102 protein-coding genes, 2 tRNA genes and 1 pseudogene (2 of these 105 only partly in view) are annotated in these 113352 nt (G+C 60.3%); 62 read left to right on the top strand and 43 right to left on the bottom strand.

Annotation, left to right across the window (positions count from 1 at the left end; genetic code table 11):
* The 4 genes from RMQ97_RS13595 to RMQ97_RS13580 form a co-directional block, all read left to right on the top strand.
* A protein-coding gene (locus RMQ97_RS13595) for a family 16 glycosylhydrolase (RefSeq protein WP_413661438.1) crosses the window boundary here: on the top strand, positions 1-457 show its final stretch. 500 nt of this gene lie to the left of the window's left edge; only the last 457 of its 957 coding nucleotides appear in the window; the start codon falls outside the window, past its left edge; it ends in the stop codon at positions 455-457.
* Positions 417-3008, top strand: a complete 2592-nt coding sequence (locus tag RMQ97_RS13590) for a glycoside hydrolase family 3 N-terminal domain-containing protein (RefSeq protein ID WP_413661437.1) — start codon at positions 417-419, stop codon at positions 3006-3008. Before RMQ97_RS13595 ends, RMQ97_RS13590 begins: the two co-directional genes overlap by 41 nt.
* A 2-nt stretch (positions 3009-3010) precedes the next feature.
* Positions 3011-4588 (top strand): MFS transporter, encoded by a 1578-nt coding sequence (locus tag RMQ97_RS13585; protein WP_413661436.1) that lies wholly within the window; start codon positions 3011-3013, stop codon positions 4586-4588.
* An 87-nt stretch (positions 4589-4675) separates the two neighbouring features.
* Positions 4676-6097 (top strand): alpha/beta hydrolase family protein, encoded by a 1422-nt coding sequence (locus tag RMQ97_RS13580; protein WP_413661435.1) that lies wholly within the window; start codon positions 4676-4678, stop codon positions 6095-6097.
* Here RMQ97_RS13580 and thrC read toward each other — a convergent pair whose 3' ends face one another.
* The 5 genes from thrC to RMQ97_RS13555 all read right to left on the bottom strand — a co-directional run bounded on the left by thrC (position 6098) and on the right by RMQ97_RS13555 (position 13988).
* The gene (thrC, locus tag RMQ97_RS13575) at positions 6098-7384 is read right to left on the bottom strand and encodes a threonine synthase (RefSeq protein ID WP_413661434.1); all 1287 of its coding nucleotides are present in this window, start codon (positions 7382-7384) and stop codon (positions 6098-6100) included. It abuts the gene before it with no gap.
* Complete coding sequence (locus RMQ97_RS13570) at positions 7381-8358, bottom strand: homoserine kinase (RefSeq protein ID WP_413661433.1); 978 nt, start codon at positions 8356-8358, stop codon at positions 7381-7383. The genes thrC and RMQ97_RS13570 overlap by 4 nt, the downstream gene beginning before the upstream one ends.
* A 38-nt stretch (positions 8359-8396) precedes the next feature.
* Positions 8397-10208, bottom strand: coding sequence for a homoserine dehydrogenase (locus tag RMQ97_RS13565; protein ID WP_413661432.1), 1812 nt, complete (start codon positions 10206-10208; stop codon positions 8397-8399).
* Between the two features lie 637 nt (positions 10209-10845).
* A complete protein-coding gene (locus tag RMQ97_RS13560) occupies positions 10846-12450 on the bottom strand; it encodes a phosphoenolpyruvate carboxykinase (RefSeq protein ID WP_413661431.1) in 1605 nt (534 codons plus the stop codon).
* 632 nt (positions 12451-13082) lie between these two features.
* Positions 13083-13988: a pirin family protein gene (locus tag RMQ97_RS13555; protein WP_413661430.1), complete on the bottom strand. Its 906-nt coding sequence runs from the start codon at positions 13986-13988 to the stop codon at positions 13083-13085.
* A gap of 157 nt (positions 13989-14145) precedes the next feature.
* Between RMQ97_RS13555 and RMQ97_RS13550 the strand changes: the two genes are divergently transcribed.
* The 5 genes from RMQ97_RS13550 (at position 14146) to RMQ97_RS13530 (ending at position 21317) form a co-directional block, all read left to right on the top strand.
* A complete protein-coding gene (locus RMQ97_RS13550) occupies positions 14146-15576 on the top strand; it encodes a M20/M25/M40 family metallo-hydrolase (RefSeq protein WP_413661429.1) in 1431 nt (476 codons plus the stop codon).
* 272 nt (positions 15577-15848) lie between these two features.
* Positions 15849-17012, top strand: a complete 1164-nt coding sequence (gene wecB, locus RMQ97_RS13545) for a non-hydrolyzing UDP-N-acetylglucosamine 2-epimerase (RefSeq protein ID WP_413661428.1) — start codon at positions 15849-15851, stop codon at positions 17010-17012.
* A gap of 28 nt (positions 17013-17040) precedes the next feature.
* Positions 17041-19254, top strand: a complete 2214-nt coding sequence (locus RMQ97_RS13540; RefSeq protein ID WP_413661427.1) for a glycosyl transferase family protein — start codon at positions 17041-17043, stop codon at positions 19252-19254.
* A gap of 17 nt (positions 19255-19271) precedes the next feature.
* Positions 19272-20996, top strand: a complete 1725-nt coding sequence (locus RMQ97_RS13535; protein WP_413661426.1) for an NfrA family protein — start codon at positions 19272-19274, stop codon at positions 20994-20996.
* A gap of 30 nt (positions 20997-21026) precedes the next feature.
* Positions 21027-21317, top strand: a complete 291-nt coding sequence (locus RMQ97_RS13530; RefSeq protein WP_413661425.1) for a putative quinol monooxygenase — start codon at positions 21027-21029, stop codon at positions 21315-21317.
* A gap of 46 nt (positions 21318-21363) precedes the next feature.
* Here RMQ97_RS13530 and RMQ97_RS13525 read toward each other — a convergent pair whose 3' ends face one another.
* The 4 genes from RMQ97_RS13525 to RMQ97_RS13510 form a co-directional block, all read right to left on the bottom strand.
* Positions 21364-22035: a glutathione S-transferase gene (locus RMQ97_RS13525; RefSeq protein WP_413661424.1), complete on the bottom strand. Its 672-nt coding sequence runs from the start codon at positions 22033-22035 to the stop codon at positions 21364-21366.
* A 62-nt stretch (positions 22036-22097) separates the two neighbouring features.
* Positions 22098-22409 (bottom strand): hypothetical protein, encoded by a 312-nt coding sequence (locus tag RMQ97_RS13520; protein ID WP_413661423.1) that lies wholly within the window; start codon positions 22407-22409, stop codon positions 22098-22100.
* A gap of 165 nt (positions 22410-22574) precedes the next feature.
* Positions 22575-23366, bottom strand: a complete 792-nt coding sequence (locus tag RMQ97_RS13515) for a hypothetical protein (RefSeq protein WP_413661422.1) — start codon at positions 23364-23366, stop codon at positions 22575-22577.
* A 117-nt stretch (positions 23367-23483) separates the two neighbouring features.
* On the bottom strand, positions 23484-24434 hold the full coding sequence (locus tag RMQ97_RS13510) for a hypothetical protein (protein WP_413661421.1): 951 nt from the start codon (positions 24432-24434) through the stop codon (positions 23484-23486).
* Between the two features lie 264 nt (positions 24435-24698).
* Here RMQ97_RS13510 and RMQ97_RS13505 point away from each other — a divergent pair, with 264 nt between their 5' ends.
* A complete protein-coding gene (locus RMQ97_RS13505; protein WP_413661420.1) occupies positions 24699-25328 on the top strand; it encodes a glutathione S-transferase family protein in 630 nt (209 codons plus the stop codon).
* Positions 25329-25361: 33 nt separating this feature from the next.
* Here RMQ97_RS13505 and RMQ97_RS13500 read toward each other — a convergent pair whose 3' ends face one another.
* Positions 25362-25760: a winged helix-turn-helix transcriptional regulator gene (locus tag RMQ97_RS13500; protein WP_413661419.1), complete on the bottom strand. Its 399-nt coding sequence runs from the start codon at positions 25758-25760 to the stop codon at positions 25362-25364.
* A gap of 117 nt (positions 25761-25877) precedes the next feature.
* On the opposite strand from RMQ97_RS13500, the gene RMQ97_RS13495 reads away from it, so the two are divergent.
* From RMQ97_RS13495 to RMQ97_RS13485, 3 genes are read left to right on the top strand one after another with little or no spacing between them, the layout of a single operon-like run.
* Positions 25878-26492 (top strand): glutathione binding-like protein, encoded by a 615-nt coding sequence (locus RMQ97_RS13495; RefSeq protein ID WP_413661418.1) that lies wholly within the window; start codon positions 25878-25880, stop codon positions 26490-26492.
* Positions 26489-26884: a nuclear transport factor 2 family protein gene (locus RMQ97_RS13490; RefSeq protein WP_413661417.1), complete on the top strand. Its 396-nt coding sequence runs from the start codon at positions 26489-26491 to the stop codon at positions 26882-26884. The genes RMQ97_RS13495 and RMQ97_RS13490 overlap by 4 nt, the downstream gene beginning before the upstream one ends.
* A complete protein-coding gene (locus RMQ97_RS13485) occupies positions 26885-27106 on the top strand; it encodes a tautomerase family protein (protein WP_413661416.1) in 222 nt (73 codons plus the stop codon).
* On the opposite strand, the gene RMQ97_RS13480 is transcribed toward RMQ97_RS13485, so the two are convergent.
* Together RMQ97_RS13480 and RMQ97_RS13475 are read right to left on the bottom strand one after the other, a co-directional pair.
* Positions 27103-28044 carry a carbon-nitrogen hydrolase family protein gene (locus RMQ97_RS13480; RefSeq protein ID WP_413661415.1) on the bottom strand — a complete coding sequence of 314 codons (942 nt, stop codon included), beginning with the start codon at positions 28042-28044 and terminating at the stop codon, positions 27103-27105. The genes RMQ97_RS13485 and RMQ97_RS13480 overlap by 4 nt on opposite strands.
* A 5-nt stretch (positions 28045-28049) precedes the next feature.
* The gene (locus RMQ97_RS13475; protein WP_413661414.1) at positions 28050-30065 is read right to left on the bottom strand and encodes a S9 family peptidase; all 2016 of its coding nucleotides are present in this window, start codon (positions 30063-30065) and stop codon (positions 28050-28052) included.
* Between the two features lie 345 nt (positions 30066-30410).
* Here RMQ97_RS13475 and RMQ97_RS13470 point away from each other — a divergent pair, with 345 nt between their 5' ends.
* From RMQ97_RS13470 to RMQ97_RS13455, 4 genes are all read left to right on the top strand, one after another.
* On the top strand, positions 30411-32930 hold the full coding sequence (locus RMQ97_RS13470) for a TonB-dependent receptor (RefSeq protein WP_413661413.1): 2520 nt from the start codon (positions 30411-30413) through the stop codon (positions 32928-32930).
* A 219-nt stretch (positions 32931-33149) separates the two neighbouring features.
* Positions 33150-34190 (top strand): hypothetical protein, encoded by a 1041-nt coding sequence (locus RMQ97_RS13465; protein ID WP_413661412.1) that lies wholly within the window; start codon positions 33150-33152, stop codon positions 34188-34190.
* Positions 34187-34903: a hypothetical protein gene (locus RMQ97_RS13460; protein ID WP_413661411.1), complete on the top strand. Its 717-nt coding sequence runs from the start codon at positions 34187-34189 to the stop codon at positions 34901-34903. Before RMQ97_RS13465 ends, RMQ97_RS13460 begins: the two co-directional genes overlap by 4 nt.
* 3 nt (positions 34904-34906) lie before the next feature.
* Complete coding sequence (locus tag RMQ97_RS13455; protein ID WP_413661410.1) at positions 34907-35275, top strand: MmcQ/YjbR family DNA-binding protein; 369 nt, start codon at positions 34907-34909, stop codon at positions 35273-35275.
* A gap of 21 nt (positions 35276-35296) precedes the next feature.
* Here RMQ97_RS13455 and RMQ97_RS13450 read toward each other — a convergent pair whose 3' ends face one another.
* From RMQ97_RS13450 to RMQ97_RS13425, 6 genes are all read right to left on the bottom strand, one after another.
* Positions 35297-35809, bottom strand: a complete 513-nt coding sequence (locus RMQ97_RS13450) for a CC0125/CC1285 family lipoprotein (protein WP_413661409.1) — start codon at positions 35807-35809, stop codon at positions 35297-35299.
* Positions 35810-36089: 280 nt separating this feature from the next.
* Positions 36090-36533: a peptidase S1 gene (locus RMQ97_RS13445; protein ID WP_413661408.1), complete on the bottom strand. Its 444-nt coding sequence runs from the start codon at positions 36531-36533 to the stop codon at positions 36090-36092.
* 166 nt (positions 36534-36699) lie between these two features.
* Positions 36700-37020, bottom strand: a complete 321-nt coding sequence (locus tag RMQ97_RS13440; protein ID WP_413661407.1) for a heavy metal-binding domain-containing protein — start codon at positions 37018-37020, stop codon at positions 36700-36702.
* Positions 37021-37093: 73 nt separating this feature from the next.
* Positions 37094-38455 carry an alpha/beta hydrolase family protein gene (locus tag RMQ97_RS13435; RefSeq protein WP_413661406.1) on the bottom strand — a complete coding sequence of 454 codons (1362 nt, stop codon included), beginning with the start codon at positions 38453-38455 and terminating at the stop codon, positions 37094-37096.
* A 36-nt stretch (positions 38456-38491) separates the two neighbouring features.
* Entirely contained in the window at positions 38492-40630 is a 2139-nt protein-coding gene (scpA, locus tag RMQ97_RS13430; protein ID WP_413661405.1) for a methylmalonyl-CoA mutase, read from the bottom strand.
* Positions 40627-42072 (bottom strand): methylmalonyl-CoA mutase family protein, encoded by a 1446-nt coding sequence (locus tag RMQ97_RS13425; RefSeq protein WP_413661404.1) that lies wholly within the window; start codon positions 42070-42072, stop codon positions 40627-40629. The genes scpA and RMQ97_RS13425 overlap by 4 nt, the downstream gene beginning before the upstream one ends.
* A gap of 144 nt (positions 42073-42216) precedes the next feature.
* Here RMQ97_RS13425 and RMQ97_RS13420 point away from each other — a divergent pair, with 144 nt between their 5' ends.
* Positions 42217-42933, top strand: coding sequence for a DUF2793 domain-containing protein (locus tag RMQ97_RS13420; RefSeq protein WP_413661403.1), 717 nt, complete (start codon positions 42217-42219; stop codon positions 42931-42933).
* Here the strand turns inward: RMQ97_RS13420 and pip are convergent.
* Positions 42906-43940 carry a prolyl aminopeptidase gene (gene pip, locus RMQ97_RS13415; RefSeq protein ID WP_413661402.1) on the bottom strand — a complete coding sequence of 345 codons (1035 nt, stop codon included), beginning with the start codon at positions 43938-43940 and terminating at the stop codon, positions 42906-42908. The two genes, RMQ97_RS13420 and pip, sit on opposite strands and share 28 nt — an antisense overlap.
* A gap of 395 nt (positions 43941-44335) precedes the next feature.
* Between pip and RMQ97_RS13410 the strand changes: the two genes are divergently transcribed.
* The gene (locus RMQ97_RS13410; protein WP_413661401.1) at positions 44336-45094 is read left to right on the top strand and encodes a peptidoglycan-binding domain-containing protein; all 759 of its coding nucleotides are present in this window, start codon (positions 44336-44338) and stop codon (positions 45092-45094) included.
* Positions 45095-45787: 693 nt separating this feature from the next.
* On the opposite strand, the gene RMQ97_RS13405 is transcribed toward RMQ97_RS13410, so the two are convergent.
* Positions 45788-46552 (bottom strand): hypothetical protein, encoded by a 765-nt coding sequence (locus tag RMQ97_RS13405; protein WP_413661400.1) that lies wholly within the window; start codon positions 46550-46552, stop codon positions 45788-45790.
* Positions 46553-46818: 266 nt separating this feature from the next.
* Between RMQ97_RS13405 and RMQ97_RS13400 the strand changes: the two genes are divergently transcribed.
* From RMQ97_RS13400 to RMQ97_RS13370, 7 genes are all read left to right on the top strand, one after another.
* A complete protein-coding gene (locus RMQ97_RS13400) occupies positions 46819-47166 on the top strand; it encodes a hypothetical protein (protein ID WP_413661399.1) in 348 nt (115 codons plus the stop codon).
* Positions 47167-47169: 3 nt separating this feature from the next.
* Positions 47170-48462 (top strand): relaxase/mobilization nuclease domain-containing protein, encoded by a 1293-nt coding sequence (locus RMQ97_RS13395; RefSeq protein ID WP_413661398.1) that lies wholly within the window; start codon positions 47170-47172, stop codon positions 48460-48462.
* 570 nt (positions 48463-49032) lie between these two features.
* Positions 49033-49953, top strand: a complete 921-nt coding sequence (locus RMQ97_RS13390) for an AAA family ATPase (RefSeq protein WP_413661397.1) — start codon at positions 49033-49035, stop codon at positions 49951-49953.
* Positions 49950-50426: a hypothetical protein gene (locus tag RMQ97_RS13385; RefSeq protein ID WP_413661396.1), complete on the top strand. Its 477-nt coding sequence runs from the start codon at positions 49950-49952 to the stop codon at positions 50424-50426. The genes RMQ97_RS13390 and RMQ97_RS13385 overlap by 4 nt, the downstream gene beginning before the upstream one ends.
* The gene (locus RMQ97_RS13380; RefSeq protein WP_413661395.1) at positions 50423-50926 is read left to right on the top strand and encodes an HORMA domain containing protein; all 504 of its coding nucleotides are present in this window, start codon (positions 50423-50425) and stop codon (positions 50924-50926) included. Before RMQ97_RS13385 ends, RMQ97_RS13380 begins: the two co-directional genes overlap by 4 nt.
* Entirely contained in the window at positions 50923-51825 is a 903-nt protein-coding gene (locus RMQ97_RS13375; protein ID WP_413661394.1) for a CBASS oligonucleotide cyclase, read from the top strand. Before RMQ97_RS13380 ends, RMQ97_RS13375 begins: the two co-directional genes overlap by 4 nt.
* Before the next feature lie 36 nt (positions 51826-51861).
* Complete coding sequence (locus RMQ97_RS13370) at positions 51862-53376, top strand: SAVED domain-containing protein (RefSeq protein ID WP_413661393.1); 1515 nt, start codon at positions 51862-51864, stop codon at positions 53374-53376.
* A 160-nt stretch (positions 53377-53536) separates the two neighbouring features.
* On the opposite strand, the gene RMQ97_RS13365 is transcribed toward RMQ97_RS13370, so the two are convergent.
* Positions 53537-57397 (bottom strand): hypothetical protein, encoded by a 3861-nt coding sequence (locus RMQ97_RS13365; protein WP_413661392.1) that lies wholly within the window; start codon positions 57395-57397, stop codon positions 53537-53539.
* A gap of 381 nt (positions 57398-57778) precedes the next feature.
* Here RMQ97_RS13365 and RMQ97_RS13360 point away from each other — a divergent pair, with 381 nt between their 5' ends.
* The gene (locus tag RMQ97_RS13360; RefSeq protein ID WP_413661391.1) at positions 57779-58678 is read left to right on the top strand and encodes an endonuclease/exonuclease/phosphatase family protein; all 900 of its coding nucleotides are present in this window, start codon (positions 57779-57781) and stop codon (positions 58676-58678) included.
* 59 nt (positions 58679-58737) lie between these two features.
* Here RMQ97_RS13360 and RMQ97_RS13355 read toward each other — a convergent pair whose 3' ends face one another.
* The 5 genes from RMQ97_RS13355 to RMQ97_RS13335 all read right to left on the bottom strand — a co-directional run bounded on the left by RMQ97_RS13355 (position 58738) and on the right by RMQ97_RS13335 (position 62257).
* On the bottom strand, positions 58738-59073 hold the full coding sequence (locus tag RMQ97_RS13355; RefSeq protein WP_413661390.1) for a hypothetical protein: 336 nt from the start codon (positions 59071-59073) through the stop codon (positions 58738-58740).
* Positions 59074-59075: 2 nt separating this feature from the next.
* Positions 59076-59453, bottom strand: a complete 378-nt coding sequence (locus RMQ97_RS13350; protein ID WP_413661389.1) for a DUF3768 domain-containing protein — start codon at positions 59451-59453, stop codon at positions 59076-59078.
* The gene (locus RMQ97_RS13345; RefSeq protein ID WP_413661388.1) at positions 59450-59740 is read right to left on the bottom strand and encodes a hypothetical protein; all 291 of its coding nucleotides are present in this window, start codon (positions 59738-59740) and stop codon (positions 59450-59452) included. Before RMQ97_RS13345 ends, RMQ97_RS13350 begins: the two co-directional genes overlap by 4 nt.
* A 265-nt stretch (positions 59741-60005) precedes the next feature.
* Complete coding sequence (locus tag RMQ97_RS13340; protein ID WP_413661387.1) at positions 60006-61670, bottom strand: tetratricopeptide repeat protein; 1665 nt, start codon at positions 61668-61670, stop codon at positions 60006-60008.
* 56 nt (positions 61671-61726) lie between these two features.
* Positions 61727-62257 carry a hypothetical protein gene (locus RMQ97_RS13335; RefSeq protein WP_413661386.1) on the bottom strand — a complete coding sequence of 177 codons (531 nt, stop codon included), beginning with the start codon at positions 62255-62257 and terminating at the stop codon, positions 61727-61729.
* A 398-nt stretch (positions 62258-62655) separates the two neighbouring features.
* On the opposite strand from RMQ97_RS13335, the gene RMQ97_RS13330 reads away from it, so the two are divergent.
* Entirely contained in the window at positions 62656-63036 is a 381-nt protein-coding gene (locus RMQ97_RS13330) for a hypothetical protein (RefSeq protein WP_413661385.1), read from the top strand.
* Positions 63037-63114: 78 nt separating this feature from the next.
* Here the strand turns inward: RMQ97_RS13330 and RMQ97_RS13325 are convergent, their stop codons facing one another.
* From RMQ97_RS13325 to RMQ97_RS13305, 5 genes are all read right to left on the bottom strand, one after another.
* Positions 63115-63567: a hypothetical protein gene (locus tag RMQ97_RS13325; protein WP_413661384.1), complete on the bottom strand. Its 453-nt coding sequence runs from the start codon at positions 63565-63567 to the stop codon at positions 63115-63117.
* An 18-nt stretch (positions 63568-63585) separates the two neighbouring features.
* Entirely contained in the window at positions 63586-63867 is a 282-nt protein-coding gene (locus RMQ97_RS13320) for a hypothetical protein (protein WP_413661383.1), read from the bottom strand.
* 14 nt (positions 63868-63881) lie between these two features.
* On the bottom strand, positions 63882-65525 hold the full coding sequence (locus tag RMQ97_RS13315; protein WP_413661382.1) for a type IV secretory system conjugative DNA transfer family protein: 1644 nt from the start codon (positions 65523-65525) through the stop codon (positions 63882-63884).
* A 72-nt stretch (positions 65526-65597) separates the two neighbouring features.
* Positions 65598-66932 (bottom strand): hypothetical protein, encoded by a 1335-nt coding sequence (locus RMQ97_RS13310; RefSeq protein ID WP_413661381.1) that lies wholly within the window; start codon positions 66930-66932, stop codon positions 65598-65600.
* Positions 66932-67954: a hypothetical protein gene (locus RMQ97_RS13305; protein WP_413661380.1), complete on the bottom strand. Its 1023-nt coding sequence runs from the start codon at positions 67952-67954 to the stop codon at positions 66932-66934. Before RMQ97_RS13305 ends, RMQ97_RS13310 begins: the two co-directional genes overlap by 1 nt.
* Positions 67955-68129: 175 nt before the next feature.
* Here RMQ97_RS13305 and RMQ97_RS13300 point away from each other — a divergent pair, with 175 nt between their 5' ends.
* On the top strand, positions 68130-68846 hold the full coding sequence (locus RMQ97_RS13300) for a hypothetical protein (protein ID WP_413661379.1): 717 nt from the start codon (positions 68130-68132) through the stop codon (positions 68844-68846).
* A 212-nt stretch (positions 68847-69058) separates the two neighbouring features.
* A complete protein-coding gene (locus RMQ97_RS13295) occupies positions 69059-69718 on the top strand; it encodes a hypothetical protein (RefSeq protein ID WP_413661378.1) in 660 nt (219 codons plus the stop codon).
* Here RMQ97_RS13295 and RMQ97_RS13290 read toward each other — a convergent pair.
* Positions 69715-69846, bottom strand: coding sequence for a hypothetical protein (locus tag RMQ97_RS13290; protein ID WP_413661377.1), 132 nt, complete (start codon positions 69844-69846; stop codon positions 69715-69717). The two genes, RMQ97_RS13295 and RMQ97_RS13290, sit on opposite strands and share 4 nt — an antisense overlap.
* 710 nt (positions 69847-70556) lie before the next feature.
* Here RMQ97_RS13290 and RMQ97_RS13285 point away from each other — a divergent pair.
* Positions 70557-71177, top strand: a complete 621-nt coding sequence (locus RMQ97_RS13285; protein ID WP_413661376.1) for a tyrosine-type recombinase/integrase — start codon at positions 70557-70559, stop codon at positions 71175-71177.
* Here the strand turns inward: RMQ97_RS13285 and RMQ97_RS13280 are convergent.
* A complete protein-coding gene (locus tag RMQ97_RS13280) occupies positions 71174-71479 on the bottom strand; it encodes a hypothetical protein (protein ID WP_413661375.1) in 306 nt (101 codons plus the stop codon). The two genes, RMQ97_RS13285 and RMQ97_RS13280, sit on opposite strands and share 4 nt — an antisense overlap.
* A gap of 1 nt (position 71480) precedes the next feature.
* The gene (locus tag RMQ97_RS13275) at positions 71481-72002 is read right to left on the bottom strand and encodes an antirestriction protein ArdA (protein ID WP_413661374.1); all 522 of its coding nucleotides are present in this window, start codon (positions 72000-72002) and stop codon (positions 71481-71483) included.
* Between the two features lie 460 nt (positions 72003-72462).
* On the opposite strand from RMQ97_RS13275, the gene RMQ97_RS13270 reads away from it, so the two are divergent.
* Both RMQ97_RS13270 and RMQ97_RS13265 read left to right on the top strand, forming a co-directional pair.
* Positions 72463-72801 (top strand): hypothetical protein, encoded by a 339-nt coding sequence (locus RMQ97_RS13270; protein WP_413661373.1) that lies wholly within the window; start codon positions 72463-72465, stop codon positions 72799-72801.
* A pseudogene (locus tag RMQ97_RS13265) lies at positions 72788-73780 on the top strand (recombinase family protein); the annotation flags it as partial. The gene RMQ97_RS13270 and the pseudogene RMQ97_RS13265, both read left to right, overlap by 14 nt.
* Before the next feature lie 547 nt (positions 73781-74327).
* Here RMQ97_RS13265 and RMQ97_RS13260 read toward each other — a convergent pair.
* Positions 74328-74402, bottom strand: a tRNA-Thr gene (locus RMQ97_RS13260).
* A 102-nt stretch (positions 74403-74504) separates the two neighbouring features.
* Here RMQ97_RS13260 and RMQ97_RS13255 point away from each other — a divergent pair.
* The 11 genes from RMQ97_RS13255 to RMQ97_RS13205 all read left to right on the top strand — a co-directional run bounded on the left by RMQ97_RS13255 (position 74505) and on the right by RMQ97_RS13205 (position 81651).
* Positions 74505-74744, top strand: coding sequence for a hypothetical protein (locus tag RMQ97_RS13255; protein WP_413661372.1), 240 nt, complete (start codon positions 74505-74507; stop codon positions 74742-74744).
* 231 nt (positions 74745-74975) lie between these two features.
* On the top strand, positions 74976-76241 hold the full coding sequence (murA, locus tag RMQ97_RS13250) for a UDP-N-acetylglucosamine 1-carboxyvinyltransferase (protein WP_413661371.1): 1266 nt from the start codon (positions 74976-74978) through the stop codon (positions 76239-76241).
* A gap of 48 nt (positions 76242-76289) precedes the next feature.
* Positions 76290-76757 carry a DUF2948 family protein gene (locus RMQ97_RS13245; protein WP_413661370.1) on the top strand — a complete coding sequence of 156 codons (468 nt, stop codon included), beginning with the start codon at positions 76290-76292 and terminating at the stop codon, positions 76755-76757.
* A gap of 14 nt (positions 76758-76771) precedes the next feature.
* Positions 76772-77254: a UPF0262 family protein gene (locus tag RMQ97_RS13240; protein WP_413661369.1), complete on the top strand. Its 483-nt coding sequence runs from the start codon at positions 76772-76774 to the stop codon at positions 77252-77254.
* A complete protein-coding gene (locus tag RMQ97_RS13235; RefSeq protein WP_413661368.1) occupies positions 77251-77679 on the top strand; it encodes a low molecular weight phosphatase family protein in 429 nt (142 codons plus the stop codon). Before RMQ97_RS13240 ends, RMQ97_RS13235 begins: the two co-directional genes overlap by 4 nt.
* 139 nt (positions 77680-77818) lie before the next feature.
* On the top strand, positions 77819-78037 hold the full coding sequence (gene infA, locus RMQ97_RS13230) for a translation initiation factor IF-1 (protein ID WP_413661367.1): 219 nt from the start codon (positions 77819-77821) through the stop codon (positions 78035-78037).
* Positions 78038-78098: 61 nt separating this feature from the next.
* Positions 78099-78731: a Maf family protein gene (locus tag RMQ97_RS13225; RefSeq protein WP_413661366.1), complete on the top strand. Its 633-nt coding sequence runs from the start codon at positions 78099-78101 to the stop codon at positions 78729-78731.
* Positions 78728-79801, top strand: coding sequence for a ribonuclease E/G (locus tag RMQ97_RS13220; RefSeq protein WP_413661365.1), 1074 nt, complete (start codon positions 78728-78730; stop codon positions 79799-79801). The genes RMQ97_RS13225 and RMQ97_RS13220 overlap by 4 nt, the downstream gene beginning before the upstream one ends.
* On the top strand, positions 79798-80034 hold the full coding sequence (locus tag RMQ97_RS13215) for a DNA gyrase inhibitor YacG (protein ID WP_413661364.1): 237 nt from the start codon (positions 79798-79800) through the stop codon (positions 80032-80034). The genes RMQ97_RS13220 and RMQ97_RS13215 overlap by 4 nt, the downstream gene beginning before the upstream one ends.
* A 127-nt stretch (positions 80035-80161) precedes the next feature.
* Positions 80162-80237, top strand: a tRNA-Phe gene (locus tag RMQ97_RS13210).
* Between the two features lie 214 nt (positions 80238-80451).
* Complete coding sequence (locus RMQ97_RS13205) at positions 80452-81651, top strand: hypothetical protein (protein WP_413661363.1); 1200 nt, start codon at positions 80452-80454, stop codon at positions 81649-81651.
* 41 nt (positions 81652-81692) lie between these two features.
* Here the strand turns inward: RMQ97_RS13205 and RMQ97_RS13200 are convergent, their stop codons facing one another.
* The gene (locus RMQ97_RS13200; RefSeq protein ID WP_413661362.1) at positions 81693-82097 is read right to left on the bottom strand and encodes a hypothetical protein; all 405 of its coding nucleotides are present in this window, start codon (positions 82095-82097) and stop codon (positions 81693-81695) included.
* Positions 82098-82303: 206 nt separating this feature from the next.
* Between RMQ97_RS13200 and RMQ97_RS13195 the strand changes: the two genes are divergently transcribed.
* The 4 genes from RMQ97_RS13195 (at position 82304) to RMQ97_RS13180 (ending at position 87136) form a co-directional block, all read left to right on the top strand.
* A complete protein-coding gene (locus tag RMQ97_RS13195) occupies positions 82304-83821 on the top strand; it encodes a flavin-containing monooxygenase (RefSeq protein WP_413661361.1) in 1518 nt (505 codons plus the stop codon).
* The gene (locus RMQ97_RS13190) at positions 83821-84645 is read left to right on the top strand and encodes an SDR family NAD(P)-dependent oxidoreductase (RefSeq protein WP_413661360.1); all 825 of its coding nucleotides are present in this window, start codon (positions 83821-83823) and stop codon (positions 84643-84645) included. Before RMQ97_RS13195 ends, RMQ97_RS13190 begins: the two co-directional genes overlap by 1 nt.
* A 5-nt stretch (positions 84646-84650) precedes the next feature.
* Positions 84651-85607 carry an alpha/beta fold hydrolase gene (locus RMQ97_RS13185; RefSeq protein ID WP_413661359.1) on the top strand — a complete coding sequence of 319 codons (957 nt, stop codon included), beginning with the start codon at positions 84651-84653 and terminating at the stop codon, positions 85605-85607.
* Between the two features lie 254 nt (positions 85608-85861).
* Positions 85862-87136: a threonine ammonia-lyase gene (locus RMQ97_RS13180; RefSeq protein WP_413661358.1), complete on the top strand. Its 1275-nt coding sequence runs from the start codon at positions 85862-85864 to the stop codon at positions 87134-87136.
* A gap of 46 nt (positions 87137-87182) precedes the next feature.
* Here RMQ97_RS13180 and RMQ97_RS13175 read toward each other — a convergent pair whose 3' ends face one another.
* Entirely contained in the window at positions 87183-87491 is a 309-nt protein-coding gene (locus tag RMQ97_RS13175) for a hypothetical protein (protein WP_413661357.1), read from the bottom strand.
* 338 nt (positions 87492-87829) lie between these two features.
* Between RMQ97_RS13175 and RMQ97_RS13170 the strand changes: the two genes are divergently transcribed.
* The 5 genes from RMQ97_RS13170 (at position 87830) to RMQ97_RS13150 (ending at position 97904) form a co-directional block, all read left to right on the top strand.
* Positions 87830-89104, top strand: a complete 1275-nt coding sequence (locus RMQ97_RS13170; protein ID WP_413661356.1) for a hypothetical protein — start codon at positions 87830-87832, stop codon at positions 89102-89104.
* A gap of 103 nt (positions 89105-89207) precedes the next feature.
* Positions 89208-94091, top strand: a complete 4884-nt coding sequence (locus RMQ97_RS13165; RefSeq protein ID WP_413661355.1) for an alpha-2-macroglobulin family protein — start codon at positions 89208-89210, stop codon at positions 94089-94091.
* Positions 94088-96157, top strand: a complete 2070-nt coding sequence (gene pbpC, locus RMQ97_RS13160) for a penicillin-binding protein 1C (protein WP_413661354.1) — start codon at positions 94088-94090, stop codon at positions 96155-96157. The genes RMQ97_RS13165 and pbpC overlap by 4 nt, the downstream gene beginning before the upstream one ends.
* Positions 96158-96233: 76 nt before the next feature.
* A complete protein-coding gene (locus tag RMQ97_RS13155; RefSeq protein WP_413661353.1) occupies positions 96234-96770 on the top strand; it encodes a hypothetical protein in 537 nt (178 codons plus the stop codon).
* 75 nt (positions 96771-96845) lie between these two features.
* Positions 96846-97904, top strand: coding sequence for an isoaspartyl peptidase/L-asparaginase family protein (locus RMQ97_RS13150; RefSeq protein ID WP_413661352.1), 1059 nt, complete (start codon positions 96846-96848; stop codon positions 97902-97904).
* A 65-nt stretch (positions 97905-97969) separates the two neighbouring features.
* Here the strand turns inward: RMQ97_RS13150 and RMQ97_RS13145 are convergent, their stop codons facing one another.
* On the bottom strand, positions 97970-98878 hold the full coding sequence (locus RMQ97_RS13145) for a LysR family transcriptional regulator (protein WP_413661351.1): 909 nt from the start codon (positions 98876-98878) through the stop codon (positions 97970-97972).
* Between the two features lie 109 nt (positions 98879-98987).
* On the opposite strand from RMQ97_RS13145, the gene RMQ97_RS13140 reads away from it, so the two are divergent.
* The 4 genes from RMQ97_RS13140 (at position 98988) to RMQ97_RS13125 (ending at position 102845) form a co-directional block, all read left to right on the top strand.
* A complete protein-coding gene (locus tag RMQ97_RS13140) occupies positions 98988-99452 on the top strand; it encodes a hypothetical protein (protein ID WP_413661350.1) in 465 nt (154 codons plus the stop codon).
* 133 nt (positions 99453-99585) lie between these two features.
* Positions 99586-100737: a homogentisate 1,2-dioxygenase gene (locus RMQ97_RS13135; RefSeq protein ID WP_413661349.1), complete on the top strand. Its 1152-nt coding sequence runs from the start codon at positions 99586-99588 to the stop codon at positions 100735-100737.
* 1 nt (position 100738) lies between these two features.
* Entirely contained in the window at positions 100739-101764 is a 1026-nt protein-coding gene (locus RMQ97_RS13130; protein ID WP_413661348.1) for a hypothetical protein, read from the top strand.
* Positions 101765-101831: 67 nt separating this feature from the next.
* A complete protein-coding gene (locus RMQ97_RS13125; RefSeq protein ID WP_413661347.1) occupies positions 101832-102845 on the top strand; it encodes a fumarylacetoacetate hydrolase family protein in 1014 nt (337 codons plus the stop codon).
* A 22-nt stretch (positions 102846-102867) separates the two neighbouring features.
* Here the strand turns inward: RMQ97_RS13125 and hspQ are convergent, their stop codons facing one another.
* Positions 102868-103203, bottom strand: coding sequence for a heat shock protein HspQ (hspQ, locus tag RMQ97_RS13120; RefSeq protein ID WP_413661346.1), 336 nt, complete (start codon positions 103201-103203; stop codon positions 102868-102870).
* Between the two features lie 233 nt (positions 103204-103436).
* On the opposite strand from hspQ, the gene RMQ97_RS13115 reads away from it, so the two are divergent.
* From RMQ97_RS13115 to RMQ97_RS13105, 3 genes are read left to right on the top strand one after another with little or no spacing between them, the layout of a single operon-like run.
* Positions 103437-104621 (top strand): Ppx/GppA phosphatase family protein, encoded by a 1185-nt coding sequence (locus tag RMQ97_RS13115; RefSeq protein WP_413661345.1) that lies wholly within the window; start codon positions 103437-103439, stop codon positions 104619-104621.
* Positions 104622-104636: 15 nt separating this feature from the next.
* On the top strand, positions 104637-105407 hold the full coding sequence (locus tag RMQ97_RS13110; protein WP_413661344.1) for an RlmE family RNA methyltransferase: 771 nt from the start codon (positions 104637-104639) through the stop codon (positions 105405-105407).
* A gap of 13 nt (positions 105408-105420) precedes the next feature.
* The gene (locus RMQ97_RS13105) at positions 105421-105879 is read left to right on the top strand and encodes a hypothetical protein (RefSeq protein ID WP_413661343.1); all 459 of its coding nucleotides are present in this window, start codon (positions 105421-105423) and stop codon (positions 105877-105879) included.
* Here RMQ97_RS13105 and RMQ97_RS13100 read toward each other — a convergent pair.
* Entirely contained in the window at positions 105876-107468 is a 1593-nt protein-coding gene (locus RMQ97_RS13100) for a winged helix-turn-helix domain-containing protein (protein ID WP_413661342.1), read from the bottom strand. The two genes, RMQ97_RS13105 and RMQ97_RS13100, sit on opposite strands and share 4 nt — an antisense overlap.
* 96 nt (positions 107469-107564) lie before the next feature.
* Here RMQ97_RS13100 and RMQ97_RS13095 point away from each other — a divergent pair, with 96 nt between their 5' ends.
* On the top strand, positions 107565-108647 hold the full coding sequence (locus tag RMQ97_RS13095) for a serine hydrolase domain-containing protein (protein WP_413661341.1): 1083 nt from the start codon (positions 107565-107567) through the stop codon (positions 108645-108647).
* A gap of 257 nt (positions 108648-108904) precedes the next feature.
* On the opposite strand, the gene RMQ97_RS13090 is transcribed toward RMQ97_RS13095, so the two are convergent.
* Positions 108905-110134 (bottom strand): pentapeptide repeat-containing protein, encoded by a 1230-nt coding sequence (locus RMQ97_RS13090; RefSeq protein ID WP_413661340.1) that lies wholly within the window; start codon positions 110132-110134, stop codon positions 108905-108907.
* Positions 110135-110266: 132 nt separating this feature from the next.
* Complete coding sequence (locus tag RMQ97_RS13085; protein ID WP_413661339.1) at positions 110267-111622, bottom strand: pentapeptide repeat-containing protein; 1356 nt, start codon at positions 111620-111622, stop codon at positions 110267-110269.
* Positions 111623-112068: 446 nt separating this feature from the next.
* Here RMQ97_RS13085 and RMQ97_RS13080 point away from each other — a divergent pair, with 446 nt between their 5' ends.
* Positions 112069-112443, top strand: a complete 375-nt coding sequence (locus RMQ97_RS13080; protein WP_413661338.1) for a GFA family protein — start codon at positions 112069-112071, stop codon at positions 112441-112443.
* A gap of 4 nt (positions 112444-112447) precedes the next feature.
* On the opposite strand, the gene RMQ97_RS13075 is transcribed toward RMQ97_RS13080, so the two are convergent.
* Positions 112448-113352, bottom strand: partial view of an ABC-F family ATP-binding cassette domain-containing protein gene (locus RMQ97_RS13075; protein ID WP_413661337.1) — the 3' portion only. 979 nt of this gene lie beyond the right edge of the window; the window shows 905 of its 1884 coding nt (coding positions 980-1884); the start codon falls outside the window, past its right edge; it ends in the stop codon at positions 112448-112450.

The following is a 113352-nucleotide window of genomic DNA, read 5'->3' as shown; positions in this document are numbered from 1 at the left end:
CAATCTGGGTGTGCCGTGTGAGGTGTGTCTCAGTGGCCGCGAGGATAAAATCCATGGCACCCTGCATTACGGCGATGCCTGGCCAGACAATGCCCACAGCGGTACGTCTGTCGCGGTACCGGACGCCTTTTTGAATTTCCATACCTATGCCATCACCTGGAGCGAGACCGGGATGACCTGGTTTGTGGATGGTGAGGCCTATGCCCGGCAAACGCCGGAGGACTGGTATACGGCCACTGAGGGCGGCTCACAGGCGGCGCCCTTCGATCAGCCGTTTTACTTGATTTTGAACCTCGCCATCGGCGGGGCCTGGCCCGAGCGTGAAAACCTGGGCGGCGTGTCGGATTGGGGTTTTCCCCGCGAGATGCGTGTGGATTGGGTGCGGGTTTATGCCTGCGAGACGGAAATACTGGCGGATGGACGCTGTGAAGGAACAGACAATGACACGGACGAGTAAAAGCGCGCTTCTCTTTTCAGCCCTTGTGACGGCCGGCTTGTTGGCGGCATGCCAACCGGAGGCGTCAGATACAGTTGCCCCGGCAGGTGCGGCAGAGGCTGTAGACGCCGCGCCGGCTGTGCCACCGGCCATCAATCCTGACGTCTGGCCGGCTGGTGAAACCCCATTTGAGGAAGATGCGGCCATCGAGGCCCGGGTCCAGGACCTGCTGTCGCGGATGAGTGTTGAAGAAAAGGTCGGGCAGGTGATCCAGGCGGACATCAATTCGATCACGCCGGAAGAAGTCGGCACCTATAATCTCGGCTCTGTCCTCAATGGCGGTAATTCAGCCCCGGGCGCCAATAATTATGCGGCCGCTCCGGAATGGCTCGCCCTGGCAGACGACATCTGGGCCGCCTCAACCAATACGGCAGACGGCGGACTGGGCGTTCCGGCCTTGTGGGGCACGGATGCAGTGCATGGCCACAATAACATCGTGGGCGCGACGATCTTCCCGCACAATATTGGTCTGGGAGCGGCCCGTAATCCCGACCTCATCCGCCAGATCGGTGAGGCAACGGCGCGGGAAGTGCGTGTGACCGGGCAGGACTGGACCTTTGCGCCGACCCTGGCTGTGGTCCGGGATGATCGCTGGGGCCGGACGTATGAGAGTTACTCGGAAAACCCCGATATTGTCGCGGCCTATGCGAGCGAAATGATCGAGGGCCTGCAGGGCGCGATCGGGGATGAGGATTTCCTCGTCGGTGAACATGTCCTGGCAACCGCCAAGCATTTCATCGGAGACGGGGGGACGCATCGCGGCATCGACCAGGGGGATAATCGCGAAAGCGAGCATGATCTGGCGTATATCCACGGCGCAGGATATCCCCCCGCCATCGAAGCGGGCGCCTTGTCCGTGATGGCCAGTTTCAACTCCTGGCATGGCGAGAAACTGCACGGTCATAGCGGGCTGCTGGACGATGTGCTCGTGGACCGCATGGGGTTTCACGGTTTTGTCGTTGGCGACTGGAATGGCCACGGCCAGATTGAGGGTTGTACACCGACCGATTGTGCCGCGGCTCTCAATGCCGGTGTCGACATGTTCATGGCGTCGGATAGCTGGCGGGGCCTGCATGCCAGCCTGTTGCGCGATGTCGAAAACGGCACGGTCAGTCATGAACGCCTGGACGAGGCGGTCGGCCGTATCCTGCGGGTAAAGCTGCGCATGGGCCTGCTCGATGATGTGCGCCCGTCGGGACGAGAGGGATCCGGTCTCTACGAGCACCTGGGATCGGACGCCCACCGGGCCATTGCCCGCCAGGCCGTTCGCGAAAGCCTGGTGCTTTTGAAAAACGACAATCAGCTTCTCCCCCTGGCGGGATCCTCCGATCTGCTGGTCGTGGGTGTGCATGCCGACAATATCGGCGTGGCATCGGGCGGCTGGACCATTAACTGGCAGGGCGAGGGCAATGAGAATTCCGACTTCCCCAATGGTCAGTCGATCCTGGGCGGTATTGTCGAGGCCGTTGCGGAATTCGGCGGCACGGTCGAACACGCCATGACAGCCGAATATACGGCCCGGCCTGATGCCGCCATTGTGGTGTTTGGTGAAGAACCCTATGCGGAATTCCAGGGTGATCGTGCTCATCTTGATTTTGACGATGAAAGCGGACTTCAGGCCCTCCAGGCCCTGCAGGCCGATGGCATCCCCACGGTGGCTGTCTTCCTCTCCGGGCGTCCGATGTGGATGAATCCGGAGATCAATGCGTCGGATGCGTTTGTGGCCGCCTGGCTGCCGGGGTCTGAGGGCGGAGGTGTCGCCGATGTCCTGATCGGGGATGATCAAGGCGAAATGCGTCATGATTTCAAAGGTGTTCTGCCCTTCTCCTGGCCGGCCACGCCGCATCAGACACCGCTGAATGTGGGAGATGAGGGTTATGACCCGCTCTTCGCCTATGATTACGGGCTCTCCTATGCCCAGCCCGGCGAGACACTGGGTGAGCTGGACGAAAGCGCGGCTGTGACGGCTGATGCCGGTGAGGGCCTCTCCCTGATCAATGCCGGACGTGCGGGCAGCGGGTTTGCGCTGAGCCTTGTGGACGCCGTGTCAGACCGTGTCGACGTGTCTGGTCCCTCCAGTGCCGTGGCCTCGGGCGCGCTTGTGGCCCAGGCTGAAGACCGCTTCGCCCAGGAAGATACACGTCGCTTTAGCTGGACGGACGAGGCCTCGCTCGAAGTCACGCCGCTGGCCGGCCCGCTGGACTGGAGTGGTGACACGCTGGCGATCCAGTTCACCTATGACGTCTCCGCGGCGCCCGCCGGACAGGTGACGGCCACGGTTGGATGTGGTGATGGTTGCGCGGGAGCGGTGGATATCACCCAGGGTTTGACGATCGCCGAGGGCAAGGGCTGGCGCGAAGCGGTCTTGCCGTTGAGCTGTTTTGCCGAGGCGGGCGCCGACCTCGCAACCGTGTCCCTGGCGCTGAGCCTGACCAGTGATGACGCATTGACCATGGGCCTTGCCGATATCCGCCTGGTTGACGCCACTGACGGTATGAGCTGCGAGTTCTGAGCATGAAACCGGGCGGATCGGAAGCGGAATACCGGTCCGCCTTTCATCTGGCGATTGTCGTCTCCCTGGGCGGTTTTGTCTTTGGCTATGATGCGGTCGTTATCTCAGGCGTAGCCCAGTCGGTGGTGCGCCAGTTCGGACTCACAGACTGGCAGATGGGCTGGATCGTCGCGGCGCCGACGCTGACGGCCATGTTTGCCAGCCTTGCGGCCGGTCATTTCAGTGACCGTTTTGGACGTCGCACGATGCTGCGCGTGGTGTCCGGGCTGTATATCCTCTCCTCCATTCTTTCCGCACTGGCCCCCAATTTTATCGGACTTCTCCTGGCGCGCGGTGTGGGCGGACTGGCTTTTTCCTCCCTGGTGATCGCGCCGGTCTATCTGGCCGAAATCTCGCCATCCCAGATTCGCGGCCGCGTGGTCTCGATGAACCAGCTGGCCATCGTGCTCGGACTGTCCGCGGCCTATTTCTCCAATCTCTTGATCCAGACCCTCAGCCAGTCCGGTTTCGACTGGGTGGTGATGGTCGGCATGGACCGGGAATCCTGGCGCTGGATGCTGGGCGCCGAACTCTTGCCCGCAATCCTGTGGTTTGTGGCACTGATGACGATGACACCCGAAAGCCCGCGCTGGCTTATTCTTCACGGGCGGATTGATGAGGCGAAACAGGTGCTGGCCCGCCTGTTCAAACCCGGTCATGCCGCAGCCGTGCTTGATCGTGTCCTCACGCTGGGGGGAGAGACAAAACAGGTGTTCTCGCTGTCCGCCCTTTTGACGCCCCGGGTCAAGGCCGCGTTGGGCTTTGGCCTGATTGTGGGCATTGCCCAGCAGATCACGGGGGTGAACGCGATCTATTTCTACGCGCCGACCGTGTTCCAGCAAACCGGGATCGGATCGGATGCGGCGTTGTTGCAGGCGGTGATTGTCGGGCTGACCAATGTCGTCTTCACCATTACCGCCATGTTGCTGGTGGACCGGGTCGGGCGCAAACCCTTGCTACTGTTCGGGCTAGGGGGCGTGGCGATCAGTCTTGTCACGGTCGCGCTGGCGTTCTCCCATGCCGTCTATGCGCTCACGCCGCAAGCTGTGGCCTCGGCCAGTGAAGCGGTGCAGGCCCTGGATCTGGCGGTCTTTTATGGCCAGGAGTTTTCCTCTGATGTGGCCCTCAAGACGGCCCTGATCGAGCATCTCGGTGCCGACGCGTTCCGGATGAACCAGGCCGAATTGCTGAGCCTGTCCATTCACATGAATGCCGGGATCATCCTGGCCGGGATATTGTTGTTCGTGGCCAGTTTTGCCGTGTCCCTGGGGCCGGTGACCTGGGTGTTTCTCTCCGAAATTTTCCCCAATTCGGTGCGCGGAACCGCCATCGCGCTGGTGGCGTTTGTCAATTCCCTGGTGAGCTTCACCGTGCAGCTGGTTTTCCCCGCCGAACTTGCGGCGCTCGGGGCGATGTTAACCTTCCTGATCTATGGCCTGGCGGCGGCGTTTTTCTTTGTGCTGGTCGCTCTCTTTCTGCCTGAAACGCGCGGTCGCACGCTCGAGGCAACAGAGGCTGGCGACACCCCCGCCCGGGTGTGAACCCGCCCACAAGGCACTGGCCTGCGCCCGGATCACCGCCTAGTTTGGACGTGCTCAGGGAGACAGATAATGCCATTGCACCGGATCATGTTCCCAATCGCGCTGACAATCCTGCTCGCCGCCTGTTCGACTGAGCCGGGTGAGGACACGACGGATCGCGCGGGCTCGGACTTCACCTCTGCCGCATCGGCGGAGGATCTCGCTCGATTGGCCGATCAGGACCGCATAGACGCACAGTTTCAGCGCGAAGCCCTAGCCCTGCGGGAAACAGCACAGCGGGAGATGATGCGCGAGTATGCCCGCTATCGGCAGGCCAGTTCGGATGAATTCCGGTTGGCCTGGGATGCAGTGTATCAGCGTCAGGATGCGGCCCTGGTACAGCACGCGTACGCATCTGGTGTGTCAGCCCTCGTGGCCGAGCAGGAAACGGCCTTACTTCAGGCGTTCTGGGCCCGCGGGCGTCTGGGACATGTGACGGATTATATTGGCGAAACCGGTCAGTTGCCCGCCCCGGATTACTGGACATTTCTGGATGAGATTGATCTGGATCGCGCAGATCTCGTGGACCGGCCAGCCTATCAGGCGCTGCTGACAGAACATGCGGACTGGCGGGCCTTGGCCTTGCGTGAACGCGCGGGCGACGCCGCTCGGGCCGGTTCGCTGCAACTGACAACCCGACTGGCCGCCGCCGGCTTGCACCAGTCAGAGGCTGTACGGTGTTTCCTGCGGGAATGGGCGCTGGGCGATCATCTTGAGCGTTATGGACAGGGAGGGCTCAACGGCGAAGTCGAGATCTTTGCGCGTGATTGTCCGGGGGTGGCGGCCGAGCGCTTGCGCGTGGAAAGGGATCGCTACCTGGCGCAGAATGACGGACACCTTGTTGCGACCTTCCACAGTCATGATGGTCTGGCACTGGATCTTCATGTTCTGGCGCCTGCCGACCTCCAGGCCGGCGAAAGCCGACCGGTGATCGTTTGGTTCCATGGCGGGCGCGGAGTTCGCGGCCGGTGGGCTGATTGTGATCTGTGCGAGGCGTGGCGCGCGGCCGGCTATATCACCGTACAGAGCGAATACCGTTTGCCGCACCGCCATGGTGGACACCGTAGCGATGCCTACGCGGATGCGGCCCATGCGCTAGCCTGGGTCATGGAGCGCGCGGACCGGTTTGGCGGGGATGCCCGCCGCATTGCCCTGGCCGGTGCGGACATGGGCGGGGATTTGACGGTGTTTGCCGATCTCCCGCCCGATACGGTGCGCGGTCGTTTGTTGATCGATTCCTGTCTGGACGGTGATGGTCCCGAACGTATTCTGCCTGATGGTGTGGTGCTGGTGATCGAAGGCGGGCAAACGCGTACCTGTCTTGAAAATGGCAATAGTGAATATGTCGCGCTGGGACGAGCGATGGGCGCGGATATCCGCTTCGAGGCGCTGGGCGCAGCAGAGACTGATGTGTTGAACATCAGCCTCGCCTTCTGGGACGAGGTTTTCGCCGAGCGCGCGTCGGACTGATCAGGCCGGTTGCAGGTTGAGCGCTTCAGCAAGAGCGTCCAGATCCGCCGGGATATCGCTGACCCGCGCCGGACGTTGTTTCACCTCTGCCAGGGCCGGGGGCAGGGGCGGGGTTTCCCCGATCACCGCTTCCACAGTTTCCGCAAACTTGTAAGGATCGGCGGTAGCGCCCACCAGCCAAGGACGAGCCTCGCGCTGGGCGTCCGGCAGACGATGATAGGCTTCCAGCGCGGTCGCGGTATGGGGGCAGGCAATATATCCCTCATCCTCGAATGTCTGGCGAATGCGTGTCTGGATATCATGATCCTCGACCCGGTGAACCCGATGAATGGCTTCGGGATCATGCAGGTTGAGACGTTCAAAATTGCTGGGTGCCCCCACATCCATGGCATTGGCCAGGGTGGCGATCGACGGGCGGGCCGCATACCGACCGGTGATATGCCAGTCCGACAGGGTGGCGTTGGCATTGGTCGCCAGGTGGATCGGGCCGATGGGCAGGCCACAATCGCGTGCCAGGACCGCGGCAAATGCATTGCCCAGATTGCCAGTCGGTATGATCAGCCCGGGTGTTTCCCCGGTTTCGCGCCAGATCTCCAGGGACGCATGCGCCCAATAGCTCATTTGTGGCAGGAGCCGGCCGATGGAAATGGAATTGGCCGAGGTCAGACCATGCCGGGCGCTGAGATCGCGGTCGGCAAAGGCCGCCTTGACCAGGACCTGGCAGGCATCAAAATCGCCATCCACACGCAAGGCCCGCACGGGGTCATTCCAGCAGCACAACTGGTGTTCCTGGAAGGGGGAGATCCGGCCCTTGGGAAAGAGGATCACAGCCCCGGCCTGGCGCGAGCCTTCTGCGGCACAGCCCACCGCCCCGCCGGTATCCCCCGATGTTGCTGCCAGAACCGTGATCGGGTCATCGGTGCGGGCAATGGCATCGAAACAGCGAAACAGGAAACGCGCCCCGAAATCCTTGAAGGCTCCGGTCGGACCGTGAAAGAGTTCGAGTACTTGCGGACCGGTCTCGCCCAGCTGCACGCGCGGGACGGGAAAATTGAAGGCCGAGCCACAGATCTGCGGGAGCGGATCGGCCAGATCCGTGCCGGCAAAAAACGGGGCGAGCAGGCGCGCGGCCAGGCGTGGGAGTTCCGGTGTGTCGTCAAAATCCTTTGGCGAAAATTCCGGCAGGGAGAGGGGCAGGTAGAGCCCGCCATCCGGGGCGGCGCCGGCGCGCAGAGCGCTCTGGGCATCGACGACCGGGCTTTGGCCACGCGTGCTGAGATAGGTCATGAGGCCGCTTTCTCCTGAAGGCTCTCGTGCACTGGAGTGTCGGAGACACGCTCAACCGTGACCCCGTCGGAAAGGATAGGCGCATCATAGGCCCGCGCCTCGCAGTCTGCATCGGCAAAGGCTCGCGCCATGGCGTCTCGCACGGCTGTCTTGTCCGCTGCCCGGCACCAGGCAAATACCGAGGGGCCGGATCCGGAAAAGGAACAGCCCAGCGCCCCCGCCCCGATCGCGGCGGACTGGACGCCGGCCAGCTCGGGCAAGAGCGGCAGGCGTTGGGGCTCGACCAGAATGTCTTGAAGGCCCGCCTCGATCAGAGCTTCGTCTCCCAGGGCGCAACCGGCGAGGAAACCGGCGAGATTGCGACCATGTTCAACGGCCACGGCATGGGAGACTGTCTCGGAAAGCAGCTCCCGCGCCATTTGTGTTTCAATCTTCCTGTTCGGGTGGAAGAGGACACAGGCATAGCCCTCCGGCAGGGGTAAGCGCCGGATGAGGGGTGGATCGAGGCGGGCCGCGATGACCAGCCCGCCCAGCAGGCTGGCCATCACATTGTCCCAGGGGGGCGGGTCGGCGGAGACCCGTTCGCCTTCAATGGCGTGCAGTAACAGGTCCGGCGTTTCCAGCGGCGTTTCAAGCAGGGCGTTGACTGCCGCGGCGGCCGCGACAGCCGAGGCGGCCGATCCGCCCATGCCGGCACTCATGGGCACACCCTTGTGGATGTCGAGCTCAACGCCCAGGCCTGGAGCCTGGCTGGCGATGAGGGCGTGCGCGGCCGCGAGCGCGCAATTCTTGTGAACCTCGGCCGGGAGCGAGTCGGTGAGCCCACTTACCTGTCCCAGATGCACGCCCGGGCGGTCGACCCGCCGTGCGGTAATGGTGTCGCGCACAGCATCGAAGGCCAGGCCGAGCACGTCATATCCAACGCCGACATTGCCGATACTGGCGGGGGCGGATGCAGTTGCCATCTGGGGCATGGGTCAGTCCTCGCTTGAGGCCGGACGCAATCAGTGCGTCAGGCGTTGTCGGGTAAATCGAGCGCCGGCATTCGGGCCGACAATCCGGGCAGGGCGACCGCACCGGTCGCATGACGCTGAATGTCCATGAGATCGGCAAACACGGCTTCGGCGGTGGGCCAGCGACCCGCCCCCTTGCCATTGACAATGTGCACACCGCCCGCCTTGTCGACCAGCCGGAAACGGTTTTCCTCATTGCGGATCTGCGCCAGAAGATGATCTTCCGGCAGGCGTACGAGATCGACACGCGCGGAGACCTGTCCGTCATCGGAGAGATGGCAGTGGGCAACCTGGCGGAAGCGAGCGCCTTCAGCCGAGGCCGCAGCGATCACATGGGGCTGGATATCGCCAATCGACATTTTCGGGATCGATGCCGGATCCACAGCCACATCAAAGGCGTGACGGATCAGGAGAGAGAGTTTGTCCGCCGCGTCATGACCATCCGTGTCGGCCGAGGGATCGGCTTCGGCAAAACCGAGCGCCTGGGCTTCGGCAATCGCCTCGTCATAAGGCATGCCCTCGGCGAGACGATCGAGCAGGTAGTTGGAGGTGCCGTTCATCACGCCTTCGATCATGGCCAGACCCGGGGACTGGGCAAGACGGTCCACCGCTTCCAGGATCGGCGCGCCTCCGCCGACAGAGGCTGAATAGAGAAGAGGTTTGCCCTGTTTTCTGGCCTTGGCGTGCAGGGCCTCAAAATCACGGGCGAGGGCAGCCTTGTTGGCCGAGACCAACGCGCTGTCCTGGTCGAGAGCGCTGTGCAACAGCTCAAGGGCCAGGCCCGTACCGCCCAGCACTTCCACCACGATATCCGGGTCAGAGCCGAGGGCTTCGGCGAGGTCTGCCGTAAAGTCGGCCTTTGTGTCAGGATGTGCACTGGCATGGGCGGCCGGATCGCGCACCAGGATCGGATTGAGGGCGAAACGGCCGGGATGAGCCTCGAGCAATTGGCGGACACCGGCCCCCACAGCGCCATGCCCGAGCAGGGCCACACGGAGCGGTTTCACATCCCGCTTGGCACCGGGTTCACGCTCATGGCGACCGATACGCGTGGCATAACCTTTTCCAAGTGCGGCGACCTCGACCACCACATCGTTTTTCTCGGCCGCGATCAGCGCCTTCTCCTGGACTAGGCCATGCGAGACGCGAAGGGCTTCGGAATAGTCCAGCCGGTCAAGGCGTTCGGCATCCGGATTGCGGGCCGGATCATCGGTATAGACCCCGTCCACATCCTTGATGAGGCGGACCCGGTCCGCGCCCAGGAGGTGGGAGAAAATTACCGCCGTCAGATCCGTGCCACCGCGACCCAGGGTGACCGGCCCGTTTTCTCCTTCAGCAAAAAAGCCCGGCACCACGAGGGCATCTGCCGTATCGAGGGCGTCGTGCAGGCGGTTGGCGTCCAGACCAGTGAGATTGGCATCCAGCGGTGACCCGGCCGCTGTCAGATCCATCTCATGCGGGTCGAGCACATTGACCGGAATGCCGGCACGATCGAGTGCCAGGCCCATCAGGGCCGCCGATTTCAGCTCGCCGCAGCGGACGAGACGGGCCGTGAGGGCTTCGTGCTGGGCCCCGACCGTGTCGGACAGTCCGAACAATTCGTCGGTTTCACCATCCAGAGCCGAGACAACCGCCACGACTTTTTCGCCATTGCGGGTATGGCGATAGATCTCATGCGCTGCCCGCGAATAATCGGCCGGCGAGAACAACACGGACGAGCCGAATTTGAGCACGCAGATGCGGTGGCGGCAGGCCGGTTTGGGGGCCGGGTGGACGTCGGGAGCCTGGAGGGCGTGGGCGAGTTTGTTCACGGGTCTGGTCCTTTGGGTCTGGTCAGTCTGGGGTCGGTGGTGGTGAAGATCCGGAATTTGGGTATTAAAAAACCCGCTTCCGGTGTCCGGGAGCGGGCGGGGTGTGTGCGGTGTGTGTCTCCGCTAGCTCACCTCGTGCCGCTCCTCGTCTGGGAGGTGGTAATCATACCGGTGCCCATAATGGTGCCGGTGGTCATACCTGTTGTGAGGGAGGTGGATGTCGTGGCGGACACGGCATACACGTCACCCGTCCACACGCCTTGCGTCTGGCTGGAGGTGGCGATGTAAGCGGACAGGCCCGTCATGTGAGATCCGTTTCGGTTGTTGCTCGACTCGCGCGGGAGGTGTTTCTTGCGTCAGCGGAGGTGCACATCCCGGTGTCCGGGAAAAATCACCGCCTCAGCGATCCGTTGCGAAATTCCATTTCAAAAAACCGGAGTTTCACCCGGGGGTCAAACAATTTTTTTGGATAGGGTCATACGCGCACCACATGTGTGGCTATTTTGTCGGATGATCGGGGCAGCACATCCTGCCCGGTCTGGAGCCGGTTATTGTGTCGCCGCACAGCAAAAAGCCCCGCTCGGCAGAAGCGGGGCTTTCCGTTGGACTCTGTGGAAGTCCGACTGTCGCGCGGGTCCTATTCTGCCGCGTCGACGAGTTCGCGTGTCGAGGCGGGCGCCTTGGGGGCTGCGGCGCGCACATAGGCCGCCACGTGGTCCTCAAACTTGATGAAATTCTCATTGAACATGGTGACCAGCCTGGCCGCCTGGGCGTCATAGGCCTCCGGGTCGGCCCAAGTGGAGCGCGGGTCAAGAATGGACGATCCCACGCCGTCGACAGCGGTGGGCACCATGAAGCCGAAACACGGGTCCTCGCGGAAACTGGCGCTATTGAGCGAGCCGTCGAGCGCGGCGTTCAGCAGGGTGCGGGTCGCCTTGATCGGCATGCGATGACCGGTGCCGTGGGCTCCGCCGGTCCAGCCAGTATTCACGAGCCAGCAATCCACATCGTGCTGGGCAATCAGCTCGCGCAGCAGGGCGCCGTACTCTGCGGGGTGACGTGGCATGAAGGGCGCGCCAAAACAGGCAGAGAAAGTGGCGGTGGGCTCGGTTACGCCTTTTTCGGTACCCGCCACTTTCGCCGTATAACCCGACAGGAAGTGATACATGGCTTGAGCCGGGGTCAGCTTGGCGATCGGCGGCATGATGCCAAAGGCATCACAAGTCAGCATGATCAGGTTTTTCGGGTGACCACAGCGACCGGTGTCGGAGGCGTTCGGAATTGCACTGATCGGATAGGCGCCGCGGCTGTTTTCGGCCAGGCTGTCATCATCCAGATCAAGTGCGCGCGTCTGTGGATCCATCACCACATTTTCCAGCACTGTTCCCCACATCTGTGTGGTGGCGTGGATTTCCGGTTCGGCCTCGGCAGACAGGCGGATCATTTTCGCGTAGCAACCGCCCTCGAAATTGAACAGGCCGTTTTCGGACCAGCCATGCTCGTCATCCCCGATCAGGGTCCGGCTGGCGTCGGCGGACAAGGTGGTCTTGCCGGTGCCGGACAGGCCGAAAAAGATGGCGGCATCCTCATCGCCACAATTGACCGAACAATGCATCGGCATGATCGACTTGGCGGGCAAGAGATAGTTGAGAATGGTGAAGACGGATTTCTTGGTTTCACCGGCATAGGACGTGCCACCGATCAGCACCAGCTTGCGGGAGAAATCCACGGCAATGACGGTATCCGAACGGCATCCGTGGCGCTGGGGATCCGCCTTGAAACTGGGCAGGTTGATGATGGTGAATTCCGGTGCAAACCCGGCATATTCATCCGCTGCAGGTACGCGCAGAAGATGGCGGATGAAGAGCGAGTGCCAGGCCAGTTCATTGATCACCCGCACAGGCAGGCGGTGGTCGAGATCGGCACCGCCGAAGAGCTGTTGCATATACAGCGTCTTGTCGGCCATGTGAGCCTGGAAGTCTGACCACAGGGCGTCGAAATGCGCCGGGCTCATTTCGGCGTTCGTCTCCCACCAGACTTGGCTTTCCGTCTCGGTGTCACGGACGGTGAACTTGTCCTTCGCAGAGCGACCGGTGTGCTGGCCGGTTTCCACGACCAGGGCGCCGCCCTTGGCGATCCGGCCTTCACCGGAGCGCACAGCCTCCTCGTATAGGCGTTCTTCATTCCAGTTCAGACGCAGCTCGGCGGGTGTGACCCCCAGACCGTTCAGGACACCGTCCATTCCTCTCTCCAGCTCATTACAGGCAGGCCTCGGCCTACGAAACTTTCCCCCGGGAGCGGTCATCCGGTGTGTCGGCTTTTGCCGCCGCGCCGCTCCCTTTATGTGACCCATACCCACGAAACAGGCCGATCAATCTCTTGCTCACGCAAGAAAACGGCCACACGCAGACTGGGCATGTCATCGCGGGTAGCAGATCGAGGAGCGGGCGGGAACCCCTTCGGGTCTTCCCGAAAAGCCTTTTGCTTTAAGGGTTTAGAGAGTTAGCGCAAACATGTGACGGGCCTCGCGGCGTCTTTGCAAACATTTGCAAGGTCAAACCCTTGTCACCGTAGGGAGACTCGCGGCCATCGCGTTCGCGAAAGCGACAAGATGAGAAAATCTGCCGAATTTCATGACGAAACAGACAAATTTTCATGGCGCGGCGAAAATGCCGCAGGATGCATCACGAAACCGGGTTGATGGCTCCGGCTCTCGGACAAGGCTGCAAGCGCCAAGGGAGAGGCCAGGCCCTGTGTGCGAGCGCATGCTGTGTCCCGGAATAATCCAGATTGTTGGGGTGTTTGAGGGACCACTAACCTCAGGCAGGGGCCACTAACCTCAGGCAGGGTTCGTTAGCGTCTGGGCAGAAACCACTAACCTTCAGGCAGAGGAATGTGTTCGTTTTCACCATCCGGCAGGGTGAAGCGTCCGCCGGCCGGGAAACCGTCTTCGCTGGCTTGAGCCCAATCAGCCTTGGCGGCGTCCAGACGCTCTTGCGAACTGGCGACGAAATTCCAGAAGATCACCCGTTGACCCAGGGGGGCCCCGCCGCAGAGCATGATTTTGCTCGCCTTGCTGACTGACAATTCAGGCGCTGATCCGGGCGTGAGGACGAACATTTCTCCCTCTTCCAGCGTCACACCATCGACCTCAGCGGCACCGTCCACCAGGTAGATGGCGCGTTCTTCATGTTCGATATCCAGCGTGATGCGGGCACCAGCCGGAATACGGCCAGCCAGGTAGAAAATGGGAGAGAAGACTTTGACCGGGGCCGTCTCACCCCAGGCGGTGCCGAGGATCAGATGGAAATCACCGCCCTGGCGATCAAATCGCGGCAAATCCTGACCGGGATGGTGGAAAAAGGCCGGGTCGGTATCCTGATCCTCTTCCGGCAGAGCGACCCAGGTTTGAATACCATACATCGTGTGGCCGTCTTCGCGCTCGGGCGAGGGGGTGCGTTCGGAGTGAACAACGCCGCGACCCGCCGTCATCCAGTTCACATCGCCCGGGCGGATCACGAGATCCTCGCCGAGGCTGTCCTTGTGACGCAGGGCGCCTTCAAACAGATAGGTGACGGTCGCCAGGCCGATATGCGGATGGGGACGCACATCAATACCCTGACCCGGGGCAAATGTGGCCGGTCCCATCTGGTCGAAGAAAATGAAGGGCCCGACAAGACGTTGACCCGCCGCGGGCAGAACACGTTTGACGGAAAACCCGCCGAGATCGCGACTACGGCCGGCAATGCGATTGCTGATGGAGGCGGGAAGATCGGTCATGGCAGGCTCCTCGGTGTATCTGTTGCGCCATATATGGTGCGCGACCGCGAAAATCGAGGCCAAACACACCCGTCCCGCCGGACCTGGAAGCGCACCGTGCTTGCACGCGAGCGTTCAGTCTTCATAGTGACGCGCGGAAGAGTAAGTGGAGGCGGACATGAAACAGCTGGTCTGTGTATCGGCCCTGACCCTGGCACTGGGGTGGGGCGGCGCGGCGACAGCCGTACAATCGTATGAAATTCCAGAGGAAACCGCGCAGACAGCGCGTGAACTCATGGAAACAGCGCTTGATAGCGATCTGGCCTATGAGATCGTGGAATCACTGACGACGGAAATCGGGCCGCGTCTGGCGGGGTCGGAAGCGGAAGCCCGGGCGCGTGCCTGGGGGGCGAAGCTGGGCGAAGAGCTGGGCTTTGATGTGGTGGAGATCGAGGAATTCACGATGCCGTTCTGGGATCGCGGACGCATGGAGATCACCATGACGGCGCCGTATGACCAGGCGCTGTATGGCACGGCGCTGGGGGGATCGGGGCGATCGGATGGTGATATCGCGTCCCAGATTGTCTATTTCCGCGATATTCACGCTTTGACACTCGTCGAGGACGGCGCGCTGGAGGGCAAGATTGCCTTTGTCGATGGCGAGATCATGGTTGCGAGCCAGGTCGGGGCGGGCTATGGCGCGGCCAATCAGCGGCGTCGGATTGGTTGGCAGCATGCCGAGCGGGGCGGGGCGTCCGCCCTCGTGGTGCGTTCGGTCGGTTCGGACAGTCGTCGTTTTCCGCACACAGGCATGATGTCATCGCGCGATGGTGACTGGGCCGATATCCCGGTGATCGCCATTTCCAATCCGGATGCCGATCATCTGCGTCGCCTGCATAATCTGGGTGAAAGCATTGAACTCACGCTCAGTTCCGGTGCGGGCTGGCATGGCGATGTGACCAGCGGCAATGTGGTGCTCGATATCGTCGGGCGGGAATCGCCAGAGGAGATTGTGTTGATCGGCGGTCACCTGGACAGCTGGGATCTGGGCACGGGTGCGCTGGATGACGGCGCCGGTGTTGCGATCACTGTGGCTGCAGCCCAGCTGATCTCTGAATTGCCGCAGCGTCCGCGACGCACCATTCGTGTGGTGATGTTTGGCGCCGAGGAAGTCGGACTTCTGGGTGCGCGCGCCTATGCGGGCGAGCACCAGGACGAGATCGCCAACCATGTCCTCGCGACGGAATCCGATTTTGGCGCTCGCACCGTGTGGCAATTGGTGTCGAATGTGAATGATGATGCCAATCCGGCGGTCGATGCCATTGGGCGTCTGATCGCTCCTCTGGGCATTGTGCGCGGCGGCAGTGATGTGCCCGGAGGCGGTCCGGATATTATTCCGCTGGCCTATTCAGGCGTGCCCACCGTGCGTCTCAACCAGAATGGTTTGGATTATTTCGACTTCCACCACACGCCGGACGACACGCTCGACAAGATCGACCCCGCCGAGCTTTCGCAAAACGTGGCGGCCTATGCTGCGCTGGTTTATCTGGCCGCCGAGTTGGATGTGGAATTCCGCACGACACAATCCCCTGAGGGAGCGAGCGAGTAAGGCTTGCACCTTGCTGACAGACGGTAAAGATAAAGGCTCTGCAGTGGCAGGGCCTTTTTCATGCCCGCTGTTTGAGCTTCACCAGCGCCCTTCGGGTTTCATGAACGCTGTCTGAACGCCGCTGCCCCGGCATGGCCGCATGTCCGGCCACAATTCCTTATTTCATCGCACAAGCGCCGTAGTCTGGCACGGTTTCAACCGAATTCTTGCGAGAAATTAACCCTGTCAAAAGGGCGGCCATCCGGTGGCCCGGGGGAAGACGGGGTAACAGGATGAAGATCTCGATCATTGCGGGCACGCGCCCGGAAGTCGTCAAGCTGGCGCCGGTTCATGCGGCCTTTGCGGCCAAGCCGGGCATGACTGCAGAATGGGTTGCCACCGGGCAACATGGCTCGCTGGCCGAACAGGCCGAGGCCGTGTTTGGCATTACGCCGGACCGCAAGCTCCAGCCCGACTGGAACCGCAAGGATTTGTGGAGCCTGACCGGGGCGTTGATCGATGATCTTGGCGCGCACTATGCCCAGAGCCGTCCGGATGCGGTTCTGGTGCAGGGTGATACGGCCACAGCATTTTCCGGTGCCATGGCCGCGTTTCTGGCCAACATCCCTGTAGGCCATGTGGAAGCCGGGCTGCGCTCGGGTGATCTGGCCCATCCCTTCCCGGAAGAGGGGTTTCGCAAGCTGATCGCACCGATTGGTCAGATGCATTTCGCTCCGACCCGTCAGGCCGCCCGCAATCTCAAACAGGATGGCGTGAAAGACGCCCTGATCCGGCTGACCGGTAATACCGTGATTGATGCGGTTCAACAGGTCGCCGCCCTGGATCGAAAGCCGGCCGTTCTGGACCGGGTAAACGACGGGGAACGCATTATCCTGGTCACGCTGCACCGCCGCGAGAACTGGGATGAGGGCGTGGCCGGCGTATGCACAGCCATTCGCACCCTGCGCAATGAAAACCCGGATGTGCGGATCATTCTGCCGATCCACCTCAATCCACGTGTGCGCGGGCCGATCGAAGCCGCGCTGGGGAATGAGGGCCGGATCGAACTGATCGAACCTCTCGCCTATCCCGAGTTTGTGGCCGTGATGAAGCGGGCCTATCTGATCCTGTCCGATAGTGGCGGGGTGCAGGAAGAAGCGCCCAGTTTCGGTGTTCCGGTACTGGTCCTGCGTGACAAGACCGAGCGGCAGGAAGCCATTCGGGCCGGGGTGGCGAAACTGGTCGGCGCCGATGCGGCCCGCATTCTGGCTGCCGCGCGTCCGCTTCTCAAATCCAGCCGTGCTCATGCCCGCATGGCGCGCCGGTCCAACCCGTTCGGAGATGGCAAGGCCAGTGAGCGCATTGTGGAGGCCATTGCGCTTCTGCTCGCCAGCCAGGGTCAGGTCAACTCGCCCGGCGCGTCCATTCTGCCGATGATGCGGACGGCCTCGGCCTGACCGCGGATCCAGCTCCGGGGAGGGGCCGATGATCGACACGACCGATACATATCTTGCCGTTTCGGCCCTTGAAGTGGCCAATGCCGGTTTTGGCTTTGCCGTTCAATGGGTGATGGGCCTGGACTATGCGGGCATGGCCCGCCTGTACTGGCAGATCCTGTCCTGGCTGACGATTTACGCGGCCATCGCGATTTTTATCTCGTCCACGGATGATGCCTTCCTGGATCTCTATTTCTGGGTGCTGCAGCTGCAAAGGGTGATCACCCGGCCTTTCCGCAAAGTGCCGACAACCGAGCAATTGCTGGATCGTCCGGAAACCCGGCTCGCCATCATGGTGCCGGCCTGGCAGGAAAGCGATGTCATCGCGCGCATGCTGATGAATACGCTGACCACGATGGAGTATCAGAACTACGATATTTTCGTGGGCTGTTATCCCAATGACCCCGACACCATCCGTGAGGTCGACCGGATTGCGTCCCAGCACGCCCAGGTTCATCGCGCCATGGTGGGCCATGACGGGCCGACATCGAAGGCGGATTGTCTCAACTGGATGATCCAGAACATCTTTGCCCATGAAAAAGCGCATGATGTGACCTATGCCGGCTTTGTCATGCAGGACAGCGAGGACGTGATCCATCCGCTCTCCTTCAAGGTGGTGAACGCCTATCTGGAACGCTCCGACATGGTGCAATTGCCGGTTCTGTCCATGCCGCGCAAATACCGGGATCTGGTCGCCGGTCACTATATGGATGAGTTCGCGGAATGGCATGGCAAGGACCTGATCGCCCGCTCGGCCATGACTCGTCTGGTGCCCTCTGCCGGTGTGGCGACATCCTTCTCGCGCCGTTCGATCCAGCTCCTCTGCGAGGAGCGCGACAACCAGCCGTTCAATACCGACAGCCTGACGGAAGACTATGATGTCGGTCACCGCCTGTTTGAAGCCGGTCTGCGCTCGGATTTTGTTCGCTACTGGGCAAGGGTTCCGGTGGGTGAAATCAAACGGCGTGATGGTCGCGGCATGCGCACCCTCTATCGCCGCGAACTGGTGGCCACTCGGGAATACTTCCCGGACAAGCTGAATGTCTCGGTGAAGCAGAAATCCCGCTGGATGCTGGGCATTTCCTATCTGGGCTGGAAACAGCTGGGCTGGTTCGGCCCGTTCGCCCACCGTTATTTCATGTTCCGGGATCGCAAGGCGATCTGGACTGCGCCGACGGGCATGCTGGCCTATGCCATCGTCTTTCAATGGTTCCTGGTCTGGCTGGTTGCGACGCTGGTTCCCGGTGTTGGCATGTTGCCGCCGCTGATCGACCCGAACTCCTGGGTCTGGGGCCTGGTGATGATCAACTTCATCTATCTGGTGAACCGTGTGCTGCACCGGATCATCTTCACCGGCTCGGCCCATGGTCTGCGTCACGCGCTGATCGCCCCGATCCGCATGGTCCTGGCAAACTATGTCGGCTTCCTGGCCTCGATGCGTGCCGCGCGTCGGTTTGCCTGGCACATGATCACCGGCAATCGCATCACCTGGGACAAGACCATGCACGCCTATCCCTCGATGGCGGAAATCTCCGGTCAGCCCAATTCAATTGGTGAAGCCCTGATATTCTATGGCCTGGTCAATGATGAGGTGCTGGCGGAGGTGGAAGCCGAGATGGCGGAAACCGGCGACACGATCGGTGTGGTTCTCGTACGTCGAGGGCTGGCGACCGAGGAAGAAGTGGCCCAGGCCTGGGGCGAGGTGTCCGGGTTTGAAGTCATCGGTTTTGATGGTCTGGAGACAGCCGCCAGCGTTCGCGATCTGATCGGTGAGGAGGCGGCGCGTTTCCACCAGGCCTTCCCGCTGTCGCGTTCGGGCTCCACAGTCACGCTGGCCGTGGCGCAACCGGTTTCGGATGAGGACCATGCCGCGCTGGAAACCGCACTGGGGCAGGGGGTGAGGTATGCCCTCGCGCCACGCAGCGATATTCGTTTTGCCCTGCGTTTCGCCTGGAACAGCGAGCCACTGGACACGGATTTGCGGGCCGCACGCGTCCTGCGTCAGATGAAACTTCTCACAGAGGATCAGATTGCCGATGTCTGGCGACTGATCCGTCGTCAGGCCGAAAGCCTGACACCACCCTTTGGATTTATCGCCATTGCGCGCCAGGCCGGCATCCTGTCCGACGCCGACTGGAACGCCCTGGCCGAAGCCGAGCCGGACCTGGTGCCGCAAACGGCTGACACCCCTGAACACGCCTGATGGGAAGGAAGAGACTCATGACCTCCACACACAAGGCCCGCCCCGCACTGTTTTCCGCCTCTCGCCAGCTGATGCTGGGTTCGGCGGCGCTCGCCACCGTCCTGATTGTCACCCAGGCCGGGGCGGACCTCACCCAGGCGGAAATCGACGCCGCGCGCTCTCACGCCTATGACCTGGCCGGCAGCGGACAGTGTGCGCAAGCCATGCCAATCTGGGAACGCCTGGCCCGTGCCCGTTCCAGCGCCGTGGATTTCATCGATGCGGCCAACTGTGCTGTCGAGACCGGTGATGCCCAGCGCGCCGTCAATAATCTGTGGGATGCTGTGCGCCGCCGCGATCAGCTGAGCGCGGAGCAGCAGCTCTACGCCCTGCGGGCGCTGGGGTATCAGGCCGAAGCGGTGGGCGATTGGGACAAGGCGCTGATCGGGTGGGAATATGCCTCTCGCATCTCCGGCGACGGGTTTGATCAATTGCAGGCCGCCCGGGCCTCGCGCCTGTCCGGCCGTGTTCGCAGCGCCGAAGCGCGCCTGATGGAGATTGATGCGGGCACCCTGCAGGGGGATCAGCTGGCCTCCTATTATGACGAGCGGGCCCAGGTCCTGCGCCAGCAACAGCCCGCGGCCGCAGCGAGCTATATGGAGCGGGCCATCGCCCTGGATGACCAGGCCTGGCGTCGGTTTGACCGGGCCTTGATGCTGGATGCGGCAGGGCAGACCGATGCCGCGATCGCCGAATATCGCACCGTGCTCAGCCGTGATCCCGGAAACATGGATGTACAATTGTCGCTGGCCTATGCCCTGCGGCGGACCGGTGGGGATGCAGAGGCGGCCGAGCTCTTTCGCGCGGTCATGGCGCGTGATCCCTCGCGGTCTGATCTCAATGAGGACCTGGGCTATGCGCTCAAGGATGCCGGTGACCGTGAGGGCGCCAGCGAGGCCTTCCGCCGGGCCATTGATCGTCTGCATTCACAAGGCGTGTCGAGCGATGACGAACGCCTGACCCGTTTTCGCAATGAAGTGACCGAGCTGGACCGGTCGGTTTACGGCTATGCCTATTACACTTGGCGCGATGCCGGCACGAGCATTTCCAATGGAGTGCAGACCTCGGCCGCCTATTCCTCGCTGGGGGGAGAGATCAACTGGCGGCCAGACAGCCTGTATCAGGACGGGCGTGGGCTGAGCTTTTATGGCCGCGCCTATACGGCGATTGACCCGGGCACGTTCAATTTCGATGGCGACAGCACGCAGGCCGGTCTCGGTGTGCGGTACAAACCATTCAGCGCACATGACTTTTCCCTGTCTGCCGAGCGGCTGGTGGCATTGGGTGATGACGCTCGCGATGACTGGTTGCTGCGCGCCTCCTATGGCTGGACCGACGGCTATGGATGGGAAGGTCGCGAAGATAGCTGGAATTATACGAGCCTCTATGCCGATCTGGCCTACATCCCCGGTGATGACGAGTTTTTCGGCGCTTACCTGCAAGCGCGCCAAGGACGTCGTTTCCCGGTTGCCGATAACTGGGCCGTCACGCCTTACATGACGGTGATCGGGCAGTATGCCGACGATAATTTCGGCTCGCAGGAGCAATGGGAAGCCGGTCCGGGTGTGGCTTTCACCCACTGGTTTGACGAAGACCGCTATCACAGCGCCCGCAAGCGCGTCGATTTCGAGGTGGAATACCTGTTCGATGTCGATGGCGGCAATGATGACGGGGTGATGGCGCGCGTGGTGTTTGGTTTCTAGAGGGACGCCGACAGATCAGGAGAGTTCGGCATGGTCATTGTGGAAGGCCAGTTTCAGGTTGATGATATTGAGAGGGCCCGTCCATTGATGGCGGTCATGATTGAGGCCTCGCGCGCGGAGGAGGGCTGTCTCGACTACGCCTATGGCGAAGACGTGCTGCAGCCCGGCGTGATCCGGGTGATCGAGCGGTGGCGCGATCGCGAGGCGCTGGACGCCCATTTCGACAGCGTCCATCTCAAGCGCTGGCGGGCGTCCTGGCCGGGCGCAGGTATTCACTCCCGCCAGTTGCGGATTTTCGAGACCGGGTTCGAACCCGCCTGAGGCGTGGTTCGCACAGCCGGACGCGGGCTCAGATCCGGGTTCGGGATCAGCTCGAGAGAAAGCCGTAATCGCCGGTTTTTTCCAGCGCACGTTTATAGGCCGGTCGTTCATGGATCCGATCCAGCCAGGCCGTGATATGGGGGCGCGTGCGGGTAAGGGTGCCGCGCGCTGCGGCGGCCTCCAGCGGATAGCTCATCTGGATATCCGCGCCGGAGAACTCCTCGCCGGCAAACCAGGTGTGCTGGCCCAGATAGTCTTCGATATAGCCGAACAAGTTTTCCAGTTCCGGTCCGACAAATCCATCCATGGTACGCTTGGTGATATTGCGGGCGATGGGTTTGGCGAAGAAGGGCATTTTGGCCGAATTGATACGATCAAGGATCAGCTTGATCAGCATCGGGCTCATCAGGGAGCCTTCCGCGAAATGCAGCCAGTACTGATAATCGCGTCGCGCCTGGCTTCCTGCCGCTGGTTTCAGTCCGGGGCCATGGGTCTCAATCAGATATTCGATGATCGCGCCGGATTCGGCGACAGTCACATCGCCCTCGGTGATCACGGGGGATTTGCCCAGCGGGTGGATGGCCTTGAGATCGGCCGGTGCGCGCCAGGTCTCCGTGTTGCGCTTGTAGGAGCGGATCTCGTATTCGAGGTCGAGCTCTTCAAGCAGCCAGACAATACGCTGGGAACGGGACTGGTCGAGATGGTGAAGCGTGATCATGGCGGACTCGTCGATGGATACCTAAAGCGACACATAGGGCAGAGTGCGCCTGTGACCAGTCGCTAGTCCAGCTCGCTTGCCAGCAGATCATTCGCCGGCGCCTGCCAGTCCGGTGAGGGCAGGTCAAGACGAAGGCCGCACTGGTTGAGCATCAATCTCAACATGGTCGCCTGATCACGGCGTCCATTGGCCAGATCCAGCACCGTGTATTCACTCAGCCTGACAACATCACCGAGATAGACATGTCCATGATCTGCCAGGGTGAAGGCCAGCTCTGTCAGATCCGGCCGCCGCGCGCAGAAGGACACGATATCGAGGTCCAGAAGCTCGGTCGGATGAGCCGGAACGGGCGTGTCGGGATTGGAAGCGGCCATGTCTATATACGGTGTTGTTGTGGTCGGTCTCCACAAGATATGGGGGTTTCCTCCGAAATGGACGCATAAAACATAAATCGCCGCTCCCCATTGTGGAGAGCGGCGATTTGGTCATGTTCTTGAACGCGTTAGCGCGGATGTCTGGCGTTTACCGTGTGTGAGCGCCTAGAGCTCGACCCATTGCACACTCACACCGAGCGGGCGCAGGACCTGGTCCCAATAAGCCCGCATCTGGCTTTGCTGGACCTGTTGCCACGGATCGCGCGGGATCAGGCGTATTTCCAGCGTCACACCGCGCAGGCCGTCCCCATACGTCTCGCGCAGCAGTTGGGCGACGGTGGTCGGGGCGGGCAGCCGTGACGTCAGATCCATGCGCTGGCGGTAGGGGTAGACCGTGAAAAGATCTGAATTTTGCAGCATGTCCGACACCAGCACGATATGGCGACGCGGCGCATTGCGGTCGAATGTCGGGTCCTGCGTCAATTGCGCGAGGGCCTCGATGATCGGGCTGTTGGGGGCGTTTTTCGGCGTCACCAGATCGGCCAGCGCGGCCTCAAGCGGTTCGGCAAACAGCATGTCATAGCGGGCCTGGACCCGGTCCGGATTGCGATAGAGCGGATTGACCTGTTCGCCGGCACCGGGATTACACAAGGAGAACCGGTTGGTATTGGCCAGCTGGCCGCTCTCATTGAGCTCATAGAGAGAGAGACGCTCGCCGACGGCCAGACCCGGTTTCTGGGCCCGGATCAGGGCGGCAATGCGATCTGCCTGTTCCGGGGAGTAGAGATCGGTCTTGTCGATCACGACAGCGCGGTGGGGCGGTATCTCGTCGACCACGCACAGCGTCTGGTGATCATATTCCGGCGGTTGCAGGATGATGGCGGCGTAGCTGATGACGCCGAGAATACCCACGACGATGATCAGATTGAATACACCGATAAGATCGCGTCCGGACATGGCCCCCTCCGTCGCTTGTTGTTCGAAACCCCGCCCGTCTTATACAGGGATTTCTCCTGAGCGGGGCGAAAATCGTGGGGACGGTGTATCACCGTCCCCGACGCGGGTGAGTGAGGATCAGGTGCGGGCCGGGCCTTCCAGCTCACGCAGGATCTCGACATTCAGGGTCTGGGCGTCGGTCAGCAGGGCATGGCCCTTCATTTTCTTGACGTCCTTGTCCTTGGCGGCCTCTTCGAGCGCCTTCATCAGGCCTTCGGAGGCTTTCTCCAGCTTCCGCGTTGCCCCGGCATATCCCATGATGGCGTCGGAGAAGGTGCGGCCCTTATAGGCAGCGATCGCCGCGAATGTGGTACCCAGGATGAACAATAACAGGGCTTCTAGAGATTTCAGCCCGGTCATATTGTTCCAGGCCGCCTGAACCGGATCCAGGATCACGCCCGTTTGCTCGGCTCCGCCCATGGCCAGGGTGGCAGCATGCAGCTCCATCAGATCGCGATAGTGCGCCGCCGACAAGTTCAGGGCCAAAAGGGCGATCGTCGTCAGGGCAATTACCCCGGCACCCAGGATCTGGTGGACCCGCTTGTGTGGATTGGCCATCAGACGCAGGCCGATGAAGCCGATCAGGAAGAACGCCGTGATCACATTGGTAAAGGACACGGTGATCGCCTGCAGCCAGCCTCCCAACAGACCCAGATCCGAGCCGGTAGAGAAGAAATAGGCGTTGGCGAGGCCTTCGAACAGGACCAGAGCGGCCAGCACGGAGAAGTGCAGCATGTGCGATTTGGGATAAACCGCCGCACGATTGATCGGTTTCACATCCGGCTGTGTGGACACGTCCGAAGAGAATTCACTCGTGGTCTCATCGGGGATGGCATTACCCCAGGTGCGGCGGAAAACCTTGAGATTCTCCTGCGCTCCTTCAGCCCGGGCCGTCGCCCCTTCAAGGCGCAACAGAGACACATTCAGCAGACCGGTTTCGGAATCGGATTCGAACTCATCATCCAGATCTGCATCACGGTCGGGTTTGGCACCCGGCTTGTTCAGAAATTCTGCAATCTTCTGGGGCATGGCCTCCCCTCCCTGAATTAGACCCCCATAGGTCGATTTCATCATGGTTAACGCCAATCATGGCCGGAACTTTCGGGGAGGGAGGCGATTTCGGGGCAAATTAAGGCAATCTCGCCTCAAATGAGTCTCCGTCTCGCGATTCCCCTCCCGCGGGAAAACAACGTTAAACGCCGCCACTATCAGGCCTTGTATGAACGCAGCCTGTCTGACAGGCTCGCGCCGCACAGTCCGGCGCCAGACCGGATCGTTTCAGGAGGTCGATACATGAAATTCTATGATTTTGCCCGAGCGCCCAGCCCGCGACGAGCGCGCATTTTCATGGCGGAGAAAGGGCTGGATGTTGAGATCATCCAGGTGGATCTGGGCGCGGAGGAACAGCGCGGCGAGGCCTTTACCGCCATCAATCCACGTCAGACTGTCCCGGCACTTGTGCTCGAAGACGGCGTGGTGCTGACCGATAATGCGTCCATTGCACGCTATCTGGAAGAGACCTGCCCCGAGCCGCCGCTCCTGGGCCGTGATCCGATTGAAAAGGCTCTGGTGGCGGAATGGACGGCGCGTGTGGAGAGCGAAGGGCTGATGGCCATCGCGGAAGTCTTGCGCAACACCTCCAGCTTCTTCAAGAAGCGCAGCCTCACAGGGCCGCGCGATTATGAGCAGATCCCGGCGCTTGCCGAGCGCGGCGCGGCGCGGATCGAGGCGTTTTTCGAGGTGCTTGATACCCGATTGCAGGAGACACCCTACCTGGCGGGCGAAGCTTTTTCCGCGGCCGACATCGCCGCTCTTGTGTGTTGTGATTTCGCGGGCTGGGTGAAAATGGGGCCGCCCGAGACCTTTAAGGCGCTGGCGACCTGGCGTGATGCTGTGAACGCGCGGCCCAGTGTTTCGGCCTGACCCGGGTTTGCGCCCGTTTTGTGCGGGCTGTGCCTAGGGCCGTTCAACCCGGGCGTGGCTGGGAATGGGCTCGTCTGCGGGCCACTCACCGCGGGCAATTTTCAGCTTGAAACCGACCTGGACGATGGCGTCGAGGGCCGGGATGAGATCCTGGCCCAGCTCGGTCAGTTCATACTCCACCGAGGGCGGGGAGGTGCGTTTGACCCGGCGTTTGAGCACACCGCGTTCCTCTAGCTCCTTGAGGCGTGTCGACAAGACCTTGGCAGAGACGGGCGGGATATCCTCACGCAGCTCGTTGAATCGCCGGGGGCCGGAGCGCAGACTCCACACCACATTGGGCGCCCAGGCCCCGGCAATAATGCTCATGCATTCGGTAAGAGCACACGGGACGGGCGGATCTGGGCTGTGATTTTTGCGCATTTTGAGTGACATGGCGGATATCAGGTTTCCTGGCGGTAACTTGAAAATGACGGTAACTAATGGAAACCTGCTTGTAAACAGATACTCCTCTCTCCATCTCGGCGGCGTCGATCACGAAAGGAGAGATCCATGCAACTCTATTACAAACCCGGAGCCTGTTCGCTCGCCAGCCATATCCTGCTGCGCGAAACCGAAGAGCGCTTCGAACTGGTCAAGGTGGATACCGAGAGCGGACAGACCGAAAGCGGTGATGCCTATCGCGACGTCAATGCGCGTGGTTATGTCCCGGCCCTTCGTCTGGGCTCCGGCGATGTTCTGACAGAAAGCCTGTCCATCCTGCAATACATCGCCGACCAGGCCCCGCACACGGCGCTGGCACCGACGGCCGGTACGGTCAAACGCGCGCGTCTGGAAGAAGTCCTGAGCTTTCTGGCGAGTGAAGTGCACAAGGCGTTCAGCCCGTTCTTCTCCGGGGTGACCCTGGGAGAGCCAGGGGCTGAGCCGCACGAGGCGAAGCTGCGCAATCGTCTGGGCTTGCTGGCCGGTTTCATGACGGACGGTCGTCCCTATCTGTTGGGCGAGCAGTACTCCCTGGCCGATGCCTATGCGTTCACAGTGCTCAACTGGGCCGGCTTTATTGGTCTCAACCTGGCCGACTGGCCGGCCCTGGCCGGGCTGCATGGCCGGGTTAGCGAGCGGCCGGCTGTGCAGGCAGCGCTCAAGGCGGAGGGACTGGTCCAGTGAGTGCTCTGAACGAGATCGAAGCGCTGATCGCCCGTTATTTTGATGCGCTCTATACGTGCGATACGGATCTGCTCCAGGCGGTGTTTCATCCGCGTGCGATCTATGCCACTGCCGATGAAAGCCCGCTCCTTTATCGAACGATGGACGAGTATGTGCCCGTTGTGGCGGCGCGGCAGTCGCCGCAATCGCGCGGTGAGGCGCGTCGCGACATCATCGACGGGATTGATCTGGCCGGCGAAAACACGGCGCGTGCGCGCGTGCGGTGCTCGATCGGTGACAAGGATTTCGTCGATTTTCTGACATTCATCCGCGTTGAGGGCCGCTGGCAGATCATCTCCAAGATTTTCCAGATCCTGCCCCGTTCCCACACATCCACATCCACGGAGGCCTAGATGCCCTATGTGAATATTCAGGTGACCGAAGAAGGTGTCACCGCCGAGCAGAAAGCGGCCCTGATCAAGGGCGCGACCGATCTTCTGGTTGATGTGCTCAACAAATCCCCGGCCACCACATTTGTTGTGATCGAGGAAGTCCCGCTCGACAATTGGGGCGTGGGAGGCGTGCCGGTCATGCAATACAGACACGCCCTCCAGGCCGGTAAGGCGACCGACTAGCGTGTCGGCCCGGGCCAGATGGTCTGGCCTTCGAGCCGCACTTCAAACAGGTCCGGTCGGGCGTAATGTCCGGCCGGATCACAGGCGGCCTTGCACTTGCGGATGAGTTCGGGGTCGGCATCGGCGTAGAGCACGGTCTCGCCCTCAGCGGGCCCGGCGATCACTTCTCCACGCGGGTCGATAATGGCGCTTTGACCGGTATGCTCAAACATGTTCAACGGCTGGAACCGCTCGGGGACATGCGCGTTAAGCCGCAGGCCGGCGGGTGCCAGGACATAGGCGGCCGCCTGGCTGGCGAAGGCCCGCGACAACAGGAGCTGACGCGACCAGACCGGTTCACTGGGTGCGGTTTCGGGCTCCCGGCCCGGCCAGGCCGCAACATGGAATTGCGTGCCCTGGGCGATGAGTGAAAACCCGGGCAACAGCACATTGTGCTCCCAGCAGTTCAATCCTGACAGACGCCCGTAACTGCGCTCATGAGCGACCAGGCCCCGGGCATCGCCGTCCGCCCACACGGAGCGTTCGTGATGGGTCGGTTTGATCTTGCGATGACGTCCCAGAACCGTGCCTTCCCGGCCGATAAAGACGAGGCTGGCGTAGATCGATCCTTCGGTCTGCGGGTCGAGTTCTGCGATACCGATCACCACATCCGTCCCGGCCTTGCGAGCGGCCATGCACAGATCGGCGATTTCGGGACCGTCCAGCCGCACGGCCTGGTCGAGATAGAGAGCCGAGGCGTCCCACCACAGGTCCGACAAAGGGGCCTCGATGAAAAACGGATAACCGGGCAACCAGGTCTCACCAAAGGCGGTGATCTGGGCGCCATTCTGTCCGGCCTCGGCAATCAGCTGACAGGCTTTCTCGGTCGAGGCCTTGCGATCAAAGAAGATCGGAGCGGCCTGGACCACGGCCAGTTTCACGGTTGAGGATAGGGACATGGGCCTTACTCCGCGTCAGATTCGTCGACACGCGCAGGGTCATGTGTCTCGAACCAATGCAGGATTTCTTCCACTTTGGTCAAAAGGCGACTGGGCCGTGAATTGGCGATGCCGTGCGGCGTGTCTGGAATGACCACCAGCCGGGTTGGCACATTGCGTAATTGCAGGGCGGAGTAATACTGCTCGGTCTCACTGCGCGGGGTCCGGCTATCGGCTCCACCCACCATCATCAGGGTCGGCGTGTCGACATTGCCGACCAGGGAGAGCGGCGAGCGACGCCAATATTCGTCCGGGTTTTCCCACGGTGCTTCACCGAACCAGTAGCGATAGAAAAAGTTCGGCAGATCGGAATGCAGGACGAAGCTCGACCAGTTGATCACCGGTTTGATGACACCGGCAGCGGCGAAGCGGTCCGTATTGCCAATGATCCAGGCCGTGAGAACACCTCCGCCCGATCCACCGGTCACGAACAGTCGGTCTTCGTCAATAAAGCCGCGATCGATCAGGGCATCGACCCCCGCGATCAGGTCGTCATAATCCTGACCGGGATAATTGTGGTGGATCTCATTGGCAAACTCATAGCCATACCCCGTCGATCCGCGCGGATTGGTGTACAGCACGACATAACCACGAGCGGCCATTAGCTGTAGTTCTCCCGTAAAAACCGGGCCATAGCTGGAGAAGGGACCGCCATGGATTTCCAGGATCATGGGGTAGAGCTGGTCCGGGTCGAAATCGGGCGGATAGATGATCCAGCCCTCGGCCTCCAGGCCATCAACGGGTGTGGTCCAGTCCATCTGTTCAACCCGGCCGAAGGTGATGCCGGCGACACTCTTGCGGGCAAAATCCGTCAGGATCTGCGGCTCGTCCTGCGGCGTGTCCAGAACGGCGATTTCGGAGGGGTGGCTGACATCGCCCCAGGTATAGGCCAGCTCATCTGATGCGGAGACGGACCAGGATCCGCTCGAATAGGGGCGTCCGAACACGTCCGGCATCAGATCATCGCGCACGGGGATGATCTGGCCGTCCAGGTCGATTTGCGCCAGATGGGTCCGGCCATGATCAATATAGCTGATGAAGAGGTGTTCGCTGTCTTCACTCCAGCGAGCCTGGGTGATCGCACGGTCGAGATCCGCACTGATGGATCGCGCATCCGTGCCGTCAGCCTTGCCGATGTAAAGCTCGGTATTGTGATAGCCCATGCGGCGATCATCATACCCCAGCCAGGCCAGGTGCTGGCCATCGGGGGACAGGCGCGGCGCATTGTCCGGACCGCGACGATCAGTGAGGGCGCTCAGGCTGCCATCATCCAGATCCAGGCGATAGAGCTCCGTATCGCTGACGGAGGTATCGGTGTCCAGGCGACGATCAACCGAGACGATCAGGCTGCGACTGTCTGCACTCCAGGTGAAATCGGCGCTGGCACCGTAGGCGTCCTCTGTCACCTGCAGGGCGGTGCCGCCCTCGGCCCTGACGATGAAGATCTGGTTTCGGCCGCGCGGCAGCGGACCCACGCCATCGATACGAAAGACGATCCGGTCATCGATCTGGGCCGGTGCGGCCCAGTCTGCACCGTCGGGACGTTCGGGCAGGGCTTGCGGCGCGATACCCGCAGCGGGAACAAAGCTGGCAAAGGCCAGTCGTTGACCGTCCGGCGACCAGGTCAGCCCATTGGCACCAAACCCGATACCGGTCACGCGGGTTGATACTCCGGTCTCGATGTCAAATCGCATGAGCGCCGGTGCTTCACCCGACTGGACATAGGCAAAGGCCTGGCTGTTCGGGGCCCAGCGGGGCGATGCGGCCGGCGTCTCGCCGCCGGCGATCCGGCGTTCTTCTCCGGTGTCTCGGTCAAACAACCAGAGTGTGGCGAGCGTTTGATCCGTCTGGATATCGTTCTCGCGGCGCGTGTAGACAATAAATCGTCCGTCCGGAGAGATCTGGGGCTGGGAGGCTGAGGCCAGGTCGAAGACATCGGCAGGCGTGAAAATGCGCAATTCGTCGGTGGCGCGAGATGTCATCGCGCCATCATCGGCAAACGCGAAACTGGCGGAAAAAGCACAAAGAATCAGGCTGCTGCCTGCAATAATTCTATTAGACACGTGGATGGTCCTCCCTTGGGCACCATCACAGCGCATTTGGACGCGCGTTCCAATCAACTTCCGCTCACAAGATGTGACGAGATTGCCACAATTTTCGAAAAACCCGTTGAATACTCCTCATGCAACAAAGTTCCTGACCCGTAGGGGCGTGCATTCTGTTGCAAAGCTGTCATTCTCGAAATCGCGTCATCAACGAATGTCGCACATACAAAAATGGCTAAACACGCCGGTCAGTAAAAACACTGACTAACGGGAGGGAAATAGATGGCTAATACCAAACGCGCCATTCTGCTGGCGGCTGCGTCCGCTGTTGCCGTAACTGCCGGGGCTGCCCAGGCCCAGGACAGCCGGACTGTCGAAACGATCACCGTGACCGCCCAGAAGCGGGAGCAGGGGATCCAGGACGTTCCGGTCGCTGTTACGGCCTATAACGCCGAGCTGCTTCAAAATGCCGGTGTGCGTGACATCAAGGATCTGGCGGTGATTTCGCCCGGTCTCAACGTCACCTCAACATCCAATGAATTTGTCACGACGGCGCGTATTCGCGGCATCGGTACGGTGGGCGATAACCCGGGACTGGAGTCCTCGGTGGGTATCGTCATTGACGGTGTGCCGCGCGCTCGCAACGGCGTCGGCTTCAATGATCTCGGTGAGCTTGAGCGCATCGAAGTCCTGCGCGGTCCGCAAGGCACGCTGTTCGGGGCCAATACCTCTGCCGGTATCATCAATGTCGTGACCAAGCGTCCGGAATATGATTTCGGCGCCAATCTCGAACTCACCGTCATGCCCGGTGATGTGGAAGGTCTGGGCATGGCCGCAGGTATTACCGGCGGTATCTCCGACAATGTCGCCGTTCGCCTGTACGGTGCCGCCCGTTCGCGCGACGGTTTCCAGACTGTGCAGACTTTCAACGGTCCGCGCACCCAGACGGAAGACGCCAATCAAGACTTCCACACCATGCGTGGCCAGGCGCTGTTCGACATCAATGAGAGCATGTCGCTGCTGCTGTCCGCAGACTATACCGAGCGCAGTGAAGACTGCTGTGGTGCTCCGTCTCTGGAATCAGGCCCGACGGCTGGCGCTCTGAACTTTTTGGTACCGGGATCGCGTCCGCTTCCGGGTGCCGATGATCCGTTCAGCCGGGTCATCCAGTCCAACCGTGACACCACGCAGGACATCACCGATGGTGGCTATTCGGCCACGTTCGAGTGGGCGCTCGATGCGTTCGACCTGACTGTGATCGCGTCTGACCGGGCCTACGAGCTGACGACCGGCCAGGACACCGACTTTACCGGTGCCGACGTCGTCTATCGTGATGCGTCCAATAATGGTGTCAGCGTTGATACGCGGACCCTGGAAGTGCGCGCGGCCGGTTCGCGCGGCCAGCTCGACTGGATGGTCGGTGGTTATTATTCGGAAGAAGAACTGGTCCGCCGCGACTCGATCGTCATGGGTGATCAGTTCGAGGCCTATCTGGGTCTTCTGGGTGGATCGCCGACCCTTGTGACGGATCTTGCCAACGGTCTGGGTCTCACCTTCATCCCGGCCTTTACCCCACTTGCGCCGGGAACCGGGGCCCCGTCTGGTGGCGGTAATCCGACGGGTGATGTGTTCAACCAGGATGCTGAGAGCCTCAGCGTCTTCACGCACAATACCTGGAACTTCACCGACAGCACCAATGTGACCTTCGGGCTGCGGTATACCAGCACGGACAAGGCGGCGACGGCTGATTTTGCGACCTCGGACGTGCCGGCCTGTGATGTCTGGGAAGCGGTGTTTGGTGAGGCGCTCGACTTCTCGACGGCTCAGAACCAGGCGATCCTTGCTGGCTTCTCGGCCGGTTCAGGTGTCGGCATTCCTGATCTTGTGCAATTCGGCACCTTCACCTGCCTGCCGTTCTCGCGCGATGTCTACAATACGATCGGCCTGGATCAATCGCTTGAAGAGGAAGAAGTGACGGGTCTCCTGTCGCTGTCGCACCGCTTCAACGAAGACCTGCTGGCCTATGGTACCTATTCTCGTGGCTACAAGGCCGGTGGTTTCAACCTGGACCGCTTCACGCAAGCCGGGTCCAGCGCGGTTGATTTCACAGGCATCCTGGCAGGGACGTCGGAATATCCGGCCACCTTCGACCCGGAACTGGTTGACAGCTTCGAGCTGGGCTTCAAGACCGAGTGGCTCAACGACACCCTGCTGGCCAACCTGTATCTCTACTATTCGGACTTTGAGACCTACCAGCTCAACACGTTCAACGGCATTGCCTTCTTTGTGACCTCGATCGACGGCGCGTCGACCCGGGGTGCCGAGCTGGAGCTGCTCTACCTGCCGGAGAGCATGCCGGGTCTGACCATGCAGGGCGGGCTGACGTATTCTGACGCCAAGTATGAAGAGTTCGACCCGACCGGTACGCCGGACGTGGACCGTCTGTCCGGTCAAAACTTCTCGCTGGCACCGGAATGGTATGCCTCCGGTTCTGTCTCCTATCAGGCCAGCCTGACGGATGACCTGAACTGGCTCGCCCACCTCGATGGTCGCTGGGTGTCCGAACAGAACACCGGCTCCGACCTGGATCCGCAGAAAGTCCAGGACGCCTATGCCCTGTTCAACGGTCGTGTCGGCCTGATGGCAGCCGATGAAAGCTGGTCGCTGGAATTGTGGGGCCGCAATCTTCTGGATGAAGACTATATCCAGGTCGGTTTCGATGGTCCGTTCCAGCCGGGCTCTTTCAATGCATTCCTGGGCGCTCCGCGCACCTGGGGTCTGACCCTGCGTCTGCAGAACTAGACAGGGCATACTCAACACACCAGGTGAGGCCGGGGTGGCGACGCCCCGGCCTTTCTGTATGGGTTTGCGCACGTGTCTTTCTTCCGGAGTGATCTTGCGCAGCGCGGCGAAGCCCCTAAAAGAAGGTATGGGAATGCTGCGCTGCGGCGGGTGAGACCGCAAATTCACCACATTTGCCCGCCAAGGCCTGAACCATCAGTTCGATCCGAACGAGGGACCATGACACTGCGCACACGAAAAATCCTGGCGGGCGGGTTCGCTGCCCTGATTGTCTGGGGACTGATTGTTATTGTTTTCAGCCCGATCCGGCCGGATCGGCTGGAAGGACGCTTGCAGTCGGCGGCCGAGGCTGCCTTGGATGCGCGCGAGCATGACTGGGCGCGTGTCGTCGTGCGCGGGCAGACCGCAATCTTGTCGGGAGCCGCGCCCAATCTAGTTGCGCGTGATGACGCCCTGGCCGCGGTTCGGGCCTCGACCTGGACGGGCGGTGTCGTGTCGGGGGGGATCACCCAGGTCCGGGACGAAACCAGCCAGGCGCGGTTCGAGCGTCGTTTCGCCTTTCGTGCGGATGCGGCCAATGGGCGGGTGTTTATCCGCGGCGATGCCTCGGACGATGATACACGCCGGGCCGTGGAAGCTTTCGCGCAGGAGCGTTTTCCCATTGGTGCCGAAAGCGATTTGACCCTGATCCCCGGCGGTGCGGCGTCCGCGGAATGGCAGTCTGTCGCCCAATTGCTGCTGGCCCAGCTGGCGCGGTTCGACCGTGGTGCACTCGTGATCCAGGGTGAACAGGCCGCCCTGATTGCCGAGGCCCCCAATGCCCAGACGGCGCGCTCGTCCCGAGCAGCTCTGGCTGAGCTGCCGGAGCCCTATCAGATGGCACTCCTGATCCGGTCGAGTGGTCAGGTCTTCTCAAGTATTGAAACCGCTCAGGGCTGTGATGCCGTGCTGCAAGCAGCGCGGGGCGCCAACCAGATGCGGTTCGAACCGGCTGGTGCGGCGCCGAGCCCGGTATCCCAGACGGCACTTCTACAGGTCGGGCGGGCGTTTTCCCACTGTCCGGAGAACCTGTCCCTGGGCGTGAATATCCAGCCGGAGACAACACCGTCTGACGACACACTATCGCGTCGCCGGGCGGCTGCCGTGCGCAGCCTTCTGGTTCAAGGCGGAGCAGAAGATGCGCGGATTACTGTCGCGATTGTGGAGAATCAGAGTGATCGGGTCATGATCCGGGTTCTTGAAGAGGAAACAGCATCATGATGTGGATGATCTGGCAGATGGCCCCCTATCTCCTGGTGGCTTTTGGTATCGGGGTTCTGGTCGGTTGGCTGATCTGGAGCGGTGATGCGCGGGCGCGTGAGGCAGACAAGCTCGAGCGCGATAATGATCGTCTGCGTCGCGAGAATGATGCGCTGGCGCGTCGCGTGGGTGAAGCTGAAAACCGCGCCAACGAGGCCGAGGCCGTTGCTACAGAACCCGCCGCCCCCCCCGTTATTGCGACACAGGATCACGAACCGGCGCATCGCGCTGAAGAGGTCAAGTCCGGTGCCACCGGTCTGCCGGATGCCAGCGAGACGCCGACGGTAGAAGCCCCGGCCGCCGAGGTTCTCCCTGTGGACACACCCGCGACCTCTGACATCGCCCCGGAACCGGTCAACACCTCAACGCCCGAGGCTTTGGAAACGTCCGAAACGACGCCTGTGAAGAGCGGTGCGGATGGTTTGCCCGAAGCCGCAAAATCTGTGGTGATCGGCATGCCCGAGCCTGCCGAGGCGGATGATCTGACTGTCATCCGGGGGCTGGGTCCCAAAGCCGCTGCCAGCCTGCTGGAAGGGGGCGTGACTCGCATTGCCCAGATCGCTGAATGGGGCGAAGCCGATGTGACGCATTGGGATGAACAGATCAATGGTCGCGGCCGTATTGCACGCGATGACTGGGTCGGGCAGGCCCGCTCTCTGACGGGAAATGCTTGAGGGATGAAGCGCGATGATTTCATGGCTTTTTGCCAGGCGCTGCCGCACACCACTCACGTCATCCAGTGGGGCGGAAGTGATGTTTGGAAAGTAGGCGGCAAAATGTTCGTGATCGGCATGTTCGATGCCGGTGATGAGCCGCGCTATTCTTTCAAGGTGTCGGACGTGTCCTTTGAAATCCTTCAGGAACAGGACGGGCTCCGACCGGCACCCTATCTGGCGTCACGCGGTATGAGCTGGATCCAGCATTATGATCAGCCCGGTCTCGATGATGATGGGCTGAAAACCTATATCGCAGAGAGCCATCGCATAGTGGCCAGCGGCCTGACAAAGAAACTGCAACGCGAGCTAGGTTTTCTGCCTCCGGCCTGACGGCGCCGGGCGTGGTTTGTCTCAGTAAGACGTACCCGCGGCGCGCTCGGTAAAGCCGAGCACCTGCTCCGCGCTATAAGCCCGGGTTTCAGCATCCGGACGTTCACCCGATCGGACGAGGATTTCCAGCATAACCGATTTATCGCCTGCACTGGGGTCGTACTGGACACCCAGGCCCAGGCTGGTGCTGCGATATCCGCCGGACCCGAAGGCCACACCGACGGATGTGGCGATGTCGACCGGATCGGCATCCTCACCCTCGCGAACCCGATTGACGACCAGAAACCAGTCGCCGCCATCGCGCTGTGTGATCTCTGCGGCGCGGCGCAGCGCAAGATCTTCGACGGTCCGCATGTTCATGTCATGGCCTGCCGAAAAGCGCACACGGTAACGATCAGTCTCGATACGGGTTTGTGTATAGCCACGATCTCCGCCACCCGACGGGGCGTACAGGCTGGGCGCAGGACTGGCACAGGCCGCTAATCCCGCCACGAGCAGGGCCGGAAGCAGACAGGTTTTGATCCGTGTTTTCATGAGAACATCACTCCGCAACTCGATCGCATCCACCCACGATAACAAAGAGTGAGACGCGAAGCGGGATGGGTCAAGCATTCTGCCTGCAGACACAGTCAGCATGAGCAAAGCGTAAGTCGCTGGACGGAAACCTCACCCGGAATGTGATCGAATCCGCAGTTGCCGATTGAGGTTCAACGAAACCACCCTTCAACGAAACCACCGTCACACGAAACGACCGCCCAAAGAAAAACGCCGCCGGGCAAACCCGACGGCGTTCTCGAAACAGTCGTCGTCGCGCTTACTGCGGCGAACCATATTCCGTGGCGTAAACGACAGCGCTCGCGGTGCCGCCATCATATGTGCCGATCCAGATGTCATACTGGCCGGAACCGGACAGGTTCAGGTAGGGGTTCAGACCATCAACATCGTCGGAGCAGTACCAGTTCCCGTCCGGCGCGTTGACGACCAGCGTCGTGTCGCTGGAAGAGCGGGCGCCGATACCGATGGAGCCACCATTCCACATCAGGCGCACGTCCGGTGCGTTGGAGATGTAGCCGGAGCAACCCACATTGCCGGCGTCAACGCTGCCACCTGCGACAACGTCCAGCTCGGACGGATCCGGCAGGAAGCCGCCGTTCAGCGTGTAGGTGCCGTAATTGGGTGTCAGGCTGTAGTCTTGAGCAAGAACAGCCGTGGTGGAGAAAGCGGCCAGAGCGGCAGCTGCAATAAGAGTCTTGGACATGGGATCCCCCCTGCTTGAATTGTGTCCCTCTCGCTAAACTACATGTTTAACGAGGCGAGCCAAGTGACGATTGGCCGACAGACACGTACAGGCAGGGGATAACCCGTTCTAGGTGAACAGTTCATGACTAAAACTCTATGTTTTTCAATTTCTTCAAATGGTTTCTTCAGGAAAGGACAACGGCCGTTCCCGACGCGGAGACCATGAGCATCGAGCCTTGTTCGCCAATAACTTCATAGTCCAGATCAACGCCGACAACCGCATTCGCGCCGCGGCGCTGTGCCTCGTCCTGCAATTCCGACAGAGCGATCTCGCGCGCCTCGCGCAGGGATTTTTCATAGCTGCCCGATCGGCCACCGACAATATCGCGCAGGCCGGCAAACAGGTCACGGAAGAGGTGGGCACCAAGTATGGCTTCTCCGGTCACCACGCCCTTGTAATCCTGGATCTGGCGGCCTTCGACGGACGGGGTTGTGGTGACAATCATGGCGTCTCTCCTTGTTACGGGAGGGTATCATGACGGGGATGATGCCTCCCGACAGCAGGGATTGTTGGGAGGTTTATCCCGGATCCGATTCGGATGGCCGCCGCGGGGCGAGTTCGGCGCCGGGATAGGCCGCCCCCAATTCCTGCTGGATGATCCAGTCGGACAGCAAGGGGAAATAGCCCGGTGCATATCCCAGAATTGTGCGTTCGCCATCTTCATCCTCTTCGAACCGCACGATGCCATGATCTGTGCCCGGGAAGAGGGCGACATCGATTGCGCGATCTTCCGCCTGCAGCTCTGCGAGGATGCGCAGTGTGTTTTCCGGTGGGGTGCTTCGATCCGATCCGGCGATGACCCACAGCATCGGGGTCTCCAGCGTACGCATCACGTCAACGGGCACATAATCCCAGCTGGTTCCGGTGTCGAGAAAGGCAAAGCCGATTCTGAACTGCCAGAGTGGCCGCTTCACCATTTCATAGCTGATACCGCCTTCCAGCAGGGGGAACCAGGCTTCGTTCTGGTATTCCCGCCGGACACGGGCCAGGTCGGATGCCCCGTCCTGGAAGTCGGACAGCAACAGGCGCGCGGTGATGTCGGTGATCTCGCGGGCCTTGGCCTGTTCCTCAGCACCAAAACCGGCATCGCGCAGGCGGAGTTGAACTTCATCGCGATCTTCCGCCAGGGGGCCTTCGGCCATGCCAAAGGAGGCAATGACAAAATCCACATCACTCAAAGTCGCCGCGAGCGGGGCGACCCACCCGCCCTGGCTGCCGCCAAAATAGCCACTATAGGCGACACGCTCGCCGGCATGCTCGAGTGCGGTGCGATGAGCGGCGGCAGCGTCGGCGGCCAGCAGATCAAAATCCTGGGAGTATGTACCGGTCGAACCGCCTGTTCCGCGCTTGTCATAGACGAAGACACCAATGCCTTGAGCGGGCAGGGTGCGTTGCTGGAAATCATAATCCCGTGCGCTCCAATCCTCCGAGCCGTGGACCAGAACGACGATCGGAACAGGTGCCTCGCCCTCGGGCAGGACCAGACGGCCTGCAAGTGTTTCGCCCTCGCCCTGGAAGCGCATGTCCTCGACCTGAAGGGGAATGCGCTCGCCGGTGCCGTCATGGCCTGCAATGCCGACGATCTCGATCACGTTGTCTCCGCACTCGCCCAGCACGATCCGAGCGGGATTCGGCCTGTCCGACCATCCGGTCGTTCCCGACCAGACACCGTCATCCGTCTGGGTCACGTGCCCGTTCTGTCCGTCCAGCGTGCGCCAGCGCAGGCTGTTTTCGCCGGACAGGCCGACATCAAACACAGCCCCATTGGCCATGCGGTAGGCTCCGGTGAGACAGCGCAGATCCTCGCGGATTTCGGTCTCGGTGTTAGAACAAGCCGAAAGGGCCAGCAGACTCAGACAGGCGGTCGTGATCACACGCATGACAACTCTCCCAATAGAGTACCATCAAGCCGGTTCTCAGACCTCGACGTCAATCCCCATGCGTTCGAGCATGACCAGCGCACTGTCCGCAATAACGGTCCCCGGCGGGAAGACCGCCGCGGCACCCATCTGGCGCAGAACCGGTTCATCATCCGGTGGGATGACCCCGCCCACAATCACCAGCACGTCCTCGCGCCCCTTATCCCGCAGGGCATCACGCAATTCGGGCACAAGCGTCAGGTGACCGGCGGCCAGGGATGAGGCAGCGGCCGCATGCACGTTTTCCTCGACCGCCAGGGTTGCCGCTTCGTCGGGGGTCTGGAAGAGTGGTCCGATCACCACATCCCAGCCCAGATCCGCATAGGCGGAGGCGACAACTTTCTGACCACGGTCATGACCATCCTGGCCAAGCTTGGCGATGAGGATTTTCGGCTTGCGCCCCGTGGTGCGCAGGAAGTCTTCAGCCAGGGCCTTTGCCCGCACGACCTTGGGGTCATCACCGGCTGTGGCCCCATAGACGCCGCTGACCGCCTTGATCTTGGCAACATGCCGGTTGAAGGCGCGTTCCATGGCGTCGGAAATCTCGCCCACTGTGGCCTTGGCCCGCGCAGCGTCTACGGACAGGGCCAGAAGATTGCCATCCCCGCTTTGCGCCGCTGACGTCAGGGAATTCAGGGCGGTTTCGACGTCGGCCGGGTTTCGTTCCTCGCGCAGACGCTGGAGTTTCTCGATCTGTTGTTTGCGCACCAGATAATTGTCGACCTTGAGCACGGGCACGTCTTCTTCCTCGTCGAGGCGGAATTTATTAACGCCCGTAATGGTCTGCTGGGCACTGTCGATCAGCGCCTGGGTCCGCGCGGCGGCTTCTTCGATACGCAGTTTAGGAATGCCTTCATCAATGGCGCGGGCCATACCGCCCAGGGCATCAACTTCGGCAATGTGTTCCAGGGCACGTTCGGCAAGATCGCGTGTCAGGCTTTCAACATAGGCTGAGCCGCCCCAAGGGTCGGCACAATCGGTCAGATGAGCCTCGGTCTGCAACAGGATCTGGGTATTGCGGGCGATGCGTGCGGAGAAATCCGTCGGCAGGGCCAGGGCTTCGTCCAGCGAATTGGTGTGCAGCGACTGGGTATGGCCATCCACAGCGGCCATTGCTTCCAGGGCCGTCCGACCGACATTGTTGAACACGTCCTGGGCGGTGAGGGACCAGCCCGACGTCTGGCAATGTGTCCGAAGACAGATCGATTTGTCGGAATTGGGCTGGAAGCGTTCTTTCACCAGGCGGGCCCACAAAAGGCGGGCAGCCCGTAGTTTGGCGATCTCCATGAACACATTCATGCCGATGCCGAAGAAGAATGACAGTCTTGGCGCAAAGGCGTCGACATCCAGCCCGGCATCCACCCCGGTCTGAATATATTCAAGACCATCCGCGATAGTGTAGGCCAGTTCGAGATCGGCTGGCGCACCCGCCTCCTGCATGTGATAGCCGGAGATAGAGATGGAATTGAATTTCGGCATGTTCTGCGAGGTGTAGCCGAATATGTCGGAAATGATCCGCATGGAGGGCGTGGGCGGATAGATATAGGTGTTCCGCACCATGAATTCCTTGAGGATATCATTCTGGATTGTGCCGGAGAGTTTATCGGCACTGACCCCCTGTTCCTCGGCGGCGGCGATATACAACGCCATGACCGGCAGAACCGCACCATTCATTGTCATGGAGACGGACATCTGGTCGAGCGGTATACCGTCAAACAGGGTGCGCATGTCGTAGATGCTGTCGATAGCGACCCCGGCCATGCCGACATCTCCCGCCACACGCGGATGATCGCTGTCATAGCCGCGGTGTGTGGCCAGGTCGAACGCCACAGAGAGGCCTTTCTGACCGGCCGCCAGATTGCGACGATAGAAGGCATTGGAATCTTCGGCCGTCGAGAAACCGGCATACTGGCGAATAGTCCAGGGACGCTGGCCATACATTGTGGGATAGGGGCCACGGATGAAGGGCGATGCCCCCGGTACACCGCCCAGGGCGCGCATGCCGGTCATGTCATCGGGCACATAGCGCGAGGCAATCTCGATCCGTTCAGCGGTGGTGAACTGGTTTTGCGGTGTTTCGGGCGTCGAGGCGGCAGAGCCCAGCTCGATCTGGGTGAAGTCCGGCATCTGGCTCATTGGGCCTCTCCCTCAAACTCGGCAGCAAACCGTATCGGGCTCAGATCACTGTCCGGCATGTCTGGCCATCGGCCGACGGTTTCCACGGCCCTCGGGTCTGGGTCGGGGTATTGCGTGACACCCAGAATGGCCTCATCTCCGTTGCGGATGCGGGCGAGACGGGCTGTGCGGGCCTGCACGATCTCTGCCTGCACGGTGCCGGCGTCATACGCTGCGGCCAGCCCGCCCTCTGCCTCGATCGCCTGGAAACAGGACCAGGCCCCCTGGGCCAATTGCTCGGTCAGGTTTTCATGCAAATAGGACCCTGCGGCCGGGTCGGTCACCTTGCCGACATGGCTCTCCTCGGCGAGGAGGATGTGCAGATTACGGGCGACACGGCGTCCAAACCGCGTCGGGCGACCAATGGCATCTGTCAGGGGCCGGATGGAGAGACTGTCCGCACCGCCAGCTGCCGCGGCGAAACCGGCACAGGCATTGCGGATCAGATTGGTCCACGGATCGCTCGCGCTGAGCATGCGATGAGCGGTCGTGACGTGGATATCGATCCGGCGGGCTGTTTCGCTTACCCCGAAGGCGGTGAGTATCTGTGTCGCCACGCGCCGGACCGCCCGCAGTTTGGCGATGCCGAGATGAATATCCGCATCGACACAGACATGCAGTTCAATCGCGCGGGCGGCGTGGTCGGGCGTGAACCCCCAACCGATCAGGTGCCGCATGTACAGTGCTAGGCTGGCCGCTGTGACCGCCAATTCCTGGACTTCGCTACCGCCAGCCTCGAAGACCAGGGCGCCATTGGCCTTGAAGACATGCAGGCGCGGGAAGGCCTCCTGCGCCAATTGGGCAATATCGCGCGCCTTGTCGAAACAGGAGGGGGCCTGGGCGACGCCCTGACGCGCCGCGCGGCCAACTGGGTCCAGTCCGAGCGAGCCAGTGACAGTCTCTCCGTCCACACGGTGACGCGCATACAGCGCCAGCAGGAGATGGGCGTGATGACCCTGACCGACGAGGGTTTCAAGATGGACCGGGGCGAGCGCCAGATCGATGCCCTCGAGTGCCGCATCCAGATCATCCAGCGTGTCCGCCTTCAGCCCGGTCGCTCCGGTCGGATCCAGCACAAGTCCCAGATCAGACACGCCGCCCATGAGATCATCCAGCGCGGCCTGGCGCGCTTCTGCGGGCTGTGCTTCGACAATCGTTTGACGCATGGCGAAGGGGCGGTGAATGTCACGCGGAGCGGTATCAACCGGACCGCTGGTTTCGGGCGCGCTGAAGAAAACCGGGCCGCGTTCAAGCCCGTCGGGTGTGTGGCGGACGAGCGTATCGTCGAAATCGGCCCCGCGCAGGGCCTTGTCGGCCAGTTGACGCCAGACGGTGTGATCCGCGGTCGGGAAATCCCCGGCCCAGCCATGGATCTGTCCGGTGTGTTCGGATTCGGTCACCATTGCGCTCCTCCCTGATATAGCAGGACACAAAGTCCGTGCGGGCCACGAGGTCAAGAGGGAGGAAGGTCCAATTTGGCGGTTCGCCTGTCCCCATGGGCAGGAGCGGCTGTATTTTCTTGGTCAGCCGCACGGAGATTGCCAGTCATGTCGATTACAAGCCCCAATCTTGCACTGCCCCTGCTGGATGCGCAGCAAAGGCAGAAACACCTCACCGTCAATGAAGCCCTGCTGCGCCTGGACCGTCTGACACAGCTCAGTGTGATCAGTCGGTCCCGGCAACAAGCCCCGGCCGATCCGCAGGAGGGTCAGGCCTGGATCCTGCCCGCCGATACTGAAGGCGACGCCTGGTCTGGACTGTCGCCGGGGCAGATTGTGGTGTTTCAGTCCGCAGGCTGGGTCAGCCTCATGCCGCGTCCAGGATGGAGTGCCTGGGTCGAAGACGAGGCGGCACTGTTGCGGTTTGCGGACAGCCGATGGACGCCGGATGCGTCCGGGCCGCTTTCGCGTTCCCCGGCCGAGTTTTGCCAGTGTCGTTCACGCGAACACATCGTGCAGGGATTGAGCGGAGAGGACATCGAGACAGGTCTCGTGATCCCCGCCCGGGGGCTTGTGCTCGCCGTTATCAGCGAGGTTGTGGATACGCTTCCCGGCGTCACCGGCTATGCCTGCGGCCTGGCGGGTGATCCGGCCCTGTTTGGAGGCGCTTTGGGATCACATGCGGGCCAGCGCAATGTGGGTGTGATCGGGCCGAGGCCGGTTTATGCCGATACGGCCGTGCGGCTGCTGGCCCAGGGCGGGGTGTTTGCAGGCGGTCGGATCCGTCTGACAGCGCACTATCTGGTGTTCGACCCTTCGACCTGATCGGCCAGATCGGCCAGCATCTCCCGCCAGAGCGGCTGGATCTGTTCAGTCAGGGCGTGGCCGTGCGCGTCTACCAGTTCAAGACGGGCGTGCGGGCAGGCTCTGGCCAGATCAACCGCGGCCTGGGGCGGGCAGACCATGTCCTGTTTGGAATGCAGGATGGTCATCGGGATGGCGGCCAGTCGTCCGGCATCCTCGATCAGCTGGTTTTCGTCCATGAAACATCCCTCGACGAAATAATGGGCTTCGATGAGGGAATGGGCGGTGGTGAATTCCGGACCGGCCTGTTTGATGCCGTCGAACACCTCGGCCTCGCTGATCGTCAGATAGGACAGGTGATCCTCGTATTCCGTCCAGCGGTAAAGGAGCGAGTCGCGCGCGTCCTCCAGGGTGCAGTCCGGGTCTGCCAGGCGGCGAATGCGGTCAGGGAATTTGCTGAGCTCCGAGCGCATGGCCCAGTAATACCAGTCCATGATCGACAGGGCGCTTGCCCGGTGCACCAGCGGGACGGGCTCCAGGAAGGTCGCGTAGGCCTGGGGATAAAAGCGCGGCGCACCCTGGGGGTTATGCCACCAGCCAAGCTCCTGGGCCCGGCCGAGAAAAACCGCGGTCAGGGCGAGGGCCCGGACACGCTGGGGATGGGTCTGCGCATACGCAAGCGCCAAGGTCGATCCCCAGCTGCCGCCACCGACGATCCAGGATTCAATATCGAGATGGTGACGCAAGGCCTCGATGTCATCGACGAGTTGCGTGGTCGTATTGCGCTCCAGATCGAGCACCGGGCGCGAGCGCCCTGCACCGCGTTGATCAAACAGGATGATGTCGAACCGGTTGGGGTCGAACATCCGGCGTTGTTTGTCCGAGACGCCAGACCCCGGACCGCCGTGTAGAAAGAGAAGGGGGGTGCCGGAGCGGTTGCCGTGACGTTCCCAGACCAGCTCAGCGCCGTCCTCCAGGGTGAGGCGGCCGGTTTCGCGGGGGGATAGGAGCGGGAAAAAAGCTGACATGGTTCACCTGTGCCACGCCTTACAGGGGATGGCCAGTACCGGGTTTTATAAACATGTCGCGCACGTGATGAGGGAAAGCAGGTAGGATCATTTGGGTTGGTTCGGTGCGTCGCGTCTGGCCCTCTGGATTGCCGTCTGCGTGATCGCGCTCACGGGGTGGGCAGGCTCTGCGTCCGTTAGAGTATCGGCGTTAGTGTTGCCCCGTTTGACCGTCGACCGGAACAGCACTCCAGCACGTCGTTTTGGCCTGCCGAATACCTCGCAAAGGCGCGGTGAAAATGACCCTCAGGACTAATCGGCGCATACGGTAATAAAGGCGAACACGGCCCACACGGCAAACAAGACGAACACGGCAAAACAGGGAAGGCGCAGCGATGTACACCGACAGACACGGCATGGATAAACTCGCAGACTTTATCCAGCATGAGATCGAATTTCCGGGCAAGATAGCACGCGGGGAAAAGGGACTCCGGGCTCAGCGCGTGCAGGAATGGCTCTTACTTCACGATCTCAAACTCGTCATTGATGGCGATTTCGGTTCCGCGACCGATCAGGGTGTGCGGGACTTTCAGACGCGAACCAATTTGCCGGTCACGGGTGTCGTGAATGAAGAGACGTGGTCGGTGCTGGTCGCTCCGATGGTGGCCTCCCTCGTGGTTCCGGCCAATCTTCCTGTGGCTTATGGTGGAGCGGTGCGGGCCTTTGCCCGTCAACTCCTCGTCTGGCATCCGCGTGAAGTGGGCGGACAAAATCGGGGTCCGTGGGTGCGGCTCTTCATGGATGGCCAGGATGGCGACGCCTGGGCCTGGTGTGCCGGATTTGTGCGCTTCGTGATGCGTCAGGCCGCCGAGGCACTTGATATGGACATGCCCATCGAAGGCCATGTGGGGTGCGACCAGTTCGCCCAGCAGGCCAAGGCGGCCAATCTGTTTATCCCCGAGGCGGACGTTCAGGCCCATCATCTGGCGGGTGGAGCGCTGTTCCTGAACCGCAAAACCGAGACGGACTGGGTGCATATCGGGCTTGTGATGTCGGCGACCGACGATGTGCTTCGTACGCTGGAAGGCAATACCAATGATGACGGTTCGCGCGAAGGCTATGAGGTTTGCTTGCGAACCCGGGGTTATGCCAACAAGGATTTCATTCGTCTCTAGGTCCGAATCTGGGCCCGAACCTGGGCTCGAAACTGAGACCGAATTCAGGCCCGGCTCTAGGATTGGGGCGGGGTCTGGATCACGGCGCACACCAGACCGAGACGCACAGCGCTGACGATCAAAGATGGGTGCGGTTCCGGGTTCAGACGGGTGTTCGCAGGTCGGGTGAGCGCAGGGCCTGTTTTTGCAGCGCTCCCATTCGCCAGGATGGTTTTTGCAGGGATTGGCGAGACGGGTGGCATAATCGCGACGGGCTCAGCCGCCGGGTCATGCGGGGCAGGTCTGTCTTTGAGGCTTTGAAGTTCTGCCATGTTTAGATCCGACGCCTTGCACTCATACCTCGACGGCCGCTGAAATGGCGGCACGTGTTGCTGACATTACTGTGTGATCAGCGAACAGGGATCTGGAGTGCTCGCATCAGAGCTATGCACGGTTCGCATAAGGTGTAATGCACTCAGGCCTTTTGTGGGATCGCACAGGGAGAGGAACCCCAGCCCTGAGCGCGCTTCATGCGAGCCCGAACCCTGACGCACGCGTCGCGACAGGACACGACTTCGAGCGGAGCGGAAAAAAAAGAGAAAAATGGTGCCGCTAGAGGGAGAAACTTTGAACTCTCTCTTCGAAACGATGGCGGAATGGAACAGGGAGCTGGAAGAGATGAAGGTGGGGACGCTGATTAATCCACCGGAGCCCTCAGAATTCTAAATCATCGGTCCTTGTGAATTCCACGTGATCTACAACGGCTCTGATCGCGGCGATGGCGGAATGCACGTACTCTTCAGTAAAGCCTGTGAGTTTGTTTCCTTCCTTGTCTCGGCCGTTGCGATGAACGCAATCATGGCGCAACTGCATGGCTGGAAACAAAAATTCTCGCTCGTGATCCGACGGGAAGATGTTGATACCCAAGGCTTGACGGTACATGCGCTTGGCGTCTCCCAGTCGGTGATACAAAACAGTACGAAGTTTGCTTACGACAAGGGTGGTTAGCGCGTCAGGATTTTCTACTAGGCTGGCTGCGGTAAGTTTTTCTCCGCCAAGATTGCGATCATTCTTGAGAAGCTGGTCGCGGGCGTCGGAATCGGCGCGGATTTCGTTGATCAGAGTGTCACCTAGGTATGCCTCGAGGCATGCAACGGCCCCGGCGAACACAAGCCGGTTCGTGAACTGCGGGTCATTTCTAGGCCCTTCTGAGCCAACCATGCTGTCTAGGAGTTCCAGGGCCTCTAGCGCGATTGAGTGGGGGTCATCTGCTGGCTCGAATTCTTCTTCCGGCTCGTACATTGGCATATCACCTTGGAAGGCGAATTCATGCGGACCTTCGATGTTGAATTCGGTGCTGCCGGAATAGACCCACACATGCCCAGTGAAGATCGTTTTGCACTGATCGCAGCAAATCTCCGTGACATCATCGACGGTCATTTCGGACATGCGTTCGGCGGAGAAATCCAGCTCAGGCACGCAAATGTCCTGACTGTTTACGTGTTCGCATTGGGGGCAATGCCAGTAAGCGAAGGATGTGAATCTTTGCATGGTCAAAGGCTTTTGAGGTTAGTTTGGAATCTGCTTCCAGGATAACGGTCAGGTGACTGCAACCAAGAGGTAGGTTCGCGTCATCCACAGGAAAGCCCCCGAAGTGGGCCTCATTCCTCCCGCCATAGGTCGCCCGCTCTCACACTGTGAGGGCGGGCTTTTTCGTATTCAATTCAAGGAACCCGTACCCGCCCATGACCGCCAAACGCCCATCCCCGCTTTCGCTGCGCCTGAGCGCAGACGAACGCATGCGCCTGGAGCGTATGGCGGACGGTGAGCCACTGGGTGGTTTCATCAAAGCGCGGCTGTTCGGTGAACGCCGCAAAGCTGCGGCACATCCATCGCGCGGCGAGATTGCCCAAGCGCTGGCACTACTGGGGCGAAGCGGGGTTGGTCCCGCTATTCGCTCAATGGCCAAGGCCATTGAGCAAGGCGCACTCCCACTCGACCCAGAAACCCAAGCCTCTATTCGCGCGGCGTGCGCCGATATTGCCGTGATCAAATCGCTGCTCATGAAGGCGCTCGGCATCAAGGAGCGCTGACCCATGATCTTAGTGGCATCACAGCGCGGCGGGGCAAAGCAACTCGGCCTTCACCTTCTGCGCACGGACGAGAACGAGCATGTGGAAGTGCACGAGATCAGCGGTTTTGTGTCAGAGGGTGTCGTGGAAGCGCTTAAAGAAGCCCAGGCGGTGGCCAAGGGCACGCGCTGCAAGCAGTATCTCTTCTCGGTATCGCTGAACCCACCTGAAACCGAACGCGTCGATATCGATTCCTTTGAAAACGCGCTGTCTCGTATCGAGGAGGCCAACGGCCTGACCGGCCAGCCACGGGTTGTTGTCTTTCATGAGAAGGAAGGTCGCCGGCATTGCCACGCGGTGTGGTCGCGGATCGATGCGCAGACCATGACGGCAAAGCCGCTTCCTTATTTCAAGAACAAGCTGCGGGATCTGGGGCGTGAGCTCTATCTGGAGCACGGCTGGAAGATGCCGCGCGGCTTTATGAATAGCCGTGAGGCGGACCCAAGGAATTTCTCGCTCGCCGAATGGCAGCAAGCCAAGCGGATGGGCCGCAATGCCCGTAACCTCAAAGAAGCGATCCAGGACTGCTGGGCGGTTTCAGACTCGCGGGCTAGCTTTGCGGCGGCGCTTCGAGAGCGCGGCCTCTACCTCGCGCGCGGTGATCGGCGCGGGTTTGTGGCCATTCCGGTCGAAGGCGAACCGCTGGCGATTGCTCGATCAACACGGCAGCGGGCAAATGTCATCGCCGAGCGCCTAGGCGACCCGCAGGACTTGCCGAGCGTGGAAGAAACGAAACGTCAGATCGCGCGTGATCTGGCGCCTGTGGTGCGCGGCTATCTCGAAGAGGCAAAGACGCTGGCACGCCGGGAAGCACGCCCGCTGAATGCTGCGCGCCACAAGCTGGTGGAACGCCATCGCGCAGCCCGCCACGAGCTCAAGGCCCGCCAAATGGAACGCGGCAAGCTCGAAGCGCAAGAACGCGCCGCTCGACTTAGGCGTGGCATCTTGGGCCTGTGGGACAGGCTGACCGGCCGCCACACTCACACCTTGGAGCGCAACGCACAGGAAACTGAGGCCGCCAAACGCCGCGACCTAGCGGAACGCAGACAGGTGATGGAAAGCCAGCTATCAGAGCGCCAGCGCCTGCAAGTGAAAATCCGTGCCATGCGGATGAAGCATTACGAGCTGGAAAGTGCTATCCACCGCGAAGTCTGTGACCTCGAAAAACGCGGTGCCGAACCTCTGCGCGAGACCTTCAATCGCCAAAGCGCGAAGCCAACGCGCCAGCACACTCAAAGCCCAAGCATTGAGCCCTGAACAGGCCCATTCCCTCACCTTGGAATGAGGGTTGCCCCTGCAACCCATGACAGCCAGCCAATAAGGGGGTGAGCGCAGTCAAGGATTAGTGCGGCGGGCGCAGGGCCATCGGCCCGAGCCTCGGGAACCGCACCCTTGATCGGCGCGAGGGGCGGAGCCCTCATTTCATACCTGAGCTGTCAGCGTAGCGGAATGTCTGTTTCGAACCAACTGTGTGAGGCTTGGAGAAGCTGAGAGACGCTGAGGTGTGCTGCCGATCGGAAGCTTCAACAATCTGGAAATCCACAGGCTTAGCGAGTGGGCGGCTTGCCGATGCCGAAGGCTAGCGCATCCTGTTGTCAGATTGGTTTCGATTCGGGCCAGATTGACTCTATATTTCGTGGTGTCAATATTCTTCGGCACTACATCTTGAATGACCGCTTCATCGTTCCCATGTGAGATGAAGGTTAACCATCTGCATAAGCTGAACAACCCGTTGTCGGGGCGTAGGGACGCGAAGGTGCACGGTGAAATTGCGGCTTCGAGCTATCTGTTCGAAGCGGCGCGCGCGCGTTAAATGGAGAATGCGTAATGAACACAACGTTTCAGCCGTCGTTTGGAGCCGACCTGCCGAAAGGGATCAGCAATGCGAGGGCGCTTCCGGACCCAGCGCTTGGAGCGCTTTGGGACTCGATCTTCATCGACGAAAGGTTGAAACGACAATTGCTGTCGCAAGCAATGCTGAACTTTTCAGTGAGGGGTAAAGTCGCGCGCACTGTTATTCCCTTGCACGGCGTCATCTTGCTGACTGGCGAGCCTGGAACGGGCAAGACCTCGCTGGCCCGAGGCCTAGCTCACCGCACGGCCCAGTCATTTTCCCGAGCCAATTTTCGTCTTCTCGAAGTCGAGCCGCATTCGCTTACCAGTTCGGCGATGGGCAAGACGCAGCGCGCGGTGTCTGATTTGTTCTCCCAGTCTATTGCCGAAGCTGCAAGTGGAGGACCAACGATTGTGCTGCTTGATGAAGTCGAAACTCTTGCGGCTGATCGCTCCAAAATGAGCCTCGAGGCTAACCCCATTGACATTCACCGAGCGACGGACGCAGTTCTGGTTCAACTCGACGGGTTGGCGGAGCGGTTCCCCCAGCTTCTCTTTGTTGCGACGAGTAATTTCCCGGATGCCGTCGATAGCGCGTTCACGTCGCGCTGTGATCTCGTTCTGCGCGTTCCGCTGCCCGATCACGCCGCATGCGCGCATATCCTTCGCGATTGTTTGACCGGCTTGGGTCAGACTTATGCTCCCATCGCTTCGCTGGTGTCGAAACCCGGGTTTGATCGATGTGCTGGAGAATGCGTCGGCCTGGATGGCCGCGCAATTCGGAAGATGGTGGCGAATGCTTTGGCTTGCCGCCCTGAAGTAGCGATGGATCCGAGCAAAGTAACGCTTGAAGATATCTACCATGCAGCACAGCAGGCTAAGTTGAACCGTAGCGCAGGGACGAAAGCGAAATGACAACAGTCGTCCGGCGTACTTTTGGCAGCACGCCTCACCGCGATGCCGGTGAAACGTGGCACGCAATCGTCGAACTGCTGACGCAGGGCAAGGCGGGAGTGCAGCGTGATGAACTCCTGAAGGTGCACGGTGTTGCCTCCAGCATCATCGCAGACAAGGCTCCGAAAGACGCTGCCATCGTTGTGACGTGTGATGGACCTCGCACGCGCATCTACTGCGTCTACGACGATACCGCGACGGATGGCTCAGACGCCAACGAAGACCCTCTCGGGTTTGACCCGCTAAACGGCGACTGGCGCGTTTCGCTCCCGTGCGAGGCGGAAGACCTAGCGTGGATTCAGGGGGCGCTCAAAAAGCATAGCGAGCGCATCACCGTCCGCGATAAATCTGAAGCGACGACGGCAAAAGCCAGCGAAAGCGCGGAGGTGGCGGCGGCACTCGTCTTTGATCCGAAAGGGTTTCTCGATCCATGACCACTGTCAGCGTCAATACCTACACCCATTCGGTGACCTATGTCGCCGACAACATGCTTAAGAGCCTCAAAGATATCATCCGTCTGAGTGGACTAGACCCAGCTAACTTTATCGAAGACTGGGAGGTCAATAAACGCGGTATCAAGTGCTGGCTGGAAACGCAGTATCTAATAGGCGTTGAACTGGAGATCTACGACCCAAAGACCGATGCGCTCCTGTTTCGCTGGGATATGGATGTCGTCTATGGCTGGAGCTCAGATGATGGAAACTTCTGGGTCGATACCGATCAGCTGAAATACGCGATCCGAAAAGCGGGACTGGTGCCCAGCCAAGCCAAATACAGCTTGCTACTCCGCACCAAGCCGGGGCGTCCCGATGTGGATGGCTGGCAAAAGTCGACGGGACGATCGACCGCGGGCTTCACGCGGCAATCGCTTGGAACGACCATTGATCATAGCGGGTTGGGCGCAAACACTGCGTACTGGAGGAAGTCAGGATGATTACGGTCGACGAGGCATTCAGAAAATTTAAGAGTCGGCTTGAGCTTAACGACAAGGAACAGAAGAATGCCTCATCTCGTCAGAACGAGGTGCGAGACTACCTGGTCACAAAATTCGCAATCGACCGGAGCTTCTTGACGGGGTCATACAAGCGACACACCAAGACGAAGCCGCTCAAGGACATCGACATCTTCTTCGCCATCAAGGAGTCGGAGAAAAACAAGTTCCGCGAGAAAGCGCCGTCAGTTGTGATTGGTGATTTCTACGATGCTCTGGTCGCGAAGTACGGCTCCAGTGCCATTAGGAAGCAGGGGCGGTCTGTAAATGTCGATTTTGGCGTGATTGTCGATTCAAATGACGACACCGACTATCGCATTCTGAGCGTCGACGTGGTGCCCGCTTTCGCGGCGGGATCGGACTACGAGATTCCAGACACCGACAAGGGCGAATGGATTAAAACGAATCCCGAAACCCATGCGGCAAAAGCGACCACTGCCCACCAGGCCTATTCCAACGAATGGAAGGGCTTGGTCCGTATGGTGAAGTACTGGAACAACCAGCCGCGTCATGGTGAAAAGCCGGTGAAGCCTTCATTTCTCTTGGAAGTGATGGCTCTGGAGTGCCTGTACGGTGGTTGGCAAGGCAATTTTGCCTACGAGTTTCAATCCTTTTTCGCCACACTCGGCGACCGCATCTTCGATACTTGGCCCGACCCTGCCGGCCTTGGCCCAGCTGTCAGTGACGGGATGGACGACACGCGCAAGGAGCGAGCGCGTGTTCTCTTAATGGCGGCCAGCCGCGAAGCGAGTATTGCAATCAATCTCGCCCGCCAAGGCAAGAATGGCGAGGCATTGAAGGCCTGGCGGGCGTTGTTCGGACCCAAGTTCCCGCTTTCCTGACATCCGGGATGATCTCTGCAACCTACGGAATGAAAAATGGCTGATGCGGTTACCGCACGCTGGAATGGCGATAAGTACCAAGCGCGGGTTTTTTGGCAGAGTGCGCTGGAGATGCTCTCGCCGGATTCGGTTGTTGTCGAGGTTTCTTTTGAGGCTGACGCACCAAAATCATTCGATGACGTTGTGGTTCGATATGACCCACCGATCGCTGGCGGCGGCCCTGAACGGGTGACGGTCGCCTACCAGCAAATCAAGTGGCACGTCGCCACCGCTGGGCGGTTTGGCTTTGAGGATTTGGTCAATCCAGACTTCATTGGAGCAACGAGTGTTTCGCTGCTTCAACGTCTCAGGGAAGCTAAAAAGGCGGCACCTAGCGGCGCGCGATTTGATTTTGTCACGACTTATCGTATCCGAGACGGTGACCCCTTAGCATCCGTTCAGTCTGGGACAGATAAATCCATTCTCTTGGAACGTCTTTTCGATGGAACGACGGATCGCAGCCGGATGGGGAAGGTCCGTAAGCTGTGGCGAGAGCATCTTGGTCTTCGTTCCGACGATGAGCTTCAGGCCGTGGTCGCGGGGCTTCGGATATTGGATGGGGCGCGCTCACTCGATCAGTTGCGTGAAGACATCAATATTCGGGCGCAGATCGTAGGAGCGCTGACCTGCTCATCGCAATCTGATTTCCGATATGACGGACTCGCTCAGGCGCTTAAGTCGAGGAAGCTGAACCGCTTCACTCGTGAGACGTTGCATCAGATCCTCCGGGAGGAGGGCATGCTGACCGATATTGCACCAACTCCTCCACCAGGTTTGGCAATCGCAATTCGAACGTTCCAAGGCGTGGCTGCAGACCTCGGCGGCACCTTGCCAGAGAACACTCTCTCGCTGACGGACAGCTTCAATCAGCGCTACCTTATCAACGACCGTTCCTGGCAGGGTGACATCCGCCCTCGCGTGGAAGAGTTCCTGCGAGACGCCGCGCGACGGTCTAGTGGGTTGCGGGTTATTCTCGACGCGCATGCGTCTATCGCATTTCTTTCGGGTGCGGTCTTGGATCTGAAGTCGGGCATTGACACTTCGCTGATCCAGAAGGGCCGAGTGGGGTCAAAGACGTGGCGCGCGGACGACGGTACGGAATTAGATGCCGCTCGACTGAAAAGTGCCACCACGGATTTGGGTTCCGGACGCGATATAGCATTGGCGATCAGCATATCGCAGAGCGTGGAAGCTCAAACTCGGGCCTATATCGACAAGGAGCTCTCTACCGTTGGAACGCTTATCTCATTTGCCTTTCCATCTGGTCCAGGACAGCAGTCGATATTGGGGGGAGGGCACGCAGCGGTCCTTGCTGAGCAAATATCTAACCAAGTTCGCGCCTTGAAGGCAGATGACCCTGATCGTCTGGTCCATATCTTTGCAGCGTGTCCAAACAGCCTACTTTTCTATCTTGGCCAGCAACATCAAGGGATTGCGCCTTGCATCGTCTACGAGTTCGATTTTGATAGAGGTGGGAACCGGAGCTACCAACCGTCTTTCGCGATTGGCTAGTCCGCTATTCGGGCCGAATTTCTCAAGCCTCAGCACTGCGTCGGCAAGCAGGGGCGCGTTTCGAAGTGCAGTAGCCGGGCGGGTTACGGTAAATTGGATAAGGGTGTTTGGCCTGACCGAAGCAAAGCACCGCTCGCTCCGGCCGGCAAGTATCGCGAACTTAATCTCGAGCTAGGTTGAGGCGCGCTTCCATCTCACGAATCTGTATTATCGAAATACCTCTTTGGACAAGGTTGGCAGATGGATCGGCACCATTGGCGGCCGCAAATACGTCCTCCCACATCCAAGCCTTAGGGCGTCCACCTTCGCGGATCGCAACAAGCTCGTTCCCTACCAATGCGTATTGATCGCGCAGAACCTCTCCCGCAAACGCAATTTCGTCTGCCTCTGGAAAACTCGCAATCGCCATATCTAAGGCATGCTGAGCGTCATGGTAGGTGTCGTTCAGTGTGCCCATCGCTCGATCCTCATCGGGATGAAGGCGATCAAAGGTGAGCGCACACAATACTGCGGAAATTTGGTCGCACGCGTTTAGTCCAGCTTCCAGCTTGTCAGCCAGTGGCGTGTCCGCAATGGGGCCATCCAAGTGCCGCTCCCATCTCGATCTAAACTCTGTATCTGGGACCACTGTGTCCATGGTTGGCGCGATTGCCATCGACGTGAAAAACCGGTTTTCGACTTGTGGCACCAATCGGAAGCTCCATTGATCACCGACCACTTCTTTTGCAATGGGCAAACAGGCGTCCACGTACGTCGCCAGCCCTTCAAAACTCCCGACAGAGATCACAATCGCAAGTTCAACTGCCGGCCAATATGGCGCGTTCGCCCTGTCTACAGGACGAGTGATGCAGCGAGCCTGATACCCTACTTTCAACAGTCGCGAGATAAGCTCATCAACAGTGTCGTTTAAGCGCTCTTGTGCTCGTTGCTTCGCCACGAATGCGACGGAGCGCAATTTCCGATTTAGAGCGGCTCTTTTTGTAGTGGCTTGGACCTCGGAAACTTTTTCTTTGTTGAGAGTCAAATGCCAATCGTGGAGCAGCGCCGATAGGTCGCCCAGACGCTCTTCCAGCGCGCGCAGAGCATCTAGCGGTGGATCGGAGTGCGCTCGCCAGATGTCGGATTGCCGTTGCTCTCGACACCTAGAAGCGAGTTCTGCAGCAAATGTAGCTTCCGCTTTCGTGGCTGCATTGAGCTCAATTCTCATTGCTCGGCGCGGTATGTTCTTGAGAATGTCGGTTAGAAGTGGGCCTAACAGGTCTGCATCAACGTCTTGCTCCGCTGGCTTGTTCAAGAGTCCATTGGGCAATCCCACATAATAATAGGCTAAGTTATTGACTTCGTGATCTATAGCGTTGACCTCGTCGGCGACACGATCTGCTACGGGCGAGAGCTTTCCACTGACCCACCGCTCAGTGAAAAGTCGGAATACCTTTTCGGTTCGAACAACAAGGTTGCGGAAGCGCGAGGCATACTCCGTCAACGTGATTGTCTGCGCATGCGATAAAACAAGCTGCCGAAAAGCACGATTCCACGCGACCTGCGCTTTCGACGGCAAATTCTCGCGGGGCATGTTCTTCGACCAGATGTCCATACCGAGCACCAAATAAGGCGAACCATCGGGCCGTACTACGGTACAGGATGCCGCTTCAGCGCGTGGTACAAGCGCAAGCAGCGTCTCGCAGACAGCAGGAATCGACTTTTCCAAGGGGGCTTGGACATGCTCGATAAGTTGAAAGTAATTGGCGTGTATCGTCAGGCCATGTTGTCCGTCTTCCAAGATTTCCGGGATGGAGACCCAGGGTGTCTGGTCGGCGAAACAGGACAAGACGCGTGGCTCACCACCGAATGCGTCAACAATCGTCTGGGCAAGCTTCGATGAGATCGCATAGGCTGTGGCCAGCGTTTCGGATAGGTCGTTTATTGGAATTTCGGTCTTGGCGTTAAGGCTCGGAACGAAGGTTAGCGTTAATGGCTCACCATGCGCGATTGGGACCATGCAAGAGAGCAGTAGGTTCGCCTCGTTAAGTGTGGTGCAAACCGGAGCCTCAATGCCCTCGGAGAACTTATCGAGGCATCGCTGACGCAGATCGTCGATGGGATGGGCGCGGAAATCAGCAATTGCTTGATTGATGGCGTCCAATGCCTCGAAACCGGGCAGGCCCGAAGCGCCACCGCCAGAGAGAACAAAGAGTGAGGCCAAATTCCACTGAGCGCGCTGCACGCCGCGATCTTCCAAGCACGCGATGAATCTTCGCGCAGCTCGATCAGTGGTGACCAACCCAAGCCCGGTGAGTATTCCTGCCCAAAACACAGGGTCATGTGATTTGCTGAGGACAGACGCGGCTTTTGTGAGGTGGAAGGCTTCTTGGTTAGAATTAACGGTCTGAAAAACCCCACGAAGCACGCCAGAAATCGTTTCAGGTGTTAGGCTTTCGACTGCAGCCCAGAGACTTTCATCGCTTCTGAATACAATTTCGTCGTGGCTTGAAGATGCCAAAGCCTGTGATCGAAGTGCATGTAGCCCGCCTAAAACTCCAGGGCTTGCTTCGCGAACAAGGTGTTCATCGAGCAGCCGGCGGAGACAGCGCGCACCGTTCTCCTTGGAAATATTCAAACTTTCGAAGAGCCTGTCGACCCGTACTTCACCGCCATATTGGGTCGCAGTGGACACAGTGCGCACAATAGCCAGTTCTGTGTCACGTTTCTCTTGTTCACGAAGATTGACCTGGTCGGCGATGACTGCGGACAGACGATCACCAGCAGTCAAAATATGAGTGTATTCCAGTGTCAAACCGTCCGAGATTTCAAATGCTTCCCGCCAGTGAGACCATTTCGTCGCTCCGGAGCCATGCAAGCGATTCCAGATGGCCTCCGCGAGTTCCTCAGTCAATTGAACGTCGAACCTTGGAATATCGCCTCTATTGCGTATGAGGGCGTAGTCTTCCTGCCGGACGGCACCCACGATGTAGGTATGGGGCGTCGCCAACACGGCGTCTGCAAGGGCATTCCAAGCATCAAAATTGCGATGCGAGACTTCATCGAAGGCTAAACCAAATGGTCTAGTTTCTGACGGGCGCCGCGCTTTGATGAGACTCATTATTGCGGTGACGCTCGAAGCATCAATTTCTGGACTAACCTCATACCAGGTGATGCGCCCGGACAGGCCCTGAACGGTCAGCCAAAGAAGGGCGGACTTGCCCGCACCAGATGGGCCTGACAATAACAAGCGCCGGTCGGTAAGGAGTGCCCGCTTAGTGACCTCTGAATCCTGCGACCTTCCAACTGCAAGTCCTGCGGCGATGTGGCCAGGCTTGGTTTTGACACCATAATAAAACCCAGGCTCATCAATCGCCTCGTTGAAATCCAAGACATTCAACGTCCCTGAAAGGATAGCCTTTTCGATCGATGTACTGTCAGTGGCAAGCAATCGATTTTGGATTCGAGCCTCGATGTGAGTGACGGAAATGCGGATACGGTCGGCATAGTTTCGCGACGCGTTTGATGCAGCGGTCTCGGCGACTAGCTGATAGAGGTCGTAAAGAATCGCTTCCGACACCATTTCGAGGCAGCCAAGCGCTCCGCTGATCAGCTGTATGGCCTCATCTTCTGGCGCCTGGCACCGATATAATGGGTCATTTGTTCGGCTCTCGAGGTCTTCAAGTTCACCAAGGTTGCGGCCAACAACGTTTTGCTCAAATACCACAACGGAGCGCGCGCCGTTCTCCAGTTGAAGTTTTCTGAGCTTGGCATTGCCTTTTTCCAAGATTGCATCGGCTTCGTTGGATCGAAATGCGCCTTCGAGACGCGACTTTATTTGAACCCACGTAACGCTATCGGAATGCTCCAGAACGCAGTCATCCAGCCCCTCTGGCACCGTATCAGAAGGTGGTAGCTGGCCTAGCCACTGGCGAACGATGAGAAGGACGGTGACGAGGTGTTGGTAGTGAAATCCGCGGGCCGCCCAAGCGCCACGCCGTGATTTCTGCCATTCGTCTTGCAAGTCACTGGTTTTGTTCATACCGAATAGATTGGCACTGCCGCAATCTAAAGGCGAGATGGAAGATCTCTACTTTCCACAAGTAGGCTGCAATTCTCCACAGCGAGAGGGATGCAACGGGAGAGCGCAGCGTCTCCCTTGCCAAGATGCGCGGGTATTACCCCGCGCACATCTTGCGGACGATTTATTTGAGGGCTTATGCCCTCGGCCGTGGGTCATAAAGGGGTCGGCCTGGCTCATATGCATCGCTTAAGCTGTACCTTCGATACGCCCTCACGATGCTTCCAAGATGACCTGATGCCGAATGGTTTTGTTGGCTTGGTTGACGCGGCCTGACAGGAAAACTTCACTGGCACCTCTCGAACGGATGCGCTCGAATGTTTCAGAGCTAGGGAGAAAGCTATGAAGACGCGGCTGATCTATCTTGCAGTGCTGTTGATTACTGGATGCGGTGTTGCTTCCAGCTTCAACGATGCTGAGGCGCAAGACCGCAGTGACTCTATTCAGGTCGCGGCCTGGAACATGGAGCATCTTGCTGCAGATGCCGGAGCGGGTTGCGAGCCTCGCGATGAGGCAGGGTATCGGCTTGTGGCTGATATCGTCGATCAGGTAGATGCCGATGTCTGGCTGGTTCAAGAGGTGGAGAACGAACAAGCGCTCGCTCGCGTGTTCGATCCGGAAAGCTGGACCTTTCATGTCGAAGAGCGACCCAGCACAGGTAATGGCCCAGTTTGTAGAGGTCGAGACGATGGCAATCGCCTGTTGATGCAACGAACGGCAATCGTTGTTCGCGATGGCATCAACCACACGCGCGGGGCCGATCTGGCAGCGTTGGATGTAGGGCAACGCGGATTTCTGCGCCACGGCGTGAACGTCGCGATCGAGCACAACGGTTTGACGCTGCAGCTTATGAGCGTGCACATGAAGTCAGGCTGTTTTTCAGGGGATCAGTCTGACGATTGCCCGACCCTATTCGAGCAAGTTCCCATACTTGAAGCTTGGGCAGACGAACAAAGTCGAGCCGGCCATGCGGTATTGATTGGCGGAGACTTTAACCGCCGTTTGGAACAAGCGGGTGACCGCGTTTGGAATGACATCAATGATGGCGATCCGGTCAATTGGACAGTCGCGGGCGAAGGTATTGGGCCTCAGTGTGATCCGCGTTATCGCGCGTTCATCGATTTTCTAGTCATGAACGAAGCTGCGGCGGCACTGGCCGTCGAGGGGACTTTCACCGAGACGACATTCGAAGAAGGACGCCGTGCTTCTGACCACTGTCCGATTAGTGTCACCCTGCAATAAGGCCCGAGAAGAAAAAGCGGCGCGCCAGGAAGCGCGCCGCCTCTGGAGGCGATAGTCCATCAGAATAGAGCCATCTGATCTTCGGATGGGTCGGTGATGTTGTAGACCTCGCGGGCCATTTTGACCGTTGCGGAGCCCTGGAAGATGGGCTTGTCGGTAACGTGGTTCACCGTCGTCCAGCCGGCCCAGATTTTCAGGCCGGAACCGGAATAGGCGATGCTGATGGAACCAGGGCCACCCGAGCCGCCGAAGATGCCGAGAACCTTCCCCAGAAGTTCGGCCAGGCGTTCATCGGTCACGCCTTCGGCGACTTCCTCGGCATACCAGGAAATGAGCGAGCTGGTTGCTCTCTCAAAGGCCTCACGCTTGTCAGCGCGTGTCAGAGGTTTGGTCATGATCAATACTCCTCTGCCAGCATGATGGTGAGGACGCGGTAGGATCGCGCCGGATCAGCGGGATCTTCGCTACCCGCCGAGCAGGTGTTGTCGGCGTAGTAGTCGATTTTCCAGAAGAGACGCCCGACACGCTCGATGGAGAAGCCGCCGAAATCACGTTCACCGTAAGGATCGTTTCCGTCGGTGAAGTCCGAAAAACGGCGCACCTGCATCCAGGTTGCCAGGATTTGCTCTGGTGTGAGGGAAGTCACACCGCGCGTCATGATGACCATTCCCAGATCCGGCTCGTTTGCACCGAGAAAGACCGGGAGCCCGACGCGGGCGCGAAGCTGATCGTTCAGCTTCGCAATCCGCTCGGAGCGGGAAAGGCGGGGGCTCATTGCCCCGCCTCCGAGGTTGCAGCTTCCGGCTCGAAAAGGTCGGTTTCTGCGCGACGCTCGGCATCTGCCGGCATGAGGAAGAGAACGCCGTCTTTGAGTTCGGTCGGGATGATCGAGAATTTGGCGATCAGGCCCTTGTCGCGTTCGCGGCGTTCGAAGACAGCGCCGATTTCGACGGGGTAGGCCAGGGTCGGTTGACCGTTGCGATCAGTGCCGTTCTTGGCCGAGAAGCACAGCCGATAGACGGGCGGAGACTTCTTGGTCGGGGTTTGGGTTTGATTGGACATGGTGTCCTCCTTTCGATGCTCGGCCGGTGAATTCCGGTCCGATGAAAGGCGGACGGCCGCAGGCGGCGGCATCCCGTCATGGGCCACACGGGCCGCAGACAAGTTCGATAGGAACGCAGGCAAGGCTGGCGCGGGCAGCCCATTGACGGGCCGTCAGGGACATGCCGACGAACTGGGGCAGACTTTCAGCAATGGACAGGAGCTCATTTGGTCAGCCGAATGGAGAGAAACATGGTCAACAAGCAGAGCCAAAGACAGCAAGGTTCTAATGTCCGTACCTAGCCAAAATTTCGGCAGCTCGACATGCGTTAGCATTGCCGTTTGCGCATGCATCGAGCATCGAATCTCGCGTCGAGAGAACTCTGCCTCCCGGTGCACTCCAGGTGACTCCGTACCAACGACGTATGGCTGAACAAGACATTTCAGTGCCGCTTCTGCACTCGGCATCCCAAGCGCCAATACTTTCAATAATACCTTCAAACGATATGACGTCGGAACTTCGATTTCTTTGGTAGTGACATGCGGTGGCGTTTCCGAGGGAGCAAGCGCGAGCATACAGAGAGTTAGCCATCTCGAAACTGGCAGTCACCGCGTAGCCGCGACTGTAATGATTGGCGAGCAAGGCGCATGCCCTCGATTGGCCGCTATTACAGGCTGGCCGGAGTAAGCGAACGCATTGAGAATGATCGTGCTGAGAGTAAAAACCGGCGTGGTGTCCTATCGCTAACAGCGTCTGCGCGTTTGCATTTCCGGCATCGGCGGCTTGCTGCAGGGAGTCCAAGTCGACTTCTTGAACAATGCGGTAAAATGAACGCAACTGCCACTGAGACCATTGTTGTTCAGTGATGTCCTCCCACAAAGGATCTGCTTCTGATGGTTCGTGTTCATCGTTGCCTTGGGTATCGGAAGTTACTAGCCCACCCCTCAAGAGGGCAGGGCTTTGCCCAGGAGCATTTTCCGCATTGCCGCCAGTAACTTCTCCCCCCAATGATCCATCAGTGCCATCGACATTGTCACCCTCAGATTCTTGAGGGTCGATCATGATGGTCGGGTCCGAAACAGGTTCGACAGATTGCTCTCGCGCCACAGGACCATCATCAGCGGCCAAAGGTGCTTCGCCAGGGCTTTCGAATGGCGGAACTAATTCGTCAGCTCCATCTCCAATGTTGCCACCACTTTGACCTACTGAATCCACTTCAGCATCTGTTAGATTTGGACGAGACGTGCGTTCGTTCAGGAAAAATGGAAATAATGTAGCGCTGACAAGGGATGCGCCGACAGCGATAGTCACCAGGTTCGCCGGGAAAGTCGTTACACTGCCAAGCCAAAGCCATATCGAACTACGCCTCTTCCGGCGCGGTTCGCTGTCACTCGACGCTTCTTTGTTATGGTTGGTGTCCTCTGCCGCCGCAGATGCACCTTGAGCGCTAGTGCCTAATTGTTTTGGCGCGCCGTCAATTTCGCTCTTGGGTGTTTGAGCGTGCTGCCCATCATCGTCTGGCGACACTCCTTGGAAAGAGTAACTCTCAAGCACAACGGCATCTGCAAGCTCACCTGCTGCCCTCAAGTGATCAGATGCATCTTGGTAGAAAGCTGTAGCTTGATCCGCATGATTTCGAACCATCCATGCCAGCAATACGGGAAGGTTTTTCAGCCCCCGTTTTTTGCCTCTTTGGTCCACACCAACACTTTTGAATAGCTCTCTTTGAGCCTTTGAAAGACCTTGAGCTGGATCATATTCGGCATAAACGGAACGGATTCCGAACTCTTTGAATATTGGAATGTATTTGGCAGCGATGGTCTTCGCGGGAATGCGCATTGCATCATAGCGATTGCTTTTTAGGCTCTTAAGTGAGTGCTGAAACTCACCGAGCAAGGCCGCGTGCCGAAATATGACATTCGCATGAGTGATAGCAGTTTCACGTTCCACGTCCCGCCCCTCAACGTCTCGCACACCTACAGCTTATCGTTGATTGATTCAAAAATTCAAGCAGATGGATGTGGTGCTGCAGCGTTGACCCACGAAGCTATCTCATGACCAAAGCTAAATTTGGATCTCTTGGTCCATACGCCTGAGATTCTGTCGTAGGTAATGTCGGCGAACCCTTCTTGCTCGCGGTGCAGCTTCCCTCGAATAAAGTATTGTTCACGGATCACATGCCCAGTCTCCCAGTCAGTGTTGATAACTGCAGGGCCGTTCTCGCGGTGAAGCTGCCCGCGGCTGTGCCATAATTCAGTGACTACCCGTTCCGTCTGCATGTCGCGTTCAATTTGGGACGGTCCGTCTTCCCGATGGAGAAGCCCATTTTGAAACCATGCCTCCAGCACGGCTATACCATCTGAATCCGTTACAGTTATTGCTGGGCCATCGTTTCGATGCAGGAGCCCATCTATCAGCCACTCTTCCCGCCGCCGCTGGATTATGTCGTGGCCATATTTGTTGGGAATGCTTTCGACGTAAGCCGGCCCGCCTTCGCGGTGCGACTTTCCGCGTTGACACCATTTTTCCAAGTACACGTGCCCTGTCGCAACAGATCGAACCAGCAATGCGGGCCCGTCGTCTCGGTCGAGCTGCCCAAACCGTCGCCATTCTTGTCGCCGGGCAGAAGGGTAAATGGAATCTGCCCCCTCAAAGCTTGTATTCACAATTCGCTTTATTCTATTTCCTAAAAACATTCAGTCTTTTAACATAACATATATATAGAGTCAATATAGAAATCTCTTTGCCTCTACAGATCGAACATTAGTTAAAATATAGAATTCTGGGAACAAGCAGGAACTTTGCGGGCACAAACGTTTCTTTCCGCATAGCAACAGATCCCCTTTGTGCGCGCCCAAATGTGCCGAATTTTATCTTCCGACATGTCTTCGTTCCCTGAGAACGGTCGACCGTTTCTCCACCTTTGGAGAAACTAATGGAAGTACAGATTAAGAGCATTGAGCCGGTCGTGTTGGCTTCAAATGAGGAGCTTTTGACTCCAGAATATTTCTGGGCCTTGGCTCGCAAAATTGATGCGCTTGGGCTCTCGCGCCTGGGAACGACATCGTGGCTAGACGAGAGATTGTTCTGCTGGCCCGGTGAAATTCTCAACGCGGACGGAACAGTGTTCCAACTGCATGAAGACATCATCGATGACGCATATGGATGGGAGGAGAGCTTTAGCTGGAACAGCAACGTGAAGAAGATTGCTGATAGCGGGCCAAAGCGCCGCCCGAACACCAGGCTGCTTCTGCGGTTCCAGCTCTGGGATGCTGCGTTCAAGATTGATGCGGATCCGATCATTCTGCCAGATTGAAAGTGACGTCTGATCGAAAGATAGAAAGGCCGCACCCGATGGTGCGGCCTTTTTTCCTTTGGCGAGTAGCGCGACAGCCTACATGTCCGGTCCGTCGCGACGTTGCTGACGGTTCGCAGCAGACCGTGAGTGCGAGACCCGCCCGTCCGGGGTGATGCCTAGCACCTCGCGTTTAATGGTGTTGTCGCGGGCAACGGCAAGTCGATCTCGCCGTGCCTTGATGCGGGCGGCGATATTGATGGCGGCCTGACGTTCGATGTCGGCCTTGGTGCGCCGAGTGCCGTCCGGCCGGAGTTCGGGACGCGGCGCTTGTTTGGACAGCTTTGCGACTTCCTTGCCGATCCAGCTTTGGCGGTTTTTGCGCTGGTGGAGGATCAGCTTGGCGGCGATATGGGCATGGCGGGCCTCTATGGCACGCATTTGGGCGATGCGGGCCTTATCGCCTGCGATGATCGACCAGGCTGAGCCACGTTTGGCACCGGAGCGATTGTTGAAGCCGGCCGCGATAGGTGGGGTATCATCAAGTGGCATACTTCCCTCCTGCCGGAGCTAGTCGATGAAGAAGTGATTGCGAAGGGTGACCGGCGGGCAATGGGTTGCCCAGCCGGGTTCCCAAGTTCCGCGCGGGCCAAGATAGGTGCAGACGGACGCCGAAGCGTCCGCCTGCGAGATCAAGACATAGGGTGCGATCGGCAGGGCGATCAGGAAGATAAAAAGCGCAATCCAGCGGATATCCAGAATGAGCTTCAGAATCTGAAGAAGAAGTACGGCGATCTGGAGCTTGCCTGTCGCCGCCTTCGACTCCTCATTCGTGTTCTTGCGTCTAGCCATGACGAACTCCCGCTTTAGAGGCGGAGCCGCGTTCGGCCTTTCAGGCGCTTGCCATGCAGGGGGTTGATCCCGACATAGCCTCGGCGGTTCCACGGTGAGACTTCGTGGTAACCAACTTTCTCAACGAGTGCGGGAGCTTTGCCGTGCGCGAATAGGAGGCAATCGCCAAGCTGGCGGATTTCGTCAGGAAGCAGGAGCGGTCTGCCCGTCTCGCCAGTGGAACGGCGCGGCTTTTGGCCGCCCATCGCGTAATTGTCGGTGATGACCGTGGCATTGCCGAGCCTGCGGCTGAGCAGGTCCAGGGTGGCAGGGCTGCGTGAGGCGAAGAATTGCTGGATCTCCGTCTGGGAGAGGAGAATTTCGAGCGCTTCGCGCCCGTAGACCCGCTTAAAGTCCTCCAATTCCTGGATGATCACGTGAAAGCGCATTCCGAAGCCGCGTGCTTCCATCATGGATTGAGGCAAACCATCCACGCGGAAATTCGATGCTTCATCTAGCAGGAATGTCGTTGGATTCTTCTGCATGCGGCAGCGCTTAATCTCAAGCATGGCACACCACGCCACCAGTCCGACCCAAGGTTCGAACACCTTCGAACGCGTGGCGTCGCCGATGATGAAGACTGTGGCCGGCGCGGTTTTCAGGTCGCGGAAGCGGAAGGTACTGCGCGAAACACAGTCGGCGATACGGCCACTGGCAGAGAAGATTGCCAGCGATTGGACAGCGCCCTCGCGGAAGCTTTCGATCTGGCGCGTGTCGCCATTATTTAGTTTTTCTAGAAAATCATTTGCGCGATCAGCGAGTTCGCCGCTCAGCACGTCCGACACGCTGGCTGCATAGAGGGATTCACGCAGTCGGTCAGGATCGCGCAGGAGGCGCAAGCAGCCCGATAAGGTTGCGTTTTCCCCTTTATCGATCACCTCCCAAAGCATGGCGAAGGTAATCAGATTGCGCGAACCTTCGCGGAAGAATGAGTTGTCCGTCTTGGTGGCGGGTTCGGGGTGGAGCTGATGCGCCATGCCCATGGCATCGGCGACCATGTCGGCGGGTGAGTGCGTCCAGTCATCATGCAGGATACAGAGCGGGTTGTAGGCATCAGGTTCGCCCAGGACATCGATATTGGTGCCTGAGGGGTTGAGGCAATATACGGGCTGGCCCATGCGCTCGCGTGCACGCTTGGTCATGGGCGCCAGCTCGCATTTAAGGTCGCTGACGACCATCGCACCTTTGATGGACAGGAGTTGGGGCACGACCACTGAGATTGTCTTGCCGGCCCCTGCAGGGGCGACCGTCAGGGCATTGGCCTCGTACTCGATGAAAAGGGGTTTGCCGTTCAGCGCCCCCCAGAAAGGGCCACTGCGGCATCTTCGGAGGCCTGCGAAGTCCGCCAGCGATGCCCAGCGCGCTGAGCCATGGCGGGTTGAGGGCGTATTGGCGATGGCTTCGCGGATCTTGCGAATAGCAAATTCAAGAAGCGAGCGGAGGATGGCAATGGGCGCGGACAGGGTGCAGATCAGCGCCAGGGTCGGCATCCAGAAAAGCTCGGTTTCAAACAGGACGTAAGTGGCAGACAGGCCCCAGGCGAAGATCGCCGAAAAGGCGATGAGTGAGACGGGGCCAAGCGGGGTGCGCCCGCTGCCCGGACTGAAGTTGGTGGACATGATGTTCTCCCAATAAGAAAGACGGGCACGGTAGGCCGCGCCCGTCTTGAGTTCGGGAGGGATGGAGGGGCGCTATTCGCGGAGAAGCGACAGCGGTTCGATGGCGACCCAGGCCGGATTTTCCGCACCGTTGCCGGTCACAGCGTTCTGGCCTGTGCCGCCATTACCGGCATCGGCCGGAATACGCAGCGGGCGGGTGTAGGTTTCACCGCCGATGGTGATGCGCAGCTCGGCTTGCGCCCCACCGCTGGAGCGGCCACCATAGAAGTTCACCCAGATGCGCAGAGCCGAGAGGTCAACCGGACCATCAATCACGATCTGCTCTTGTGCGCGACGGTCTTCACTGCCCATACGGAAATCCCGGAAGAAGCGGCCCTGCGGTGTGGAATTGCGCCCGTAGTAGAGGATCTGGGCGTCATCGTGCGGACGTGCATAGACGTCGAGGTCGCACGAGGAACACGGCCAATAGAGACCGATTTCCACGCGATCATTGACCATGGACGGACCGACATAGAAGCGGCGGCCGGTTTCCATGTCGCGCCCACTGGCGATCGGACCCATTTCAGAGGCGAAGATGAGCATTTCCATCTTATCTGTCTCTTCCAGGATGAAACCGCGATCCGGTGCAGGGGCTTGGGCTGCAACGCTGGCGAAGCCGCTTTCGGCATCGTTGGAGAAGCTCACGAGGTCTGCACCGAAGGCTTCGACTAGAAGAGCGGTGAAGCGCTCAACCGCGAAGGCATGGCGATCATTGAGTGCCCAGCCCGGATCAAGGGCGATGAAGTGGACACGAACGCCGGCCAGACGGTCGCCCATGCCATCTGCGCCGAAGGGGCTGGAGCCACGCGTGCCCTGGATCAGCCCATCGCCCGGAACGCGCCCCTCACGCATGGACACACCCGGTTCGCGCGGCATGTCGTAAAGGGGCGAGCCGATGATGATGAGGTCATGGCCTTCACTCAGCGAGCGGGCCTCGCCGAGATAGCGCAGGAGGCCGGGCAGGTTGATCGGGCGTTGGACCTCGTTTGCGGTGCGAGCGTGATCGGGCTCAAGACGCAGGATCCGGGCGGCGGCCTGACGGTTCACCGCGATCTTGGCGCGCGGGTTTTGGTAGGCGCGGCCTTCGGGCACAGTGAAGGTCGCAACCGGCGTCAGGTCATAGGCATCGATCACCTCGGCCGATTGGCCAGGTTCGACATTGCCGGCAAGGAAGAGCAAGACGGCTTCGCCTTGTTCCTGGCGCTCAGCCTCACTGGTTTGGGAAGAGATGGCGATGGTGAGGTTTTGAGCCTCGCTGGGCGTCAGCGGCAGCCAGCAGAGGGCGAGAACCGTGACGAAGACAGACACGAAGAATTTCATGACGTTCGTTCCTTTCGGATCAGGAGAATTGGAAGCGGCGCGGGTCATCAGTTGTCACCGAAGCGACGGCGGCGCTGCAGGTACTCGGCGATGTCCGCGTTGATGGTGGCTTCACGACGTCCCATCAGGGCGGTGAAGGCACCCTTTGCCTTGCTGAGGCGCTCGAACGCGGTTTGGCGTTCCTTGCCCAGCACGGTCTGGCGTTCGCGAAGCTCCACATATTCGGTGTTCCGCACCCACCAGTTCGGCGAGTATTTGCCGGCGATGTGCTCGGCGATCAGGAAGAGCGAAGAGCCCACCATGATCTCAGCCACGATTTGCAGCCAGACGAAGAGGGTGTCTGCGAGGCCGGAGCCTTCGAAGTCGAGATCAAGGCCACCCGTGCCGTGGAAGAGGTCCGCAAAGAGCCAGCTCCAGGCAATGACGGTGATCAGCGTCAGCGCGTAGATGCCCATGCGGTAGAAGTTGCGCATGCGCCACGTGCGAAAAGCGTGGCCGAAGCAATGGATGGCAAGAGCGGCGGCCGGCGCGAGCATGGCGAACAGCCATGCGAAGAGCGGGTTGAGGGTGAAAATGGGTAGGCCCGACCCAACGAGATTGCCCTGAATGTTCGCCGCCCCGGCACCGAGCATCACAACGCTCAGAACCAGCGTTGCAACGGTCAGGCCCTGGTCGAGAAAGCTCCAGTCCTTAAACGGGACCTCAGCATCATCGTCCCGATCACGCTTGCCCGATTTGCGGGCAACGCGTTGCCATTCGGGCGTGGCGGCTGCATCGCGGCAGACATTGCGATACTCGGTATCGATACGGTCCGCTTCGGATTGGGCCGCTTCGTATTCCACGGTGCGGCTTTCAAGCTCATCGCCGTGATCCGCGTTGAAGCGGTCCTGGGCGTTCTTGATGACCAGTTCTTTGCCGTCATCAAGATCGAGGCCGCTATTGGCGATCTTGGCGATGAAGTCGGTGTCGGGCTTTTGAGCGCCGACAGCACCACGCGGCGGCTTGGCGTCGCCGCGCTCATCAGTTGGCGTGCCAGACGCCGATTGGATCGGATTGATGGTGTCTGTCATGGACAAACCTCCTTGGTTGCAAGGCCGTCCTGTCCAAGAGCGGACAGATCCGGTTTTGCGACGCTAGGAGGTCGTCAGGGGCGCATCGGGAGGTTTGGGGGGCGGAGCAGTCTTACCCACAGAATATAGTCGGCATCCGCCTACATTGCTTTGATGTGGGGGAGGTGCTGGTGCCATGCTTTTGGGCATGGAGCGAATTCAAATCACAAAGGACATTGTTGACGAGCTTAATCGCCTGCAGGAGCAAAGCGGCGTTGGGCCTGGGGCACTATTGCGCGGACAGAAGGATACGCCGCCCGGGCTGAACTCGGGGACGATATTCGGTTGGAAGCGACACACGGTCAAAACCGCCAAACGAAACCAGTTGGAGTGGGTGATGAAACGCTGGCGCGAAGTGACGCCCGTCGTACCCATGACGCCAAAGCTGATCAAAGAGATCGAGGATCATTTAAAGCGAACCGGCATCGCACCACGTGCACTCATTGCCCGCATCGATCCGCCACTGGACAAGTTGCGCTCCGAGTTGGTCACGCGCTGGGTCAAGGGGACGACAAAGACGGCGCGCCAGGACCATCTGGATGCTGTGCTGAATGAGCTTCGGGCCGCGCCGGATGCGCTCCCGCGAGAGAAGCGTGCCTACATTGGGCGAGACAAGTTTCAGCGGCGGTTGGACTTTGATGACACGTTGCGCATTGCGTTAGAGACAGAAAGAGAGCGTACGGGCATCCAAGCCTCTGAGATGCTTAAATACTTCTACCGAGGCAAGGTGCCGGACGGGCTGAATGCGGGAATGATATCGTCCTGGATCAACGCCTCCCCCAGAACTGTCCCTGCTGATCTCTATGAATGGACGCTTGCGGCTTGGCGGGCGCTTCCAGACCGCGAAGAATAGATAAAATACAAACTAAATTGTATGTTTCGGCAATATAGTTTTAAAGTTATGTAAAACATATATTAACCACACTCTGCCATAATTGCAAGTAATTGGAGCGCAAAGACTCCGACAAACAAAAACAGGGTGTGTGAGATATGTCCGTGGGATATTCGAAAGAATTCAATGACGCGACGCGTCCGGGGTTCAGCCCCGAGGCGGCGGAGGCTGCTATGCGTCGCCTGAAAGACGCCGAGGAAATCCAGGATCAGCAAGCTTTTCAGCGGCAGATTTCCGGTGCAGCGGCGGAGGCTGGTGAGATCGCCAGTGCGGCTGGCGCTCGTCGCCAAGCTGCCGATGCCACCGAGCGCGAAGAAAAAGAGCGAAAAGAGCGCGTGGATCGCGCCATCATTTTGGAGTCACTCGGCGACTTCGAAGCCAATCTTGAAGATCAGTATGGCCCATCCTTTGCCGAGAATCTTTTTGCGGAATTGTTCGAAGCCGAACTCATCGAAGCCGACGAGTATGCGACCATCATGGCGATTGAGGATGAGGACGAGCGCCGTATCGCCATCGCCGCCGCGATCCAACGTGGAATTGATGAAGGCCACATTGATCCAGATGACCTGGAAGGTCACCCGTGGGCGCAAGAATGGTTGAGCAGGCACCATGCCGAGGCTGCGCGCCGAGATCGCGAGGTTGAAATGGGTCTGAATGGGGAAATGTCGGCAGCGGAGATGAGTGCAGCCGCTCGCGATGAGGCTAAACACTCTAGCCTCGAAGACACGCCTGATCGTGAAAGCTCTTTTGAAGCAGCAACTGTGAACGCGGAGCAAGGCAACAGCATTGACAGTGCAGGAGCTAACTTTTTAGCTGGAAGAAGCTTGGGCTAACGATTGGTTCCTGGAGCTTGGTCCGCTTCGGCGACAAGAAGTCTACCAGCGGTTCGCGCTTCTGCGGCAACTCCGTCCAACATGTCTTCATCGAATGACGCGGTGATGCCCAGTGACTCATCAGACATGGTCAGCCCCGCAACATGGAATCTTACGCCAGTCCCGTTGGGTACGCGCTCGTGATGGACAAAGCACTCCGCCTGAACCCCGCGAGCACGAAGCTCGTTGACCAGCAGCGCACCAAGGTATTCTGGTGAGTTGTCACCTAGGTCGCGGCCCGCAAAAATAGATATGCCCACGTACCCAACGTGGTTCTGAGCGTAGGAGTGAGCACTGTAGGAGGCGTCAACTTCGCGACCTGTAGAGGTTCGCACGAGTGGCGCGCAATATTCTGTTGTCCGTGGCGCCATATCCGGCTCGCTGCGCGGACCTTCCGCGGCCAGCACAGGCGAAGTCGCGAGCCCAAAGGCCGCCACTGCTCCACCAATCGTTTTTGCTATTCTTCCTGTGCCGCTCATATCCAAAAATGAAATTCGTTTAAATATAGAGGCTTTATAGCAAGAATATTTCCAAATTGCAAGAATTGGTAACTTGCAATAGCAAAGTGCATAATTTTGTTTCTTTTTGATATAATTTAGTTTCTTTGTTGAACGGAATGCGTGAAACTGTTTTAATACTTGACGGAACTACAATTTATTTTACGCTGATCGAGGCTCAATCTGGCCTCCAGCGCGGGGCCCGACCACATCGAGCGGCGTAAAATCAGGACCTTCGGCATGGCTAAACAGTTTCACGCATTCTGTTTATCGCCCTCATGCCTGAGGAAGGAGACGCCGCAATGGTTCACCACAAGCCCGATCATGTTCGCATGTCGCTCTACACCGCACGGGGAGAGCGCAAGTATCTGTGCCGAAGCGAGCGCGAACGCTTCTACGATGCTCTTGATTGTTTGACCGACGCCAAGGATCGCACCTTTTGCGAGTTGATCTATTGGACGGGGTGCCGCCCCAGTGAGGCGTTGGCGCTGAACGCGATGAGTATTGATCTGGCTGACGGTGTAGTGGTGATCCGCAGCCTAAAGAAACGCGGCAGCCTCAAGGGGCGTCATTATCGCCCTGTCCCTGTGCCGCGTGCATTCCTTGATCGTTTGGAGATGGTCCACGATCTGCGCGCCGCACAGGCCCGTATGGATGGCGGGATCGGGCGAAGGCTCTGGCCGTTCAGCCGCACGACAGGATGGAAACGCATCAAGGATGTGATGGGCGCAGCTGGCATTGGCGGCATCAAAGCATCTGCCAAAGGCTTGCGGCATGGCTATGGCGTCCATGCGGCTCTTTCGAGTGTACCGGAGACCCGTATCAAGACCTGGCTCGGCCATTCTGATCTCGCCACCACCGGCATTTATCTGGACATGGCGGCGAATGAGGACCGCGAGATAGCCGAACGCATGTGGGCCTAGAACAACTCGCCCTGCCGCGAGGCTTCCACATAGTCTTTCCATGCTGGCTTCTCCGCCTCGGCATCCAGCCAGTCGACGACATGGGCAATGAGAGCGTCGCCGCGATTTTCCGCGCCGTGAAGATCAATAACCCCTCTATGATGGAAGTGGGAGCGGTAACCTGTTTCGGTGATCGGCAAAGGCTCCCGCTCTGGCTTGATCGAACGAATTTCTAAATGGGCGATCTCTTCCCAATAGCTGGCGACATAGCGGGCCTCGATCTCGATGCCGCGCCATGTGAAGCGGTAAATCTCGGCGTTCATCCTAGCAGCTCCCGAAGATGTGGATCTGCTCGAAGCCGGTTTCGATGACCAGAAGGTCGCAGATTTCCCAATCCCGCCCCATGGCCTCGTAGTCGATATAGGGGCGTAGCGCCTCGGGAATGTCGTGGGTGTTCTCGGTGGATTCCTTGGCGAAGTCGGCCAGCCGCGCATACTCCCCGAAATACCGTTCCTCGATGGCGGTGCGAGCCTCGTCCAGATCACTGCCGAAATGCTCGATCAGCTTGCCGCCCAGTGCGCCATGCTCGGCGATGAACCCCGCAAGCTCGGCTACGCTTTCGATGCCCTGATACTCGCTGATCGGTGCACCTTCGAACCCCTCATAGTCATGGATGGCCCATTCTTCGGCGTTCGGGATCGGTGAGGCGGCCAGCATCGCGGCGAACTCGGCCTGAATAGCTTCGGCATCCTGATCGGCATTCACCCACCGCCCATGCAGACGCCCGTTATTGTAGGCAGCCAGACACGCCACATAGATACGAATTTCGATTTTTTGCTCTCCCATTTTCAAATCTCCTTCGGGTAAGGGTTGCGCATGCAGCCCTGCTTCCGGTCGAGGATGGGTGTGCAAACGGAGGGAGAAATCGACGGCGGGCGCAGGGCCACAGGACCGAGCCTCGGGAGACCGTCTATTTTTGCCGAAGTGCGCTGAGGGCAAAGCCCTAAGCCTTTGCATCAGGGATCGTCACCCGGATGGGCCAAGACCCGCAGTGCGGGGCTTGGTGGCCATCGGCCATAGAGCCCGCCCGGATGCCAAAAACATACACTTGTATGCCTTGCGCAAAATCTGGACGGATGGGGGAATTCGCGATACCCAAAAACAAATCCCCAGAAGAGTATCCACAACGCGCCGGGCATTCCTCCCGAGCGCGTATTTTTGTGCGCCTAGCGTTTCAGCACCCCGAAAGCGGGTGCGTACGCGGCCTGCTCAAGAGGGGCATCCAACCAACGACTAGGAGCCCATCATGCCCGACCACAATCTCGACCCGATCAACAAATCACCGCCAGCCTTGGTTTTCGACGTATCGCGCTATCACCAACTGTTGGATGATCCCGACATCACGCTCCAAGAAAGCGAAGCATTTCTGAAGGCCATGTGGGATCTGTTGGTTTTGGTATTTGATTTCGGCCTTCGGGTTGAGTTCGCAGAAATCGATCCACAGGCGAGCCAAAAGCGCTCGAAAGAAATGGATGCTGCGATAGCCTCCATGGTATCATCAGAACATTCAGATTTATCTCAACAAAAACTGTCCGCGCAAGATTTGGAGGGCGCGGGGGAAGGGCGTCTTGATGGATCAATTTGATAGAGAAGATATTGAGTGGACCGCTCTTATCGTTTGCAGGGTATCCGACCGAAGCCAGTTACGGGGAGGGGGGCTGGATAGCCAGGAACATCGCTGTCGCAAGCACGCTGAGATCAACGGATACGATGTTGAGCGGGTCTTCTTCGAGAGCAAGTCTGGTGGCTTCCTGTTTACCGAGCGGCCGGCGATCAAGGCCATGTTGGCGCATCTGGATGCCAATCGGCACAGTGGCAAGAACTATGTCGCCATATTCGACGACCACAAACGCTTTGCGCGGGAGGCGGAATACCATCTGACCATGCGCCGCATGCTGCGTGAGCGACGAGTCCGAGTGGAGTTCTTGAACTTCTCGCTGGATGAGACCCCGGAAAACAGGTTCTCTGAAACGATGATCGCCGCGCAGGCCCAATTAGAGCGCGAGCAAAATCTTCGCCAGAATCGCGAGCGTCGTCGGGCCCGTCTTGAGCGTGGGTTTCATGTGACGCGAGCACCAATTGGCTACTGCTATGTGCCGTGCGCGCGCGGCGGCAAGATGCTGGTGCCTGATGAAGAAACCGCCCCAATCATTAGAGAAATATTGGAAGGATTTGCTTCCGGGCGCTTTACCTCGCAGGCTGAAGTGAAGCGGTACATGGAGACGCGTCCTGAACTGCCGATCAGCCGAAATCATCGCGGCGAGATCAGGCAGCAACGCGTCGTCCAGATCCTGCGTCACCACATCTATGCGGGCATGGTGGCTGCTCCCTATCTGGGGATTTCAATGCACCGAGGGCAGCACGAGCCATTGATAAGCTTTGAGACCCACCAAGCGATTTTAAAGCGCCTGAAAGACGGCACCTACGCGCCGGTCCGTGAGGATATCGCTGAGGACTTTGTATTGCGTGGCGCAGTGGCTTGCGGTTCGTGTCAGACCGCACTCACTGCCGGATGGTCGAAAGGCAAATACAAGCGTTACCCCTACTATCGGTGTCGCAATAAGGAATGCACCGACTATGGCAAGAACATCGCCCGACAGAAGCTCGAAGACGAGTTTGAACAGTTGGTGGAGGCGATCCAGCCCACGCGCATTGCTGCCCGTGTTGCGTTGCAGATGGCACGCGATATTTGGGATCAGCGTGTTGCGCAGTTTGAGGTGGCTGCGAGGCGCTTTTCAGACGAAGCTACCAAGCTTGAAGGAGAGATCGGCCGCCTGGTCGACTGCGTCCTGAATGCGAGCTCTCCGAGAGTTATTGCGGCTTACGAATCGCGCATTGAAGAGCTGGAGCGCAAAAAGCTTTTGGCGGAGGAAAGAGCGTCCAACAGCCCCACCATTGAAGGGCGCTTCGAAGAGTTGTTTGAACTCGCCCTGAAGGCGCTTACAAACCCTTTGAAAATATGGGATTCTGGGCTTTTCGGGGCTCGCAGAATGTTGCTCCGCATCTTGTTTGATGGGCATCTGCAGTATTGCCGGGAAAATGGATTTTCAACTCCAAAAACAACTAGTGTTTTCAATGCGTTGACTGGTTTTTCTGGGTCAAATGGGAAGATGGTGCCGCGAGAGAGAATTGAACTCTCGGCCTCACCCTTACCAAGGGTGCGCTCTACCACTGAGCTACCGCGGCGCCGGACGCTGTTCGCGTTTGGAAGACGGGCGTATACTCCATGCTTTGGCGTCCGCCAAGCCCGTCTTGACGCCAAGCGCAGTCTTGTGCAGGAGGTTTTGCATGACTGATAGCTCTGACACCGCCTCGCAAACCGCGAAAACCCCTGTGAAACCGGGCGATGCCTCGCCGGAGGGGCCGGGTGAAAAAAAAGCAGATACGGCAGGTCCGGCCACGGGCAGGCCTCACGGCAAGAAAACCGCGCCGGAACCGGGGAGCCGTGAAGCCCGGCTGGCGGAGGCCCTGCGCGCCAATCTGCGACGCCGCAAGGCTCCGCGCTCGGATGAGAGCGAACGCGATTAGTGCCGGCGACACGCCCGCTGTGGGCCTGAGCCGGGCCTGAGCTGGGTCTGACTCTGGCCGGACCCGGTCATTCTCGCGATTTGGGCGCAAACCCGACATCTTCTGGCCTGTTTTTTTCCGGAAACCGGCAGCGATACGGGCATGCACTTCCTAAATGCCTGTGTCAGTGTGCGGCGCAGACGGCGAGTCTGGGCCGTCCCATCGATTTTCTTCGTGCGTAAAGGACATCTCATGGACCGGATCCTCATCGAAGGCGGACATCGGCTGAACGGCTCCATCAGCATCAGCGGTGCGAAAAACTCCGCGCTCAAACTCCAGGCGGCGGCCCTGTTGACCGACCAGCCTGTCGAGCTGACAAATATGCCCCGGCTGGCGGATACGCGCTTCCTGGCGCATTTGCTGGCACGTCTGGGCGCTGAGGTCGAGGAGGGTCCGGGGCCGCGCATGAGTATTCATGCGGGCCGGATTGACGAGGCCTATGCGCCCTATGATCTGGTTCGCAAAATGCGCGCCTCTTTCAATGTTCTCGGTCCGCTGGTGGCGCGCGAGGGGCAGGCCCGTGTATCCTTGCCGGGCGGGTGTGCGATCGGCGCGCGACCGGTGGATCTTCACCTCAAGGCGCTTGAAGCGCTGGGGGCCCAGATCGAGCTGAGTGAAGGCTATGTCGAAGCCAAGGCGCCCCAGGGCGGACTGGTCGGCGGCGAGATCGAGCTGGCCTTTGCCTCTGTCGGCGCGACCGAACATGCCATGATGACCGCCACGCTCGCGCGCGGTGAGACCGTGATCGACAATGCCGCACGCGAACCGGAGATCGCGGACCTGGCCGAGTGTCTTGTCGCAATGGGCGCACAGATCGAGGGAGCCGGGACCTCCACCATCCGCATCCAGGGGCAAGCGCGCCTGGGCGGTGTGTCCTACCCGGTGGTGCCTGACCGGATCGAAACCGGAACCTATGCCATGGCGGTCGCGGCGACGGGGGGTGATGTTGTGCTGACACAGGTGCGTTATGACCACAACAAGGCGCTGTGGCGGGCTCTGAATGAGGCGGGCGTGACCGTCACGCAGGAGGGTGAGAATGTCCGGATCACACGCAATGGGTCGCGCCTGACCGCGGTGGACATCGAGACCCAGCCCTTTCCTGGCTTTGCAACAGACCTGCAGGCCCAGTTCATGGCACTGATGAGCCTGGCCGAGGGGGCCTCGGTGATCCGCGAGACGATTTTCGAGAATCGTTTCATGCACGCCCCGGAACTCACACGTCTGGGGGCGGATATCACCGTCAATGGCAATGAGGCCGTGGTGCGCGGTGTACCGACCCTGCGGGGTGCGCCGGTGATGGCCACGGATCTGCGGGCTTCGGTCTCGCTGGTCATTGCGGGTCTGGCGGCCGAAGGGCAAACCGAAGTGAACCGGGTCTATCACCTTGATCGCGGGTTTGAGCGTCTGGAAGCCAAGCTTGCGGGATGTGGTGCCCGGATCGAGCGCAAGAGCGAGTAAGCCTTCATATTGGGACAACACGGCGTACAGGATATTGAGACTTCCACCATGGCCAGACCTCCTTCTCCCCTGAAATTACAGGCCCATAACCGTGATGATGTGACGGTTCTCTCGGCCGCCCTGCAGGATGCGATCATTCGCCTGGGCGATATCGAGCATGACCGCAAGGCGCGCACGATCACCTTCGCTGCCAATCGTTATTGCTGGGAATGCGACACCGCCAAGCGCGGATGGCGGGTGAGGGCCGGGGTGCAGATCGCCGGCATCACCCAGGTGCAAAGCCGCAATATCCGGCAAGGGGCCAGCGATGCGGTGATCAATCTCCTGCAGATCCGTTTTGAGGGCGTCCAGACCGATGAGAGCCCTGAAGGCGAGCTGATCCTCGTCTTTTCCGGAGATGGGGAGTTGCGTATTGCAGTGGAATGCCTCGATATGGTGATGGCGGATGTGTCCGAACCCTGGCTGGCCAGCCAGGCGCCGGATCATGACGCCGACGAGGCCGGGACGACAGACTGAGAGGCGGGGTCACAATGACGGACTCACCCCATCGAATAGCGCGGATCAATCTGGAGCTGGGGCGTCCGGGCGTGGTCGATGTGAATGCAGACCATGAACGTCGTATCGCCGTGGCCGATCTGCTCGAGGCGAATTTTTTCCGTCCCGAGGATGCCGCTGACGGTCCGTTCTTTCTGCGCCTGGCGATCGAGGATGACCGGCTGGTGTTTGATGTGCGCGAGGATGACGATACGCCGGTGCGCGTGTTTGTGTTCTCGCTTGGACCACTGCGTCGCATCATCAAGGATTATTTCCTGATCTGTGAGAGCTATTATGAAGCCGTGCGGGATGCCTCGCTCCAGCAGATCGAGGCGATCGATATGGGCCGCCGGGGTGTGCACAATGAAGGCTCGACCCTGTTGCGCGAACGCCTGGCGGGCAAGATCGAGGTGGATTTTGATACGGCACGGCGCCTGTTTACCCTGATCTGCGCCTTGCATCGCCGGGCGGCACCATGAGCGCGGTGCCGTCCGTTCTCTTTGTCTGCGGCCGCAATGCAATCCGCTCACCCATGGCGGAGGCGTTGTGGATTCGCCATTTCGGTGCGGCTGCCGATGCCCGGTCGTGCGGTGTGATTCCCGCAGCATTTGTGGACCCTTTCATGATTTCGGTCATGTGGGAGGTGGATTGCGATCTGGAGGATTTCAGTCCGATTGCACTAGCCGGAATCGGCGAGCCCACACCGCAAATCGTGGTCTCGCTCTCGCCGGCTGCCGACCGCATGGCAAAAGCCTATGCTGATGAAAGCGATGCGGAATTTCTCGCCTGGCCTGCTCCGGACCCGTCCGGTGCCCAGGGCAATCGCGATCAGCGTCTCATGGCCTATCGCGAAAGCCGGGACGCGATCCAGGCGATGATCGAAAACTGGGAAAAAACCCGCTAACAGGCAAGACCCCTCGACTTTAAAGGGTGAGGCAGACTATATAGCGCCCTCCGGCGGAACCGCTGCCGGTGGCAGGCCGGGTTTCGCCCGTGTTTTGCCAGACCCAAAAGCCGCACAAGCAAGGCCTAAGAGGAGCTGCATGGCGAAGGAAGAGTTACTTGAGTTTCCCGGTGAAGTGTCGGAATTGCTGCCGAACGCAACATTCCGGGTAACGCTGGAGAACGGGCACGAGATCATTGCCCACACGGCAGGCAAGATGCGCAAAAACCGCATCCGCGTGCTGGCCGGCGACAAGGTATTGGTCGAAATGACCCCGTACGACCTGACCAAGGGTCGCATTACCTATCGCTTCAAATAGCGACACCGCCTGACATGGCCCTGTTCGCCATTTCCGGCGTCGCCGTGACGGGATGAGCGTCATGGCCGACACTCCACCGAGACAGACACCGCCGCGCCTGATCCTGGCCAGCGCCTCGCCGCGCCGCCAGCAGCTGCTTGCGGCGATCGGTCTGGTCCCGGATGCGATCGCACCGTCCGATATTGATGAAACCCCCATTGAGGGGGAGTTGGCCGGCCCGCTGGCCGAACGCCTCGCCGTGGAAAAAGCGCAGGCCTGTCCCGATCGCGCCGGATATGTGCTGGCTGCCGATACGGTTGTCTCGGTCGGGCGGCGGATATTGCCCAAGGCCGAAACACGAGCGGATGCTCGCATGTGTCTCGACCTTTTGTCCGGGCGCAATCATCGTGTCCATACCGGGCTGGCTGTGCGGGCGCCGAACGGGCAATGCGTGTCCAGACGCATCGAGACCCGGGTCAAGTTCAAACGCTTGTCAGACGCCGAGCGTGATCTGTATCTCGAGAGTGGCGACTGGCACGGCAAGGCCGGCGGGTATGGCATCCAGGGGCGGGCTGCCGCCTTTGTGATCCAGATCACCGGATCCTACCCGTCTGTGGTCGGGCTGCCCCTTTATGAAACGGCCAATCTCCTGGCCGGGCTGGGTTATCCGCTCCTGACCGCTCAGCGTGCAACGATTGAAAGCGACGCCTCATGAACCGTCAGATCATTGTCGAGGATACAGTCGGGGAAACCCGCGCCGGTGTGGTCGAGAATGGCCGCCTCGTTGAACTGCATGTCGAACGCTGGAGCGAGGTCGAAACCCGGGCCGTGGAAGGCGAGATCTATCGCGGCCGGGTAAGGGCCGTGGATACGGCGCTGAATGCGGCCTTCATCGATATCGGTGTCGGACCGGACGGATTTTTGCCCTTTGGCAAGGCCGGTCGCCCCAAAGGATTTCATGAAGGTGCGGCCATTGGCGTGAAAATCGTGCGCGAGGCGCAGGCTGAAAAAGGTCCTAATCTCGCGCGGGCCGAGGTGGACGAGGGCGAGGCGCCGGAATGCCTGACCCCTGCCGCCCCACTGGCCCAGCGCCTCGTGGCCTCGTTCGGCGATGCTGATGCCATCTGGAGTGATGAAAGCGCGATTGATCTGGCTGGTGCGTTCGAGGATGCCCTCCAGCCCCATGTGCCCATTCCCGGCGGTGGTTCGCTCTATATCGAACCCACGCGGGCGATGACGACGATTGATGTCGATGCCGATGGCCGCAAGGGGCAGGGCAATGCGCTCAAACTCGTTGAAAGCCTCAATGTTTCGGCGGCCAAGGAGGCGGCGCGTCAGGTGCGTCTGCGCGGTCTGGGCGGGATTGTCGCGATTGATTTTGTCCAGATGCGCCAGATCCCTCTGCGCAAGACGGTCGAACAGGCCCTGCGCGGCGGGTTTCGCGGTGACCGGGCAAAGGTGGATGTGGCGCCGCTCTCGCAATTCTGTGTCGGTGAACTGGCCCGTCAGAAACGCCAGCGCAGCCTGCGCGAGATCTATCTCGACGATACCGGCCGGTTCAGTGTCGAGACCTGCGCGATTGCGGCCTTGCGGCGGCTGGAAGCGGAAGGTCGCGCGGATCGTCGTCGTCGCCTCACCCTGGCCGTGTCGTCCGAGGTGGCGGACTGGCTGAACGCGGCCCAGATCGACTGGCGCGGAGCCTTGACCGAACGCCTGGGACCGCGATTTGAGATTGAAACCCACGCGGACTGGCCCCGCGATCGCTGTGAGGTGTCGACGTCATGAACACCCCCAAAAAACCGGCGTCCCCAAATCCTGTCGCCGCAAACCCTGATGGACTGACGGGCGGGCGCTGTCCGATCTGTCGCCAGCCGGGCCGCCAGGCCTGGAAGCCGTTCTGCTCGAAAACCTGTGCCGACAAGGATCTGGGCGCGTGGTTCAACGAGGACTATGCCATCGCCGGTGAACCGGCTGATCAGGCCGATGAAACACCCACCCGCGAGCAGGGCGAGGGGTAAGCCCTTTTGCGCGCTGACGCATCTGTCATCCGAGCTGCAAGAAGGTGTATGGGGGCGTGGACAGCCCCGCTGAGGATGCGTATACAACGCGCTCTCCGATGGCGGCGTCAGCCGCGACCGGCCCGGTGCCTGGGTAGCTCAGTTGGTAGAGCAGCGGATTGAAAATCCGCGTGTCGGCAGTTCGAGTCTGCCCCTAGGCACCACTTTCCTCATAAATTTTGATGGTTTGTGAGCTGGGACACTCCCGCGTGTCCGCCCGTCGTTCGTTTGTCCGATACCCGTCCGTTTCGGGTCCAGAACGCCTCCTAACCAAAACGAAACCATAAAATGGGATGTCTTTCGCAACCAGGAGGGCGGTGCGCTGTCACAAGACGACGTCTCGGCCATGAAACAGGGTGCGAAAAGGACGGTGTGGCGATGAGAACGGGATCGATCACGACAGGCGGCGGCGTGGCCCTGGGCGTATGGGGCGTGGCCCTTCTGTCCGGAGCCGCAGGAGCCCAGGTGGAGTTCCACCTCGATGGCCGGATCCGGTTTGAACAGGTGGATCAGGCCGGGATCTCGGACGAAGCCCAAGGGGTGACGGCGCGCCACCGGTTTGGTGTGAGCTCGCGTCTGTCAGACCGCTGGAGTGTCCTCGCGGAAGGTGAGCATGTCTTTGCGCTGGTGGATGATTTCAATGATACGATCAATGGACAGACCCGCTATCCGGTGATTGCCGATCCCGACGCGTTTGAACTCAATCGACTGCAGCTTGGCTTTTCCCATGATGCGGTATCAGCGACGCTGGGTCGCCAGCGCCTGGTGATTGCCGACAGCCGGTATGTTGGCAATGTGGGCTATCGGCAGAACGAGCAGACCTTTGATGCTGTGCGTGTGAGCGCACAGTTCCACGATCGTGTGACGCTGGACTACGCCTATCTCGATCGTGTGAACCGGATTTTCGGCCCGGACAGCGCGATGGGCGACTGGGAGCTGGACAGTCATCTTCTTGTGGCGAGTGCCGAGGTGCTGGGCGGTGAGGCCCGGGTGACCGGATTATTGTTTGACAATGAGGATGTGCCCGGACTGTCGAGCGAGACCTGGGCGGTCTATTGGGGCGCGTCGCGACCCCTGGGTGAGGGCGAGGTTCGCTATTTTGTCGAATACGCTCAGCAAGGTGACTATGCGGACAATCCGGCCGCGTTTGATCTGGACGCCCTGCGCGGCGAGGTCCGCTTCACCTCGGGCCGGTTTGGCGTGTGGGCCGGAGCCGAACAGCTCGAGGGCAATGGAAGCCGGGGATTTGCGACGCCGCTGGCCACGCTGCACAAATTCCAGGGTTTTGCGGATGCCTTCCTGACCACACCGGCCACGGGTCTGCAGGATGTGTATCTGGGTGGATCTGTCGGTCTGGGCGATGGATGGGGGCTGTCCGCTCCGCGTGTTCAACTGATCTGGCACGCGTTCGACGCGGAACAGGGCGGCGCAGATCTTGGTTCGGAACTGGACCTGGTGTTCACGGGGCGTCTGACGCAGACGGTCGGCCTGATGGTCAAATACGCCGACTATGACAGCGGTGATGCGGGGCCGGCCTCGCGGGAAAAACTGGCCATCATGCTCAATTACAGCTTCTGACGGGCTTAGCTGGGCGAGACGCCCTCCGGATTTACGGGCAGTCAGGTGTCGTGGGACAGCAGCCAGGCGAGAGCGTCCTCGCGATTGTCGAACAGGCGGATCTCGCGATAGGCCCCGCCAGCGGCCATGCGTTGCCACAGCTCCTGGAGCCCACCGGCAAGGCCGCGTTCAAAGACAGTCGCGCTGCGGACCCGCGCCATTTTCTTTTCGCTCGACTGCCAGCGCCGAAGATTGGCATCTGTTGTGGAGATATCAGGAAGCTGCAGGCCGGAGACATCGGCATCAGCCGAGAAGACCACCAGATGGTCGAACCGGGCATCCCAGCTGGGATCCCGTGCGGCCTGTAGCACAGCCGTCTGCATGCCTTCCAGGGTCACACGCCCCGACCAGCGCCATTCGACAACGCCGCGATCGAAGTGAAACTGAATCTGGGGAAGGTCAACCATCACGCATATCCCTATTCTGCGCACACTAAAACCGGGTTCCAGGCCGCGGACAAGCACATCACGTGCGATTAGGCATCAGGTTGCCGTTGAAAACTCACCTTTCGGGACGATCCGAACAACCACTGCGAGATGCCGCTTGCGTCACTAAAGCGAACGGTGTTCACTTTTCGCCTTTCAAAAGGGGATCCGAAGCCGTGGAGAGTGGAATGAGCGAATCGTCGACAGACACGCTGGACGTGCTGATTGTCGGGGCAGGCGTGTCCGGTATCGGCGCTGCACGCCATTTGCAGATGCGTTCACCACAGCAGAGTTTTGCGCTGATCGAAGCCCGCGAAGATCTGGGTGGGACCTGGGATCTGTTTCGCTATCCCGGGGTCCGGTCCGACAGCGACATGTATACGTTTGGCTATGCCTTCAAACCCTGGCTGCAAGGCAAGGTGTTTGCGGATGGTCCCAGTATCAAGGCCTATGTGCGCGAGGCGGCTGAAGAGGCCGGGATTGTCGAGAAAATCCGCTTTGGCTGCCGTATGGAGCGTCTCAACTGGTCCAGCGAGGAGAATGTCTGGACAGTAGATGTTCGCAATACATCGACCGGCGACACCGATCATATTCGGGCCCGGTTCGTGGTGTTGTGTTCCGGCTATTATCGGTATGACCAAGGCTACAAGCCGGACTTTCCCGGTGAGGGTGATTTCGAGGGGGATATCATCCACCCGCAATTGTGGCCCAAGGACTATGACTATACCGGCAAGCGGGTCGTAATCATCGGTTCAGGTGCGACGGCGGTGACCTTGCTGCCCTCCATGACCGAGACGGCCGAGCACGTAACCTTGTTGCAGCGTTCGCCGACCTATATTGCGCCGCGCCCCACAACGGACCCAGTGGCGGATGTGTTCCGCAAGATCCTGCCGGGCAAGATTGCGTACTCCCTGTCGCGGGCGAAAAACATCCTGATCTCCATCCTCTTTTTCCAGATCGCCCAGATCTGGCCCGACTGGGTGCGCAAGCAGGTCAAAACCTATATCCGCCAGGAATTGGGTGAGGAGTTTGATATCGATCGCCATTTTACGCCGAAATACAAACCCTGGGACGAGCGCTTCTGTGTGGCGCCGGACGGGGATTTCTTCAAGGCGCTGGCCACCGACAAGGCGGATATCGCCACGGATGATATCGAGACCTTCACGCGCAAGGGCATCCGGTTGAAATCGGGGGCGCATATCGATGCGGATCTGATCATTCCGGCGACCGGGCTGGACATGCAATTGGCGGGCGGCGCTGAAACACGTGTCGACGGGCGTCGGGTCATCGCCCGGGACTGTGTGAGCTATCGCGGCATGATGTTGTCGCAATTGCCCAATCTGGCGCTGGCCTTTGGTTATACCAATGCCTCCTGGACGCTGAAAATCGATCTGACCTGCGAGCGGGTCTGTCGCCTGCTCAACTATATGGATCGCGAGGGGTATGCGGCCTGCATGCCGGTGCCGCCGGAGAATCTTGAGACGCAACCCCTGTTGAATCTGTCATCGGGTTATATCAAGCGGGCGGAAAGCTGGCTGCCCCGACAAGGGTTCGAAGCGCCCTGGCGCACTTATCAAAACTATGTCCAGGACATGCTCACCATTCGCTATGGCCAGCTCGATGACGGGGCCTTGCACTTCTATCGCCCCGGCGAGCTCGCGCCTCCAACCGCTGCCCGTCCGGATGAGCGCGAGGCGGCCGAATAATGCCCGGTGTGTTTGAAGGGCGTGTGGCGGTTATCACCGGTGCCGCCAGCGGGATTGGCAAGGCACTGGCCGAAGCGCTGGCCGCGCGTGGGTGTGATCTGGCACTCGCCGACCTCAATGCGGACGGGCTTGAGGCTGTCGCTGGCGCGTTGCGCAGCAATGAACGCCGGGTCACCACGCATGTGCTCGATGTCGGAGACCGCGACCAGATCGTGGCGCTGGCTGATGCGGTTCAGTCGGATCACGGCGGGGCGGATCTGGTGTTCAACAATGCTGGAGTAGCCCTCGGCGGGCAGTTCGACGAGGTGGATGAGGCTGATTTCGACTGGCTCCTGGGGATTAATCTGATGGGTCCCATCCGCATGACCCGGGCCTTTCTGCCCCAGCTCAAGGCCAGTGGGGCGGGGCATTTGATCAATGTTTCCAGCATATTCGGTGTCGTCGCACCGGCGGGCCAGACTGCCTATAGTGCCAGCAAGTTTGGTCTGCGCGGGTTTTCCGATGCCCTTCGCCACGAGCTGGAGGGGACAGGCATTCATGTCACGACCGTTCATCCCGGCGGCGTGAAGACGTCTATCGCCCGAAGCGCGCGCATGCCGCGAGGCTCTGACCCGGAAGAGGTCGAAAAAGGCCTCAAACAGGCGGATAAACAATTGGTCATGCCGCCCCCTGAGGCCGCGCGCATTATTCTCGATGCGGTGGAGCGTAAATCGCCCCGTGTGCTGGTGGGGCGGGACGCCAAGGCCCTGGCCTTGCTCGAACGGGTCTTCCCGGCCACCTATTGGAAACGTTTGAGCGGATTTTTCCGACGCGCAGAGGATTGATCATCATGCTTGGATGGATTGTGCTGGCCGTCGGCCTGGTCGTGGTGGGCCTCATCGCGGGTCTGTTTCTCTTCTCCTCAAATCTTGCGCGCAAGGTGAATGCGGGCATGCCGCCTGCGGGCACGCTCCATGATGTGGAGGGCGGGCGCATCCATGCTGTTGAGAAGGGTGAGGGGCCGCCCGTGGTTTTGATCCACGGCCTGTTTGGCAATCTTCTCAATTTCAATTACGGCCTGATCGACGAGCTGGCCCGGTCCTATCATGTCATTGCACTGGACCGGCCGGGTTGTGGCTGGTCGGAGCGCGATAGTGATGCCCGTGCCCGCCTGCCGGAACAGGCGGCCATGATCGCACGGTATCTGGAAAAGCGGGGCGTGGGGCCGGCCCTGATCTGCGGTCACTCCCTGGGCGGAGCCCTGTCGTTGACCCTGGCGCTGAACCATCCCGAGCGTGTGGCCGGGCTGGCCATGGTGTCTCCGTTGACCGCCGAACAACCCACACCGCCCGATGTGTTCAAGCCGCTGCAGATCGCCAGTGGAACCGTGCGTCGCCTGGTCGCCCATACACTGGCCATGCCCATGTCGGTCCGGCGGGGAGATGCGACGCTGGATATCGTGTTCGGGCCTGAAACCGCCCCGGCGGATTTTCGTTCGCGGGGCGGCGGATACCTGACCCTGAGGCCGCGGGAGTTTGTCGCGGCGGCGACGGATCTCATGAGGGTGCCTGAAGACATGCCCGCGATCATCGCGCGTTATGGTGAGCTCGATCTGCCCATGGGCATGCTGTATGGCCTGTCTGATCGCGTGCTGGATGCGCATACCCATATCGCTGCGATCCAGGAGGTCCACCCTGGTCTTGATCTGGAGGTCCATGAGGCGGTCGGTCATATGCCGCTTGTGACCCAGGTCGACACGTGTCTGGCCTTTATTCGGCGTCAGGCCGACCGGGCGTTTGGCGAATAGCTCCATTTGCAAAATAATTGCGCCAGGTGCTGGACTTCTCCTCCTGAGTTGGACAGACTTCGCGCATGTTGACGCAAAGCGCATATTCCCTTGCAAAAGCCCGGACCCAGCCCGGTGTTGAGGCTTGTGCGCAGTGCATTCTCATTATCTCCACCCGATAACGGGCCGGATGACCGGTTCGGCGATGTCGGCCGAACCTCACCCGCCCAGGACGGGCGGTCGGGCTGCCCGCCCTTCACCGAGCAGGCCGCAAGATGACCGAACCAGGATCTCAAACCTTAGCTTCAAACCTCACGCATACGGGATTTGATCGAGCCCATCTCGACACGACTCTTGATGCCGTCATCCGCTGGCATGATGAAGGGTTCGGCGGGATTGCCCGCACACCCTGCCTGCACAGCGAGCCCCTAAGCCAGCTCACGGGGACCCAGATCCATGTGAAGCTGGAGAATTTGCAGCAGACCGGCTCGTTCAAGGAACGCGGTGCTTATGCCCGCATGCGCGCTTTGGGCGAGGACGTGAAAGCGCGCGGCGTCGTTGCGGCGTCGGCGGGCAATCATGCCCAGGGGGTCGCGTTGCACGGCCGACGACTGGGGGCGCAGACGCGGATTTTTATGCCGCTTGGCACGCCCACGATCAAGGTCAACCAGACCCGCGGACTGGGTGCCGACGTGGTGTTGGAGGGGGAAGATTTCGACGCGGCCAAACAGGCTGCCCTGGCCTTTGCCGACCAGTCAGGCGCAGTTTTTGTGCACCCGTTTGACGATCCGCATGTCTTGTGCGGGCAGGGCATGATTGCCCGCGAAATGCTAAGCATTGTGCCTGATCTCGACACGCTGGTAATCCCGGTGGGCGGTGGTGGACTGGCGTCGGGCATGGGGTTGATGGCGCGACGTATCAATCCCGATATCCGTCTGATCGGTGTCCAGGCAGACCTCTTCCCGTCCTTCCATAACCTCTATCACCAGCGTAAGGCTCCGGTGGGCGGCGTGACCCTGGCCGAAGGCATTGCCGTGCGCGAGCCAGGGACATTGACCCGCAGCCTGCTTGTGGACCTGCTCGACGAGATGCTGGTGGTGGATGAGGCTATGATTGAGCGGGCGCTCAATCTCTTTTTGACCCAGATGAGAGTGCTTGCGGAAGGGGCTGGCGCGGTCGGTCTCGCGGCCGTGCTGGCGCATCCAGACCTGTTTCGCGGCGGCAAGACCGGTCTGGTCCTGTGTGGGGGCAATATCGATACCCGATTGCTGTCTTCGCTGTTATTGCGCGATCTGGCGCGCTCTAACCGCCTGGCCCGGCTGCGCATCCAGTTGATCGATGTGCCCGGTCAGCTGTCCGGTGTGTCGCGCGTGATTTCAGAGGCCGGTGGCAATGTCACGGATGTGGCCTATCACAAGACCTTCTCGAACCTGCCGGCCAAGGTGACCAATATCGATATCTCGCTGGAGGCGCAGGACGCGGACCATATGGCAGCGATCATCACGGCTCTGCGCACAGCGGGGTTCACGGTGGAGCGGGCCGACTATTAATGGACCTCGCAGGTAATGGACCTCGCAGGGCCCAAAGCGCACGATACTAGTGGGTGCGCGTCCGGATCACGTGTGAGTTGAACGCGGCAAGGATGTGGTCACTCGTCGCCTGGATGATCAGGGTCTGGCCATCCGGATTGGCGCCGTGTTGCAGGAAGAGGCAATCATCCTGCGAGGCCGTGTCGGATTCCATGCGTTGGAGGAATTCGAAAAACTTGCGTTTGAACGCATAGATCTCCTCGGCGGACCCGAAATGGTGATGCTGACTGACCATGAACTCCCCCTCATAAACGCGCCGGTCGATCATCGTGCCGGCTGACAAACGCCCCGGATCGGATCCGGATAAATTGCTCAATGTGCTCCCACTCTGCCCTCAAACGCGTCGCCCCCGCGCCGGAGAGAAGCAGAAGGTTGCATCATGAGGACAGGCTAAACGGCGTGTCAATCAATCTTCCGGCCCAACCCGAAAGATTGGTATGTTGCGTTGCACAATGAGCACAAGCCGCCCAACGATAGAGCAAATACTCCACACTGACCGATTGGGGGCTGTGAATTTTCGCTGCAGTGCACGACGCGGTTTAACCAAGCGGTTAGGGGTTTAAGCCAATGTGAAAGCTACGATTCGTGCGGTGGGTTGGTTCGCCGCATGTACAAGGCTGGCCATTCAGATACGGGGTCCGAGCGATCTGAACGATGAGTATGATCTCGTCTCAAATAAATCGACGCCTCGACCGTGCGACCGAGATCAATCTGGGGCAGTTCCGCTTTATCGAGGTGCGCGAACAGGCCGGGTCTGATGCCTATCTCACGACGCCGGAACGCAAGAAAGTCTTCGACCTTTCCGCGGTTTGTCTGCTCGAGCGCATGAATGCCGATGATCTGCTGATGCGGGGGCCGGATGGTTTCCTGATTACATTTGCCGATCCGAATGAAACCAAGGCCGCCATTTTGACCGAGCGCCTGATCGGCATGCTCAACGAGTTTTACTCCGGCCACCAGGAAATGCACGGCCTGGATATCGAGGCAGAGGCGCGTGTGCTGACACGGTCTTCGCTGGGCGAATTGCTGACCTCCAGTTTGAAACTGGAAACCCTCAAGCGTGGTCGTCGGCGCGTCCAGTTGAAAACCCGGTTCGACGGTATCGATGCGGCGCAACGCTTCTGGGAGTATATTCCCGTCTGGGACAGCCGGAACAGTGTGTGTTTGAGCAGCGAGGCGGTTGCGCGGGCCAGCCTGAATACCGGTGAGTTTTTCCGCCGTGAAGTCCTGCTCGGCGAGAACACCGCACTCGATCACCAGGATCTCGACCTGCAGGCCATCCGCACTGTGGTGGATGATGTGGCCAAGTCGGATCTGTGTGGCACATCCAGCCGGGTGTATCTGGCGCTTCATCTTGATGGTCTGTCCCACAAGACATGTAACGCGGCCTATATGGAGGCCCTGCGTGATATTCCCGCCGAAGTGAAACCCAATCTGCGTCTGTGCGTGGAAGGTGTCGGCCCGGTGACCCAGGCCAGTCGGATCATGGACGCGCTGGCGCCGATCCAGCGCATGGAATTTCGCGTGGGTGTGATGTTGCCCATCCTGTTTGATCTTCGCCAGTTGCGCGCATTTCGCGATGCGGATCTGACCTTTATGGGCGTGCAATGGCCCAGCCAGGGGCAGGGCCTGCAATTCGGCTTGCTCAATGAGCTGATCCGTGAGGCGGCGCTGATCGAGGTGCCGGTCCATATGTTCGGTGTGGCAGACGCCCATGTCTTCTCACGGGCAGTGCAATACGGCGCCCGCTTGTTGTCGGGCCCCGCTGTGGGGGATCCGGCCCGGGTGCCGGTGCGTCGCGAGGAGCTGGCCTACAAGGCGATTCTCGACCGAGCCGAGGAAATGTCCCTGACGCTGGACCAGGAGTCGGAGGACTATATGGACTTCGATGACCCACTCGCCCAACCGGGTCTGCGCGGTACCGGTTAGCCGCGACGACCCAAAAGCGTCCCAAACCCACCTTGGAGCGAACTTATTGCTGCCAAGATGAAATCCTTTCCCTATGGTGCGCAACAGGGACAGGGAGGCGCATATGGGAAATCTGTGGCAACGGATGGTGCTGGCCGGTGTGGTCAGTGTTCTGGCGGCATGCGGGAATGGTGGCGGTTCGGAAGAGGTCCAGGAGGCCGGACCCGAATTTGTCGCCCGACCGGCAGATGCGCCGCGCGCTGTCTCGGCTCAGCCACCTGATTTCCTGTTCACGCGTTATCGTGTCGATGTGGAAGGCGATGCCCCGCGTATCTGTCTGGGCTTCACTGAGCCCCTGGACCCCGATGCGGATTATTCGCCGTATGTGGCGCTGGAAGACAGCGAGGCGTTCGCGTTCTCTGTGACCGGCCAGTTCCTGTGCATGGGCGGAATGGGGTTTGGCGAAAGCCAGCAGGTGACGTTGCGGTCGGGATTGCCCTCTGCCGACGGATCGGCACTGGAGAGCGATGAGACGATCGAGATCGAGTTTGGTGATCGCCCGGCCTATGTCGGTCTGGCGGGTGATGGCGTTATCCTGCCGCGCCGCGATGCCGATGGTCTGGCCGTCGAGACGGTCAATGTCGAAACGGTCCACCTCAATCTCTGGCGGATCAATGATCGCGCCCTTGTGTTCCGCAATATCACGCAGGGATATTCCGCCGGAGAGGGTGAGTATTACTGGCTCGACAGTGATCAGCGTCCCTTTGATGTCGCCGAGGAAATCTGGTCCGGTGAGATGGATACGGCTGGCCCGGCGAACACGGCGGTCACGACCGTCTTTCCCATAGCCCAAGCGATCGGAACGCTTGAGCCCGGTGCTTATTTTGTCCAGGTGCGTGATGCGGCGGAAGCCGTGGAGGGGTATCGCCAACCGGCCCGGGCCGGACGCTGGCTGATCATTACGGATCTCGCTTTCACCGCCTATCGGGGGGATGACGGGCTCGATTTCACCGTGCGTTCGCTGCAGACGGCCCAGCCCATGTCCGACATCCGGGTCCAGCTCGTGGCGGCCAGCAATGAAGTGCTCGAAGAGGTCGCGACCAATGAAGACGGTCTGGGCCGGTTCAGTGCCCCCCTTCTGGCCGGGACCGGCGGCATGCGCCCGCGCATGCTCATGGCTTATGGGCCGGACAATGATTTCGCGCTTCTCGACCTCAATCGCTCGCCCGTGGACCTGTCCAGCGAGAATGTGGGCGGGCGCCAGCGCCCGGAAGGGGGCGACGGCTATTTTTATCTGGATCGCGATATCTTCCGCCCGGGCGAAACCGTCCAGATGAGTTTGATGCTGCGTGACAGTGAAGGGTTTGCCATCACGGACCGGGCCGGTTCTGTGTCCGTTTACGGGCCCAACGGGATTGAGGCCGCACGCTATCGGTTCAATGCGGCGCTCAATGCGGGCACGGTGCACTGGGACTTCCCGGTCTCGCGCACGGCCGCGCGCGGACAATGGCGCATGGTGGCGGAACTCGATGGTTACGGGAGTGTCGCCTCCACCCGCTACACGGTAGAAGATTTCGTGCCTCAACGCATCGAGGTCGAGCTGGACACCGATACACAAGCCCCGATCAATCTGGGCGAAGTGCGTGAGATCCGCTCGGATGTGCGTTTCCTCTATGGCGCGCCCGGGGCCGGTCTGACGGTGGAAGGACGGTTTCGGGTCCAGCGTGATCCCTCGCCCTTCGATGACTATGCCGGTTTCAGCTTCGGCCGTCATGATGAAGAATTCCGCGAGATTGCCCGCGAGCTTCCCGACACGATTGCCGACGGCGCGGGCCGCGCGAACCTGATGCTCGATATCGGCGATATCGGCCGCGACAGCTCCTTGCCCTTGCGTGTGCGGGCCGTTGTCTCGGCCATTGAGCCGGGTGGGCGGGCCGTCTCGGATGATGTGCGCGTCCCCTATCGACCGCGTCCGGTCTATCTGGGCCTGGATCGAGAGCGCTTTGAAAGCGAACAGCGCGAGCGCGGTGCCGCGTTTGATATCGTCGCCGTGGACGCGCTCGGCCAGTCCCGCCCGCTGGAGGTGACCTGGCGACTTGTCCGTATTGACTGGCATTATGACTGGTACCGGGCCAATGGCGGGCGCTGGACCTGGCGTCGGACGCGTCAGGTGGTGCCGATCCAGGATGGGATTCTCCGTCTGGATGGCCAACAGCTGGGCCAGTTGCGGTTTGAGGAAATGGATTGGGGCTCTTACGAGCTCTATGTCGAGGACGCCGAGTTTGGCGCCCAGGCCTCCATGCGCTTCTGGGCCGGATATGGCGGCCGGGGTATTGCTGACGGAGATGCACCGGACCGTGTGCAGGTCGCCGGACCGGAGGAGAATGTCGCGATCGGTGATGAAGCGGTCGTGACTGTCATTCCGCCCTTTGCCGGCGAGGCTCAACTCGTCGTGGCGACCGACCGGGTGATCGAGACCCGGACCGTCAGCCTGCCCGAAGAGGGGGCGGAGATCCGTTTTGATGTGACCGAGGCTTGGGGTTCGGGCGCTTATGTGATGGTCAGCGTGTTCACTCCGCGCGATCCGGTGGATGAACCGCGGCCCCGCCGTGCTGTGGGGGTCGGTTATCTGCCGGTCGACATGGCATCTCGTACGCTGGACTTCACGCTGGATGTGCCTGATCGCATCTTGCCGCGCCAGACCCTGACCATCCCGGTCGAAATGTCCGGTCCGGTCGAGGAGGGGGCCTATATCTCTGTGGCTGCGGTGGATGAAGGTATTTTAGCCCTGACCCGTTTTGCCTCGCCCGACCCGCATGGCTGGTATTTCTCCAAGGCCGCGCTGGGTGTGCAATTGCATGATGATTACGACCGTTTGCTCGACCCCAATCAGGGGGCGGCCGCGGCCATTCGTTCCGGTGGCGACCAGATCGGCGGGGCCGGGCTGAGCGTGGTGCCGACCCAATCCGTCGTCCTGTTCTCTGGCCCGGTGCAGGTGGATGAAGATGGCACGGCGATGGTTGTGTTGGATATTCCCGATTTCAATGGACAATTGCGCTTGATGGCTGTGGCCTGGTCGCAGACCGGGCTCGGACAGCTTGCCCGTCCGCTGACCGTGCGCGATGATGTGCCGGCCGAGATCATTTTCCCCCGCTTTCTCGCCCCCGGCGATCAGGCGGATGCTACGCTGACCATTGATAATGTCGATGGAGCGGCCGGGCGTTACACCGCGCGTATCACCGGCACGGGGGCTGTGTCCGTGGATGAGACCCTGGCGGCCCGCTATAATGCAGACCAGCGCCGTGAAAGCCCGGTCGCCCTGGCCGGGACGGGAAGCGGGTTGGCCGAGGTCACGCTGGATGTCAGCGGGCCGGACGGTTTTGCGGTGGAGCGCAGCTATCCGATCGAGGTGCGTTCGGGCTTCCTGCCGCTCTCGGTCATTGAGCGGGCGAGACTGGAACCGGGAGCGGAATGGACCCCGGCGCCGGATGTGCTGGCCTCGTTTGTTTCAGGATCGGAAAGTCTGACGGTGAGCTTCGCCGCGACCCCGCTCGATCACACGGCGTTGCTCGAGTCACTCCTGCGCTATCCATACGGCTGTAGTGAGCAGATCACGTCACGGGCTATGCCCCTGCTTTATGCCGGACAGATGGCCGGGTTGGAGAACCAGTCCTTTGATCCGCGTCACCGGGTGATCATCCAGGACGCGGTGGAAACCCTGCTGAACCGGCAATCCGCAGACGGGACGTTCGGGCTCTGGCGCGTGGGGGATCGTTATGCCTCACCCTGGCTGGGCGCTTACATCACTGATTTCCTGGCGCGTGCGAAGGGTGCTGGGTTTGCCGTGCCGGATGCCGCTCTGGACCAGGCGCTTGATGCCATGGTCTTTGTCGGTGAGCAGGAATTCTGGCGTGTGCGCGGCTATGACAGCACGGTGTCGCGCTGGTCGGGGTCAACGGACACCGATCAGAGACTGCATGACCGGGCGGCGTCCTATGCGCTGTATGTGCTGGCCCGTGAGGGTCGGGCTGACCGCTCGCGCCTGCGTTACATGCATGACGAGCGTCTGGACCGGATCGACAGCCCGTTGGCGCGCGCCCATATCGCCACTGCCCTGGCGCTGATCGGCGACCGCGCACGTTCGCGCAATGCGCTGGGGGCGGCGGAGAACCGTCTGGGATACAATAATCGCGGCGACTGGTATCAGACACCGCGCCGCGACCGGGCTGGTTTCATGGCCCTGGCGGTTGAAGCAGGGGATTTCGAACGGGTTGACCGCCTGATCGATGACCTTGTTGCGGATCTGCCGGATCCCAATCGCATGACCACCCAGGAAAAGGCCTTTCTTCTGCTGGCCGCCCGGGCCCTGATGGGCGAGGGCGAGACGATTTCGTTGGAGGTCGAGGGGAATGTTGCAGCCAGCGAGGCCAATCTACACGGTGCAGTCTATGATGTGGCACCCTCGGTCCTTGCTGAGGGGGTTCAGTTTGCCAATGCAGGTCAGACCTCCTTGTGGGTCACACAGGTCGCGCATGGCGAACCGGCCAGCCCGCCGGGCGCCTCCGCCGAGGGTGTTGTGGTGGCCAAACAAGTGCTCAACATGGACGGCTCAGCGGCCGATCTCGACCGGGTGACCCAGAGTGATCGATTGATCATTGAAGTCGTGATCGATCCGCAGGAGCGCCGCACCATCCCGGCAATCATGGTCGACATGTTGCCCGCCGGTTTCGAAATTGAAGCCGCCGTGGAACCGCATGAAGCGCGCCGGACCGGTGTCTACAGCTTCCTGGGCGAGGTTGACCGGGCGCGCACCACAGAGATCCGGGATGACCGGTTCGTGGCGGCTATTCATCTGCGCAATGGCGAGCCCGTGCGGCTGGCCTATATCGTGCGTGCGGTCACACCGGGCGAGTTCGCGCTCCCTGGCGCGGTCGTCGAGGATATGTATGCGCCGGATACGTTCGGTCGCAGCGCCAGCGATACGGTCTCGATCCGGGCGGGCAATTGATCCTGGCAGCAGGGCTCAAGACGGGTTTCAACGCGGTCCGGGATCGTTTGTGGTTCCGGATTGCGGTCGGGCTGTGTGTGCTGCTCTGCCTGATTGTAGTGCTGGACCGGTGTTTCCCGCCTCCGCTGGACCAGGTCCAGACCGGACAGGTGGTGCGGGACCGGTTCGGACGTGTGCTGCGCGCCTATCCTGTGGAGGATGGGCGCTGGCGGCTGGCGGCCAATCTGGATGAGATCGACCCCCATTTCGTGGACGCCCTGCTGGCCTATGAGGATCAGCGTTTCTACACGCATTGGGGTGTGGATCTGCCGGCGATTGTCCGTGCCAGCCGGGATGCGGTACAGGCCGGTCGCGTGGTCTCCGGTGCATCCACAATCACCATGCAGACTGCGCGCCTTCTCGAGCCTCGACCCCGCAATCTCGGCTCCAAACTGGTGGAGATGATCCGGGCGGTGCAATTGGAAACCCGGCTCAGCAAGCGTGAAATTCTGGAGCTCTACCTGACCCTGGCCCCCTATGGCGGCAATCTGGAGGGGGTAAGAGCGGCCAGCTGGGCCTATTTCGGGCGTGAGCCCGACGAACTCACACTTGAACAAACGGCCATGCTGATTGCCCTGCCGCAATCGCCCGAAGCGCGGCGTCCCGATCTGCGGCCGGAAACGGCGATCCTCGCACGGGGCCGTGTGCTGGATCGATTGGCGATTGCGGGGCTGGCTTCGACCCGGGCGGCCCGCGATGCGTCGCTTGACCCGGCCCCGATCCGTCGTGATTTTCCCGATCAGGCCTGGCAGGCTGCGGACAGCTGGCGCGCCCGGTTTTCACATGTCAGCGAGATTCGTTCCAGCCTGGATGGTGAGCTGCAACAGGCGCTCGAGACCCTGCTGGCCGCGGAGACACCGCCTAACGCGCCCGATGTCCAGCTCTCCTTGATTGTCGTGGACACGCGGACCATGGCGGTCCGGGCCCTTGTCGGTGCGGCAGATCGCTCACGCGCCGGAGGCTGGCTGGATCTGACCCATCGTGCCCGCTCGCCCGGCTCCACGCTCAAACCCTTCATCTATGCCATGGCCTTTGATGACGGGCTGGCATCCGGACAGACCCGGATTGCGGATCTGCCCACGCGGTTTGCCGGCTATCGACCCGATAATTTCGATCGTCGTTTTCGCGGTGATGTTACGATTGCCGAGGCCCTGCAGCACTCACTGAATGTGCCGGCGGTGTCGGCGCTCGACCAGGTCGGGGCTCGCCGTTTCAATGCGGCACTGGGTTTTGCCGGTGCCTTGCCTGAACGTCGCCAGGGCGCCGGCGAGGATAGTGGGCTGGCGGTGGCTCTGGGCGGGGCGGGACTGACCTCGCGACAACTGGCTGTGCTTTATGCCGCACTGGATAATGAGGGCGTGGCGCGGCCGCTGCGCTGGCGGGACGAAGATCCTGTAACCGAGCAAGGATACGGGCTGGTGACCGCGGAAAGTGCGACGGAGATCCTCGACATTCTGCGCCGGGCTCCTCATCCGGGAGGGCGGGCCCCGGCCCATCTGACCCGGTCTGCCCCGCAGATCGCCTTCAAGACGGGCACATCCTACGGATTTCGCGATGCCTGGGCGGCCGGGGTGAGCGGAGGTTTTGCTGTCATTGTCTGGTCGGGGCGGGCGGATGGCGTGCCCAGACCGGGCGTGACAGGACGCGAGGGGGCCTTGCCGGTCCTGTTCCGGGTCTTCGATCAGATCTCGGCGATCATGCCGGACTATGCGCCCGAACGTGATCGCGAGGAGGTGGACAGTTTCACACCCCAGACCCTGGCCCGTTTCGAGCGCGAGACCGCGCCTCATATCCTTTTTCCGCCGCATGACAGCGAGGTGTGGATGGGCGAAACTGGACATACCTTCATTCTGGCCGCTCGTGCCGACGGGGATGTGCGCTGGTTCGCTGACGGAGACCCGCTGGATCTGGACCTGGCCGGTGACGCCCTTTGGCAGCCGCCTGGACCGGGTTTCTATGAAATACGGGTCGTGGACAGCCGGGGCCGGGAGAGCCTGTCCCGAGTGCGGGTGTTGATGCCGGGTTAGCTGTCTGTCCAGCCTGTCACGCGGTGCACGCGAACGTGAGAAGACTGTGTAGGCCTGGCCTGTCTAACCTGCAGACATGCGATATGTGAGCCCGACAGTCCTGTTCCTGATCGCGTGGATGATGATCGCCCCGTCCCACGCTGTGCCGGACCGTGTCCTGGGCCAGACTTCCCGCCATTCCGAAACCCTGGTCGCACAGATGGGGTATGGGCTGTACGCGCTGCAGCTGACGGATCGTCATGGTCGCCTGTGCCAGGCGCGCGGGTTTTTTCGGGGCGCTCCGCCCCAGGCCGCGCAGTTTTGTACGGGTCGGGTGACCGAACATTATCTGCGTCGTGCATCGCGGCTGTCCGTGCTTCTCGAAGGTGATGTGGCGGACCGGCTGGGCGCGTGTGTCGATGCAGACGGCCGTGTGACAATGCTTTATGTCGCAGCCGGTGAGGACCGGGGCCATTTGTCCAATGACGTGACCTGTCCTGTGGACCTGGAGTGGGGCATCTGCCCGAGCGGATGGGAGGTGCAGGGTGTTCAGCTGTATTTCAATCATCGCCGGACCTGGTGGCGTCATGCCCGGTTGATCGGTGCTCGCCCGCTGTGCGCTATTCCGATGTGATCCTCCTTACCCCGGTCCGGACTTGCCCTTTTGTTCGTCAACCGCAAGTCTGAGGAAAACGGGGAGATCCACACCATGTTCACCATCCAAACGCTGATGGCCGCCGCGTCCGGCCTGGTCCTGACCTCTGCGGTGCAGGCTCAACAGCCCGACTGGGCGCTGATCGTACACGGCGGCGCAGGTATTATCGAACGCGACCGCATGACGGACGAAACCGAAACGGCTTATCGGGCAGCCCTCATGGCGGCGCTGGAACGCGGTGAGGCTGTTCTGGCGTCGGGTGGGTCTTCCTTAGATGCGATCGAGGCCGTGATCCACGGCATGGAGGATGATCCGTTGTTCAATGCCGGGCGCGGGGCTGTCTTCACGGCGGCCGGGCGGAATGAACTCGACGCCTCGATCATGGATGGTGCCACGCTGAATGCGGGGGCTGTGGCGGGTGTGACACAGGTCCGGCATCCGATCAGCCTGGCCCGCGCCGTGATGGAAGAAAGCCGGCATGTGATGCTGCAGGGAGAGGGCGCTGAGACATTCGCGACAGAGACCGGTCAGGAACGTGTTGATCCGGCCTGGTTTTTCACAGAGCGGCGCTGGGCCTCGCTGGAGCGCAGCCTGACCGCACAGGGCCTGCCCCTTCCGCCGCGCCCTGAAGGGGCTCCCGAGCCCGCACCGGTAGAGCATGGTTTGCTGGACCAGGACGCCCGCGAACACCGGTTTGGTACGGTGGGTGTGGTCGCGCTTGATCAGGCCGGAAACATCGCAGCGGGCACATCAACCGGAGGCACGACCGCCAAGCAGTGGGGGCGGGTCGGTGACAGTCCGATCATCGGCGCGGGAACCTATGCGTCGAATGAGAGTTGCGGCGTTTCTGCGACCGGGACCGGGGAGTTTTTCATCCGTCTGACAGTGGCCTCTCGCATTTGCGCCTATGTCGAGTTTCAGGAGATGAACCTTCAGGAGGCCGCCGACCGTGTCATTCTTGAAGAACTGACCGAGTTGGAGGGGGATGGCGGAATTGTTGCGCTCACTCCTGCGGGAGATCTGGCCTGGAGTTTCAACACGCCGGGCATGTATCGCGCAAAATGGGTAGCGGGCGAGGCCCCGGTCGTCTCGATCTTTGGAGATGAGGACTAGGGTGCACCCGAACGCGGGAGCACCGAGCGGGCGAGGGCCTGTTCGGTCTCCCGTGCGATGGGGCGTCAGAGGATCGAGGACTCGCCGCGTGAGAAATAGGCATTGTCCGCCTTCATCTGCGCGATGATGTGGTCATAGGTGGCCCGGATCCGGGCGCTGCGGCGCACGGTTTCATGGGCGACCACCCATAAATCCATCGAGGAATTGAACTCCGGCAGGATACGGATCAGATTTTCGCACTGGCGGGCGAGGCGATGCGAGGTCACCCCCACGCCATAGCCTGCGGACAAACCGCTGACATGACTGGCCGGACTATTCGCCTTGAACGCCGTATGGCGTGGCAGAACCGGAGAGCCCTCTGCGGTGGAGGGCCAACCAAAGAAATCATTCATGCTCCAGGCGACGGCATCATGATCGGCCAGGTCTTCGACCTTTGCCGGCTCGCCGGCCCGTTCGATGTAGTCGCGCGAGGCATACAAACCCGCGCCCACTGTGGCACCCCGACGGCCCACTAGGCTTTGCTGGGTTCCGGGACCATTCCAGCGCAGCGCGATATCAGCCTCGCGGTCAACCAGATTCGCCGGGTGATTCTTGATGGCGATCTCAACACCGATATTCGGATTAGCGCGCTGGAAGGTCACGAGTGCGCGCGGGAGCCAGTCGGCGCCCAGGCCTTCACTGGCCGACACGACGACCAGGCCGGACAGGCTTTGATCATGCGCAACGGCAGCGCGTTGAATAGCCGAGGCTTCATCGCGCATGCGCTTGGCATGACTGATGATTTTCTCGCCCAGAGGGGTCAGTCGAGACTGACCATGCTCGCGGTCGAAAATCGGTTCACCCAGCCGGGTTTCCAGCGATTGAAGGCGGCGCGTCACCGTCGGCTGGCTGACGCCCAGCTCGTTCGCGGCGGCGGTCAGGCTGCCCGCTTCGGCAACGGCCAGACAGACCAAGTAATCAGACCAATCATCCATGCATTTTTGTATAAACCGCCAGACAGAATCGTCAATTCCATTGACCGGCAAGTTCGGTATATATGAACGCTACACATAAAGTGTACACTGTTCACCGAAGGGTTTTACCATGCTTCGTCTGTCTCTGGCGGCTCTTGCAGTCGCAGCCGGCCTGTCCGGTGTGTCCCATGCCCAGTCCTGCGAATCCGATCCGGAATTTGCGGCTCACCGCACCGCCAACGGCTCCATCCGCGCGCAGTACAACGCTGTTTCGCGGGGCGAGTGGCCGGAAGCCATCCATTTTGGCAATGAAATCGCCAATTCCGGTCAGCAGAAAATGCACCGGGCCGCTGCCCTGAACAATCTGTGTTACGCCTACGCGGCCACGGCGCGTTTCGATGAGGCCGTTGAAGCCTGCACCTCCTCCCTGGAGCTGCGCGAAAACAACTGGCGCGCGCTCAATAATCGCGGTGCCGCACACTGGCTTGCCGGTGACCGCGCCGCTGCGGCCGCTGATTTTGCCGCTGCCCAGGCAGAAGCCCCGCGTGAAGACGAAGTTGAGGCGAACGCTGCGCTCATCGCCTGCGCCAGCTAAGCCGGACATCTGTCCTGAAAAAGCCGGTCCCGTCGGGGCCGGCTTTTTTGTGTCCGCTCCTTGTCATTCTGGCATTGCATCCCGGCTCAAAGCGAAATAGTTACATATGTAACTAGTTGGGAAGGAGATGCTCATGTCGAACCGCAAATGGATCTACGCCTCTCGTATCGAGGGGCAGGCTTCGCGTCAGGCCCATGCCGATTTTCCGCCGGGGACCTATGAGCGGGAAATGTCGAAAGAGGGATTTTTCGGTCCCGCGGCCTTTCTGCATCACCAGTATCCGCCCACGGCGTGGACCCGGTTTGAAGGTCCGCTGCAGCCACGCGCCTTTGATCTGGCGAAACTGAGCCCAACGGACCTGACGCCCTGGTCGTCGCATAGTGTTCTGCACAATGCCGCCACTGATATCCGCATGTGGACGCTGAGCGCGAACATGCCGGCTCTGGCGCGCAATGGTGATGGGGACCAATTGCTCTTCATTCATGCGGGCAAGGGATCCCTGTTCTGTGATTTCGGTCATCTGGAGATCGAGGCCGGCGATTATGTCTACCTGCCACGTGGAACGATGTGGCGGATCAATCCGGCCGACCCGATGTCGATCCTGATGATCGAGGCGACCAACACCCATTTCACGCTGCCGGACAAGGGCCTTGTCGGTCCGCATGCCATTTTTGACCCGGCCCTGCTGGATGCTCCGAAAATGGACGAGGTTTTCCGGGCCCAGCAGTCAGACGAGAACCATGAGTGGCAGGTTCGGGTGAAGAAGCGCAAACAGGTGTCCACGATCACCTATCCGTTCAATCCGCTGGACGCGACCGGCTGGCATGGGGAATTGTCCCCGGTGCGCATCAATATCCGCCATATCCGGCCTCTGTTGTCAGATCGCTATCATCTGCCGCCCAGCGCCCATACGACTTTCCTGTCCGACCGCTTTGTGGTGTGCACTTTTGCACCTCGTCCGTTCGAGACGGATCCGGGAGCGCTGAAAATCCCCTTCTTCCACTCCAATGATGATTATGATGAAGTGCTCTTCTATCATGCCGGAGATTTCTTCAGCCGGGACAATATCGATGCCGGCATGATGACCTTCCACCCGGCCGGTTTCACACATGGCCCTCATCCCAAAGCCCTGAACAACATGCTTCAACAGACCAAGCGCGGCACAGATGAATATGCGGTGATGATCGACACTCGCGATCCGCTGGATGTGGGTGAGGGCGCCAGCTCGGTCGAAAATCCCGATTATGTGAAGAGCTGGGCGGCCTCGGTTCCGGAGACGCTGTGACATGATTTCGAGCGCTGGGCTGTCAGCTGATGCGTCCCTGTTTCCCGATGCCGTGGATGTCGCGTCGGCACGTGTCAGCCTGGTCAAGGTGAGCCGTGCGGACCTGGCGGGCGAGGCGTTTCTGGATGAACGCTGGGATCGAACGGGGCTCGCCCGTGATATCCGGCCGCTTTCGGCCCTGGCCCCGCGCGCGGATATGACCGGCTCGGGCCTGTTATTCATTTGGCACACGGCGTTTTGCTGCTCTACTTTGCTGGCGCGCTGTCTCGACAAGCCGGGCCAGAATCTGGCCCTGCGTGAACCGGCAGCGCTGATGGGGGTGGCCAGTCTTTACAGAACAGGACGGGCCAGTGAGGCGCGGTCTGCGCTGGCAGGGATCATCGGCCAGATGGCTGCGGGTCTGGGCCAGGATCCGTGTGTCACCATCAAGCCGACCAATACGGTCAACAATCTTTTGCCTGAATGTGCCGAACTGTTTGCGCAGAGCCGTCATGTGCTGCTGTCCTCCAGTCTCAAATCCTTCCTGATCTCCATTGCAAAAAAAGGGGAGGCAGGACGTGCCTTTGCCCGGCAGATGTTCACGGTGTTCGCGCTGGACGGGCATGCGATCGCGCGTACGGACCAGCGCCAGCTGATGCAGATGTCGGATCTTCAGATTGCGGCCCTCGTCTGGCACATGCAGATGGAAAACTTCCGGTCTGCGCTAAAGCGATTTGGACCAGAGCGTTTTGTCTGGCTGGACGGGGATGCGTTTGTGTCGAAACCTGCACAGGCACTGAGCGCGCTGGATGAGTGGGCCGGGCTGGGGCTGGGTGCCTCCCATGCCCGTGACACCGCGGACGGGTCTCTGCTGACGCGCAATGCCAAATCACCCGATGAGGCGTTCGGTGCCAGCACACGACAGTCACAGGCTGAGCAGATCGCCGCCCAGCTGGGACCGGAGCTTGATCAGATCGTCAACTGGAGCTGTGGTCTGTTTCCCGGATCGAATGCTGACGGACATTTGCCCGTGGCCCTGACATACTAGTTTTACGACCGGTCTGGTCCGCGCGGTCAGGCCCAATACATTCCCAATACATCAATGAGGAAAACCGATGAAACTCGCATCGCTCAAGAATGGCAGCCGTGATGGCCGTCTCGTTGTCGTTTCCAAGGATATTGCCTGGTATGCGGATGCCTCGCGCATCGCACCGACACTTCAGGCGGCTCTGGATGATTGGGCGCGTTGCGAACCGGAACTGCGCTCGCTCTATGACGAGCTGAACCGCGAGACCATACCGCGCGAGCGTTTCCACGAACATGACGCGCTGTCGCCTTTGCCGCGAGCGTTTCAGTGGGCGGATGGTTCGGCCTATGTCAATCACGTCGAACTGGTCCGCAAGGCCCGGAATGCGGAGATGCCTGAGACCTTCTGGACCGACCCGTTGATGTATCAAGGGGGATCGGATGCATTCCTCGCGCCGCGCCAGGATATCCCGCTGGGTGATGAGGCCTGGGGATGTGACATGGAAGGCGAGGTGGCCGTGATCACCGGGGATGCGCCAATGGGCTGTGATGAAGACGAGGCGGCCCAATCCATTCGCCTGTTGATGCTGGTCAATGATGTTTCCCTGCGCGGACTGATTCCCGCAGAGCTCGCCAAAGGCTTCGGCTTTTTCCAGTCGAAACCGCCCACCGCCTTCTCACCTGTAGCTGTTACCCCGGACGAGCTGGGCGATGCCTGGAGCGATGGCAAGGTACACCTGCCCTTGCTGGTCAATTACAATAATGAACCGTTCGGCAAGGCGGAGTGCGGGGTCGACATGACGTTCAACTTCCCGCAACTGGTCGCTCATCTGGCCAAGACCCGACCGGTCACAGCGGGCACGATTATCGGTTCTGGTACTATCTCGAACAAGCTGGACGGCGGACCGGGCAAGCCGATCACCGAAGGCGGCGTGGGGTATTCCTGTATTGCCGAGATCCGAATGATCGAGACCATTAACGAGGGCAAACCGTCCACCGCCTTCATGAAGGTCGGGGATAGTGTGAAGATCCAGATGAAAGATGCCGAGGGTCGCTCGATCTTTGGTGCGATTGAACAGACCGTCGTGAAATACGAGGGATAGGCCTGCGTGCTCCGGGACCGGTCTAGTGTGTCAGACCGGTCTCGGGTTTCAGGTGATAGCGTTCGCCGTCAAACCCCTCGAAGGTCTGGGTAACTTCGGGATGCCCGACCGGACCGTTCTCACCATCAGGCAGCAGATTGCCCTCAGAGACATAGGCGCCGTAATAGCTTTCTTCATTCTCCGCGAGGAGGTGATAGAAGGGCTGTTCCTTGGACGGACGAATGTCCTCGGGAATGGACTCATACCATTCCTCTGTATTGGCGAATTCCGGGTCCACATCCACCACAACCCCCCGAAAGGGGAACAGGCGGTGACGGACCACATCGCCGATACTGAATTTTGCCAAACGCATGATCATGCCGAATTCCCGGTTCTGTGTCGTTAGCATGCCCCCCAAGGAGACAGCCGTCCATGGCGCTCACTGCACTCCATGTGTGCAAATGTACCAGCTGCATGAGCCGTGAAAAGTTGCGTTAAGCTGCCTTGCTCCGTCTGTACGAAACAGTATCCTGCAGAATAACGACCATATTCAGGCCGATTCAGGCCGCTGTGCCATATAAGTAGGCCAGCGCCGACGGCAAGGGGATCATAATGGCGGACCGGAACTCCCGTGGCCCGACGGGTAGCGGATCCGCCGGACGGAAGCGCAAGCGTGGCAAACGCCCGCCGCAACCCGTCTACGGCGCGATCGACCTGGGCACAAATAACTGCCGCATGCTGCTCGCGCAGCGTACGCAGACCGGTTTTCACGTGGTGGATGCCTTCTCCCGGGTCGTGCGCCTGGGTGAGGGCCTGCATGCGAATGGGCGTTTGTCCGACGCAGCCATGGATCGCGCTGTCGAGGCGCTGAAAATCTGTCGGGACAAGATGGGGCGACGACAGGTCGCCAAGCATCGCTCGATCGCCACACAGGCCTGTCGCATGGCAGACAACGGCGAGGCCTTTCTGGAGCGTGTGCGCGAGGAAGCCGGCATCGAGTTCGAACTCATCACGCCGGAAGAAGAGGCGCGCCTGGCCGTGCATGGCTGTGTCGATTTGCTTGACCCGGACATGGATGCCGCTCTGGTCATTGATATTGGCGGCGGATCGACCGAATTGTCCTGGGTGGATCTGGCAGAATGGCGCAAGCGGGGTGGCCCGGACAGTGGCGGTCGTCCGCCGATGCGCTCCTGGATGTCCGCGCCGATCGGTGTGGTGACCCTCTCGGAACGCTTCCCCGAACGCGAGGATCGCCTGGCCTGGTATGACGAGATGAAGGCCTTCGCGCGTCGGCTGATCAAGACACCGCGCGGGGCCCGGGCCATGCGCCCGGTGTTTGCCGAGGGCCGTGCGCACCTTGTGGGCACATCCGGGACCGTCACCTCGATCGCTGGTGTACACCTGCAATTACCCCGATATGACCGTTCCCGGGTGGATGGTTTGTCGATGGGGCTGGACGAGGCTGAAGCGGCCTGTCGCCATTTGCGAAACATGGATGTCACCGGGCGTTCACGAGAGCCCACGATCGGCTCTGACAGGGCAGAGCTTGTGCTGGCGGGTTGCGCGATCTATGAGGCAGTGGCCGAGGCTTGGCCTGCGGCGCATTTGCGTGTTGGCGATCGGGGTTTGCGCGAAGGCCTGTTGCTCAACATGATGCGCAAGCCCAAACGTCGCCGTGGTCGTCGGGGCAAGAGCCAGACCCGGTCCAGCGACCCCCAGGCGAGCGCGTCGCGTGGCGAGACCGATGCATCCCAGACGCAGGCGCCCGCGCGGACCGACGCCGCGTCAGACGAATAGACAGCGATTGAGACGATGAGCGACGATAACGACAATAGCGGTGACGATACCGGTGAAGAGGGCGAAAAACGCTGGGGTGCAGGCGATGAACGCCGTCGCCGCCGGGGTGGTCCCGTCACCAAGGGCGGGGATGCCCGGGCCGCGAAACAGTTTCGTACGCGGGTGAAAACCGCACGCGGACGCAAGCTGTCCTCGACGCTCTGGCTGGATCGACAGCTCAATGACCCTTACGTGAAAAAGGCGCAGATGGAGGGATATAAATCCCGTGCGGCCTATAAACTCATCGAGCTGGACGAGCGGTTTGGTTTCCTCAAACCCGGTCAACGCGTGATCGATCTGGGTTCCGCACCGGGGGGCTGGGTCCAGGTGGCGCTCAAACGGGGGGCCAGCGAGGTTGTCGGGATCGACATCCTGGAAATGGACCCGATCGAAGGCGCGATCCTGCTGCAAAAGGATTTCACCGAAGATGATGCACCCGATCTGGTGAAAGCTCAGATGGGCGGGCCGGCGGATCTCGTAACCTCGGACCTGGCGCCGTGGACCACGGGACACCGAACTACGGACCACCTGCGGATTGTAGGCCTGGTCGAGATGGCCGCTGAATTTGCCTTCGATGTTCTCAAACCGGGTGGGCATTTCATCGCGAAAGTCTTCCAGGGCGGCGCCTCGACGGAATTGCTGGAACAGATGAAGGGCCGGTTCGAGAAGGTCCGCCACTTCAAACCGGACAGTTCGCGCTCAGGCAGTCCGGAGACCTTCCTGATTGCCATGGGTTTCAAGGGATAGAGAGATCGCCGTCATGAGCGCACGCATCGTCGAGATCAAGGCCGTTCATCCCGGCGACCCTGACCGTGTCTTCGCCGAAGCCATGCAGTTCGACGAGCTGAAATCCGCAATGAGCGGGCTGGCGACCTATGACGGCCTTCCCGATGGCGGTGTGGCGGAGGAAGGTCAGACCTATACCGTGGATGTCACGCTGTGGGGCTGGCTGAAGAATGGTGGACATGTGATGCATGTCGAGCGGCTCGACTGGGAGGCGCGTCTCATTCAGAGCCGCGAGCATAATGCCTCAGTGAAGCGCTGGGATCATTGCCTGACGGTCGAACCGCATGATCAGGGGGCGTTGTGGACGGACCGGATTGTCATTGATGCCGGCTGGCAGACACCGTTCACGGCGCGTTTTGCCCGTTATGTCTACACCTACCGCCATACGCACCGTTCTGCCTTGTCGATCGAGCAGAGTATTCGGCGCGCCTAGGGCTGGAGGATAATCGCCAGCGCCGGGTCGTGCTCGATCAGGCGACGTTGCGCCGCGCGCTCGCGTTCAATCCGGGCCTCAATCGCTTCCCAGCGTGGATCTTGTCGCACGGGCGCGTAGACCGGATTGAACCGCAATTGCCCCGGATTGCGCCAGCCCAGATCAATCGCTTCTGACAAGAGCGCGAAGGCCGCGTCCAGATCCCCGGCCTGGGCGTCCAGGGCCGCAAAGCTCAGCCGGATATCGGGCCAAGACTGGCCGTGTTGCCGGGCGTTCTGCAGGGCCGCACGCAGATCATCGCGCCGGTCGATGCCGTCGAGCATCATGGCCAGCGCGGCCTGGTCGATCTGGCGCACGCCGCTCAGCCCGGACATATGCTCGCGTGCGGCCTCCAGTCGTCCGGCCTGGGCCAGGGCGAGGCCTTCGAGATGGCGGATCCGGTCCAACTCGCGCAGAGCCTCGGGCAGGGTGGCGATGTGGGCCAGCGCGGCGGCCTCATCCCCGCGTGCCAACAGACCGCCCAGCCATTCGGCCTGCGTCACGCTATTGCTGGCGCCGGCCTCCAGCGCCCTTTGCCACCACATATCGGCTGCGGGATGATTGGCCAGGCTGAGCGAAGAAGCGATCTGCACGGGGGCATAGAGCGAGGGCGGGGCGCTGGCGAGCGCTTCGGCTTCAGCGGTCAGGCTTTCATGCAGGCGTCCACGCACGCGCAGCAGATAGGCGGCGCTGGAGCGGGCATTGGCGTCCTCCGGATCGAGCAAGACCGCTTGCTGATAGGCTGCGAGGGCTTCGTCGATCTGCCCCCGCGCATCCAGCGCATAGGCCAGGGCATGCCAGTTCGCGCCCTGTCCGGGATCGTCCTCGATGAGCGAACGCGCCAGCTGTTCGGCGCGCGATTGGTCGTCCGCGTGGGGGGAAAACTTGGTCAGGCGTGTTGTCAGGGCAAAGCTCAGCTGACGTTTCAGGGATGTGTGCTCGGGATAAGCCTCAAATGCGGTTTCGAGGATGTGTATGGCTTCGTCCGTGGCGGCAGGCTGGTGCAGGTCGAGCAATTGACGGGCCCGGTCAAGCGGCACAGCCAGCCCCATCTCCATCGCAGGCTCGGATGTCTGTTCCGTCGGAGCGGGGGGGGCATCCAGCGAAAACCAGCCGGAATTGAGCAGGACGAGACCGGGAATGATGATCGCGAGCAGGAGGGCGCCGAGGACGAAATCCTCCTTGCGGAATGTCGTTTTGGGCCGGGTCCAGGGTGCCGCTGGCGCGACCATCAGCGCATAGCCCTTATGGCGCACGGTGCGGATATAGCGCGGATGTTTGGCCGTCTCGCCCAGCGCCTTGCGCACCATGGCGATGCGTTGGCTGAGCGTGTCCTCGCTCACATGGGATTGCTGCCAGACTGTCTCTGCGAGCTGTTCCGGCGAGACCGGATCCGGGCAGGCCCGCGCCAGTACCATCAGCAGATCAAAGCTGAGACCGGTAATGTCCAGACTGTCATCCCCGCGGCTCACGCGGCGCGCCACCGGATCAACCTCCAGATCGCCGAGTTCGAACACGGTCGCTGTGATGTCGGTTTGAGGCTCGGTCATGGCCGGTTTCAGCTTTCTTCAACTCACTTCAGGTGACCGGGAACGCGATGTCCGGTCTGTCAGAGACATGTTCGAAACAGAGGAGTTGCGTTGAACATGCCTTGCGTCAAGTCACTCATTGCCGCCACCGCTGCGGCCAGCCTGTCCGTGCTGACATCCCTGCCGGCCATCGCCCAGAGCTTCACCCTGTCGGCAGCCGACGAGGCGCAGCTGCGCCAGCGTGTCGAGGAGGGCGCCTATGGCACCGTCACCAGTGTCGCCATTCTCCATCAGGGCGAGACGAGGCTCTCGCTCTATGCCCATGGCGCAGAAGCGACGACCCTGCACGATACACGCTCGGTCACCAAGACGATCACCGGATACGCCGTGTCCGCCGCCATCGCCCGGGGAGAACTCAGCCTCCAGACCCGTGTGGCGGATTATTTCCCCGATTATGCCGATTCCATGGATGATCCGCGCAAGCGGGCGATCACGGTGGAGGATTTGCTCACCATGTCCGGTCCGCTGGAGTGCAATGACTGGAGCGAGTTTTCTCGCGGCAATGAGGAACGCATGTATCTGGTCGAGGACTGGACCGGATTTTTCTGGACCCTGCCGGTCCGGGGTTATCCGGCTTGGGCCACACCGCCCGATGAGACGCCCTATGGCCGCGCCTTTTCCTATTGTACAGCGGGTGTTCAGCTGCTGGGTGAACTGGTGGAGCGCGCCACCGATCAGGCCTTTACCGCGTTTACCGAACACACCGTGCTGGCGCCACTGGGTATTGAAACCGTGCACTGGTCGCGCAATGGCCAGGGACAGGCGCATATGGGCGGTGGGTTGCGGCTGACCACACTGGACCTGGCCCGGCTGGGCGAGCTGCAACGGCTGGACGGTGTGTGGCAGGGCTCACAGATCCTGGCCGAGGGCTGGGCTGATGGGGCGCTGACGCCCCGGGCCGATATCCCGAACACGCCGGGCTATCTCTATGGCTATTTATGGTGGCTGATCCCCTATGAGGTGGCGGGTGACACCTATTGGGCTGCGGCGATGACCGGAAATGGCGGCAATCGGGTGATGGTTCTGCCGGATTTCGCTCTTACAGTGGTGTTCACCAATACCGATTTCAACACACCGGGCATGCATCAAAACGCGCAGCGCTTTTTCGAGACCGAAATCGTCGCACGGCTGGGTCGCTAACGCCTCTGATGGGGGTGTCAGAAGGTGTTGTACTCGGCTCTTTGTTTGCCCGCTCGTTTGTTTCGCCCCTCACCCGCCTCGTTGCACTCGGCACCCTCTCCCCCGACGGGGAGAGGGAAAGAAGAGTCCTTCTCCCCACTGGGGAGAAGGTGGCGCGCAGCGCCGGATGAGGGGCTCCAGCAAAAAGAAACAAACGGGTGAGGGGCCTCTGAAAAAAGCCCGGTGAGGGGCCTGCCGAAAATCCGCGCAGACCCGCCCTAGTTGATCTGGAAATTGCGGCGCAGGGCGAGCAGGGAGAGGAAGATCAGGGCCGAGGCCAGGAGCCCGTGCACCAGCATGCCGGCCATGATGACACCCCGAAACAGCGGGGCGCCATCGCCCAGATAGCCAAACACCTCCCCGCGCCCGGCCAGCAGGCGGAAGGGCCCGAGCGCGCCCTTGGTCACGGCTTCCACCAGCTCGAAGACAAAGGGGTGGGCGGTGTCGCCGCACGCCATGCCCCAGCAGATATCCTCTAGAACGCGACTTCCGCTCCATCCCGAGGCCACGGCTAACCCGATATAGACGAGGAGTATCCAGAACGAGGCCTTGATCAGCGTGGCCAGTGGCGCGGTGACGGAGCCGCCATAGTGGCTGATCCGGCCATACCGCTGGGAGGCCCAGAGCTGGAATTGCCGGTTGGGCCGCGGCAAGAGCCAGGCCCGCAAGCGATGCCATCGCGCATGAATTCGCTTGGGATGGTCGCGCACTTTGTCGCGCATTTCGGAGCGCCTATCCGCCAGTGCGTGTTTCGTGCGGTGTTCACGCGCGCGGATTTCATAGCTGAAAAAATGCTGTTCGCGGGCCTTGTCTTCCGCCGCCGCCATCTGCGTTTTCAGCACCCGGCAGCCCGCTTCCAGTGCGGCAAAACGATTATCCGCGCCGCGCCGTTCACGCTCGGGGTCTTCTAGGGGCTCGTAACTGTTAGCCGTGCGCGCGATCTCATCACGCTCGGCAGCGCTCTGCGCGTCCTCCAACGCCTGTTCGAACTGGTCATCCATGGGATGAACCGGGTCGACAGACAGGCCCTGATCGAGGCGAATGCCCTGAAAAGCGGAAAAGGGCAGGTGCTCCACGCCTTTCAGGTCGAGCACTTCGTTGAAGCGGCAATTCTCAAACAGGCCATCGCGGTCTTCAGCGGTCTTGGGGAAGCTGCAGCGCGCGAAATCAGCGGTGCGTTTAAACAGGGCATTGCGGAAGCTGGTGGGTCCTTCAAACACGCAGCCGAGCTTCAACGCCTGGTCAGGCCCCAAACTCTGCCGGGCCAGGCCAAAAAAACAATCCTCCTCGAAAACCACATCGGCAAACACGGCGGCCCCAGGAAAGCGCGCATCGATCCACTCCGTCCGGCCCTTGAACCGGCTACCGAAAAAATCAAAGTGGGATCGAACCTGTTCGGGCTTTGGGCCTTCGGGGCTATCTTCGGCCGAGTTGAGTCCCGTGAACACGGCGGAATGTGCGAATTCGACAGATTGAAAAAGGGCCTTTCCGCCGGAGAATTGCGCTTCGTAGAAGCTTGCGTATCCGCCGGAGAATTGTGCCTTATCGAAGCTTGCGTATCCGCCGGAGAACTGCGCGAATCAGAATTCTGCGTCACCGCCGGAGAATTGCGCTTCGTAGAAGCTTGCGTATCCGCCGGAGAATTGTGCCTTATCGAAGCGTGCGTATCCGCCGGAGAATTGCGCGTCTCTGAAGCTCGCGTCACCGCCGGAGAATTGTGCCTTATCGAAGCTTGCGTATCCGCCGGAGAATTGCGCGTCTCTGAAGCTTGCGTCACCGCCGGAGAATTGTGCCTTATCGAAGCTTGCGTATCCGCCGGAGAATTGCGCGTCTCTGACGCTTGCGTCACCGCCGGAGAATTGTGCCTTATCGAAGCTGGCGTATCCGCCGGAGAATTGCGCGTCTCTGACGCTTGCGTCACCGCCGGAGAATTGTGCCTTATCGAAGCTTGCGTATCCGCCGGAGAACTGCGCGAATCGGAAGTCTGCGTCACCGCCGGAGAATTGCGCTTCTTGGAGGTTTGCGTCACCGCCTGAGAATTGCGCTTTGTAGAATTCTGCGTCACCGCCGGAGAATTGCGCTTCGTAGAAGCTTGCGTCTCCGCCTGAGAATTGCGCTTTGTAGAAGCTTGCGTCACCGCCGGAGAATTGCGCGCCTCGGAAGTTTGCGTCACCGCCGGAGAACTGCGCGAACCTGAAGTCTGCGTGTCCGCCGGAGAATTGTGCTTCAAAGAAGAATGCGCTTTCGCTGGAGAATTGCGCGTTGTCAAAGCGTGTCGGAGAGCCGAACACGGTCCAGTTAAAGGAAGCGATCGCCAACCAGCGGGTGTAATCCGCCCTTAGATGATAGGCGCCCGCCTCGGTCTGTGCCCCGACCTGAGACGGGGCGGGCGGGCGGGGCAGGGTTCGGATCTGGGCCCCGCTCAACTGGGCGCGCCGGTCCGGACCGATAAGTGTTTCATTCTCCCATACTCCAATCTTTTCCACCTCGGTTCTCGCGGCTGTGCGGATACGATAGGCGAGCTCTGTCTTGAGGGTCTGCCAGCGCGCATCTTCTGCATTTGTTTTCCAGCTGTCCGCCCCGTCTTTCCAGTGCTCGGGCAGGTGGCAGATGTGAAAACGTGGCTGGTCGTCATGGTCTTCCAGCAGACCCGCGGCGAGCAAGTTCTCATCCGAGAGCAGCGACTGACCATTCCAGCGCCAGTAATCCTGCAGCGTGGCGTCGCGAGACCCCTCAGGCAGGGCGGGATCCTCGCGCTCCATCACCTGACCGTCCGGTGTGATCGACCAGCCTTGCCAAGGGTGTATGGGATGACCGCCTTTATTCAGTGCCGCCAGTCCCGCCCAGGAAAAATCCTGCGCCCACCACTTGTCCCACCATTCCTGGTCGAGACGGGCTTTGAGCTCTGCGCGTTTTGGACCTGTCAGCTTGGCCATTGTATCCCCCTGACATGCAGTGTAGCGCGCGGCTTCAAACACGCAATGGGTGTGTCGGGGGTGGTGTCGGGGAGTGTTTGCTGGTCTCTTGTTTGCCCGCTGGATTGTTTCGCCCCTCACCCGCCTCGTTGCACTCGGCACCCTCTCCCCCGACGGGGAGAGGGAAAGAAGAGTCCTTCTCCCCCACTGGGGAGAAGGTGGCGCGCAGCGCCGGATGAGGGGCTCCTGCAAAAAGAAACAAACGGGTGAGGGGCCTCAAAAACACTGGCGGATCAAGTCGGTTCCCGATTGCCCGTAGCGCTGGCGTTGTTGAGGAGAGAACTCGGCTCGAAAGCGCGTCTTTCAGCTCGGCCGGTACAGCGGGGGTTGGATCGGTAGACGTCAGTGCCGCTGACCTCCGCCCGCCAGGCGTGTTACGCTGAACCGTTGCAGAGTTTGGGGATGAGATGAAACGGACGGCACAGTGTTCTTGCGGACAGCTCAGAGTGATCGCGACATCGGAACCCACATCTGTGTCGCTGTGTCACTGCAAAGCGTGCAAGCGTCGCACGGGGTCCAGCTTCGGGGTGGCCGTGTTTTTTGATCACGCGGATGTCCAGCTGACCGGAGCCTCTAGTGTATATGAGAGGCAGGGGGAATCCGGACACCGTATCCGGTTCCATTTTTGTCCTCACTGTGGATCGACCGTTTACTGGTATCCACAGGTCAAGCCGAAACATATCGCCGTGGCTCTGGGCTGTATCGACGATCAAACGGGTCTGAAACCGTCCAAGGAAGCGCATATCGAGCAGCGGCAAGCCTGGCTCGACCCGATCCGTTAGGTGACTAGTTGTCCTGTTGCGCCTGTTCCAGCTGTTCTTCTGCTTCCAGCCATTTTTCCTCGGCGGCGTCGATCAGCTCCACCGCCTTGGCGCGCTTGATCTGGAGATCCGTGGCCGTCTGGGGATCTTTTTCATACAGCCCCGGTGTGGCCAGGCCCTTATCGATCACCTCCAGCACGCCGCGCAGGCGTTCGGCTTCCTTTTCCCATTTCGTGATGGCGTCACGCAGGGGTTTGAGGGCCTTGCGCTGATCGGCCGCCGAGCGCCGGGCAATGGATTTCTCATCAGTGGCGAGCGTTTTTTTCTTCGGCGTATCCTTGCCTGCCCGCCCGATCAGGGAGAGGCGATAAGTCTCGATATCGTCCTCATAAGGCAGGACCTTGCCATCACCGACCACCCATAATCGGTCGACACAGGCCTCGATGAGATAGCGGTCGTGACTGATGAGGATCACAGCGCCTTCATAGGCATTGATCGCCTGGATCAGCTCATTGCGACTATCCATGTCGAGGTGGTTGGTCGGCTCGTCGAGGATCAGCATGTGCGGACCGTCAAACGTGATCAGATTGAACAGGAGTCGCGCCTTTTCGCCCCCTGAGAGGGATTTGGCCGGCGTTTCCTGACGGTCTCCGGGCAGTCCGAAACGGGCCAGGCGCGATCGTCGTTGTGCTTCGGTGGCGTCAGGCATGCGTTCGATCACATGCTGATAGGCGGACACGTCCGGCGAGAGATGTTCGATCTGGTGCTGGGCAAAAAAGGCAATCTGCAGCTTCTTGTGCTTGCGCAGGAAGCCGTCCATCGGGGCGAGACGATCGGACAGGAGTTTGGCCAGCGTGGATTTACCCGCGCCATTGCGTCCGAGAATGCCGATCCGGTCGTCGGGATCAATGCGAAGATTGATATCCCGCA

This window comes from Maricaulis sp. D1M11, assembly GCF_047308265.1.
In the GTDB taxonomy this organism is placed as follows: Bacteria; Pseudomonadota; Alphaproteobacteria; order Caulobacterales; family Maricaulaceae; genus Maricaulis.
This window is presented reverse-complemented; position numbering and strand designations above follow the sequence as displayed.

Excerpts from the sequence above, each read along its gene's own strand:
- RMQ97_RS13275 (WP_413661374.1), bottom strand. The coding sequence starts at position 72,002 with ATGGGAGAGCAAAAAATCGAAATTCGTATCTATGTGGCGTGTCTGGCT.
- RMQ97_RS13280 (WP_413661375.1), bottom strand. The coding sequence starts at position 71,479 with ATGAACGCCGAGATTTACCGCTTCACATGGCGCGGCATCGAGATCGAG.
- thrC (WP_413661434.1), bottom strand. The coding sequence starts at position 7,384 with ATGACCTATCTCAGCACGCGTGGCCAAAGCCCGGTCGTCGATGCCCAG.
- RMQ97_RS13505 (WP_413661420.1), top strand. The coding sequence starts at position 24,699 with ATGAAATTCTATGATTTTGCCCGAGCGCCCAGCCCGCGACGAGCGCGC.
- RMQ97_RS13425 (WP_413661404.1), bottom strand. The coding sequence starts at position 42,072 with ATGGTGACCGAATCCGAACACACCGGACAGATCCATGGCTGGGCCGGG.
- RMQ97_RS13385 (WP_413661396.1), top strand. The coding sequence starts at position 49,950 with ATGACAACAGTCGTCCGGCGTACTTTTGGCAGCACGCCTCACCGCGAT.
- RMQ97_RS13375 (WP_413661394.1), top strand. The coding sequence starts at position 50,923 with ATGATTACGGTCGACGAGGCATTCAGAAAATTTAAGAGTCGGCTTGAG.
- RMQ97_RS13390 (WP_413661397.1), top strand. The coding sequence starts at position 49,033 with ATGAACACAACGTTTCAGCCGTCGTTTGGAGCCGACCTGCCGAAAGGG.
- RMQ97_RS13590 (WP_413661437.1), top strand. The coding sequence starts at position 417 with ATGGACGCTGTGAAGGAACAGACAATGACACGGACGAGTAAAAGCGCG.
- RMQ97_RS13290 (WP_413661377.1), bottom strand. The coding sequence starts at position 69,846 with ATGTCTGATGAGTCACTGGGCATCACCGCGTCATTCGATGAAGACATG.
- RMQ97_RS13470 (WP_413661413.1), top strand. The coding sequence starts at position 30,411 with ATGGCTAATACCAAACGCGCCATTCTGCTGGCGGCTGCGTCCGCTGTT.
- RMQ97_RS13325 (WP_413661384.1), bottom strand. The coding sequence starts at position 63,567 with ATGCCACTTGATGATACCCCACCTATCGCGGCCGGCTTCAACAATCGC.
- RMQ97_RS13455 (WP_413661410.1), top strand. The coding sequence starts at position 34,907 with ATGAAGCGCGATGATTTCATGGCTTTTTGCCAGGCGCTGCCGCACACC.
- RMQ97_RS13420 (WP_413661403.1), top strand. The coding sequence starts at position 42,217 with ATGTCGATTACAAGCCCCAATCTTGCACTGCCCCTGCTGGATGCGCAG.
- RMQ97_RS13485 (WP_413661416.1), top strand. The coding sequence starts at position 26,885 with ATGCCCTATGTGAATATTCAGGTGACCGAAGAAGGTGTCACCGCCGAG.
- RMQ97_RS13095 (WP_413661341.1), top strand. The coding sequence starts at position 107,565 with ATGCCTTGCGTCAAGTCACTCATTGCCGCCACCGCTGCGGCCAGCCTG.
- RMQ97_RS13355 (WP_413661390.1), bottom strand. The coding sequence starts at position 59,073 with ATGACCAAACCTCTGACACGCGCTGACAAGCGTGAGGCCTTTGAGAGA.
- RMQ97_RS13380 (WP_413661395.1), top strand. The coding sequence starts at position 50,423 with ATGACCACTGTCAGCGTCAATACCTACACCCATTCGGTGACCTATGTC.
- RMQ97_RS13135 (WP_413661349.1), top strand. The coding sequence starts at position 99,586 with ATGTCGAACCGCAAATGGATCTACGCCTCTCGTATCGAGGGGCAGGCT.
- RMQ97_RS13450 (WP_413661409.1), bottom strand. The coding sequence starts at position 35,809 with ATGAAAACACGGATCAAAACCTGTCTGCTTCCGGCCCTGCTCGTGGCG.
- RMQ97_RS13580 (WP_413661435.1), top strand. The coding sequence starts at position 4,676 with ATGTTCCCAATCGCGCTGACAATCCTGCTCGCCGCCTGTTCGACTGAG.
- RMQ97_RS13555 (WP_413661430.1), bottom strand. The coding sequence starts at position 13,988 with ATGACCGATCTTCCCGCCTCCATCAGCAATCGCATTGCCGGCCGTAGT.
- RMQ97_RS13140 (WP_413661350.1), top strand. The coding sequence starts at position 98,988 with ATGCTTCGTCTGTCTCTGGCGGCTCTTGCAGTCGCAGCCGGCCTGTCC.
- RMQ97_RS13530 (WP_413661425.1), top strand. The coding sequence starts at position 21,027 with ATGGTCATTGTGGAAGGCCAGTTTCAGGTTGATGATATTGAGAGGGCC.
- pip (WP_413661402.1), bottom strand. The coding sequence starts at position 43,940 with ATGTCAGCTTTTTTCCCGCTCCTATCCCCCCGCGAAACCGGCCGCCTC.
- RMQ97_RS13080 (WP_413661338.1), top strand. The coding sequence starts at position 112,069 with ATGAAACGGACGGCACAGTGTTCTTGCGGACAGCTCAGAGTGATCGCG.
- infA (WP_413661367.1), top strand. The coding sequence starts at position 77,819 with ATGGCGAAGGAAGAGTTACTTGAGTTTCCCGGTGAAGTGTCGGAATTG.
- RMQ97_RS13440 (WP_413661407.1), bottom strand. The coding sequence starts at position 37,020 with ATGATTGTCACCACAACCCCGTCCGTCGAAGGCCGCCAGATCCAGGAT.
- scpA (WP_413661405.1), bottom strand. The coding sequence starts at position 40,630 with ATGAGCCAGATGCCGGACTTCACCCAGATCGAGCTGGGCTCTGCCGCC.
- RMQ97_RS13165 (WP_413661355.1), top strand. The coding sequence starts at position 89,208 with ATGGGAAATCTGTGGCAACGGATGGTGCTGGCCGGTGTGGTCAGTGTT.
- RMQ97_RS13520 (WP_413661423.1), bottom strand. The coding sequence starts at position 22,409 with ATGGCCGCTTCCAATCCCGACACGCCCGTTCCGGCTCATCCGACCGAG.
- RMQ97_RS13305 (WP_413661380.1), bottom strand. The coding sequence starts at position 67,954 with ATGACAGACACCATCAATCCGATCCAATCGGCGTCTGGCACGCCAACT.
- RMQ97_RS13360 (WP_413661391.1), top strand. The coding sequence starts at position 57,779 with ATGAAGACGCGGCTGATCTATCTTGCAGTGCTGTTGATTACTGGATGC.
- RMQ97_RS13205 (WP_413661363.1), top strand. The coding sequence starts at position 80,452 with ATGAGAACGGGATCGATCACGACAGGCGGCGGCGTGGCCCTGGGCGTA.
- RMQ97_RS13240 (WP_413661369.1), top strand. The coding sequence starts at position 76,772 with ATGACGGACTCACCCCATCGAATAGCGCGGATCAATCTGGAGCTGGGG.
- RMQ97_RS13525 (WP_413661424.1), bottom strand. The coding sequence starts at position 22,035 with ATGATCACGCTTCACCATCTCGACCAGTCCCGTTCCCAGCGTATTGTC.
- RMQ97_RS13155 (WP_413661353.1), top strand. The coding sequence starts at position 96,234 with ATGCGATATGTGAGCCCGACAGTCCTGTTCCTGATCGCGTGGATGATG.
- RMQ97_RS13510 (WP_413661421.1), bottom strand. The coding sequence starts at position 24,434 with ATGCCCCAGAAGATTGCAGAATTTCTGAACAAGCCGGGTGCCAAACCC.
- RMQ97_RS13540 (WP_413661427.1), top strand. The coding sequence starts at position 17,041 with ATGATCGACACGACCGATACATATCTTGCCGTTTCGGCCCTTGAAGTG.
- RMQ97_RS13585 (WP_413661436.1), top strand. The coding sequence starts at position 3,011 with ATGAAACCGGGCGGATCGGAAGCGGAATACCGGTCCGCCTTTCATCTG.
- RMQ97_RS13270 (WP_413661373.1), top strand. The coding sequence starts at position 72,463 with ATGCCCGACCACAATCTCGACCCGATCAACAAATCACCGCCAGCCTTG.
- RMQ97_RS13535 (WP_413661426.1), top strand. The coding sequence starts at position 19,272 with ATGACCTCCACACACAAGGCCCGCCCCGCACTGTTTTCCGCCTCTCGC.
- RMQ97_RS13235 (WP_413661368.1), top strand. The coding sequence starts at position 77,251 with ATGAGCGCGGTGCCGTCCGTTCTCTTTGTCTGCGGCCGCAATGCAATC.
- RMQ97_RS13285 (WP_413661376.1), top strand. The coding sequence starts at position 70,557 with ATGGTTCACCACAAGCCCGATCATGTTCGCATGTCGCTCTACACCGCA.
- RMQ97_RS13300 (WP_413661379.1), top strand. The coding sequence starts at position 68,130 with ATGCTTTTGGGCATGGAGCGAATTCAAATCACAAAGGACATTGTTGAC.
- RMQ97_RS13410 (WP_413661401.1), top strand. The coding sequence starts at position 44,336 with ATGGATAAACTCGCAGACTTTATCCAGCATGAGATCGAATTTCCGGGC.
- RMQ97_RS13500 (WP_413661419.1), bottom strand. The coding sequence starts at position 25,760 with ATGTCACTCAAAATGCGCAAAAATCACAGCCCAGATCCGCCCGTCCCG.
- RMQ97_RS13150 (WP_413661352.1), top strand. The coding sequence starts at position 96,846 with ATGTTCACCATCCAAACGCTGATGGCCGCCGCGTCCGGCCTGGTCCTG.
- RMQ97_RS13085 (WP_413661339.1), bottom strand. The coding sequence starts at position 111,622 with ATGGCCAAGCTGACAGGTCCAAAACGCGCAGAGCTCAAAGCCCGTCTC.
- RMQ97_RS13145 (WP_413661351.1), bottom strand. The coding sequence starts at position 98,878 with ATGGATGATTGGTCTGATTACTTGGTCTGTCTGGCCGTTGCCGAAGCG.
- RMQ97_RS13315 (WP_413661382.1), bottom strand. The coding sequence starts at position 65,525 with ATGTCCACCAACTTCAGTCCGGGCAGCGGGCGCACCCCGCTTGGCCCC.
- RMQ97_RS13345 (WP_413661388.1), bottom strand. The coding sequence starts at position 59,740 with ATGTCCAATCAAACCCAAACCCCGACCAAGAAGTCTCCGCCCGTCTAT.
- RMQ97_RS13125 (WP_413661347.1), top strand. The coding sequence starts at position 101,832 with ATGAAACTCGCATCGCTCAAGAATGGCAGCCGTGATGGCCGTCTCGTT.
- RMQ97_RS13570 (WP_413661433.1), bottom strand. The coding sequence starts at position 8,358 with ATGCCCCAGATGGCAACTGCATCCGCCCCCGCCAGTATCGGCAATGTC.
- RMQ97_RS13105 (WP_413661343.1), top strand. The coding sequence starts at position 105,421 with ATGAGCGCACGCATCGTCGAGATCAAGGCCGTTCATCCCGGCGACCCT.
- RMQ97_RS13395 (WP_413661398.1), top strand. The coding sequence starts at position 47,170 with ATGATCTTAGTGGCATCACAGCGCGGCGGGGCAAAGCAACTCGGCCTT.
- RMQ97_RS13130 (WP_413661348.1), top strand. The coding sequence starts at position 100,739 with ATGATTTCGAGCGCTGGGCTGTCAGCTGATGCGTCCCTGTTTCCCGAT.
- RMQ97_RS13560 (WP_413661431.1), bottom strand. The coding sequence starts at position 12,450 with ATGGACGGTGTCCTGAACGGTCTGGGGGTCACACCCGCCGAGCTGCGT.
- RMQ97_RS13170 (WP_413661356.1), top strand. The coding sequence starts at position 87,830 with ATGAGTATGATCTCGTCTCAAATAAATCGACGCCTCGACCGTGCGACC.
- wecB (WP_413661428.1), top strand. The coding sequence starts at position 15,849 with ATGAAGATCTCGATCATTGCGGGCACGCGCCCGGAAGTCGTCAAGCTG.
- RMQ97_RS13515 (WP_413661422.1), bottom strand. The coding sequence starts at position 23,366 with ATGTCCGGACGCGATCTTATCGGTGTATTCAATCTGATCATCGTCGTG.
- RMQ97_RS13370 (WP_413661393.1), top strand. The coding sequence starts at position 51,862 with ATGGCTGATGCGGTTACCGCACGCTGGAATGGCGATAAGTACCAAGCG.
- RMQ97_RS13465 (WP_413661412.1), top strand. The coding sequence starts at position 33,150 with ATGACACTGCGCACACGAAAAATCCTGGCGGGCGGGTTCGCTGCCCTG.
- RMQ97_RS13215 (WP_413661364.1), top strand. The coding sequence starts at position 79,798 with ATGAACACCCCCAAAAAACCGGCGTCCCCAAATCCTGTCGCCGCAAAC.
- RMQ97_RS13220 (WP_413661365.1), top strand. The coding sequence starts at position 78,728 with ATGAACCGTCAGATCATTGTCGAGGATACAGTCGGGGAAACCCGCGCC.
- RMQ97_RS13320 (WP_413661383.1), bottom strand. The coding sequence starts at position 63,867 with ATGGCTAGACGCAAGAACACGAATGAGGAGTCGAAGGCGGCGACAGGC.
- RMQ97_RS13195 (WP_413661361.1), top strand. The coding sequence starts at position 82,304 with ATGAGCGAATCGTCGACAGACACGCTGGACGTGCTGATTGTCGGGGCA.
- RMQ97_RS13190 (WP_413661360.1), top strand. The coding sequence starts at position 83,821 with ATGCCCGGTGTGTTTGAAGGGCGTGTGGCGGTTATCACCGGTGCCGCC.
- RMQ97_RS13460 (WP_413661411.1), top strand. The coding sequence starts at position 34,187 with ATGATGTGGATGATCTGGCAGATGGCCCCCTATCTCCTGGTGGCTTTT.
- murA (WP_413661371.1), top strand. The coding sequence starts at position 74,976 with ATGGACCGGATCCTCATCGAAGGCGGACATCGGCTGAACGGCTCCATC.
- RMQ97_RS13365 (WP_413661392.1), bottom strand. The coding sequence starts at position 57,397 with ATGAACAAAACCAGTGACTTGCAAGACGAATGGCAGAAATCACGGCGT.
- RMQ97_RS13475 (WP_413661414.1), bottom strand. The coding sequence starts at position 30,065 with ATGACATCTCGCGCCACCGACGAATTGCGCATTTTCACGCCTGCCGAT.
- RMQ97_RS13400 (WP_413661399.1), top strand. The coding sequence starts at position 46,819 with ATGACCGCCAAACGCCCATCCCCGCTTTCGCTGCGCCTGAGCGCAGAC.
- RMQ97_RS13185 (WP_413661359.1), top strand. The coding sequence starts at position 84,651 with ATGCTTGGATGGATTGTGCTGGCCGTCGGCCTGGTCGTGGTGGGCCTC.
- RMQ97_RS13100 (WP_413661342.1), bottom strand. The coding sequence starts at position 107,468 with ATGACCGAGCCTCAAACCGACATCACAGCGACCGTGTTCGAACTCGGC.
- RMQ97_RS13435 (WP_413661406.1), bottom strand. The coding sequence starts at position 38,455 with ATGCGTGTGATCACGACCGCCTGTCTGAGTCTGCTGGCCCTTTCGGCT.
- RMQ97_RS13200 (WP_413661362.1), bottom strand. The coding sequence starts at position 82,097 with ATGGTTGACCTTCCCCAGATTCAGTTTCACTTCGATCGCGGCGTTGTC.
- RMQ97_RS13225 (WP_413661366.1), top strand. The coding sequence starts at position 78,099 with ATGGCCGACACTCCACCGAGACAGACACCGCCGCGCCTGATCCTGGCC.
- RMQ97_RS13295 (WP_413661378.1), top strand. The coding sequence starts at position 69,059 with ATGCGTCGCCTGAAAGACGCCGAGGAAATCCAGGATCAGCAAGCTTTT.
- hspQ (WP_413661346.1), bottom strand. The coding sequence starts at position 103,203 with ATGATCATGCGTTTGGCAAAATTCAGTATCGGCGATGTGGTCCGTCAC.
- RMQ97_RS13245 (WP_413661370.1), top strand. The coding sequence starts at position 76,290 with ATGGCCAGACCTCCTTCTCCCCTGAAATTACAGGCCCATAACCGTGAT.
- RMQ97_RS13310 (WP_413661381.1), bottom strand. The coding sequence starts at position 66,932 with ATGACCCGCGCCGCTTCCAATTCTCCTGATCCGAAAGGAACGAACGTC.
- RMQ97_RS13550 (WP_413661429.1), top strand. The coding sequence starts at position 14,146 with ATGAAACAGCTGGTCTGTGTATCGGCCCTGACCCTGGCACTGGGGTGG.
- RMQ97_RS13495 (WP_413661418.1), top strand. The coding sequence starts at position 25,878 with ATGCAACTCTATTACAAACCCGGAGCCTGTTCGCTCGCCAGCCATATC.
- RMQ97_RS13480 (WP_413661415.1), bottom strand. The coding sequence starts at position 28,044 with ATGTCCCTATCCTCAACCGTGAAACTGGCCGTGGTCCAGGCCGCTCCG.
- RMQ97_RS13445 (WP_413661408.1), bottom strand. The coding sequence starts at position 36,533 with ATGTCCAAGACTCTTATTGCAGCTGCCGCTCTGGCCGCTTTCTCCACC.
- RMQ97_RS13255 (WP_413661372.1), top strand. The coding sequence starts at position 74,505 with ATGACTGATAGCTCTGACACCGCCTCGCAAACCGCGAAAACCCCTGTG.
- RMQ97_RS13180 (WP_413661358.1), top strand. The coding sequence starts at position 85,862 with ATGACCGAACCAGGATCTCAAACCTTAGCTTCAAACCTCACGCATACG.
- RMQ97_RS13330 (WP_413661385.1), top strand. The coding sequence starts at position 62,656 with ATGGAAGTACAGATTAAGAGCATTGAGCCGGTCGTGTTGGCTTCAAAT.
- RMQ97_RS13350 (WP_413661389.1), bottom strand. The coding sequence starts at position 59,453 with ATGAGCCCCCGCCTTTCCCGCTCCGAGCGGATTGCGAAGCTGAACGAT.
- RMQ97_RS13115 (WP_413661345.1), top strand. The coding sequence starts at position 103,437 with ATGGCGGACCGGAACTCCCGTGGCCCGACGGGTAGCGGATCCGCCGGA.
- RMQ97_RS13110 (WP_413661344.1), top strand. The coding sequence starts at position 104,637 with ATGAGCGACGATAACGACAATAGCGGTGACGATACCGGTGAAGAGGGC.